This window comes from Denitratimonas tolerans (genome assembly GCF_037203605.1).
Taxonomy (GTDB): Bacteria; Pseudomonadota; Gammaproteobacteria; order Xanthomonadales; family Xanthomonadaceae; genus Denitratimonas; species Denitratimonas tolerans.
Window position 1 is genome coordinate 1 of record NZ_JBBDHC010000016.1, and the last position, 87,630, is coordinate 87,630.

The following is an 87,630-nucleotide window of genomic DNA, read 5'->3' on the forward strand; positions in this document are numbered from 1 at the left end:
GAACGCCCGCCGGCATGCAAGCCGGCGGGCCGGGCGTCCAGGGTCACCCCAGGGCACGGGAAGAATCCGCGCCCCGCTGCTTCGGTTACGACCTGCGCCGGATCGGAATGCGCGAAAGCGGCACCGACACCAGGTCGTGTCCGGCCTGGCGCACCGGCTGGCCGTGCTCGGGCGCGAAGGCGTGGGCGTAGACGACTTCCCAGGTGGAGGGCAGCAGGCCGTCCGCTGTGCGGAAGGCTTCATACGCCGCGCGCGCGGCCTCGATGCGCCCGCGCCCGGTCAGGCTGCGGCGCCGCTCCGCCATCGCGTTGCCGCCGCCGGCGCCGCGCAGGTCGGCCATCAGCGCCTCGAGCGTGGGATGGGTGAGGGTGAAGCGGTCGGCATCGAGCACCGGGTTGCGGAATCCCGCCGCCAGCAGCGCGTCGCCCAGATGCTGGATCGGCGCGAAGGCGTGGACGTGCGGCGCGGGATCTTCCGCAAACGCCTCGCGCAGCTCGTCCAGGGTTTCCGGACCGAGGCTGGAGCAGGCCACGAAGCCGCCCGGATTGAGCACCGCGCGCCACTGCGCGAACAGTGCCGGTAGATCGGTGATCCAGGGCAACGCCAGATTGGAGACGATCAGGTCGAAGCTGCCGCCGGCAAAGGGCAGCGCGGCGGCATCGGCGCACACCACGGCGTAGTCCGGCCGCCAGCGTCCGGCCGCGCGCCGCGCCTGATCGGCCATCGCCAGCGAGCCGTCCAGCGCCACCACCTGTGCCTTCGGCCAGCGCTTCTTCAGCGCCCGCGCCGCCGTCCCCGGCCCGCAGCCCACGTCCAGGATGCGCGCCGGCGGCGTCTTCACGTAGTCCAGCAGATCCAGCAGCCGCGCCTCCACCTCCTGCTGCAGCGCCGCGTGCCGCGCATAGCCGCGCGCGGCGCGGTCGAAGCCGCGGCGGATCGAGGGCGGGTCGAAGGGAGCGTGCGGCATGGTTCGGGAGCGAGGTGGCGTGCGGCGGCGGGCGGCCGGAGGGGATCGCATTGTAGTGAACCGGGACCGATTTGGTCTGGTTTTGCGCGCAATCAGACCATGGTGGCTGTGGCGGTGATCCCGGCGGGCAGCAACAGCAAAGGAGCATCGCGATGTCGACGGAGCGGCAGGCTCTCCGGCGCTCGCTGAACTTGCCAGCCGCGTGCATCCGCCACTTCCGGTGCTTCGACTGGAGCCCTCGGGTTGCCCGAGGCGCAACTTTGCCCAACCGCCGCTGGCTGTCGTCATGCGACATCCATGCCTTTGTGCTGCAGAATGACCGGCTTGCGAGTGGGGCAGGTTGCGAATTTGCGGGTATCGAAGCGGGTATCCACGAGGTCCGCGGTGCCTATGTGTATTTGGAATCAGGAAGATGGACGCGCCATGCTGCTGATGATCGACAACTACGACAGCTTCACCTTCAACCTCGTGCAGTACTTCCAGATGCTGGGGGCGCAGGTGCGGGTGGAGCGCAACGATGCGCTGACGGTGGACGAGATCCGCGCGCTGGCACCCAGCCACATCGTGATCTCGCCGGGGCCGTGCACGCCCAACGAGGCGGGGGTGTCGCTGGAGATGATCGAGCGCCTCGGGCCGATCACGCCGATCCTGGGCGTGTGCCTCGGGCACCAGAGCATCGGCCAGGCGTACGGCGGCACGGTGGTGCGCGCCGGCAGGATCATGCACGGCAAGACCTCGCGCATCCGCCATCGCGGCACCGGGGTGTTTGCGGGCCTGCCGGACGACTACGAGGCCACGCGCTACCACTCGCTGGTGGTGGACAAGGCCAGTCTGCCCGAGGCGCTGGAAGTCACCGCCTGGACGGAAAACCCGGACGGCTCGATGGAGGAGATCATGGGCATCCGCCACCGCGAGTATCCGGTGGAGGGCGTGCAGTTCCATCCCGAGTCGATCCTCACCGAGCACGGCCACGCGCTCTTGCGGAACTTCCTGGAGCGCTGACCGGGCGGCGGGCTCCGCGTCCGGCGGTCATCCGCCCCGGCGTGCGTGCTCCAGCCAGTGCAGCAGCGGCACCCAGTCCTGCTGGTGCTCGCGCACGTTCTGCGAGTGGTAATCGAACAGGCATTTGCCCAGCCCGACCATGAGCGCATAGGCCTGGGTATCGCGCAGCTGCGCGACCAGCTCACAGGGCCACTGCGAAAGCTGGGCGATGGCCTGCTGCGAGGCCTGGGTCCACGGTCGCAGGCGGTTGGCGACCAGCCCCACCGGCAGCGCGCCGCGCGCCACGCGCGGATGTTCGGCCAGCGCGTTGAGGAAGCGCACCGTGGCTTCCATGTCCATCACCGTGGGAAGCACCGGCACCAGCACCGCGTCGGCCACTTCCAGAAAGCCTTCGAGATCCTTGGGCATGGCACCGGCGGCGGCGTCGATCACGACGCGCTGGGTGCCGTCGGGCACGCGCCGCGCCCACTTGCGCCGGGTGCCGTCCACGCCGGCCACGCCGCCCGCCGCGCCGCGCCGCTCGCACCAGTGGCGGGAAGACGCCTGCGGATCGGCGTCCACCAGCGCGGTGGCCTTGCCCTGGGTGGCGAAGGCACCGGCGAGCGTGGTGGAGATGGTGGTCTTGCCGACGCCGCCCTTGGCGCTGGCCACGAGGATGCGGAACATGCGTCGCTCCGGTCGGGATACGCCGCCACTTTAGCGCGAGCCGCATCGCCCCGCCGGTAGACTGGCGCAATGAACAGTCCCTGCAATATCGCCGCCGCCCTGCCCGGCATGGCCGCGCGCCAGCCCGAGGCCATCGCCATCCGCTGTCCCACCGGCGTCGGGCCGGACGGACAGGTGCGCTACGGCATCGAACTTTCCTGGCGGGCGCTGGAGGAACGCAGCAGCGCCATCGCCGCGGCGCTGGCGCGCGCCGGCATCGTGCGCGGCACCCGCGCCGCGCTGATGGTGCGGCCCTCGCCGGAACTGTTCCTGCTGATGTTCGCCATGTTCAAGGCCGGCGTGGTGCCGGTGCTGATCGATCCGGGCATCAACCGCCGCGCGCTCAAGCAGTGCCTGGACGAGGCGGCGCCGACCGCCTTCATCGGCATCCCGCTGGCGCATGCGGCGCGCGTCGTGCTCGGCTGGGCGCGCAGGAGCTGCCGGATCAACCTCACCGTGGGGCGGCGCTGGTTCTGGGGCGGCCACACGCTCGACGGGCTCATGGCGCAAAGCGCCGGCGAAGACTTCACCCTGGCGGACACCGCGCCCGACGAGATCGCGGCGATCCTGTTCACTTCAGGCTCCACCGGCGTGCCCAAGGGCGTGGTGTATCGGCATCGGCACTTCGTCGCGCAGGTCGAAATGCTCGGGCAGATGCTCGGCATCGAGCCGGGCGGCGTGGATCTTCCGACCTTTCCGCCGTTCGCGCTGTTCGACCCTGCGCTCGGCATCACCAGCGTCATCCCCGCCATGGACCCGACCCGCCCGGCGCAGGCCGACCCGCGCAAGCTGATCGACGCGATCCGGCGCTTCGGCGTCACCCAGATGTTCGGTTCGCCGGCGCTGCTCGATACCCTCAGCCGCTACGGGGAAGCCCACGACGTGAGGCTTGCCACCCTGCGCCGGGTGATGTCCGCCGGCGCGCCGGTGCCGCCGGCGGTGGTGGCGCGCATGGCCGCGATGCTGCCTGAGGACGCCAACATCTGGACGCCCTACGGTGCCACCGAATGCCTGCCGGTGGCCCTGATCGAAGGGCGCGAGCTGCGCGCCACGCGCGCCGCCACCGAGGCCGGTGCCGGCACCTGCGTCGGTCGCCCGGTGGCACCCAACGACGTGCGCATCATCCGCATCGTGGACGAGCCCATCGCGCAGTGGCGCGACGAGCTGTTGGCGGCACCGGGCGACGTCGGGGAAATCGTCGTCGCCGGCCCCACCGCCACCGACGAATACTTCAACCGCCCCGAGGCCACGGCGCAGGCCAAGATCCGCGAAACCCTCGCCGACGGCAGCAGCCGCATCCTGCACCGCATGGGCGACCTCGGCTGGATCGACGAGGGCGGGCGGCTGTGGTTCTGCGGGCGCAAGAGCCAGCGCGTGGAGGCGGCCGACGGCCCGCTCTACACCGAGCAGGTGGAGCCGGTCTTCAATACCCATGCCGCGGTGCGCCGCAGCGCCCTGGTCGGCGTAGGCGAAAAAGGCGCACAAATGCCCGTGCTGTGCGTGGAGCTGGAGCCCGGCACGGCCGAGGCCGCGCGCGAGCGCATCGAGGCCGAACTCCTCAACCTCGGCCAACGCCACCCGCACACCGCGCGCGTGCAGCGCCTCCTGTTCCACCCCAGGTTCCCGGTGGACATCCGCCACAACGCCAAGATCGGGCGCGAGGCGCTGGCGCGCTGGGCGAGTGCGAGAATGCGCTGAGCCGCGCAGCTTGCTGCGGATTCGTTTCGTACGTGAAGCTGCGGCGGCGGATTCAACGTCCATTCGCAACGCCGCTGATGGAATCCTGCCCGGTTCCAGGCCGATCCGGAACGCGCCCGCTCCGTCCGCCGTGTCATGTTCTTCCATGAACCCGTGTTTCTACCTGATGAGCGCGCTGATGACGCGCCCAGTCCACTTTCAGGAGAGAAACATCATGAGACAGATTTGCTACCTGCCCCTGATCGCGCTGTTCGCGTTCGGTGCGGCGCTGGCTGCCGATGCGCCCGATTCGCAACACAAGCAGCAGATCGACGAGGAGCAGGCGATCGAAATGGTCGCCGCGGCGCTGGCGGCAGCGCCGGGGCTGGAGTTCGATACCGGGTTCAGCGTCACCGGCATGAGGTCCATCGAACCGCCCGTGAATACGGGCTGGTCCGACGTCGAGGACGGCATCCGGGTGTTTCCGTGGATGGGCTCGGCGACCATCGGGAATCCTCCGATCCCGATTCCCGTCCACCTCGGCTACTACGTCGCTGTCCGCCAGAAGAACGCGGCGAATACGCTGGAGAAGGTGATGGTGACGCGCCTCAAGGTCAACGGGGCGCTTGACCTGGACTTCGGCACCAACGGCTGGCTGCAGGCCGAGAATGCCAGCAGCTCCATCGCCGATGTGGCGATGGGTCAGTACGGCGAGCTCTACATCCTGCACGCGGGTGAGAAACGGGTGGGCTGCCATCGCCTGGAGGCGGGGACCACGTGCCACAGTCCGACCTCCGGCGGCAAGCTGTCGTATCCGCTGACCGCCCCGCGCACGGCCGCCACGCCCACGCGCCTGCTCTACGACAAGCGCTATGGCCTTTTTGTCGCCGCGAAAATCACCAATGCCGATCGCGGCACCGAGCTGGCGGTCACCCTGATGCAGCCCGCCGGCGCAACCGGGTCATCGGGCGGAACGCCGGTGACCACGTTCGGTACCAACGGCCACGTGATCGGACTGCCGTCGTGGGCCGCAGCCACGGGCGTGACGGCGGCCATCAACGCCATGGCGCTGACGCCCGCGAGCGCGACGGGCGGACAGCGGCTGTACGTCGGTGGCGAGGTGATGCGCGCAAATCCCGACAGCGACGGCTTCATCCTCGGCCTGAACCCGACCACGGGCGCCACGATCAGCGGCTGGAACTGGCGGGATGTCTATTACGAGAGCGACAACACCGGAAGCAAGGCCGACGCCGTGACGGCGCTGGCGGTGCTGCGCAACGGCTCCGGCTACGGCGGCAAGCTCGTCTATGCGGGCTGGTCGGCAACCGACAGCGCCGATGCCAAGCCCATGATCATGGGGCGGCTCGGCAACGACGGAACCTGGGACACGAGCTTCTGCGCCGGCAATGCCAATCACACGACGCGGGCCTGTCTGGTGGATCCGCCGCGGTCATTGTTGACGATCCCCGTCTACATGCCCGCCGCGATCCCGGTAGCGATCGTCGAGCGCTCCAATCGAGACCTGGCGGTGGCGCAGCGCTTCCAGCAGAACGGCCTCCCTCTGTTCGGGGAGCCCGACCGGCACGTCCATACCCTGGTGCAGCAGTTCGGCCAGGACGGCAACCGCCTGTACACGCAGCTGAAGGTCGACTATTCCGCCTCCGACCCGGACACCACTACCTGGTGGTCGCGGCCGTTCGACATGGTCGCGTCGGGAGCCTTCGGCGACCGATTGGCGCTGATCGGCACCCGGAAATGGAACGGCACCGACTTCGACCCCACGGTGACCGCCCTCAAGGGGGCCACCGAGGACCACGTCTGCCTGTTCTCCGACGGCATGGAAAGCGCGCGCCCGGCCTGCTGGTAATCGCTTTCTCTCTCGGTGCATCGTGCACCCCGCGCCCGGCCTGTTCCCGGGCGCGGCTCTTTTCCGGGTGTCAGATGTCGGTGGGCTCGGGCAGCTTGCGCGCGCGCACCCGGGCGCGCAGCGAGATGAACAGCACCCCGCCCAGCACCATCGCCGCGCCCAGGTACAGGCGCGGGCCGGGGCGGTCGCCCCAGAAAACGATGCCCAGCGCCACCGCGATCACCGGGGAAATCAGCAGGTAGGGCGTGAGCGTGGACACCGGATGGCGCTGCACCAGCCAGTAGAACAGGCTGTGGCCCAGCAGCGAGGCCGCCAGCGTGGCCCAGACCACGCCGAACCAGGCCGTTGGCGAGGCGTTGCGGATCGCGTCCCACTGCCCGCTTTCCACGCCCAGGCTCCACAGCAGCAGCGGGCCGACCGCGATCAGCGCGGTCCAGCCCTGCACGCCGATGGGATGCATGCCGGTGAGCCGGCGCATGACCACGGTGCCCACCGCCAGCGACAGTGCCGAGGCGAGCATCAGGAACAGCGCGAACGGGGCCTGCAGCACGATCGGATCAAAGCCCAGCACCAGCACGCCGGCAAAGCTCACGCCGACCCCGGTCCAGGTGCGCCACCCGATCTTTTCGCCGAGGAAGATCGCCGCGAGCACCACCGCCATCGGGATGTAGCTTTGCAGCACGATGGCGGGCGAGGCCAGGTTGCCGGCCTCGCGGATGGCCCAGAAGTTGAGCCCGAAGTGCAGCGCACCGTTGCACAGCGCCACCGTGATCAGCGCCAGCCAGCGCCCCTGCGGCGGGCGCGCCATCCACGGCAGCAGCAGCACCATCAGCGGCATGAGGCGCAGCGCGGAGAACAGCAGCGGCGGAATTTCCCGCAGCGCCATCGCCGAGGTCAGGAAGTTGATCGCCCAGACCAGACAGATGGTGAGTACGAGCAGGAGGTGGGTGCGGGGCATGGGGGGGTGTTTTTCCCGCTCTACCCCATCGGCGATGGGGGAGAGGCAGTCATCGGGTTATGCCGTCAGCCGCCGCAGCGCTTCGGCGTAGCGGGCCTGGGTGCCGGCAATCACCGCCTCGGGCAGGCGCGGGCCGGGCGCGGTCTTGTTCCAGTCCCGGGTTTCCAGCCAGTCGCGCACGAACTGCTTGTCGTAGCTGGGCGGGCTGCTGCCGACCCGGTATTCCTCGGCCGGCCAGAAACGCGAAGAATCTGGCGTGAGCATCTCGTCCATCACCCGCAGCGTGCCGTCTTCGTCCAGCCCGAATTCGAGCTTGGTGTCGGCGATGATGATGCCTCGCTGCGCGGCGAAATCGGCGGCAAAGCGGTAAATCGAAAGCGTCGCCTCGCGCACCCGCTCGGCCAGCTCGCTGCCGATGAGTTCCACCACGCGGTCGAAGGAGATGTTTTCGTCGTGTTCGCCGACCGCGGCCTTCGAGGAGGGCGTGAAGATCGGTTCGGGCAGGCGCTCGGCCTGGCGCAGGCCGGCCGGCAGCGCGATGCCGCACAGCGCGCCGGTGGCGCGGTAGTCCTTCCAGCCCGAGCCGATCAGGTAGCCGCGCACCACCGCTTCGACCGGCAGCGCCCGCAGCCGGCGCGCGATCACGCTGCGGTGGCGATACAGCGATGCATCCACGCCCTCGGGCAGGACGCTTTCCGGTGCCGCGTCGAGCAGGTGGTTGGGCATCAGGTGCGCGGTCTTGCCGAACCAGAAGTTCGACAGCCGCGTCAGCACCTCGCCCTTGCCCGGGATCGGGTCGGGCAGCACCACGTCGAAGGCCGAAAGCCGGTCGGTGGCGACCATCAGCAGGCGTTGGGCGTCGAGCGCGTAGACATCGCGCACCTTGCCCCGATGCAGGAGTTCGAGGCCGGGCAGGTCGGAAGTATGCAGCGTGGTGGTCACGGGGCGTCCATGCGATGGAAGGGAAACACTCTAGAGCGGTTCGCGCGCCAGCGCCGCCATCAGCTGCCGCAGCGCCCGGCCGCGGTGGCTGACCGCGGCCTTTTCCTCGCGGCTGAGCTCGGCCGCGCTCTGGCCGCTGGCCTCGTCGAAAAACACCGGGTCGTAGCCGAAGCCGTCCTCGCCCTGCGGGGCGTGCAGGATGCGCCCGCGCCAGCGGCCTTCGCAGACCAGCGGCGCGGGATCGTCCGGGTGGCGCAGCAGCACGAGGGTGCAGTGGAAGTGCGCGCCGCGGTGGGCGTCGGGAATTCCGGCCAACGCGTCGAGCAGTTTCAGGATGTTGGCCTGCGCGTCGCCGTCCGAGCCGGCGTAGCGCGCCGAATGCAGTCCCGGCGCGCCGCCGAGCGCGTCCACGCACAGGCCCGAATCATCGGCCAATGCCGGCAGCCCCGAGATGCGGCTGGCGTGGCGCGCCTTGATGAGCGCATTTTCCACGAAGGTGGCGCCGGTTTCCTCGACCTCGTCGATGCCGAACTGCGCCTGCGGCACGACCGTCATGCCGGCCGCGCCCAGCAGCGCGCGCAGCTCGGCGAGCTTGCCGGCGTTGTGGCTGGCCAGAACCAGGCGCGCGGCAGGTTCCATCAGTCGGACTCCCACCACAGCCAGAAGCCGTCGCTGATGCGCTTGAAGAATCCGCCTTCGGGGGCGTCGGCCAGCGCGATCAGGGGACGCTCGGCCAGCACCTTGCCATCGAGAGAAAGCCGCAGGGTGCCGACGCCCTGGCCCTTGGCGAACGGGGCCACGAGCTGGCGCGGCAGATCCATTTCGGCCTTCACTTCTTCGTAGCGTCCGCGCGGCACGGTGAGCAGCAGCGGTTCGGCCAGGCCCAGCGCCAGCGTCGCGGATTCGCCCTTCCACAGCGCCGGTTCGCTGACTGTCTGGCCGGCGTCGTAGAGGCGGTGGGTCTCGAAGAAGCGGAAGCCCCAGTTGAGCAGGGCATAGCTGTCCTCGGCGCGCTGCTTTTCGCCGCTGGAACCCATCACCACGCTGATCAGGCGCTGGTCGCCGCGCTTGGCCGAGGCCGCCAGGCAGTAGCCGGCGGCGGAGTGGTGGCCGGTCTTGATGCCGTCGATGGCGGCGTCCTTCCACAGCAGCGAGTTGCGGTTGTGCTGACGGATGCCGTTGAAGGTGAATTCCTTCTGCGAATACACCGCATATTCGCGCGGGAAGTCGCGGATCAACGCCTGCGAGAGGCGCGCGATGTCGTGCGCGGTGGTGTAGTGGTCCGGCGCGGACAGCCCGTGCGAATTGACGTAGTGGGTGTCGTTCAAGCCGAGCTTTTTGGCGTAGGCGTTCATCAGGTCGGCGAAGGCGGGCTCGCTGCCGGCCACGTATTCGGCCAGCGCGATCGAGGCGTCGTTGCCGGACTGGATGATCATGCCGTGCAGCAGGTCGCCCAGCTTCACCTTGCTGTTGACCGGCAGGAAGCTGGTGGACCCGTCCGTACCGCCGCCGCCGCCGCGCCAGGCGTTTTCGCTGATCGGCACCTCGTCGTCGAGCGAGATCTTGCCCGCTTCCAGCTCGGCCGAAACCACGTAGGAGGTCATCACCTTGGTGATGCTGGCCGGCTCGACCCGCGTGTCCATGTTGCTTTCGGCAAGCACCTGACCGGTGGCATCGTCGACCAGAATCCAGGCGCTGCCGTTGACCGACGGCGGAGCCGGCGTCACCAGCGGCTGCGCGGTGGGCGTGGGAAGGTTTGCGACCGGGCGCGGTGCCGCAGGTTCCTGCGCCGTGGCGCAGACGGAAACGACCAGCAGCGCGCCGGCCAGAAGGTTCTTGACGTTCATGTCGTGAGGCAGTCCATGCGAAGGGTGTCCGTGCGCCCGGCGCACGGAACGGGAAGGCGCATTATCGCGGCACCAGGCCGTCGCGTCATTGGGTGATCAGGGTCGGCACGCCCAGGCCCATCGCGTGCAGGGTGTCGGACACCGCAAGGCTGCGGTGGCGCGAGGGCAGTGGCCCGACCCGCACCCGATACACGGTACGTCCGGAGACCTGCGCCGGCTGCACCGACACCGGCACCACCTCGGCATGCGTGAGTCGCTCGACCAGACGCTGGGCGTTGGCGGCCTCGCCGAAGCTGGCGACCTGCAGCCAGAAGCGCCCGGCGTCCACTTCGGGTGCGGCCGCCGGCGTGGGAGCGGTGACGTGAACGGTCGGGCCGCGCGCGATCGGCACCACGCCGGCGCGCGCCGCGGCCCAGGCCGCTTCCGGCGGCATCGCCGCAGGCGGAGGCGGTGGCGTGACGCCGCGCTGCAGCGCGCGGATTTCCACCGGCGCGGTGCCGTTCACGTGAACGCCCAGCTTCACCGCCGCCGCATAGGAAAGGTCGATCAGGCGATCTTCGTGGAAGGGCCCGCGATCATTCACCCGCACCACCACGCTGCGCCCGTTCTCCAGATTGGTCACGCGCACGTGCGTGGGCAGCGGCAGGCTCTTGTGGGCCGCGCTGAACTGGTACATGTCGTAGGGCTCCAGGCTCGAAGTTGCGCGACCGTGGAACTTGTTGCCGTACCAGGAGGCGATGCCGCGCGCGACATAGCCCTGCGCGCTGGGCAGCACGTGGTAGTCCTTGCCCAGCACCGTGTAGGGCGAGCGGTTGCCGTAGCGCGCCGGTGCCTCGCCGGTGGGCTCGGGTTCGACCAGATGGCTGATGTCGGGCGGGATCGCCGGGCCGCCGTCGGACACGCCCGGGCGGTAGAGGCCGCCGGCGGTGTATTCGCCCGGTTTGTCGGGCCGCGCGCGCGTGACCGGCGGCGGCCGCGTGCCGTGGGCGCGCGCCGCGCGGTGGCCGGCCTCGGGTGTGGATGGTTTGACCGCCTTGCCGCCGCACGCGGCCAGGGCAATCGACAGCAGCGCCACCGGCAGGAGCCGGCGCGGCAGGAGGCTGTCCGGACTGCCAGACATCCTGCGCGCCTCACCGCGCCAGCGCGGGACTGTCGGTGCCGGCGATGGCCTGGGCGAGCTGCAGCACGGCCATCGAATACAGCGGCGAACGGTTGTAGCGCGAGATCACGTAGAAGTTGTTGAACGTGATCCAGTATTCCGGGCCGTTCGCCCCCTCCAGCCTGAGCAGGGTGGCCGGTGCCGCGTGGCCGATGGCTTCGGCCGGGCGGTAGCCGCGTGCGGCCAGTTCGGGCAGCGAGTATCTGGCTTCCAGCGAATCGGGCACGAACTCCTGCGCGTCGCTCGCGCGCACCGCGCGCACCGCGACCGGCTCACCGGCCTGCCATTTGTGCGCGGCGAAATAGTTGGCGACCGAGGCCAGCACGTCGGGCAGCGAGTTCCACAGGTCGCGCTGGCCGTCGCCGTCGCCGTCCACCGCATAGGCGCGGTAGCTCGACGGGATGAACTGGCCCCAGCCCATCGCTCCGGCGTAGCTGCCGACGATCGAATCCAGATCGAGCCGCTCCTCGCGCGCGAGGGCAAAGGCGTGCGCCAGCTCGCTGCGGAAAAAGTCGGCGCGCTTGGGGTAGAAAAAGCCCAGCGTGTAGAGCGCATCGAGCACCTTGTAGCGCCCGGTATTCGCGCCATAGCCGGTTTCCACGCCCAGGATCGCCACGAGGATCGGTGCCGCCACGCCGGTTTTCGCCTCGATCTCGCGCAGTGCGTCCTGGTGCGTGGCCAGAAAAGCCTGACCCTTGGCAATGCGGTCGGTGGTCAGGAAGATCGGGCGGTAGTCCTTCCACGGCTTGGCTTCGGCCGGCCGGGTGATCGCATCGATGATGCTCTGCTGGTAGCGCGCCCTGTCCAGCAGCGCTCCGGCGTCTTCGGGCGCGATCCCGTGCTGCGCCTGGACCTGGGCCAGGAAGGCGGCGCGCACTTCCGGCTCCAGTTCGCCCGCCGGTGCCGCTGTCGCGGTGGCGCAGGCGAGGATCAGGGCAGCGGAAATGGCGGCAATCGGGAATCGGAACATGGGGGTGCGCGCAAGGGGAATCGGGCGCAGTGTACACGCCGCGCTGGCGGCCCCTGACGCCCACCCCAACGACCCTTGACTTCCGGCACTGCGTTTCGGCGTCCGGCTCCGATACGCTGGTAAAATCACCGGCCCGCTTCCGTTCGCACCAAGGCAATCCGATGTCGCTCGATTTCGAACAGGCCCGTCACTTCATGGTTAACCACCAGGTTCGGCCCTGGGACGTCCTCGACCCGCGCGTGCTCGATGCGATGGGCGCGATTTTCCGCGAGGACTACGTTCCCTCGCGCTATCGCCGCGTGGCCTTCGCCGATCTGGCGCTGCCGCTGGAGCACGGTGAGTTCATGCTCAAGCCGGTGCTCGAAGGCCGCCTGCTGCAGGCGCTGGAACTGGCACCGACCGACGACGTGCTGGAAGTGGGCACCGGCAGCGGCTATCTCACCGCCTGCCTGGCCACGCTGGCGCGCGACGTGGTGAGCATCGACATTCACGCCGATTTCGTCGAGCGCGCCCGCGCCCGCTTCGGCGCGACGGGTTTGACCAACATCCGCGTTGAACAGGCCGATGCGCTGGCATTCGACCCGGGCCGCAGCTTCGACGCCGTGGCCGTTGGCGGTGCCGTCGCGACGCTGCCGCAGGCCTTCCTGCCCTGGCTCAAGCCCGGCGGACGCCTGTTCGTGGTGCAGGGCCACTCGCCGGTGCAGCAGGCCGTGCTTTATCGCCGCACCGCGCAGGGCCATGCCGTCGAGGAAGGCCTGTTCGAGACCGAGGTGCCCTACCTGGTCGGAGCCGAACCCTCGCCGCGCTTCGCGCTTTGATCGACACCCTTTCCAGGAGCTTTCGCATGTCCCTGCCAAGAATTTCCCTGATCGCCACCGCGCTGCTGCTCACCGCAGGCGGCAGCGCCGCCGCGGCCGACCTGATGCAGGCCTACACCCTGGCCCGCGACAGCGATCCGCAGCTGGCCATCGCCGACACCTCGCGCGAGGCCGGACAGCTGCGCGTCACACAGAGCCGCGCCAATCTGCTGCCCACCCTGTCCGGTTCTGCCGGCTACTCGCGCAGCGGCACGGATACCTCGGGCGAGCGCGTGCTGTCGGTGGACCCGCCGATCGTGTCCACCACCAACACCAGCTCGCATTCGAGCGGCCGCAACTACGGCCTGCAGCTCAACCAGTCGATCTACAACCACGCCAACTACACCCAGCTGCGCGCGGCCCGCAAGCGCGGTGAAGTGAGCGAAGTGCAGTACGACGCCGAAAACGACAACCTCATCGTGCGCGTCGCCGAAGCCTACTTCGGCAACCTCACCGCGATCGACGCGCTGGTGTTCGCGCGCGCCGAAGAGCGCGCGGTGAAGCGCCAGCTCGACCAGGCCGAGCAGCGCTTCGAAGTCGGCCTGACCGCGATCACCGACGTGCACGAAGCCCAGGCGCGCTACGACAGCGCGCGCGCCGGCGCGATCAGCGCCGAGGTGGCGCTGGAAGACTCGCGCGAGGCGCTGATCCAGATCATCGGCCAGCCGCTGGAAAACCTGCGCGGGCTGGGCGAGGACTTCAGCCCGGCGCGGCCTTCGCCCTCGGGCGTCGATGCCTGGGTGCAGCTGGCCATGGACCAGAACCCCACGCTGCGCGCGCAGGCGCTTTCCGCGCAGGCCGACGAGCTGGATGTTTCCACCGCGCGTGCCGGCCACCTGCCCTATCTGTCCGCTTCCGCCAGCCGCGGCCGCAGCTACGGCTGGGGCGAATCGGCCGGTGCGGCCGGCATCATCCCGAGCAACAGCCAGGGCGACGACTGGCGCGTCGGAGTGAACCTGGTGGTGCCGATCTTCTCCGGCTTCGCCACCCAGTCGCAGGTGAAGCTCGCGATCAACGCGCGCGACCAGAACGCGCTGCGCTACGACCAGAACCAGCGCGCCATCCTGCGCCAGACCCGCAACGCCTATCGCGCGCTGGAGGCGGGCATCAGCGAAGTGGAGGCCCGCAGGCAGGCCGTGGTGTCGGCGCGCAGCGCGCTGGAAGCGACCGAGGCCGGCTTCGAGGTCGGCACCCGCACCATCGTCGACGTGCTGCTCTCCCAGCAGGTGCTGTTCCAGGCCCAGAGCAGCTATTCCAGCGCCCGCCACAACTTCCTGGTCAACACCCTGCGGCTCAAGCAGGCGGCCGGTGTCATCGGCATCGAGGACGTGGCCGAGACCAACCGCTATCTGGTGCGCGACGCCGAGGCCGCGCTGGCCGACGGCGGCGATTCGGCCGAAGGCTGATCGCGGCACCGCCGCGCCACCGTTCCATCACGCGTTCCACTTCAACCCGGCCCGCCCGAGTCATCGGACTCGGGCGGGCCGCCGGTGCCCGGGCGAGGCGCTCAGGCCTGCGCCAGCGCCTGTTCCAGGTCGGCGATCAGATCGTCGATGTGCTCGATGCCCACGCACAGGCGCACCGTGTCTTCGCTGACGCCGGCCTTGATCATTTCCTCGGGCGAGAGCTGGCGGTGCGTGGTGGAGGCCGGGTGGGTGGCCAGCGAGCGGGTGTCGCCGATGTTCACCAGGCGCAGGAAGAGCTTGAGCGCATCGAGGAACTTCTCGCCGGCCGCGCGCCCGCCCGGCAGGCCGAAGGTGAAGAGGCCCGAGCCCTGGCCCTTGAGGTACTTCTGCGCCAGCGCGTGCTCGGGGTGATCGGGCAGGCCGGCGTAGTTCACCCACGACACCTTGGGATGGTTCTTGAGGTACTGCGCCACCTTCAGGGTGTTTTCGCAGATGCGCTCCATGCGCAGGGTGAAGGTTTCGATGCCCTGCAGGATCAGGAAGGCGTTGAACGGCGAGATCGCCGCGCCCGTGTTGCGCAGCGGCACCACGCGCGCGCGGCCGATGAAGGCCGCCGGCCCCAGTGCCTCGGTATAGACCACGCCGTGATAGCTCACGTCCGGCTCGTTGAGGCGCGGGAAGCGCGCCCTGTGCTCGGCCCAGGGGAACTTGCCAGAGTCCACGATCGCCCCGCCGATGCTGTTGCCGTGCCCGCCCAGGTACTTGGTGAGCGAGTGGATCACGATGTCCGCGCCGAACTCGATCGGACGCAGCAGGTGCGGGGTTGCGACGGTGTTGTCCACGATCAGCGGCACGCCGTGCGCGTGCGCGATCTTCGCCAGCGCCTCGATGTCGGTGACGTTGCCCAGCGGGTTGCCGATGGACTCGACGTAGATCGCCTTGGTGCGCGCGTCGATCAGCGGCGCGAAGGATTCCGGATCGCGGTAGTCGGCGAAACGCACCTCGATCCCGTACTGCGGCAGGGTGTGGGCGAACAGGTTGTAGGTGCCGCCGTACAGCGTTCCGGCCGAAACGATGTTGTCGCCGGCCTGGGCGATGGTGAGGATGGCGTAGGTGATTGCGGCCTGTCCGGAAGCCAGCGCCAGCGCCGCGATGCCGCCTTCCAATGCCGCGACGCGCTGCTCGAGCACGTCCTGGGTCGGGTTCATGATGCGGGTGTAGATGTTGCCCGGCACCTTGAGGTCGAACAGGTCGGCGCCGTGCTGCGCGCTGTCGAAGGCGTAGGCCACGGTCTGGTAGATCGGCACCGCCACCGAACGGGTGGTCGGGTCGGGCGAATAGCCGCCGTGCACGGCGATGGTTTCGGGCTTCCAGTTTTCGCGGCTCATGGCGGCGTCCGTCGGGGAGGGAGATCGCCATCATGCCGCGAGGTTATCAGCCGGGTCGATACGAAACGACATGTGATGATGCGAATTCAGCCATGAGCGGCGCGATACTGTCCGCCCACCCAGCGAGATCCGCGCCATGAACCTGACCTTCTATACCCACCCCATGTCCCGTGGCCGCATCGCGCGCTGGATGCTGGAGGAGACCGGCCTGCCCTACGAGGAAGTCCTGCTCGACTACGCCAGCACGATGAAGGCCCCCGAGTACCTGGCGATCAATCCGATGGGCAAGGTGCCGGCGCTGCGCCACGGCGACACCGTCGTCACCGAAAGCGTCGCCATCGGCCTGTACCTGGCCGACCTGGTGCCGGAAAAGCGCCTCGCTCCACCGCCCGGCAGCGCCGAACGCGGCCCGTACTACCGCTGGCTGCTGTTCCTTGCCGGCCCGCTGGAAGCCCTGCTGACCGCCAAACACGCCGGTGCTCTGGCCCCGCCCACCAGCGCCGGCTACGGTGCCGAAGGTGATGTGGTCCGCGTGCTGGAGCAGGCCGTGGCCGGGAAGACCCACCTCGCCGGCGACCGCTTCACCGCCGCCGACCTCTACATGACCGCCTACCTGAACTTCTACATGCAGTTCGGCATGCTCGACCGCCTGCCCGCCTTCGAAACCTTCTGCGCCCACCACGCCGAGCGCCCGGCAGCGCTGAAGGCGCTGGCGCGGGATGAGGCGCTGATGGCGGCGCAGCAGGCGGGGCGCTAGTCCTGCGCCTTCGTGGCTTCGTCCAATTGGTATCAGCCAGCACCGGGCGCGTTGCGCGGTGTCCGGGCGGGCCGGTGTCAGCAGGTTGGCTCACCGGCTGAAAGGCGTACCGACAGATCGTCAAACCATCTTCTTCATCCGATAAAGCAGGTCCAGCGCCTCGCGCGGGCTCATCGCGTCGGGATCGAGGCCGCGCAGGGTTTCTTCCACCGGGGAAGGCATCGGCGGGGCGAACAGGCCAAGCTGCGGCGATGCGGGCGCGGCGCTGGCGGCGGGGGCCGCTGCGTCGAGGCTGGCGGCCATGCCCGATTCGAGGCGTTCGAGCAGACCCTTGGCCTGCGCGATGACCGGGCGCGGCAGGCCGGCGAGGGCGGCCACCTGCAGGCCGAAGCTGCGGTTGGCCGGGCCTTCGCGCACCGCGTGCATGAACACCAGGCGCTCGTTGCCCTGCGAATCGCGGTGTTCGACCGCATCGAGGTGCACGTTGGCGATGCCCGCGCCCGGCTCGTTCGCCAGCGCGGTGAGCTCGAAATAGTGCGTGGCGAACAGGGTGAAGGCGCGGTTGGCCTGCGCCAGGTGGCGCGCGCAGGCTTCGGCCAGGGCGAGGCCGTCGTAGGTGGAGGTGCCGCGGCCGATCTCGTCCATCAGCACCAGGGAATGTTCGGTGGCGTGGTGCAGGATGTAGCTGGTCTCGCTCATCTCGACCATGAAGGTCGACTGGCCGCGCGTCAGGTCGTCGCCGGCACCGATGCGGGTGAGGATGCGGTCGATCGGCCCGATGCGCGCCGCGGCGGCGGGCACGAAGCTGCCGATGTGGGCGAGCAGCACGATCAGCGCGTTCTGGCGCATGTAGGTGCTCTTGCCGCCCATGTTGGGGCCGGTGATGACCAGCATGCGGCGCTCGGGTGAAAGCGCGAGATCGTTGGGCTCGAAGGGCTCCTCGCGCACCGCTTCCACCACCGGATGGCGGCCGCGCTCGATGTGGATGCCGGGCGAATCGGTGAGCACGGGACAGGACCAGTCGAGCGCCAGCGCGCGTTCGGAAAACGCGCACAGCGCATCGAGTTCCGACAGCGCGGCGGCGCAGCGCTTGAGCGGCTCCAGTGACTGGTTGAGCGCGTCGAGGAGTTCCTCGTAGAGCGCCTTCTCGCGCGCCAGCGCCCGTTCGCGCGCACCCAGCACCTTGTCCTCGAAGGTTTTCAGCTCCTCGGTGATGTAGCGCTCGGCGCCGGTCAGGGTCTGGCGGCGGGCGTAGTGCAGCGGTGCCCTGTCCGACTGCCCCTTGCTGATCTCGATGAAGTAGCCGTGCACGCGGTTGTAGCCGACCTTGAGCGTGGCGATGCCGGTGGCAGCGCGTTCGCGGGCCTCCAGGTCGAGCAGGAACTGGTCGGCGTTGGTGGCCAGGCGGCGCAGTTCGTCGAGTTCCGCATCGAAGCCATCGGCGATGACGCCGCCGTCGCGCAGCAGGACCGGAGGCTGTGCCATCACGGCGCGCGCGAGCAGCTCGGCGCTGTCGCCGTGTTCGCCCAGCTCCGCGGCGAGCGCGGAAAGGCGCGGGGAATCCAGCGGCGAAAGTTCAGCGCGAATGTCCGGCAGCGCCGCCAGCCCGTCGCGCAGGGTGGAAAGATCGCGCGGGCGGGCCGAACGCAGGGCGACGCGCGCGAGGATGCGTTCGAGATCGCCGAGCGCGCGGAAGCGTTCGCGCAGCGGTTCCAGGACGCCGGTATCCAGCAGGGTCGCCACCGCATGGTGGCGCTCGCGCAGGACGCGCTGGTCGCGCAGCGGGCGGTGCAGCCAGCGCCGCAGCAGGCGTCCGCCCATCGGGGTGATGCTGGTGTCGATCACGCCCAGCAGGGTGTGGCGCAGGTTGCCGTCCACGCGCGAATCCAGCTCCAGATGGCGGCGCGTGGCGGCGTTCATCGCGATGCCGTCCTCGGCCGACTCGAAGGCGATGGACGAAAGATGCGGCAGGCGCTGCTTCTGGGTTTCCTCGACGTAGGCCAGCAGCGCCCCGGCCGCGGCGGTGGCGCGCGGGCGCGCGTCCAGCCCGAAGCCTGCGAGATCGTGCACCCGGAAAAAGCGCGTCAGCGCGCGCCGTGCGGCCTCGGCGTCGAACAGCCAGGGCGCGCGGCGTCGAACGCCCGCCTGCGCGCCGAGCCACTCGGGCAGGCTGTCCTGGTCGGGAAGCAGCAGTTCGGCCGGTTCCAGTCGCGCCAGTTCCGCGGCGAGCGCGTCGTCGCTTTCCACTTCGTTGACGAAAAACCGCCCGCTCGAAAGATCCGCCCAGGCCAGCCCATACCCCTCGCGCGCCGGTGCCAGGGCCATCAGCAGGGTGTCGCGGCGCTCGTCCAGCAGGGCTTCGTCGGTGACGGTGCCGGGCGTGACGATGCGCACCACGCGGCGTTCCACCAGCCCCTTGGCCTGTGCCGGATCGCCGATCTGCTCGCAGATCGCGACCGATTCGCCCAGCGCCACCAGGCGCGCGAGATAGCCCTCGTGCGAATGCGCCGGCACCCCGGCCATCGGGATCGGCGCGCCGCCCGAGCTGCCGCGCTGGGTGAGGGTGATGTCGAGCAGCTTTGCCGCGCGCCGCGCGTCGTCGTAGAAGAGCTCGTAGAAGTCGCCCATGCGGAAGAACAGCAGCACCTCCGGATGCTCGGCCTTGGCCGAGAAGTACTGCTTCATCAGCGGCGTGTGTTCGGGAGCGGCGTCCTTCGGGGCGCGGGGGGAACTCATCGGGCATCAGCGACGGGGCGGGCACCGCATGGTACAGGAGCCGCCGCGGCGGCCCGCGCGGCTGCGTCGGCGGGCGCAAATGGCGCAGCGGCTTGATGGATCAGAAGCGTGACGGAATGCAAGGGCGGGCGCACGAAATTTGACATTGACTTGGCCCCGGAGCGGGGGCTATGGTCTCCCGGTCGATCCACAAGATGTTGTGGTTCGATCCGATGACCAGACCCAACAACTTGTGGCGCAAACGGAGCGCTGTGGTGTGCGGGAGCGGTGCCGGAGGGGCGTGCGGCAAGGGCGCGGGGTGACTGCCGGTGCACGGGCAGGCAGCGCCGCACGGCAGCCGGCGCGCGTTTCCGAAGCCGATCCTCGCCGGGTCGGCACCTCGGTCAGAACAATGAACAAACGGGAGATACAACGGGCATGAGCACCGCGAGGCTGGAGGCCGTGGTTACGGACACCACACAGGACATTGCGATGCAGCCGGCGTCGGCCGACATCTGGGACAAGAAGTATCGCCTCAAGACCAAGCAGGGCGTGGCGCTGGATGCCGACATCGACGGCACCTACCGGCGCGTGGCCAAGGCGCTGGCCGATGCCGAGCCGACCGCGGAACTGCAGAAGTACTGGATGGAGCGCTTCACCTGGGCGCTGCGCCGCGGCGCGATCCCGGCCGGGCGCATCACCTCCAACGCCGGCGCGCAGGAACACAAGCCGGCCACCAGCACGATCAACTGCACCGTCTCGGGCACCATCGAGGACTCGATGGACGGGATCCTGGAGAAGGTCCACGAGGCCGGCCTCACCCTGAAGGCGGGCTGCGGCATCGGCTACGAGTTTTCGACCCTGCGCCCCAAGGGGGCCTTCGTCGCGGGTGCCGGCTCCTACACCTCCGGCCCGATGTCCTTCATGGACATCTACGACAAGATGTGTTTCACGGTGTCTTCGGCCGGCGGGCGGCGCGGCGCGCAGATGGGCACCTTCGATGTCTCCCATCCGGACGTGAAGGACTTCATCCGCGCCAAGCGCGAGGACGGGCGGCTGCGCCAGTTCAACCTCTCGCTGCTGATCACCGACGGTTTCATGCAGGCGGTCGAACGCGACGGCGACTGGCCGCTGGTGTTCCCGCTCAACGCCCAGGAAAAGGGCGACGTGGACCTGTCCGACAGCGCCCAGGTGCTGTGGCGCGAGTGGCCGGTGCAGAAGAACTACATCGTGCGCGACGACGGGCGCGTGGCCTGCCGGGTGTACGGCCACATCAAGGCGCGGCACCTGTGGGACATGATCATGGTATCCACCTACGACTACGCCGAGCCGGGCTTCATCCTGATCGACCGCGTCAACGAGATGAACAACAACTGGTGGTGCGAGAACATCCGCGCGACCAACCCCTGCGGCGAACAGCCCCTGCCGCCCTATGGTGCCTGCCTGCTGGGCTCGGTCAACCTCACCAAGTTCGTGCGCCATCCCTTCACCGAGCGCGCCTCCTTCGACTGGGACGAATACCGGGAAGTGGTGCGCGTGTTCACCCGCATGCTCGACAACGTGGTCGAGGTCAACGGGCTGCCGCTGGAGCGCCAGCGCGAGGAAATCCTCCACAAGCGCCGCCACGGCATGGGCTTCCTCGGCCTCGGCAGCACGCTCACCCTGCTGCGCATGAAGTACGGCAGCCCCGAGAGCTGCGAGTTCACCGAGCGCGTTTCGCGCGAGATGGCGCTGGCCGGCTGGGAAACCGGCCTGGCGTTGGCGCGGGAAAAGGGTCCGGCACCGATCATGGACGTGCTCTTCACCGTCGACGCCGCGATGCTGCGCAAGCGCCCGGAAATGGTGCGCGACGGCTGGAAGGTCGGCCAGGAAATTCCCGGCCGCGTGCTGCACGCCAAGTACAGCCGCTACATGCAGCAGGTCGCCGAGGTGGCACCCGAGCTGGTCGAGGCGCTGGCCGAAACCGGCTGCCGCTTCACCCACCACAGTTCGATCGCGCCCACCGGTACCATCTCGCTGTCGCTGGCCAACAACGCCTCCAACGGCATCGAGCCCAGCTTCGCCCACCACTACAGCCGCAACGTGATCCGCGAAGGCAAGAAGACCAAGGAAAAGGTCGACGTGTGGTCCTACGAGCTCCTGGCCTACCGCGAGCTGGTCAATCCGAAGGCGATGCCTTACGCCGAGGACGCTGCCGCCAGGCTCCCCGACTACTTCATCGCCGCCGACGACATCAGCCCGAAGGAGCACGTGGACGTGCAGGCTGCGGCGCAGAAGTGGGTCGACTCCTCCATCTCCAAGACCGCCAATGTCCCCACCGACTACCCCTACGAGGAGTTCAAGGACATCTACCGCTACGCCTGGCAGCAGGGGCTGAAGGGCTGCACCACCTTCCGCTTCAACCCCGCCGCCTTCCAGGGCGTGCTGGTGAAGGAGTCCGATCTGGAAAGCACCGTCTATCGCTTCGAGCTGGAAGACGGCTCGGTGGTGGAAGTGAAAGGCAACGAAGAGATCGAGTACGACGGCGAATTGCACACCGCCGCCAACCTGTTCGATGCCCTGAAGGAAGGCTATTACGGCAAGTTCTGAATGCCCTGCGCCGGAGCACGGCGGCGCGCGCAGACGCGCCCCGTGCGTCCCGGTTCCAGCCGCGCCGACGCGCCCGCCGCGGCATCCGAATCCATGCAGCACCGTTTGACCGGAGTTTCGTTACATGACCGTCAGGATCACCCAGAAGATCAAGGGATACGCCGTCCTTCGTCCCGAAGACACGGCCAGGGAGCTTCCCGCCGCCACCAGCGCGCCGGCCGCCGAGCCGGAAGACAACGTGATCCAGATGCACGAGCGCATCAAGCGCCCGGAAGTCCTGATCGGCAGCACCTACAAGATCAAGCCGCCGCTGGTCGAACACGCCATGTACGTCACCATCAACGACATCGTGCTCAATCCCGGCACCGAGCACGAGCAGCGCCGTCCGTTCGAGATCTTCATCAACTCCAAGTCGATGGAGCACTTCCAGTGGATCGTGGCGCTTACCCGCATCATGTCCGCGGTGTTCCGCAAGGGTGGCGACGTCACCTTCCTGGTGGAGGAGATGAAGGCCGTGTTCGATCCGCGCGGCGGCTACTTCAAGGGCGGCGGCGTCTACATGCCCTCGCTGGTGGCCGACCTGGGCGGCATCATCGAGGACCACCTCAAGGCCATCGGCCTCATGCACGACCCGGATCTGAGCGACGAACAGCGCGCCCTGATCGCGGAAAAGCGCCGTGCCGTCGAGGACCGCTCAAAAAAAAAGCCTGACGCCGGCACCCTGACCGCGCCGGTGCCCGCCTCGGACGCCGCCCCCGGCGATTCGGAAGACATCGAGGTCACCGGCGAAGGCGCGAGCTTCCCGCCTTCCGCCACGATTTGCCACAAGTGCAGCGCCAAGGCGCTGGTCATCCTCGACGGCTGCGCCACCTGCCTGAACTGCGGATACAGCAAGTGCGGGTGAGCCGGGCGTGGCCCGCGCGCCCGTGATCCGCGCCCGATCCGGTACCGCCTGACTCCCGCCGCGGACGCGCGGCGCGCACCCGTATGCGCGCGCCGCCGAGGGCAGCTGGCGCACTTTCCGATGATGTCGCTCCGTGCGCGCCGCATGGGTCCATCTTGTGTTGACGCGGCCAGTTCACCCCAATATCTTGTGTCGGTCGGTGTCCTGGCCCGCGGTGCAGCGCGGGCAGGCTGAATAGGGAATCCGGTGCAAACCCGGAACTGCCCCGCAGCGGTAAGTGGAAGCGAAAGGCGTCAACGGCACTGGGTCGCAGCACCTGGGAAGCCAAGCCGAGTAGGAGGGCGAGAGCCCGCGTCCGCGAGTCCGAAGACCTGCCGACACGCCGGGAAAGGCCCGGTCTCAGGCGGTGAGACGCCGATGACCGATGCTGATACCACGCCCGGCGCAGGTGACCGCTTCCGCGGGGAGGCGTGTCGCAGGCGCGTGACGAAGGTCCGCGCGCCGGCGCACGCATTCGCCGAAGCACGATCCACACGCCCTGCGCGAGGGAGCAGGTTCTGGACCGTGTGCGGCCGTCTGGCCGCAGGAGAGATGCACATGCCAGCGATGGATCTGACCGAACTGCTTTCCCTGAACGAAGGCGAGCCGCCCGCTGCGCCGCCGGCCGAGCCGCCCGCGCCCGCGCAGCGCCCCGCGTTCTCGCGCACCATCCGCAAGCGCGATGGCAGCACCGAGCCCTACATCCCGCGCAAGCTCAACGGCTGGGGCGAGTGGGCGGCCTCGGCGTTCGGCGACAAGGTGGACTGGAGCCGCATCGTCATCAACGTGATGAGCGCGATGCCCGAAACGGTGTCCAGCGCCGAGCTGCAGGAAAAGCTGATCCAGAACTGCCTGGACATGGGCACCTGGTCGTACTACCGCATGGCCGGAAGGCTGTATGCGCCGCACCTGCACAAGAGCATCCACGGCGCGGGCATTCCCACCGTCGCGCAGCTGCACGCGCGCATGGTGGCCGACGGCGTGATGGTGCGGCTCGACTACGACGCGGACGACTACGCGGCGCTGGAGGGCATCATCGACCACGCGCGCGACTACGACACCCCGCACTTCGCGCTGCACTACATCCGCCGCAAGTACAGCCTGCAGAACCGCGCCACCGGGCAGGAGTACGAGACCCAGCAGTTCGTTTACCTGCGCATGGCGATGGCGCTCGCCGAGCAGGCGCCGAGGGACGCGCGCATCGACCTGGTGCGGCGCTTCTATCGCGCCTTCGCGGAGAAGAAGATCTCCGCGCCGACGCCCAACTACGTCAACCTCGGCACCCGCCTGCGCGGCTTCGCCTCGTGCTGCCTGTACGTTGCCGGCGACAGCGAGGCTTCGCTTGCGATCGGCGACCACATCGCCTACCGCATGACGGCCTCCTCGGCCGGCATCGGCAGCCACCTCGTCACCCGCAGCAAGGGCGATCCGGTGCGCGGCGGGCTGATCGAGCACATGGGCAAGCTGCCCTACTACGCGGCGCTGGGCAAGGCGGTGCACGCCAACATGCAGGCCGGGCGCGGCGGCGCCTGCACCACCTACTACTCGGGGTTCGACCCGGAGGCCGAGGTCATCGCGCACCTGCGCAATCCGCGCAGCACCGAGGACCGCAAGAACCGCGACCTGCACTACGCCCTGGTGACCAACCGCCTGTTCGCGGAAAAAGCCGCGAAGAACGAGCGCGCGTTTTCCTTCAACGTCTACACCGCGCCGCGCCTGACCGCGCTGTTCTTCAGCGACGACGCGGAAGGCTTCCGCCGCGAGTACGAGCGCCTGGAAGCCGATCCGGCGTTCCGCAAGGAGTGGTTCCAGCCGCGCGAGCTGCTGCTCACCTCGCTCAACGAGGCGCTGGAAACCGGCGTGGCCTACCTTGCGAACATCGACGAGATGAACCGCCACACGCCGTTCAAGGAGCCGATCCACTCCTCCAACCTGTGCCTGGAAATCTGCGAGCCGAACCGGCCCTACCGGGACATGCGCGACCTGTATTCGGATCGCGAGGTGGGCTGGATCGAGGTGGAGCTGCTGGGCGGCGAGCGCCGCCGGCTCGACTTCAGCGCCGCGCTGACCCGCAACGGCCGGAGCATCTTCGCCGGCGAGCTCAAAGAAGGCGAACAGGTCACCAGCGAGGCGGGCGAGACCTTCGTCGTCAGCCGCATCCTGGAAACCTACGCCGAGCCGGAGGTGGCGCTGTGCTCGCTGGGCGCGATCGCCTGCGACAACCTCCCCGAGGACGACGATGCCGCCTACGAGGAGGCGATGTACCTCACCCTCAGGATGATCGACTACTGCATCGAACACAGCCACTACGCGCTGCCGCACATCGGCGTCACCGCGAAGGCGCGCATGAACGCCGGCATCGGCCTGATGGGCGTGGCCACGACGATGGCGCGCAAGAAGCTGCGCTTCGACACCCCGGAGGGCCGCGAGGAGCTGCACCGCATCGCCGAGCGGCACATGTACTTCGCGATCCGCGCCTCGCTGCGCGTGGCGCGCGAGCGCGGGCTGCCGCGCTGGATCCACAAGACCCGCTGGGTGGACGGCTGGCTGCCGATCGACACCTACAACCGCAGCGTCGACGCGCTCGGCGACTTCCGCTACCGCTACGACTGGGAGGCGCTGCGGCGCGAGATCATCGCGACCGGCGGCATCGGCCACTCCTGCCTGGTCGCCTTCATGCCGGGGGAGTCCTCCTCCAAGGCGCTGGGCCAGCCCAACTCCATCTATCCGGTGCGCGACGCGACGCTGGGCAAGACCGACGGCAACGTCACCATCCGCTGGGCCGCACCGGACAGCGACGATGACGCCTGCATGTACCAGTCGGCCTGGGACATCGCGGAAGTGGACATGCTCAAGGCCTACGCGGTGTTCCAGAAGTTCACCGACCAGGCCATCTCCGCCGACCTGTGGCGGCGCATCCGCGGCGACGAGAAGGTGGGCAGCAAGGATCTGCTGGCGCAGTACTTCGCGATGTTCAAGTACGGCATCAAGACCCGCTACTACTACAACTCCAACGTCGCCTCGGGCGTTTCGGTGAGCGACGGCGGACGCATGAGCGAGGCGGGCGACGCCGGCGCCTGCGAAGGCTGCACGCTGTGACGCCGGCCGCCTCCCGTTCGAAGGAAACCTCCATGACGCCCGCCCTGCCCGGCAAGATCTTCAATACCGAGAAGACCGACTACGAGGCCCCGGAAATCATCCTGGGCACCGACCCGGGCCTGTTCGACACCATAAACAAGCATTTCCCGGCGCTGTGGAAGCTCTACAAGACCCTGAAAAGCCAGGACTGGGACGAGAACGAGTTCGACTACGCGCCCTGCAACGTGCAGTTCAAGACCTGCGACAGGGCCACCTACGACATGATGGTGAAGACGCTGGCCTGGCAGTGGGAGGCCGACAGCGTGGCGGCGCACTCCATCGCCGCCGTGCTGGCGCCGGTGTGCACCAGCTCGGAGGCCTGGGCCGGCTGGGTGGAGATCACCCGCAACGAGATCGTGCACGCGGCCACCTACTCGGAGATCGTGCGCAACAGCTTCGACAGCCCCGACGACATCCTCAGCGAGATCCTCGCGGTCAAGGAGGCCATGGCGCGGCTCAAGACCGTGGGCGAAGCCTTCGACGCGGCGCTGGCGGTGAGCCTGGACTACGCCCGCGGCGCGCGCCCGAACGACCAGGCCACCTACAACGCGATCTATCTCTTCATCGTGACCCTGCTGTGCATGGAGCGCATCCAGTTCATGGCCTCCTTCGCCGTCACCTTCGGCGTATGCGAATCCACCGGCCTGTTCCAGCCCATCGGCAAGGCGATCCAGAAGATCGCCCAGGACGAGTTCGAAGTGCACGTGCAGTACGGCAAGGAAGTGCTCAAGTCGCTCTACAAGACCCCGCGCGGCCGCCAGGCCTTCGCCGACTGCCGCGAGAAGATCGTCGCCATCGTCAACGAGGTGGTGGAAAGCGAAGTCGAATGGACCGACTACGCGTTTTCCGAAGGCCGCGAGCTGACCGGCGTCACCTGCCGGATGATGAAGGACTGGGTCTACTTCAGCGCCACCGACGTGATCCGCTTCTTCCACCTCGAAGACGCCGCGCGCTTCCCGATCGTCACGCGGAACCCGCTCGCCTACATGGAGAACTGGCTCGACATGAGCAAGATCCAGGCCTCCAACCAGGAGGAGGACACCGCCCAGTACAAGGTCGGCGTGATGAAGCGCGACGACGAGGACGAAGTGTTCGCCGTCGATTTCTGACGTCGCCCGCCGCCCGTTCCACTTTCCCGAAATTTTCGAGCCTCCGGCCGGCACCGCCGCGCGCGCCGGCCGTCCACCCAACGAGGTGCCATCCGTGAACGTTACCGTCTATTCCAAGCCCGACTGCCCGCAGTGCGAGTCCACCCGCCGCGACCTGGAGATCCTCGGCATCGAGTACGCCCTGGTGGACCTGATGCAGGACCGCGCCGCGCTCGCGCGCCTGGTCGGCCTGGGCTATCGCAGCGCTCCGGTGGTGGAGTCCGACCGCGGCAGCTGGAGCGGCTACGACCGCGAGCGGATCAAGGCGCTGCTGGCCTGAGCGCAGCCGGCGGCGCGCCGCAGCGCGGGACCGGAAAGGTGCGGGCCGCGTGATCCTGTGGCTCAGCGCCCCCGCAGCGCGCCGAACAGGTCGCTCTCCACCCGCCGCCAGGCCGGCGTGACCAGATGCTGGCCGACGGCCGGCAGGGCCGACCGCTCCACCTTCACCGGCGCCGCGCCTTCACCCGCGTCTTCATCCTCCTCCCAGGCGCCGAGCCAGCGGTAGGTGCGCCACAGCACGCGCGCGCTGTCGGCACCGACCTGGCGCACGCGGCCTTCGCCGGCGATGCGGGCCTCGCTGTCCGCATCCTGTTCCAGGTAGAGCCGGTCGCCCACCGCCAGGCCCTCGCCGCGACCTTGGTCGACCTCCAGATCGAGGTAGGCGTAGCCGTCGGCGTCCAGGGTCACCCCGTCCGCCGGCGCGGAGACGAAGGTGATCGCGGCGCGCACCGCGGCGCTGGTGTCCACGCCGCAGCGCAGCGGCGCGTCACGGCGGGTGGTGAAGGCGGTGCCCCGGGCGGGCAGCGCCATCTCGTCGTCCGGCGCGAAGCGGCTCAGGTGCATCGTGGCGACCGATTCGTCCGCGCCCACCTGGCTCAGCTCCGCGTACCAGCCCTCGTTCGGCGGCAGGCCGTACAGGGCCATGCCCTCGATCAGGCCGTCGTCCGATCCGCGGTCCAGCCGCAGTCGCACCTGCGCCGAGTGGTGGCTCCACTGCAGCGGCGCGTCCGCATCGAGGTGTGCAACAACGCGGGTTTCAATGGCTTCCGTGCGCAGCATGTCGCGCAGCGACTTCGGCACGGCGGGGTGCAGGGGATCGTCCAGCGTGTAGCCGGGAGAATACGAACTCATCGCTGCCAGCGTGGAATCTTCGCCGGACGCTCGCCAGAACGTGGGCGCGAACTCCAGCGCGCCGTCCCCACTCCAGCGCTGTGCCTGATCCAGAAGCCGCGCCTGATCGAGCAGGAGCGCGTTCCTTCGAAGCCACGTCATGCAGCTCGCGCATGACGCGACGGGCGATGTCCTCGTCGCTCGTTGCGACGGGCGTCGCGTCGGCCGTCGCCGCGTCGAGCGCCGGCAGGGGCGGTGTGGCGGTGCCGGCCAAACCGGATGCGACGATCAGAAACAGGGATTCGATCAATCTCGTGCGCATGGCGGCGGCTCCGTGAGTAGCGATGGATCAAGCATGGGCGCAGCCTTCGCGACGGTCGCCGGTGCATCCAGCCTGCGTTGGGACGCGCCTTGCTACCCTTGCCCGATTCTCGCCAAACGCCTGCGGTGCCTGCCGCAGCACCACGCGTTTCCTGATCCGCCTGGGCTTCATCCGGTTTTTTCCCCGCCGCCTGCAGGACGCAGGTGTGCGCAGGCCGATCGCGGCCGAAGCCCAGGCGGATCGGGCAATCGCATCCGCCGCCGCGCGCCGCCGCACATCCGATCACGACTGGTTTTTCCAATGCTTTCCACCGTCCGCTGCGCCATCCCCCTCCTGCTGAGCACCATTTTCCTGCTGATGGGGGTGGGCCTGCTGCACACCCTGGTGGCGCTGCGCGGCGAGGCGCTCGGGTTTTCCGTGGCGATGATCGGCACGCTCAGCGCGGCCTACTACGCCGGCTTCCTGATCGGCACCTACACGGTGCCGCGCATGGTGCACCGGATCGGCCAGATTCGCGCCTTCGCGTTCTGCACCACCCTGCTCGTGGTCAGCGTGCTGGTGCAGGCCATCGGGCCGATCTACGGGCTGTGGCTGGCGATGCGCGTGCTGCAGGGGCTCCTGCTGGTCGGGCTCTACGTCATCATCGAGAGCTGGCTGAACGCGGCGGCCGAACCCAGGCACCGCAGCACGCTGTTCTCCATCTACATGATGCTCAACCTCGGTGCCGGCGCGCTGGCGCAGCAGTTCCTGCGCCTGCCCGGCGAGGGCTTCGTGCTGTTCAGCGTGGTGGCGATCCTGTTTGCGACCGCGAGCCTGCCGGTGATCGACATGCGCCAGCAGCAGCCGCGGCTGCACGCGATGCCCAAGGTGCAGCTCGCCCGCTTTTTCAGGCTGGTGCCCACCGCCATCGTCAGCGCCTGCGTCGCGGGACTTCTGCTTGGCGCGCTCTGGGGCCTGCTGCCGGTTTACGCGGCCGCGCAGGGGATGGATGCCGGCGCGGTCGGCACCTACGTCAGCGCGGCGGTCATCGGCGGCATGGCGCTGCAGTTGCCGCTGGGGCGTCTCGCCGACCGCATCGATCGGCGTCTGGCCCTGGCCGCCATCAGCGCCGCTGCCGCCATGATCGCGCTGGCGCAGCTGCTGCTGCCGGTGGGCGGGTCAACCGCCGCGCTTGTGCTGATCTTCGCCTTCGGCGGCATGGGCTTTGCGCTCTACCCGATCGCGATGGCGCATCTGGTGGACTACCTGGATCGCGACGAGCTGATGTCCGCCTCCAGCACGGTACTGCTGGTCAACGGCGTGGGCTCGGCGCTCGGGCCGCTGATCGCGGGCAACCTGATGAATCGCGGCGAACCCCGGCTGCTGTTCGCCTGGTTCTTTGCATTGAGCGCGCTGCTGGCGGCGTATGCGCTGTACCGCTTCATGCGCCGCAGGCGCGACGTCTCGGCGCAGGATCACTTCGTGCCGCTGGTGAACATCACCGCCGAATCGCTGGATCGACGCGCGCCCGATCGCGAGCGCTAGGAGCCGGCAGGCCGGCGGAAGTCACGGGCACGTCGTAATAGATGCCTGGCGTGGGCTCGGGCTGCAGGCGGAAGTGCCACCATTCCTCGGGAAGATTGACGAAGCCCTCCGCCGCCATCGCCGCGCGCAGCGCGTGGCGATTGGCGCGCTGCGCCGCATCGACCTCGTCCGAATCGGTGTGCGCGCGGCTGCCGAAGAAGTCGAACGGCGTGCCCATGTCGAGCGGCGCGCAGGCCGCGTCATCCGCATCGCAGGCGAGCAGGGTCAGGTCGACGGTGGCACCGCGGCTGTGGCCCGATTGCGGTGCGATGTAAGTTCCGCGCAGCAGCGATTTCTCCAGCGTCGGGTAGTAGACGGCCCGGGTGCGCGGGTCGTCGGCCTCATCCAGCCAGCGCATGAAGTGCGCCACGGCCCGCACCGGGCGGTAGCAGTCGAAGAGGTGCAGGCGGCGGTTTTCGCGCCGCAGCGCCATCTCCACCCGCGCCAGCGCCGTGGCCGCCTCGTGCCTGAGCCAGCAGGCCGGTGCCTCGTAGCCGTCCACCGGCGCGCCGATGAAGTTGTCGCGGCCGGCATAGCGGATGTCCTGCGAGATGTCCGGTACCCGCATGCGCAGGTCGACCATGCCGGCCGCCTCCATGGTGCGCGCGCCCGACACGTGCGGTGCCTCCGCGGCACGCGCCGCCATCGTGCTCAGGGCCAGCACCAGCAGCGCGGCGCGAAGGAACGGGCGGCGAATGAGCGGTGCAGGCATGGCGGCTCCAGTGCAAGGGGGCGGCGAGACACGCCGGATTGTAGGCATTCCCGCGCCGCCGGGGAGGTTGAACCTTTCGCCTTTTTCCATGCTCCATGTCCGGCCTCGAGCCCAACACGCGACCCATGACCGGCTACCCGTTCGATCCCTATGCCTTCCAGCGCACCTGCCTGTGGCGCAATCGGATGGCGCGCTGGCGGCAGGCACCGGGCGAAACCGCGTTTCATGCGGCGATCTGGCTGGCACTGACTTTCATGCTGGGCGCAGCGGCGGTGTCGCTTGCCGCGCGGCGCGATCTGGCCGACGGCCTGCTCGCCCTGACGCGGCCCGCCCCCTGGGCCTGGCTGGTGGCGTGGGGCGGCCTCATCGCGATGCGGGTGCGCGAGCGCGAGCGCGAGCGGGAGCGCCGCGATGCCGCCGACTGGCTGGCCGTGCAGCCGGTGGCCGCGCGCGTGCGGGCGCGCGAACGCATGCGCGTGGTGTTCGCCGGTGTGTGGCCGCACGCGCTGGCAGGCGCGCTGTTGTTCGGCTTCCTGCGCCTGCCGCGGGAGGCGTGGGGCTGGCTGGCCCTGATGCTGGTGGCTGCGTCCGCCGCAGGCGCGGCCTGGGCGCGCTGGCGTCGGCCGTCCGCGGATCGCGCCGTCCACACCGGAGCCGCCAGCGCGACCGGATCGGCGCACCATTTCGCCGGCCGCGGATGCCTGTGGCGCTGGCAGGCGCGCGAGGCGCTGGCCGGCATCGGCCCGCGCGCGCTGCGCCATGGACTCTGGATGCTGCTGCTGATACCGGTCGGTGCGAGTGCGCTGGGAGCGGCGCTGGCCCTGGCGAGCGGCCTGCTGCTGGCGGCGTACCTGACGGCGTGGCGGCGTGGCCTCGCGGTGTTGCTCGAGGCCGAACGCTGGCTGGGTGCGCAGCCGGCGCGGGCGCGGTTCTGGCTGTCCGGACTGATCGTGCCGCTGGCGCTGGCTTTGCTCGGTGCCGGCGTTGCCGGATTTGCGCTGGCCGCGCTGGGTGCCGTGCGCACTGCGCCGTGGATCGGCGCCGCCCTGTTCGCGGTGGCGATCCTGCACGGACTGTGCGCGCTGGCATTGCGCCGCACGCCCGGGCGCATTGCGCTCGATCTCACCCTGCGCCTGACCGTGCTCGGCGCGACCTGGCAGGCGTTTGCGCCCCTGCTGGCACCGCTGTGGCTGGCGATGTGCCTGCGGCTTTTGCATCGGGGAACGCGCGCATGAGCACGCGTCTGCTGCTGCGCGATCTCCATCTTTCCCATGGCGCAGACGAGGTGCTGGGCGGCGTCGACCTTTGCCTTGCCGGCGGCGAGCTGGTGGGCCTGATCGGCCCCAACGGCTCGGGCAAGAGCAGCCTCATGCGCGCCTGCGCGGGGCTGCTGCCGTGCACCGGAAAGATCCGCATCGACGGCATCGACCCGCGTGAACATCCCGTCGCCGCGCGCGCCCGGCTGGGCCACGCGCCCGATCCGGCCACGTTGCCCGGCGCGCTGCGCGGTCGCCAGTGCCTCGAACTGGTCGCCGGCGTGCGCCAGCTCGGTGCCGACGCCATCGCAGAGGCCGTGGCTCTGGCCGGTGCACTCGGACTGTCGCCATGGCTGGAGCGCGAGGTGGCCGAGTATTCGCTCGGCACGCGCCAGAAGCTTGCGGTGGTGCTGGCGTTGCTCGGCACGCCGCTGCTGCTGCTGCTCGATGAAGTGCTGAACGGGCTGGATCCGCTCGCCGCATTCCAGCTCAAGGCGATCCTGCGCGAACGCGTCGATGCCGGTGCGACGGTGCTGCTCGCCACCCACGGCCTGGATGTGGCCGAGCGCATCCTCGACCGCGCCGTGCTGCTGCTCGACGGGCGCATCGCGGCCGACTGGAATCGCGCCGAGCTCGATCGCCTGCGCGCGTCGGAAGGCGGGCTGGAAGCGGCCGTGGTGGCGCGGCTGCGCGCGCGGTGACGCCTGAGGCGGCGCTCAACGCGCGGCGTCGTGCCGGCTGCCGCCGCGACAGGCCGGTGACGCCGGTGCCTCGCCCAGCGCCTCCCATTCGGCCGGGGTGTAGGTGTGCAGGGCGAGCGCGTGGAGGTCGCGCATCAGGTCGCCGAGCGCGGCGTACACCGCCTGATGGCGGCGGAGCAGCGGCAGGCCCTCGAAGCGCGCGCTGGCGATGATGGCTTTGTAGTGGGTCTGGGTGCCGCGCGCGTGCAGGTGGCTTTCATCATGCACTTCCAGGTGTGCGGGTTCCAGCGTGAGGGCGGATTGGTGGATGCGTTCGCGCAGGTCCATGCGCTGTCTCCTGCTCTGCAAGGGCCTTGATTATCCCAGCGTCTGCGCGAAGCGGCGCGGCGCGCCTTCGAAGCCGCCGTTGGACATGAAGACCACGGTGTCGCCCGGCTGCACCAGCGCGGCCAGGCGCGCCAGCAGCGTATCGACGTCGGCCGCGACGTGGCCTTCGCCGCGCAGCGCGTCGATCACCCGATGCGCGTCCCAGGCCAGCTCGGGGCGGGCGAGGAACAGCACCGCGTCGGCCGGTGCCAGCGAGGGCGCGAGCTGGTCGGCGTGCGCACCCAGGCGCATGGAGTTGCTGCGCGGTTCGAGCACCGCGACGAGGCGGCCATCGGGATGGCGCGCGCGCAGGCCGTCGAGCGTGGTGCGGATCGCGGTAGGATGGTGGGCAAAGTCGTCGTAGACGCGAAGATCCGGGGCCTCGGCAATGAGTTCGAGCCGCCGCTTCGCGCCGCGAAACTGTGCGAACAGCGGCAGCGCCGCCTTTGCGTCGAATCCGGCCGCCGCCGCGGCGGCGAGCGCCGCGAGTGCGTTCATCACGCTGTGGCGGCCCGCCATCCGCCAGCGAACCTGGCCCAGTGTCTGGCCGCGATGCAGCACGGTGAAGGCGGAGCCGTCAGGCGCGTCGAGGCGGGCCTGCCAGTCGGCCGGCGCATCGATGCCGAACGTCTCCACCGGCGTCCAGCAGCCCTGCGCCAGCACCCGCGCAAGGTTGGCGTCCTCGGCGTTGACGATGAGCCGGCCGCGGCCCGGCACGGTGCGCACGAAGTGGTGGAATTGACGCTCGATCGCGGCAAGATCAGGGAAGATGTCCGCATGATCGAACTCGAGATTGTTCAGGATGGCGATCTGCGGGCGGTAGTGGACGAACTTGGAGCGCTTGTCGAAGAATGCGGTGTCGTATTCGTCCGCTTCCACCACGAAGCACGGCCCGGAACCCAGCCGCGCGGAGGCGTCGAAGTCGGCGGGAACGCCGCCGATCAAAAACCCCGGCGCGCCGCGGAGGCGATCGATCAGGAAGGCCAGCAGGGTGGAAGTGGTGGTCTTGCCGTGGGTGCCGGCGACCGCCAGCACGGTGCGCCCCGGCAGCACGTTTTCGGCCAGCCACTGCGCGCCCGAGGTGTAGGCAAGGCCGCGATCGAGCACCGCTTCCACCGCCGGATTGCCGCGCGACAGGGCGTTGCCGATGACCACTTCGGCCATGTCCGGGCCGATGTTTTCGGCCGCGTAGCCGCTCTTGAGCGCGATGCCCAGGGCTTCGAGCTGGGTGCTCATCGGCGGGTAGACGTTCTGGTCCGAGCCTTCGACGGCAAGACCCTGCTCGCGCGCGAGCGCGGCGACCCCGCCCATGAAGGTGCCGCAGATGCCGAGGATGTGCAGTGTCATCGCTTCACCGTGCACCCGCGGCGCGGGCGCGAGAAGTGTTCAGGCGGCCGGCGCGTGCCCGATCGCGGCCAGCACGCGGGCGGTGATCTCGTCCATGCTGCCGACGCCGTCCACCCGCACCAGCGTGCCGGCGGCTTCGTAGAAGCCGATCACCGGCGCGGTCTGGTCGTTGTAGACGCGCAGGCGGTTGCGCACGGTTTCGGGGGTGTCGTCGCTGCGCCCCTCGGCGCGCGCGCGCCCGGCGATGCGCTCGATCAGAAGCTCGGTGTCCACGTCCAGCAGCACCGCCACGTCGACCGGCTGGCCGAGGCGGGCGAGCAGGGCGTCGAGGGCGTTGGCTTGGGCGGAATTTCGCGGGTAGCCATCGAGGATGAAGCCCGCGCCGCAGTCGCCGGCACCCAGGCGCTCTTCGAGCATGCCCAGCACGATGTCGTCGGACACCAGCTCGCCGCGTTCCATCACGGCCTTGGCCTGGAGGCCCAGCGCCGTGCCCGCGGCGACCGCGCCGCGCAGCAGGTCGCCGGTGGAGATGTGCGGCACGCCGAGCGCCTCCTTGAGGCGGCTGGCCTGGGTTCCCTTGCCGGAGCCGGGGGCACCGAGTAGTACAAGTCGCATGTGCTGAGCCTGGAAGACGATGAGGCACCGCACGGCCGGGGCGGCCTTTCCGCTAGACTGGATCGGTTCGCGGCTGCGGTGCAGCGCAGCAAACCTAACCGCTGCCGAACGCCGCTGTCAAACCAGACCAAAGCCGCATCGCGCAGCGCAATTTGGCGCCTCGCCGCGACCTTCCCATCCACCCACACCGTAGCCATCCATGAGCCAGGGCAGACTGCTTTACGCACAATCGGGCGGAGTGACCGCCGTCATCAACGCCACCGCCTCGGCGGTCATCACTGCGGCGCGCGCGGCGGGCGTCAAGGTGTATGCGGCGCGCAACGGCATCATCGGCGCGCTGCGCGAGGATCTGATCGATACCTCGAGGGAGCCCATCGCCGCGATCCGCGCGCTGGCACATACCCCGGGCGGTGCGTTCGGCTCCTGCCGCTTCAAGCTCAAGACGATCGAGGCCGACCGCGCGCGCTACGAGCGCCTGATCGAGGTGTTCGCCGCGCACGATATCCGCTGGTTCCTCTACAACGGCGGCAACGATTCGGCGGACACCGCGAACAAGGTGTCGCAGGTGGCGCGCGAGTTCGGCTATCCGCTCACCTGCATCGGCGTGCCCAAGACGGTCGACAACGACCTGGCCGTCACCGACTGCTGCCCGGGCTTCGGTTCGGCCGCCAAGTACACCGCGGTCTCGCTGCGCGAGGCGGCGCTGGATGTGGCCTCGATGGCCGAATCCTCTACCAAGGTCTTCGTGCTGGAGGTCATGGGCCGCCACGCCGGCTGGCTGGCCGCCGCCGCGGGCCTGGCCGGCCAGGGCGCGGACGAGGCACCGCACATCATCCTGTTTCCCGAAGTGCCCTTCGACGAAGCGAAGTTCCTCGCCAGGGTCGATGACACCGTCAGGCGCGTGGGCTGGTGCGTGGTGGCGGTGTCGGAAGGGCTGCGCGGTGCGGACGGGCGCTTCCTCGCCGATGCCGGAACGGTCGATTCCTTCGGCCACACCCAGCTGGGCGGCGTCGGCCCGGCGATCGCGCAGCTGGTCAAGGCGAAGCTGGGCTACAAGCAGCACTGGGCGGTGCCCGACTACCTGCAGCGTTCGGCGCGGCATATCGCCAGCAAGACCGATCTCGACCACGCGCTGGCGGTGGGCGAGGCCGCGGTGAAGCTCGCGCTGGCCGGGCAGAACGCGGTGATGCCCGCCATCGTGCGCACCTCGAACGCACCCTACCGCTGGAAGATCGAGCCGGCACCGCTGGCGAAAATCGCCAATCACGAGAAAAAGCTGCCAAAGAACTTCATCTGCAAGGACGGCTACGGCATCACCGAGGCTGCGCGCCGGTACCTGGAGCCGCTGATCCGCGGCGAGGCACCGCCGCCCTACGGCAAGGACGGCCTGCCGGCTTACGTCACGCTGAAGAACGCGGCGGTGGAGAAGAAGCTGCCGGCGTATGACATTGCGGACGGGTGATCTTCCGGGTGGTTTCTCCCGCAGCCGCGTCGCGGTGCGGTTGCCGCAAGGCAGGTGCATGAATGAAGGCGTCGCCACACGACTCGCCGGTTTCGGGCGGGAAAGCACGCCTTCCAGTTCGGCCATCAACGCAGCGCCGGTAAAGAGCGCGATGCGGCCATGACGGGCGGAATCCAGCAGCGCGCGCGGCGCTCCGTCCCAGAGCAGGGCGGACAGCACGATGTTGACGTCAGCGACGATCCGCATTCGCGGCACGCTGCTGCGCGCGGGCGGCGGCAATTTCGGCCTGGATGTCCTCGGGGGAAAGCGGCGGCTGCGCGGCGGCGAAGCCGTCCATCCTCCGGGTGCGCGTTTTTTCCTCACGGACGCGCAGAACGTCCACGACATCGGCGACTTCAGCCAGCCGCTGCGGCGGCAGCGACTTGAGCTTTTCCAGCAGGTTTTCGGCGGCTTCGCTCAAGGGTTGCCCAAGGTGATGACGCGGAATGCGGCAGCACGGGCACCCGTCCTGCCTCCCATTTTCCAGGCCGGCCTCATGGTGCGCGCCCCTCCGCCGCCCGCTATCGTGCCGGCGGGCACGACCATATCCCTGCTGCTGCTTGCAGGAATCATTACTCTGGTCGGGATTTGTCCGGCCAAATGATTGATCCGGAACGCGAATCAAGGCAAGAAGTGCCGTAGACTCGACCGCGCACCGCCATCGCAAGGAGAGACCCTGATGAAAACCGCCCATGTTCGCATCCGGAGGGCGCTGACGACGGTCCTCGTGCTGCTCATGCTGCCGTTCGCGTCCGCCTCGGCGTTCGTCGATCCGCCGACCTTCTCACCCGCCCAGCCCTATGCGGGACAGCCCGTCGATATGTCGGTAAGGGCAGGATATTGCCACGGCTTCGCATACCCACCTGCAGGTTACCCCTTTGTCGAGGTGCAAAGGAACGGTGACATAATCGATATAATCATTACGGGATCAGAAAGAACCGATCCATTGTTTTGCATGATTCAGCCACATACAATCACCGAAAATATAGGCGGATTCCCCGAGGGAAGCTATATTGTTAGAATACGAATCCGAAGCATGAGCAGCCCGAGCTATCCAGTTTTGCCGCCAATCTCTCAGGCAAATCTTCAAGTCCGGGGGACGCCACCATCCGTGACAGTATCAGCGACTAGCAATATCTTGCTGTTAATTCTAATCGGAATCATTATTGGAGTGACGGCTCTTCGAGAAAGAATATCAGCAAAGCTTCTCCTAAGCGTCTTCCTTGTCGCACCCATCACTATTTCACCGCCCGCTCATGCACAATTTATAGAAAATACACTGGTAATCTTCGAACTTGTTCGATCCGAGCAAGGCCCGAGTCCAGAGGGTGTCATCAACGGGTTTGATCCTTCAGGCGGGCTCCCTCCGCCACTCGGTGCGCTGTCCGTGGAGAACCCGCAATCCGTTCAGTATTTCATCCCGCATCCATTCCGGGCAAAGGGAGATTTCAAAGCCTATCTCGATGCCAACCGGGAACTGCCGAGAGCGCGCCTGGAGCAGATGATCGTCGTGCGATACCCGCCCGGTGCCGATACGGAAGCCGCCGTCTCCGCGCTGCTCGCCGACGATTTCGTCAGGCATGCGAAGGTACCGATCAAGGTGGAACTGAGCCTGCGCCCTGGCGCCCCCGGCAAGACGCCGCCCACCACTCAAGGAGTTGCAACCCAATACTGGATCGGTGCCATGAGCTTTCCCGCCGCATGGGCCCGCGCAGGCGGCTGGGCGCGAGTGGGGGTGCTGGATAACGGTCTCCATACCGACCACTCCGACCTTCGGGCGCAGGATGCAAACGGCTCCCTGACGGGCGGAAATTTCCTTTCCTCGGCCTCCCTTGACATTGGGCGTCATGGATTTCCAAATCCCATCGACTTCAATGTAGATGAAATGGAACCCGTTCCCGTTACGTCAGCTTCCCAGGTTTGCGATAGCGGCAACGGCTTCATGATTCCCGCATATGCAGGCCATGGTACGCATGTCCATGGCTTGACCTGATTAGCCCTGATCCTCAGCCGATGCTTCGGCGAAGAGTGGCTTTGGCTCGCCATTCCCGCATGCTTTTGGCGGAAACCCGGAGACTTGGCTTTTGTTGTGGGGGCATCTGGAAGCAAAGACACTGGATTCCTGCCTTCGCAGGAATGACGAGCTGAGAGTCAGGGCTAATCAGGTGGCTTGATTGCTGCAAATCACACGAACACCGATGGCGTGGCAGGAGCATGCAAGAATTGCGGCCTTGTCTCTGGAAGAATAATCCAAGACACTTGCCTTTCGTCAGGAATTGTTTTTCCATACATTAATCAAGTCGCCCCTTGGGTTGGTTTGACACTCCTTGCCGAGACGGGCACCCAGGTCGTGAACATGAGTTTTGGCGGACAAGGAAATGGCACCTTCGATTATCCGAAAAATGTCTGCGCTGACCCACTGTTCCAGAACGATCCGGAATGCCTCACCATTGCCTACGCCAGTTCTCAAGGCGTCCTGATGGTAGCCGCGTCGGGCAAATGACCGGGGGAGGCTCAACTTCCCCGCCAGCGATCCACGGGTGGCCAGCGTGGGCGGGCTGGATGAATCCCTGGACTTCTGGGATGAGGACAAAGACCCGCCCCCAAACCACAGCGATAATTGCCCGTTTTCGCCAACCTACTCCGACATGGAGTGCGGCTCCAACTACACCGTGAACGCTGCAACCGACGCCAGGCAGGAGCACGTCGCGCCGGCGCGGCGCGTGTTGTCCACGCTTTATCCCGGCATGCCGTGGAGTCCGACCATTCTCTGCGACGACGCGGCCCTCGGAACGAACGGCGACGGGCAGGGGCCGTGCACCGGCACGTCCATGTCCGCACCGCTGGTGTCGGGGCTGGCGGGTATCCTGCGTTCGATCAATCCGCTGGTGCTGCCGGGCGAAGGCGTGCTGGACCCGCCCTACCACGGCATCCGCTCGGTAATGATCCAGAGCAGCATGCTTCCCACGTTTCCGGACACATGGGATCCCAGGCTCGGATATGGAACGATCCGGGCCGATTCGGCGGTTGCCGCCATGCTGGGACACAGCGACGGCAAGGCGATGAAGAATCGCCTGACGCCGCTCTTCTCGTTCTACGGCGCGGCCGCGAAAGACTGGGCGCACACCACGGTGCCGCAGGCCGCGCTGGCCTTCATGATCAATCAGGCGGGAAGCTACCAGCCACAGGGGGCACTGACGCCGGGCTACCCGAGCTTCCCGTACCAGTACCCGACACCGCCGCCGCCGTCTCCGCGCGCCAGCGCCTACGTGCTGACCACCGAGTTCAAGGTCGACGCCTCGCATCCGGCGCTGGTGCCGCTTTACTGGCTGGACCGTTCCCGTCCCTGGCCTGCGGGGTGCACGCCCGGCGTACCGGGCTGCAACGGCGGCAACCGCGACTTCCTGTTGCTGACATCCGCCGCGCAGGTGCAGACCGCCAGCAACGCCGGGTACGACTATCGGGGCCTGCAAGGCTATGTCTACCAGTCCTGCACGCCGGAACCCGCCTGCATTCCGCGAGGCGCGGAGCGCCTGTGGCTCAAGTGCAAGACCGCCGATGACGATTGCGCGGTGTTTCTGGAGCGCGACCGGGGCAGCTTCGAGGCGCAGGGCTATACGTCGGCCTGGCCGACCGGATCGAGCATGGTGCTCGGCTACGCCTATCCGAACGTGGACAGCGACGGCGACGGGCTGATCGACGGGTTCGAATACCTGCTCGGCACCGATCCGAACCAGGTCGATTCCGACAGGGACGGCGTTCACGATGGCGTGGAGTATCCGCAGGCGGGAGTGCCGCTGTCCGACCCGTGTTCGGCGGGCCGCTGCCGGCTCGACCATCTGTTCGACGATGGGTTCGAATCGCCGCTGCCGGCCGAAAAACCGGCGTCATTCAAGCGAAAGCCGTAATGACGCAAGACGGGAGGTTGTTCGAGGTTCCCGCATGAGTCCGGGGCAGCGCGATTCCGGCGCGGTGCGCGCTTGGCGGGTGGTTTTCACCGGCTGGTCGCAAGAGCGGCGGATCGGGCGCTGGATCAGACCCGCTCCGCGCGCAGTTCGGCCAGCACCGCGGCGGCGTCGGGGCGCACGCCGTGCCAGCGCTGGAAGGCTTCGGCCGCCTGTTCGACCAGCATGCCCAGGCCGTCGGCGGCGCGCGCGATGCCGGCGGAAGCCGCCCAGGCCAGGAAGGGCTGCGCGGTCTCGCCGTAGGAGAGGTCGTAGGCCGCCGCATCGGGTGCCGGCAGCGTGGCGGGCAGCGCCAGCGCGCGGCCGGAGCGGGCGGCGGAGGTGGCGTTGAGGATCAGGTCGAAGCCGTCGGCGCCGGCCAATGCCTCGAAGCCGCAGGTTGCGATATCGCCGCACGATTGCAGGTCGTGCGCCAGCGCCTCGGCGCGCGCGGCGGTGCGGTTGGCGACGGTGAGCGAAGCGATGCCGGCATCGAACAGCGCCGGCACCACGCCGCGTGCCGCGCCGCCCGCACCCAGCAGCAGCACGCGCGCCCCGGCCAGGCGCACGCCGAGGCGGCGCAGGTCGGCCACCAGGCCGGCACCGTCGGTGTTATCGCCCAGCCAGCCGTCCTCGCGCCGGATCAGCGTGTTGACCGCTCCGCTCAGACGCGCCGCATCAGACAGCTCCCGGCACGCGCGCGCCGCCAGCTCCTTGAGCGGCAGGGTGACGTTGGCTCCCCCGAGGCCTTCGGCGTGAAAAGCCGCCAGCCGCGCCGGCAGCGCCTCGGGCGCGAGCTCGATCGCGCGATAGTCCAGCGCGATGCCGCAGGCCTCGCCAAAGCGGCGGTGGATGCGCGGCGAGAGGCTGTGCGCGACGGGCTGGCCGAGGACGGCGAAGCGCGGCATCGGGTCGGACGGCATGGGCAGGTTCCGCGGATGGGAGCGGCAAGGTAGCACCGGCGCGGGCCGGCGGACTTGAAAAGCGCCGGCGGCTGGCCCATCTAGGCAGGGCGTGGGATAATCCGCGTCCTTTTGTCGTTTCCCGCGAAACGGCCCTCTTCCCCAATCAATCTGGAGTCACCCATGGCCGATGAGACCGCCAACGGCGCCGCAGGCGCTGCCCCCGAAGCCGGCAACCAGCCGCAGTTCGCACTGCAGCGCATCTATATCAAGGACGCGAGCTTCGAGGCACCCAACGCGCCGCAGGTGTTCCAGGAACAGGGCCAGCCGGAGCTGCAGCTCAACCTCGGCCAGAAGGTCGCGGGCCTGGGCGAGGGCGTGTTCGAGGTGGTGCTGACCGTCTCGCTGACCTGCACCCTCAACGGCAAGAACGCCTACCTGGCCGAAGTGCAGCAGGCCGGCATCTTCACCATCGCGGGCTTCGATGCGCAGAACACCGACGCGCTGCTGGGCACCTATGCGCCCAACACGCTGTTCCCGTACGCCCGCCAGCAGATTGCCGACATGGTGCAGAACGGCGGCTTCCCGCCCTTCCTGATCCAGCCGATCAACTTCGACCAGATCTACGCCGAGTCGCTGCGCCGTCGCCAGCAGGGCGAAGGGCAGACGGACACCACGCCGGATGCCGGCCACGCCTGATCCCATGCCCGCTCGCCCGCTGCGGCTGGCGGTGCTGGGTGCCGGCTCCTGGGGCACGGCGCTTGCCGCGCAGGGCGCGCGCAGCGGCCTGGAAACCACGCTCTGGGGGCGCGATCCGGAAGCCATCGCCACGATGGCTTCCACCGGCCGCAACGTCCGCTACCTGGCGGACGTGCCGCTCCCGCCGGCGCTGCACTACACCGCTGACCTCGCGCACGCCGTGCGCGAGGCCGACCTGGTGCTCATCGTGGTGCCCAGCCACGCCTTCACCCGCACCGCGCGCGACGTCGCGCCGCTCAAGCGCGCCGGCGTCGGCGTGGCCTGGGCGACCAAGGGTTTCGAGCCGGGGTCCGGGCGCTTCCTGCACGAAGTGGCGCAGGAGGTCTTCGGCCCCGAAACGCCGCTGTGCGTGCTCACCGGACCATCGTTCGCGCGTGAAGTGGCGCAGGGTCTGCCTACCGCCGTCACCGCGCACGCCTTCGATCCGCAGTTCGCGCAGATCGTGGCGCGCGCGCTGCACGGGCCCACGTTCCGCGTCTACACCGGCACCGACATGATCGGTGCCGAACTGGGCGGCGCGATGAAGAACGTGCTGGCCGTGGCCACCGGCGTGGCCGACGGCATGCAACTGGGGCTCAACGCGCGCTCGGGCCTGATCACCCGCGGACTGAACGAAATGCTGCGTCTGGGCGAGGCCCTGGGGGCGCGCGCAGAGACCTTGATGGGCCTGTCCGGACTGGGCGATCTGGTGCTCACCTGCACCGGCGACCTGTCGCGCAACCGCCGCCTCGGGCTTGCGCTGGGGCAAGGCAAGACCGTTGCCGAGGCGGTGCGCGAGATCGGCCAGGTGGTCGAATCGGTGCAGACCGTGGACGAGGTGATGCGCCTGGCCAACCGCCACGGGCTCGATCTTCCGATCAGCGCCCAGGTGCAGCGCGTGCTGCACGGCGAGATCACGCCGGGTGAAGGCCTGGCCTGGCTGATGGCGCGCGAGCAGAAGCCCGAATATCCGGTCTGATCCTGCGCGAGACGGCGCATCATCCGTCGGCGGATGGCTCCGCCGCGCCGTCGAAGCCGCTCTGGCGCCACGCCTCGTACACCGCGATCGCCACCGTGTTGGAAAGGTTGAGGCTGCGGTTGCGCGGGCGCATCGGCAGGTACAGGTGCCGGGCGTCTGGGATCGTGTCCAGCACCTCGCCGGGCAGGCCGCGGGTTTCCGGGCCGAACATGAGCGCATCGCCCGGCGCATAGGCCACCCGGTCGAACCGCACGCGCGCCTTCGAGGAAAACGCGAACAGCCGTGCCGGCCGCACCGCGTCGAGGAACGCCTGCAGCGAGGAGTGCACGCGCAGATCCATGAACTCGCGGTAATCGAGCCCGGCGCGCCGCATCCTGGCGTGGTCGATCGCAAAGCCGAGCGGCTCGATCAGGTGCAGTGCGGCACCCGCGTTGGCGCATAGCCGGATGACGTTGCCGGTGTTGGGCGGGATTTCGGGCTGGTAGAGGACGACGTGGAACATCGGCGTATTGTCGCTCAGCCGCGCCGCCCCTTCAGCCAGCCAGCACCTGCGCCACCTCCGTGGCGTCCAGCGCGCGCCAGGTACCCGGTGCCAGACCGAGTGCATCCAGCCGAAGCTGTCCGATCGCAACGCGCTCCAGCGCGATCACGGCGTTGCCGGTGGCGGCGAACATGCGGCGCACCTGGTGGTAGCGGCCTTCGGTGACGGTGAGGCGCGCGCGGCGCGGGCCGCGCGCCTCCAGGCGCGCGGGCGCGAGCGGGGTGGTTTCCGAATCGAGCATCAGGCGGCCCGACGCGAACGCTTCGGCCTCGTCGCCGCGCAGGTCTTCGGCGAGCGTCGCCTCATAGGTCTTGGGCACCTGCGATTTGGGCGAAATGATCCGGTGCAGGAGCTGGCCGTCGTCGGTCAGGAGCAGCAGGCCCGTGGTGTCGCGGTCGAGGCGACCGACGCTGGACAGCGCCGGCGTGCGCCGCCGGAAGCGCGGCGGCAGCAGGTCGTACACCAGGCGCGAAGGATCGCGCGTGGAGCAGGTGTAGCCGGCCGGCTTGTCGAGCGCGATGACGATCCCGGGCGCGGGGTCCAGCGGCTCGCCATCGATGCGCACCGTCTCGTGCGGTACCCGGTCGTCGCCGTAGAGCGGCTCGCCATCCGCGTCGGTGACCCGACCGTCCGCGAACAGTGCCAGCACCTCGCGGCGGCTGCCGTAGCCCAGGTTGGCGATCTTGCGCAGCAGGCTCATCGGCGGGGTTCCTTCGCGTGGATCACTTTGAAACCGTCGCGCTCGGCGATGCGCCGCACGGTGCCGAATCGCGCCTCCAGCTCGGCTTCGTAGGGCAGGTGCCGATTGGCGACCAGCCAGAGCGCGCCGCCGGGTGCCAGGGCGGCGGCGGCGCTGGCAATGAAGGCGCGACCCAGCGCCGGATCGTCGGCGCGTCCGACGTGGAAGGGCGGGTTCATCACCACCGCATCGAACGGACCGGGCAGGCCGGCGGTGACGTCGTGCCAGTGCGCGCGGATGGCGACATCGGTGCGGCCCGCCAGCGCGTCTTCGAGGTTGCGCCGCGCCGGCTCCAGCGCGCGCGCGTCGGCTTCGAACAGGTCCAGCGTGGCGATGCCCGGGCAGCGGCGCAGCAGCGCCATCGACAGATAGCCCCAGCCGGCACCGGCGTCGGCCACGCGCCCGGCGAGGCCGACGGGCAGGTGTTCGGCCAGCAGTGCCGAGGCGGCGTCGACCCGATCCCAGGCGAACAGGCCGGGCCGCGTCCAGAAACAAAGTCCGCCGTGCACCACCTGCCGCACCTCGCCCAGCGCGCGCCACTGCGCCAGAAGTCCGGCGTTGATGCGGGTCGGGTCCTTGCGCGCCCAGGCGACGCGGCAGCGGTGTTTGGAGCCACCCTGCGCTTCGCCCAGAAGCGCGGCCAGGTCGCCCTGGAGCCCGCGCCCGCCCGCGCTGTTGCCGGCGGCCGCGGCGATCAGCCCGCCGGGTGCCAGCGCATCCACGGCCTGCGCCAGCTGGGCGCGTGTGGCCTCGCGCGAGCGCGGCGCGCGCAGCAGCGCGGTGGCGCAGCGCGCGACGGCGATCTCCGGCGTCGCGTCGAAGCCGGCCGCTGCCAGCGCCTCGAACGCGGGCCGCAGCGGCTGCACGCAGCGCCAGCCGGGCCGCGGCAGCGCGTGACCCGGGCGCGCGTTCAGGAACAGCACCTCGCCTTCAGGCAGGGCGAACGCGCCGGTTTCCAGCGCCCAGGCCAGCGCCGCCAGCGCGTCGTCGTCATCCGCGGTGCGCATCGCCATCCCACCCGAATCGCGTGCGGATCTCCGCCGCCACGCGCGCCGCCTCGCGCAGCGGCGTGATCGCGCCGGGATCGAAGTCGTCGCCCAGCGCCCGCACCCGTCCGCTTTGGCGCAGCGATTCCACGAAGCGCCCGACCTTGCCGCGCGGCGGCCGCGGCGCGAAGGTGAACACCGGCGCGCGCGTGGCGGCGGCTTCGCTGAGCATGTTGACCGAATCGGGCGTGACCACGATGGCGTCGGCCCAGGCCAGGAAGCCGGCGTAGGGGTTCTCGCCGTCGTCCGGGCCGTGCCACTGGTGCGCGGTGAGCGGCGCAAGGTCGCGCCGCGCGGCGTCGCGCAGCCACGCCGGCGTGCGCCGCGAGCTCGTCACCAGCAGGCTGCCGCCCGCCTGCGCGAGCTGCGTCCCGAGCGCCGCCGCAAGGGCGCGCCAGTACGCTTCATCCAGCGCCAGCGCGCGCGTCGGCCCGCCGATGAGGAGAACCAGACGCGGCGCGGGCAGGCGGGCGAACGCGGTGAAGCGGTCGCGCGCCTGCGCGAGCCAGGCATCGTCGATGGGGTTGAGGCCACCGCGCGTGGTGATGATGTTTTCGCCGCGCAGCCCGTCGTGCGCCGGTGCCACGACCAGGTCGAAGTGGCGCGCGTCGATGCGCGGATCGAGGATCTGCACGCTGCGGCAGGTGCCGCCGCTGGCCGCGCGCAGCAGGCGGGTGGCGAGCGCGGCCTGACGCCCGCAGCCGACGACGAGCTCGGGCCAGGGCGCGCGCAGTCGCGCAGCGAATGCGGGCCCGAATGCCCGCGCCGCGCCGGGCAGGCGACGGGGCGCGCTCCAGCGCCACGGCGCGCGGGATTCGAGCCGCAGCGCCTCGACCGCTGGCGCGAGCAGCGAGGCCAGCGCCAGCGCCTGGTTCTCGTTGCCTGCCGCGCCGTCGCTGAGCACCAGCGCGCGGCGCGTCGGCGACGCGGGTATCGCGCCCACGGTCAACCGGGCTCGCGCAGCGCGCCGCGCTCGGGGCAGGTAGACGCCAGCGCCTCGCGCAGGTACTGGATCAGCTGCTGGCTGCGGCGCACCGTTTCGCGCCGGCGCGGCAGCACCGCCTTCATGATCTTTTGCGGCAGTCCGTAGCCGGGCAGCACTTCCACCAGCCGGCCCGAGGCCAGATCCTCGCGCGCCAGAAAGTACGGCAACAGGGTGATGCCCTCGCCGTCCAGCGCCGCATCGCGCATCACCGCGCCGCTGTTGGTCGACAGGCGCGGATGCACCAGCACCCGGAACGTCTCTTCGCCACGCATGAAGCGCCATTCCAGGCCGCTGTCGTTGTAGAGATACTGGATCACCTCGTGCTGGCGCAGATCGGCCGGTTCGGCCGGCGTGCCGTGTTCGGCCAGATAGCCGGGCGCGGCGCAGCAGACCAGGTCGAAGCGCAGCAGCGGCTCCTCCTGGAACTGGCCGGAAACCGCGCCGCGGTCGGTGATGACCACGTCGTAACCTTCTTCCGCCGGATTCACCGGCTGGTCGTTGAGCACCAGCTCGAAGGTCAGTTCGGGATGCTGGCGCAGGAAGCTGGCCAGCGCCGGGCGCAGGGCCTGGATGCCGAAGGCGGTGGGCGAGCTGATCCGCATCAGCCCGCGCAGATTGAGCGCGCTGCCGGAAATGCTGCTCTCCAGCGAATCCAGCTCTTCCACCAGCCCGGCGACGTGCTGGCGGTACAGCGCCCCGGCCTCGGTCAGCCGCACCCGCCGCGTGGTGCGCACCAGGAGCGGCGTGCCGAGCGCGTCTTCCAGCGCCTTGATGCGCCGGGTCACCAGCGATTTGGGCACGCCGAGCTGGCGCGCGGTCTCGGAAAAGTTCTCGAGCTCGGCGACGCGCAGGAAGGTGCGGATGCTGTCGAGGTGGGACATGGCGGCGTGGGCGGAAGCTGCGACGCGGTCGGTGGTCCAATCTATCAGGTCGGGCGCGCAAGCCGCGCGTGAAGCCGGCGGGCAGCGGCCGCTGGCGCAGGATGGCGGTGCCACGGCAACCTCTGATCGCCCATCCCGACTATGAATTGCCGTGCTTTTGTATCTGCCGAGCATCGAACACCGCGTCGGGGGGCGAGTCCATCCAATGACGAACCGCCTCGGTAGTGCCGCACTGTTGCATGTGAGTGAACACCGGATTCCGATGAATCCGTCTTATCGGAGGCGATCCGCGCCCATAAGATGATGGCCATGAACATGCAACTCATTCCATCGCAGGAACGCGGCCGCACCCGACTGGCCTGGCTCGACAGCCGCCACAGCTTCTCCTTCGGCCACTATTACGAACCGCGCCGCATGGGCTTTGGCTCGCTGCGGGTGATCAACGAGGACGTGGTGGCACCCAAGGGCGGGTTTTCCACCCATCCGCACGCCAACATGGAGATCGTCTCGATCGTGCTTTCGGGCGCGCTGGCGCACCGCGACAGCATCGGCACCGTGCAGACCATCGAGGCCGGCGAGGTGCAGCGCATGAGCGCCGGGACCGGCATCGAGCACAGCGAATTCAATCCTTCGTCCAGCGACCCCGTGCACTTCCTGCAGATCTGGCTGCACCCGGCGCACAGGGATCGGCCGCCAAGCTACGCCCAGCGCGCTTTCGACGAGGCCGAGCGGCGCGGGCGCTGGCAGACCGTGGTGTCGCCGGACGGGCGCGAGGGCGGCCTGACCATCGACCAGGACGCCAGCCTCCACCTGTCCACGCTGCCGGCCGGCAGTACGCTGGCGCGACCGCTGGTCACCGGGCGACGCGCCTTCGTCCAGGTCGTGTCAGGCTCGCTGGACGCCAACGGCCAGGCGCTGGACGCCGGCGATGGCCTGGCGATCAGCGGTGGCGATGAACTCGTTCTGCGCGCCAGGGTCGACAGCGCCGTTCTGCTGTTCGACCTGGCCTGACCCCACATCACTTTTTTCGCAAGGAATCCCGATGCCGCATTCCCCGCTGGATGATGCCGCGCTCGACCAGCTTTTCCGCGCCGCGCGCACCTTCGCCTCCACCCACGACACCTGGCTGGACCGGCCGGTATCGACCGACCAGATCGAACAGATCTGGGCGCTGGCGCGGCTGGGGCCGACGCAGACCAATACGGTGCCGGCGCGGGTGGCCTGGGTCGTTTCCGCCGAGGCCAAGGCGCGGCTCATTCCGCTGATGGACGAGGGCAATCGCGACAAGACCCTGACCGCACCGGTCACGGCCATCATCGGTGCCGACCTCGACTTCCACGAAAAGCTGCCCTACCTCTACCCGCACGCCGACGCGCGCGCGTGGTTCGAAGGCGCGCCGGAGCAGGCCGCCCTCCTGACCGCCTGGCGCAACAGTTCGCTGCAGGGCGCCTACCTCATCCTGGCTGCGCGTGCGCTCGGCCTGGACTGCGGGCCAATGTCGGGTTTCGATGCCGACAAGGTCACCGCGGAGTTTTTCCCGGGCACGCGGATTCGTGCCAATTTCATGTGCAACATCGGCTATGGAAACCGCGCGTCGCTGCGCCCCCGCAACCCGCGCCTGCCGTTCGACGAAGCCTGCCGTATCCTCTGATCCACCGCCATTTTCAGGAGAGTTCCGATGAAAACCCGCCTTCTTGCCCTTGCCCTGGTCGCCGCCGCTGCCGCCGCACCCGCCTTTGCCGAGCCGGTCACCTACACCATCGACCCGACCCACACCCAGATCCAGTTCACCTGGAGCCACATGGGTTTTTCCAACATCACCGGGCGCTTCGATGCGTCCGAGGGCACCCTGGTCTATGACCCTGCCAATCCGGCGGCATCCTCGATCCATGTGACCACGCAGATCGCCAGCGTCACCTCCGGCGTCGCCAAGCTCGACGAGGAGTTCCGGGCCGCCGAGTACTTCGATGCCGCCCGGTTCCCCACGGCCAGCTTCAAGAGCACCGCGGTCGAAGCCGCCGGTGAAGGCAAACTCAAGGTCACCGGCGACCTGAGCATCCACGGCGTCACCCAGTCGGCCACGTTCGATGTCACGGTCAACAAGGTCGGCGAGCACCCGATGCGCAAGGTCCAGGCCGCCGGCTTCGACGCGACGGGCACGATCGATCGCACCGCCTTTGGCGTGGACAGGTACACCATGGTGACCGGGCCGGAAATCCACCTGCGCATCACCACCGAGGCCTACGTCGAGGCGCAGTGACGGCGGACGTTCCCGCAGCGCTGCCGCCCGGCCGTCCGGGCCGGGATCGCGGCGATCCGCGCTAGAATGCGTGGATCGCCGTCTTTTTCGGGAATCTCCCATGAGCACCGCCCTGACGCCCGCCAACGCGCAGAAGCGCTACGAAGTCACCCGCGCCGACCTGACGCTGTCGTGCCCGATGCCGGGGATGGAGCTGTGGTGCTCGCATCCACGCGTGTACCTGCCGGTGGACGCGACCGGCGAGGTGCGCTGCCCGTACTGCAGCGCGGTCTACGTGCTCAAGGATTGATCGCCAGCAAGGGGCCGGCGTGCCCGCTCCGCTGACGGTGATGCAGCTCCTGCCGGCGCTGGAGTCGGGCGGCGTGGAGCGCTCGACGATCGAGATCGCGCAGGCGCTGTCGCGCGCCGGGCACCGCGCGCTGGTGGTGTCGGCCGGCGGACGGCTGGTGCCGGAGCTGGAAGCGGCCGGCGGCACCCACTTCACCTTGGCCATCGGCCGCAAGTCGCCGTTCGTGCTGCGCCAGGTGTTCGCGCTGCGGCGGCTGATCGAGCGGCAGCGACCCGACGTCGTGCATGCGCGCTCGCGCCTGCCGGCGTGGATCGCGCAGTTCGCCCTGCGCGGCCTGCGCGGGCCGAGGCCCGCCGTCGTCACCACCGTGCACGGACTCAATTCCGTCAGCGCCTACAGCGCCATCCTGACGCGCGGCGAGCGCGTGGTCTGCGTTTCGGAAACCGTGCGTCGCCACGTGCTGACGCACTATCCCAAAGTCGATCCGCAGGCGCTGCGGGTGATCGAGCGCGGCATCGATCCGGCCGCCTTTCCTCGCGGGCACCGCGCCAGCGAGGCCTGGCGCGCGGCGTTCTTCGCGCAGCACCCGGCGCTGGCGGGGCGGCCGTGGTTCGTGCTGCCGGGGCGCGGCACCCGGCTCAAGGGCCACGCCGAAGCGCTCGCGCTCATCGCGCGGCTGCGCGCGCGCGGCGGCGAGGCGGCGCTCCTGCTGCAGGGCGTGGTCGAGCCCGGCCGCGAACGCTATGTGGACGAACTGCGCGCCGAGGCCGCGCGTCTTGGCGTGGGCGACCGCGTCGCCTTTGCGCCGCCGCGTCCCGACATCCGCGAGGTGATGGCCGAATCGCTGGCCGTGCTGCAGCTGTCCTCCCGCCCCGAGGCCTTCGGCCGCACCGTGACCGAGGCGCTGTCGCTGGGCGTGCCGGTGCTGGGCTGGGACCACGGCGGGGTGGGCGAGCTGCTGGGGCGCGGTTTCCCCGAAGGCGCGGTGGCGCGGGATGACCTGGATGCGCTGTGCGGACGCGCCCTGGCGTGGCTGGCACGGCGCCCGCAGCCGGCACCCTTCGAGGCGTTCTCGCTCGATGCCATGCAGGCCGCGACGCTGGCGGTCTACGCCGAGGTGCGCGATGGCCGCTGAGCGCGCGCACCTGTCGCTGGCACACGGGCTGCTGCTGGCCACGGTGGCGGTGCTGCCCTTCGGCGTGGCGGCCGAGCTGCCGGTGCTGGCCGGTGCCATTGCCGGACTGATTGCCCTCGCGCGCGGGCGCATCGACTGGGCGCTGCCGACGACGCGCCTGGCGCTTGTGCTGGGGCTGGCCTACTGGCTGCCCCAGCTTGCGTCGGCCCCGGACAGCCTGGCTCCGGAAAAGAGCTGGGTGGAAGTCGCGCTCGACCTGCGCTTCCTGCCCTTCCTCCTGTTCGTGGCGCAGCCGGTGCGCGAGGGGCAGGACGCCGGCCGCACGCTGCTGACCGGCATCGCGGCGCTCACCCTGACCTGGTGCGCCGACGCGCTGCTGCAGGCCACGACCGGGCTGAGCCTGGGCGGTGCCGCCACCAGCGACCGCCTCAGCGGGATTTTTGGTGCCGGCAATCTCAAGCTCGGCGGCGTGATCGCGGTGCTGGCACCGTTCGCGCTCATCGCGGCCTGGCACAGGTTCCGCGCCTGGGGGCTGCTGGTCTGCTTCCTCGCGCTGCTGGTGGTGGTGCTCTTGGCCGGCGCGCGGGCAGCGTGGATCGGGCTGGCGCTGGGCAGCGGATTGGCGCTCTGGCACCTGCTCGGCGGCCGCCGAGCGCTGCTCGGGCTGGTTGCCGCAATGGTCCTGGTCGCGCTGGTTTCGGCGCTGGGCTACGTGTCGTCCGAACGTTTCGCGCAGCGCCTCGATCGCACCGCAGCGGCGCTCGGCGCTGACCACGACGGCATCGAGCACGCGCTGTCGGGCCGCCTGGCCATCTGGGACGTGGCCTGGCGCATGGGCGAGGACCATCCGGTCAACGGCGTGGGCGTGCGCGCCTTCCGCCATGCCTATCCCGATTACGCGGCACCGGATGATGTATTCGTCGATGCGCAGACCGGGCAGGGGGCCTTCCACGCCCACCAGATCATGCTGGAATTGTGGAGCGAAACCGGCGCGATCGGGCTGGCCTGCTGGCTGCTTGCCGTGCTGTTCGGCTGGCGCGGCTGGCGACGCCAGCCCGCGAACGCACGAGCGCGCGCGATGCCCGCGGCCATCGCGCTGGTGGTGGCGCTGTTTCCGGTCAACACGCACTACGCGGTCTATTCCGCCTTCTGGGGCCTGCTCCTGATCTGGCTGGTCGGCATCTGGCTGGCGCTCCTGGCCGGTGCCGCGGATCCGTCAGCAGACGCGGCGCACCCCGGCCGCTGATGGCTCCGCCGCGCCGCGACAGCGCGCCGCTGCATTCGCGCGCCGCTGCGGCTATGGTGACCGGCCGTCCACGCCGTGAGGTCATCCCCATGCGATCCCTGTCCACGTTTTGCCTGCTCGCCGCCTCCGGCGTCGCCTTCGCCTCGCCGGCCGATGACTTCTGGCGCGAGCTTTCGAGCCTCTGCGGCAAGTCCTACACCGGCCAGGTGGTGCAGGAACCGGCCGGCGACGACGGTTTCGCCGGCAAGCGCCTGGTGATGCACGTGCGCGACTGCGGTGCCGATCGCATCCGCGTCCCGTTCGTCGTGGGCGAGGATCTCTCGCGCACCTGGGTGCTGACCCGCAGGGGCGACCGGATCGAGCTCAAGCACGACCACCGCCACGCCGACGGCACGCCGGAGGAGGTCACGATGTACGGTGGCACCACCGCCAACGCCGGGCGCGCCGATGCGCAGTATTTTCCGGCCGACGAGGAAACCCGCCGGGTCATCGAATACGCCTTCTCCAACGTCTGGTCGATGCGGCTGGTGCCGGGCAAGACCTTCAGCTACGGCGTGCAGCGCCTCGGCACCGAGCGGGTGTTCCAGGTGGATTTCGATCTGCAGAACGCCGTGGACGCGCCGCCCGCGCCCTGGGGCTGGAGCGACTGAACACCGGCGCGCCTCAGTCGTAGACCGGTGCCGCGCCCTCGGGACGGCGCTTGAAGCGCTTGTGCAGCCACAGGTACTGCGCCGGTGCCTCGCGCGCCATCGCCTCGATCGCGGCCATCACCCGCGCGGTGTCGGCGGCGGCGTCGGTGCCGGGAAAATCCTCGAACGGCGGCTTGACCTCCAACCGGTAGCTGCCGTCGGCCTCGCGCCGGTGGAAGAAGGCCAGCACGGCGGCACCGGACAGGCGCGCGAGCTGGTGGGTGGAGGTGAGGCTGCGCGCCGGCTCGCCGAAGAACGGCACGAACACGTTGTCGCCGCGCAGCGTGTCCTGGTCGGGCGCGAACCACAGCACGCCGCCCTGCTTGAGGTGGCGCAGCGCCGGCCGCAGCTCGTCGCGCCCGAACATGGCGCTGGCGTAGCGCAGCCGGCCGCGCTTGACCGCCCACTCCATCGCGGCGGTGTCGTGCGGACGATACATGCCGGCAACGGGAACCACGTCGCACAGCAGGCGTCCGCAGATTTCCAGGGTCATGAAGTGCCCGGAGATCAGGATCACGCCGCGCCCGCCGGCGTGCGCCTTTTGCAGGTGCTCGACGCCGATCAGGCGGGCATCGCGGCGCATCGGCGCGATCGAGCCCCACCAGGCGCGCGCGAACTCGAACAGGCCGATGCCCAGCGCGCGGAAGTTTTCGCGCGCCAGCGCCGCACGCCAGCCCGCGTCACGCTCGGGAAAGCACAGCGCGAGGTTGGTTTCGACCACGCGCCGGCGCGATCGCAGCGTTCGGTGCAGGAACCCCCCAATCGCGCTTCCCAGCGCACGCTGCACGCCCCAGGGAAGCTGTGCGGCCAGCCACAGCGCGCCGATGCCGATCCACACCGGCCAGTGGCGCGGGGCCAGCGGCGGAGAGGGCAGCGGGAGCACGGGCGGCAGGGGACGGTCTGGGGCGGGCATGCGCGGCGTGAGGACAGCACGCGCCCATGGTAGCGGCTATCCTTTCGCCGATGGCTTATCTCCCGCGAACCGCACGGTTTGGCAGCGCGCTGCGGCGGCTTTCCTACACCGTGGTGCTGTACCTGCTGACGCCGGTGATTTTCTATCGCCTGGTGTTCCGGGGGCTGCGCGCGCGCGGCTATTTTTCGCGCTGGTTCGAGCGCTTCGGCTTCTTCCCGGACCCGGCCATCATCTCCTCGATCTGGGTGCACGCGGTCTCGGTGGGCGAGGTCAACGCCGCCGCGCCGCTGATCGACGCCCTGCGCCAGCGCTATCCCGACGAGCTGATGGTGGTCACGACGGTCACGCCGACCGGCTCGGACCGGGTGCGCCAGCTCTGGGGCGAGGAGGTGTTCCACGTCTACCTGCCCTACGACCTCCCGGGCGCGGTGCGGCGCTTCCTCATCCGGGTACGCCCGCGCATCGCGGTGATCATGGAAACCGAGATCTGGCCGAACCTGTTTCGCCAGTGCGAGCGGCGCGGGGTGCCGGTGGTGATCGCCAACGGGCGGCTGTCGCGCAAGTCGCTGGACGGCTACGGGCCGGTGCGGCCGCTGGTGCGCGCCGCGATCCGCAGCGCCACCTTCATCGCCGCCCAGTCGCAGCGCGACGCGCAGCGCTTCCTGGAGCTTGGCGCGCGGCCCGACCGGGTGCGGGTGGTCGGCAACCTCAAATACGACATGCAGGTGCCCGAGTCGCTCGTTCCGCAGGCGGCGCAGTGGCGCGAGCAGTGGGGAAAGCAGCGCCCGGTCTGGATCGCGGCCAGCACCCACGAGGGCGAGGAGCTGCCGGTGATCGAGGCGCACTCGCACCTGCTGCGGCGCTTTCCCGACGCCCTGCTGCTGGTCGCGCCGCGCCATCCGGAGCGCTTCCGGCCGATGGTGCAACTGTGCCGCAGCTACGGTTTCCTCACCGCCTGCCGCAGTGAAGACGGTCTGGCGCGACCGGAAACCCAGTGCTTCGTCATCGACACCCTCGGCGAGCTGGTTTCCTTCTGCGCCGCGGCCGACGTGGCCTTCGTGGCCGGCAGCCTGGATCCCATCGGCGGCCACAACGTGCTGGAACCGGCGGCGCTGGGCGTGCCGGTGATGGTGGGGCCAAACACCTTCAACTTTGCCGATGTGACCGAACTGCTGGTCGATCGCGGGGCCTGCCTGCGCATCACCGACGCCGAAAGCCTCGCAGGCGCACTGCAGCGCCTCCTGGGGCAGCCCGAGCTGCGCCGCGAGATGGGCGAGATCGCGATGGCGGTGGTGGAGTCGGAGCGCGGCGCGGCAGTCCGCACCCTGGAAATCGTTCACCGTACCCTGGCCGGCAAGACGCCCGTGACGATGCATTGAGGCTGGGAATCGGGAATCGGGAAAAGCGTCTGGCGCGAGAATGGCTTGTGCCACACTGCCCGACCCGCGTCGGCTGGCGCGACTCCGGTGTCCGTTGCCCATGAAACTTCACAAGGCCCTGCTGTGCGCCGCGTTCTGGTGGTTCTTTCCCGGCGCACAGGCCGCCGAGGTGGACCACGCCGTCGAGGCGGCGCTTGCCGCGCGCGGCGCGGCGGATGTCCTGATCCTGCTTGACGACCAGGCCCGACCGGCGCTGACACCGCTGTCGCCGACGGCCGCGCCGCGCCTGCGCCGGCGCGCTCTGGTGGAGGCGCTGCGCGACCGCGCGGCGCTGCAGCAGGCCGCGCTGGGTGACTGGCTGGCGTCGCGCGGCGTCGCACACCGCCGGTTCTGGCTGGTGAACGCGATCCAGGCGTCGATCGGCCCCGTCGAGCTGGCGGCGCTCTCCACGCGCGAGGGCGTTGCCCGGATTGCGGCGAACCCCTCCATCGCGCTGCGCCTTGCGCCTGCAAGCGTGCCTGGTCTTCGTCCTGCCGCGACGACGGGCGTGGAATGGGGCGTGGCGAAGATCCGCGCGCCCGAGGCCTGGGCCGCCGGCGTCACCGGGCAGGGCGTGGTAATCGGCGGTCAGGACACCGGCTACCAGTGGGACCACCCTGCGCTCAAGGCGCAGTACCGCGGCTGGAACGGTAGCAGCGCCAGCCATGCCCGCAGCTGGCATGACGCCATCCACCCCGGAGCCCCGGCCAACAACTGCGGCTACGACGCCCCCGCCCCCTGCGATGACCACGGTCACGGCACCCACACCGCCGGCACCTTCGCCGGCGACGACGGCGGGGCCAACCGGATCGGCGTGGCACCCGGCGCGCGCTGGATCGGCTGCCGCAACATGGCCGCCGGCAACGGCACTCCGGCCACCTACATCGAGTGCATGCAGTGGTTCCTGGCACCGACCGATCCGGCCGGCAACGATCCCGATCCCGACTACGCCCCCGACATCATTTCCAACTCCTGGGGCTGCCCGGCCTCGGAGGGCTGCACCGTGGGCAACGAGCTGGCCGGCGCGGTCCAGACCCTGGTGGAGGCGGGAATCTTCTTCGTCGCGGCGGCCGGAAACGACGGGTCGACCTGCGGCTCGATCCTCGATGCGCCGGCGACCTACGACGCCAGCTTCGTGGTCGGTGCCACCACGGCGACCGATGCCATCACCGGTTTCTCCAGCCGCGGCCCGGTGGCCGGTGCCGCGGCCGCGCGTCCGGACGTGATCGCGCCCGGCTCCGGCGTGCGCTCCGCCGTCCTCGGCAACGCCTACAGCTCCATGAGCGGCACCAGCATGGCGACCCCGCACGTCGCCGGAGTCGCGGCGCTGATGATGGACGCCAACCCGGCGCTCAAGGGCCATCCGCAGGAAGTCGCCGCGCTGCTGCGCGCCACCGCCGTGCGCGACGGCATCACCGATCCGTACCGAACCAGCTGCGGCGGCCTGAGCCTGGGCACCTGGCCCAACCACCAGGCCGGCTGGGGCCGCATCGACGCCTGGGCCGCGGTGCAGGCCGCAACCCCCGACGTGTTCTCGGATGGGTTCGAGGGCTGAGGCCCGCCCCCGCGCGGGCTTCCTGACGGAAGTCAAGTCCGGGCATGAACGCGGCGTGACGCACTTGTTATGAAATCGTTGCAGGATCAGAATCGGCTGGCCAGACCTTCTGCGGCCCGGCACAAGGGTGCATCTTTCCAATCATCAAGGGGTTTCAAACCATGGCATCTCGCTCTATCACCAGGGGCCTGAGGCGCAGTGCGCTGACGGTCGCGCTGGGTCTGTGCTTCGTCGGCGGCGTTCAGGCCCAGACGAACGTCGCGGGCGCAGTGACCGGTCGCGCCAGCGCCGGTGACACCATCACCATCACCAATCCGGCCACCGGCTTCAGCCGCACCATCACGGTCGATTCCAGCGGTTCCTACCGCTTCTCCCAGCTCCCGACCGGCCAGTACCAGGTCAGCCGCAACGGGGCGGATGCGCGCAACGTCGTGGTCAACGTCGGCGGTGCGACCAACGTGGACTTCTCCGCGGCCGCGCGCCTCGACACGGTGGAAGTGGTCGGCGGCGGCGTGATCAACCCGATCGACGTGTCCTCGGTCGAATCCAGCACCATCATGACCGCCGCGCAGATCGCCCGGCTCCCGGTCGCGCGCGACACCACCGCCGTGGCGCTGCTGGCACCGGGTACGGTGAAAGGCGATGCGGCGTTCGGCAACCTGGCGTCCTTCGGCGGCGCGTCGGTGGCCGAGAACCAGTACTTCTTCAACGGTTTCAACATCACCAACACCTTCAACAACCTCGATTTCGCCGCGATCCCGTTCGAGGCGATCGCCGAGCAGCAGACCAAGACCGGCGGCTACGGCGCCGAGTTCGGCCGCTCCACCGGCGGCGTGGTGAACCAGGTGTCCAAGCGTGGTTCCAACGAGTTCCACGCCGGCGGCAACCTGTTCTGGTCGCCCGAAAGCCTGGTCGAAACCCGCCGCAGCTACTACCTCAACGACGGTACGCTCTCGGCCGACCGCAGCAACAACACGACCGGCACGGCGCTGACCGGCGCGGTCTGGGCCAGCGGCGCGCTGGTGCAGGATCGCCTCTTTGCCTACGGCCTGCTGCAGTACAGCGACCAGGGCGGCAGCGAGGCTTTTTCGTCTTCGCGCGGCTTCAGCACCTCGCAGACCAGCACCCAGCCCAAGTGGCTGGTGAAGCTCGACTGGAACATCAACGACAGCAACATCCTCGAGTTCACCGGCATCTCCGACCGCCGCAAGTACGAGACCGACTATTTCTCGACCAAGTACGACGACCCGGTCAGCCCGATCAACCCGCAGTTCGACCAGTTCAAGGGCACCGAATACAACCGTGCCGGCGGCGAAACCTACATCGCCAAGTACACCGGCTACCTCACCGATGCCATCACCCTGTCGGCGCTGGCCGGCACCAGCACCTCGGCGCGTGAAAACTACTCGGTCACCGCCGACGGCACTCGCAACTCCTATCAGGGCACGGTGGGCCAGCCCGCCAACGGCTGCCCGGTGATCACCGACGCGCGTCCTTCCGCGGTCAACCGGCAGGTGCCGTCGATCTCCGGCTGCGCGCTGGCCAACTTCCTCGGCCGTCCCGATGCGGAAGACACCCGCGACCAGTTCCGCGTCGATCTCGAATGGCTGTTCGGCGACCACATGCTGCGCGGCGGCGTGGACATCGACAACTTCGAGTCCGTCGCCGGCGAGTCCTATTCGGGCGGCGCGGTGTGGCGCTACGGCCGCTATGCGTCGACCGGCTACACCGGCGAGAACGAGGTGGTGCGCAAGCGCGTGTTCCAGTCCGGTTCGACCGTGGCGGTCGACCAGACCGCGTTCTACATCGAAGACAGCTGGAACATCACCCCCAACTTCATGGCCTACCTCGGCCTGCGCTGGGACACCTTCGACAACATGAACGGCGACGGCGAGACCTTCGCCAAGATCAAGAACCAGTTCGCCCCGCGCCTGGGCTTCTCCTGGGACGTGAAGGGTGACTCCAGCCTCAAGGTGTTCGGCAACGCCGGCCGCTACGCCCTGCCGCTGACTGCCACCGTGGCGGTGCGCGGTGCCTCCAAGTCGCTCTACAGCGAGGAGTTCTTCACCTACACCGGCGTCGATCCGGCCACCGGCGCGCCGATCGGCCTGGTGCGCATCGACAACCCGGCCAACGGTCGCCCGATCCGCTACCTCAACAACGAGTTCGGCGTCGGCAAGAATCCCGAGACCATTGCCGACCAGGGCCTCAAGCCGATGTACCAGGACGAGTACATCTTCGGCTTCCAGAAGCAGCTCGCCGACAACCTGTCGCTGGGCACCCGCGTGGTGCGCCGCGACCTGAAGGCCGCGATCGACGACCAGTGCGACTACCGCCCGATCATCGAGTGGGCGCTGGCCAACGGCTTCACCGACGACGGCGGCATCTTCATCGAGCCGGAAGACAAGACCCAGGACAGCGACATCGCGGTCTACAACCCGGGCTTCGCCTTCTGCCACCTCTACAACCCGGGCCGCGATTCCACCTTCAAGATGGACATCAACGGCGACGGTACCCTGGAAGAGGTGAAGCTCACCGCCGACCAGCTCGGGCCGGACGCCAAGCGCACCTACACGGCGGTCGAAGTGTTCTTCGAGACCAGCTGGGACCGCGCCTTCCTGCAGGGCTCGTACACCTGGTCCAAGAGCCGCGGCAACACCGAGGGCGGCGTGAAGTCCGACATCGGCCAGGACGACACCGGCACCACCCAGGACTTCGACTACCCCGAGCTGATGGAGGGTGCCGACGGCTACCTGCCCAACGACCGCCGCCACAGCTTCAAGCTGTTCGGTGCCTACGACGTGACCGACACGGTGACGGTGGGCGCGGCGCTGATCATGCAGTCGGGCCGGCCGATCAACTGCTTCGGCTTCCACCCGACCGACTCGGGCTACGGCAACAGCTACTTCTACTGCGAGGGCGAGCTCAAGCCGCGCGGCACCTCCGGCCGTACGCCGTGGACCCGCACCCTGGACCTGAACGTGCAGTGGCGTCCGGCCTTCGCCGAGGATCGCCTGACCCTCAAGATGGACGTGTTCAACGTCTTCGACAGCCAGCGCGAGACCTCGGTCAACGAGTTCGGCGAAGACTCCGCCGGCAACTGGCAGCCGAACGTGTGGCAGTCGGCCACCGGTTACCAGGCACCGCGCTCGGTGCGCTTCATGGTGCAGTACGACTTCTGATCCACCCGTGCCGCAATCCCTTCGACGGCCGCCTCGCGCGGCCGTCTTTTTTGTTGCCGCCGTCCGTGGCGGCAACCCGTCGGGCCATCGCTGCGCGATGTCGAAAACGTGCTCCAGGCAGTTTTTTGGGTGACCCGGCAAATCATCCGGGCTAGAGTCATCGTCCCGGACCCACAGGATTCCCGCGCGATGCAGGCAGACGCCGACGCACGCTGGCAGGAGGCCGAACGCTTCAGTGCCGCAGGCCAGGATGCGCGCGCCGACCCCATCTACCGCAGCCTGCTTGGCGTGCGCGAACACGCGCCCTGGGCGCACCTGCGGCTGGCGGTTGCGGCGCTGCGTGCGGGCGATGCGCAGGCGAGCGAGGCGCACGCGCTGGGCGCGTTCGGCGGGGCCTGGGCCGATCCGGAGCTGCTCGAACTGGTTGCAAAGCTGCTGCTGCGCACCGGCTGCGTGCGCGAGGCGCTGGCCTGCGCCGAGGCCCTGCTGCGGCTCGATGCGCCGACGAGCGCGCTGGCCGAAGTGGGCAAGATGCTGTCCGACCACATGCTTCCCGAGGCCGCTCTGCCGCTGCTGCAGCGGGCGATGGCGAAGGGCCTGTCGCGCGCTCCGATGGTGCAGTATCTGGTCGGCCTCAACCTCCTGTACGCCGGCCGCCACGCCGAGGCGCTGGAGGCGCTGGAAGCGAGCCTGCGCGGCAATCCGGATCTCGCGCCGGCGCACTGGGCGCTGGCCAAGCTGGCCGATGCGCCAACCCGCGCAGCGCGCATCGACCGCCTGCGCGCCGCGCTGGATCGCATACCGCCGGACGCACAGGATGCACCGCTCCTGGGCTACGCGCTCTTCCATGAGCTGGACCGCGCCGGCGATACCGCCGCCGCCTGGCCGCTGCTCGAACAGGCGATGCGCCGGCGGCGCGCCCAGGTCCGCTACGACGAGTCGGCGCAGGACGCGCTGTTCGACGCGGCCGCGCGCGCGCTGGAGCTGCCGGAGGCGAGCGCGAACGAGCCGCTGCACGATGGCGGCGCGCAGCCGCTCTTCGTGGTCGGAATGCCGCGCACCGGCACCACGGTGATCGAGCAGCACCTGTGCGCGCGCACCGATGCGGCCAGCGCGGGGGAGCTGCGCGACCTGGCGCTGCAGCTGCGCCGCGTCACCGGCCGCGCCGGCCCGCCGCACTTCGATGCGCAGCAGCTGGCCATCGACGCCGGGCAGGCGCGCGAACTGGGCGCGCGCTACCTGGAGCGCAGCCGCTGGCGCGCGCAGGGCCACGCGCTCTACCTCGACAAGTGGCCGGAGAACTACCTGGCCATCGGCCTGATCCTGGCGGCGCTGCCGGCGGCGCGCGTGGTCTGGGTGCGGCGCGATCCGATGGACGCGTGCTTCTCCAACCTCAAGGAGTGGTTCGCCGCCTCCTATTTCTACAGCTATGACATGGGCGAGGTGGCGCGCCACTGCGCCCGCTTCGAACGCCTGCACGCCCTGGCCCGGAGCCGCGCCGGTGCGCGGGTGGCCTGCATCGGCTACGAGGACTTCGCGCGCGCGCCCGAGGCGACCATCGAGCGCGCCATCGACGCGCTCGGGATTCCCCGCCGCGCCGCCGCGCCGTCCGCGCCGCAGGGGACCATCGCCACCGCCAGCGCCGCCCAGGCGCGCGAAGCCGTCAGCACGCGCCACATCGGTGCCTGGCGGCGCTATGCGCAGCCGCTTGCGCCGCTGCGCGCCGAGCTGGAGCGCCTGGGTCTTGCTGCCGGCGAGAGCCGCGCGTGAGCGCTGGCACGGACCCGACCCGCGCGCTGCTCGACCACGCCCTGCCGCTGGTCGAACGCGGCGATCTGGCGAGTCTGCGGCACGTGCTCGACGGCATCCCCGCGGTGCCGGAGCGCCTTGCGCGCCATCTGGTCGAGACCTCCTATGCCGAGGCCCTCGCCGGCCGCTATCGTGCCTCGCGCGCCGCCGCGCTGCTGGCCTTCGCCCTGAGCCCGAAGGATGCCGACACGCGCCGCCAGCTCGCGGCGCGGTTGCGCACCACCAACGACGTGCCGCAGCTGCTCGATCTCATCCGCGCTTCCGGCCCGCCCGCGCGCATTCCGATCCCGCTGCTGCTGGGCTACGCCGCCCAGCTCTCCTACCTCAACCTGCAGGAGCGGGCGCTGGCGTATCTGGACGAGGCGCGCCGCGGCGATCCCGACTATCCGCCCACCCTGCTGTCGCGCGGGCAGGTGCTGACCTACCTCGGGCGCGCCGAGGCGGCGCGCGCCGAGTTCGAACGCTGCATCGCGATCGCCCCGCGGATCGGCCAGGCGCACTGGTTCCTCTCGCACGTCCGCCGCGCCACGCCGGCGGACAACCGCGTCGCGCGCCTGCGTGAGGCGCTTGCGCAGGCGCGCCTGCCGGCGCAGGAGGAGGCGTCGTTTGCCTTTGCCCTGCACAAGGAGCTTGATGATCTGGGCGAAATCGACGGCGCGTGGCAGGCGCTGGTGCGGGCCTGCGCGGCCAAGCGCGGCACCCTGAAGTACGCGATCGGGGACACCCGACGGCGGGTGGACGCGCTGCTGGCGATGCCGCCGCTGGCCAGCGCCGCCGCCGCGGACGGTCCCGTGCCGATCTTCATCGTCGGGATGCACCGCTCCGGCACCACGCTGTTGGAGCAGCTACTCGACGCCAGCGCGCAGGTGCAGGGCATCGGCGAGATGTACGACTTCACCTGCGCCATGCGCCACGCCACCGACCATCCCTGCCGCGGCGTGATCGACGCGACCCTGATCGAACGCGCCGCCGGGGCCGACCTCGCCGCCGCCGGGCGGCGCTATCTGGCCGGCCTCGCCTGGCGGCTCGATGCGCGTCCCTTCTTCACCGACAAGCTGCCGACCAACTTCTTCAATCTCGGTTTCATCTGCGCGGCCCTGCCGCAGGCGAGGATCCTGCACCTGCGGCGCGATCCGATGGAGACCTGTTTCTCCAACCTGCGCGAGCTGTTTTCCGACGTCAACGCCCATTCCTACGACCAGGCGGAGCTGGCCGACTACTGCCTGCAGTACCAGCGCCTGATGGCGCACTGGCACGCGCGCCATCCGGGCCGGATCCTCGATGTCGACTATGCGCAGCTCACCGCCGATCCCGCTGGAACGATGCGCCGGGTCGCGGCGTTCTGCGGGATCGCGTACCAGGATGCCATGAGCGATCCACGCAGCAGCACGCGCGCGGTGGCGACCGCGAGCGCGCTGCAGGTGCGCAGCGGCGTAGTGCGGCGCGACACGCCCAAGTGGCTGCCGTATGCGGCGCATCTGCGGCCGCTGGCGGAGGCTCTGGCGCGCGGCGCGGGCGCGGCCTGACCGCCGCGCCCCGCGGCAGCCGGGGGAACGGTCGCGCGCTCAGAGCGTCAGGATCAGTTTGTCGTTGCGGGTGTGGCGCAGGCGGTATTCGCGGTCGCCGTGGCGGATGAGGATCTCGCGCTGCCCGCGCAGGAGATCGCGGCTGTCGATGACCGGGTGGTCGGACGGCGGTGCGCCGGTGGACGGTCGGCGCACCGCAACGGCGCGCGAGGCGATGACCTCGAAGGTCTGGTGCATGGAAGGGATTTCGACCGGGATGCGCCGGGATGGGCGTTGTTCAAATGCTAGTCATTCCCATTCGCATGTCAATCGTCGGCAAGCGCATCCAGCCGCGCGAGCGTGCCCGGATCCAGCCGTTGCGCGAGCGCCAGGGCCGCCAGGTTGGCGTCCAGCTGCGCGGTCGACGAGCAGCCCAGGATGACGCTGGAGACCTTGGGATTGCGCAGGCACCAGGCGATGGCCAGCGCGGCCGGCGTGGCGTCCAGCGCGTCCGCCAGGTCCGCAAGCCGCGCCACCGCCGCATCGCGCGCGGCCTCGGAGGCGCCCGGCAGGACGCCGTCGTGCCAGCCGTGGTCGCGGCGCGCCCGGCGCGAACCCTCGGGAATCCGGCCCTGCGCATACTTGCCGCTCAACAGGCCCGAGGCCAGCGGCGACCAGGTGGTCAGGCCGAGGCCGGGATCGTCGTACAGCGGCGCGTATTCGAACTCCACCCGCTTGCGGTGCAGCAGGTTGTACTGCGCCTGTTCGGCCGTGGGCGGGGTCAGCCCGTTCGTCCGCGCGCAGCGCAGCGCGGACCGGATCAGTTCGGCGGGCCATTCGGAGGTGCCCCAGTAGAGCACCTTGCCGGTGCGCACCAGCAGGTCCATCGCCGCGACCGTTTCCTCCACCGGCGTCTCCGGATCGGGCCGGTGGCAGAAGAAGAGGTCGAGGTAATCGGTACGAAGGCGTGCGAGCGCCGCGTCGCAGGCATCGCGCAGATGCTTGCGCGAAAGACCGCGCTGGGTCGGACGCGGATCGGGGGCCGCGCCGAAGAAGGCCTTGCTGCTCAGGCAGATCGCGTCGCGCGGCAGGCGCAGGTCGGCGATCACGTCGCCCAGCCATTCTTCGGCCAGGCCGCCGGCGTAGTTCTCGGCGCTGTCGAACAGGCTGATGCCGGCATCGTAGGCGTGCGCCACCAGGCGACGCGCGCCGCCGCGATCCAGCGCACCGCCGAAGGTGATCCAGGAACCCAGCGCGAGTGCGGAAACCTTCAGCCCGCTGTGCCCGAGACGGCGGTAATCCATGGCGAATCCTCCCTGGCAGTGATCGCTGCGGCGAACAGTGTACGGTGCCGGACCGTGCTTGCCAGCGCGCCGTCCGGCGACTGCGGCGCGCGCGCCCGGACGCCGGTTGCGCCGGTGCGCGCGCTTGCCCTAGGCTCCGTCCGTTGCGCCTCGCGCGCACCGGCACGATTGCCGCAACTTCGCACGGGGAAACATCGATGAGCCTGAAACTTCGCCTGGTGGTGATGATCTTCCTGCAGTTCTTCGTATGGGGAGCGTGGCTGATCACCATCGGGGCGTACTGGTTCCAGAGCCGGCAGTGGTCGGCAGGCGAGTTCGGCATCATCTTCTCGACCATGGGCATCGCCTCGCTGTTCATGCCCCCGCTGATGGGCATCGTGGCGGACAAGTGGATCCGCGCCGAGCGGCTCTACGGCATCCTGCACCTGCTCGGTGCCGTGATGCTCTTCACCCTGCCGCTGGTCGACACGCCCAAGGCGTTCTTCTGGGTGATGCTGGTCAACATGTGCTTCTACATGCCGACCATCGCGCTGGCGATCACGGTGGCCTACAACGCGCTCAAGCAGGACGGCCACAATATCGTGAAGGCTTACCCGCCGATCCGGGTCTGGGGCACGGTGGGCTTCATCGCGGCGATGTGGATGGTGAGCCTCTCGGGCTTCGAGGTGACCGCCGGGCAGTTCCAGATCGCCGGCGTCGCCGCGGTGCTGCTGGGGCTGTACGCCTTCACGCTGCCGCCCTGCCCGCCGCGCTACACCGCCCACACCTCGCTGATCGACTCGCTCGGGCTGCGCTCCTTCGCGCTGATGAAGGACTACAAGATGGCGGTGTTCTTCATCTTCGCCATGTTCCTGGGCGGCGCGCTGCAGCTCACCAACGCCTACGGCGACACCTTCCTGCACGATTTCGCCAAGCTGCCCGAGTTCAAGGATGCGCTCGCGATCCGCTACCCGGCGATCACCATGTCGATCTCGCAGATTTCCGAGACCCTGCTGATCCTGGCCATTCCCTTCTTCCTTACCCGCTACGGCATCAAGACCGTGATGCTGATGAGCATGGTGGCCTGGGTGCTGCGCTTCGGCCTGTTCGCCTACGCCGATCCGGGCCCGCTGCTGTGGATGATCCTCCTGTCCAACATCATCTACGGGCTGGCCTTCGACTTCTTCAACGTCTCCGGCTCGCTGTTCGTGGAAAGCGAGGCCGACCCGCAGATCCGCGCCAGCGCCCAGGGCCTGTTCATGCTGATGACCAACGGCATCGGCGCGGTGCTGGGCAACCTGATCGCCGGCTGGGCCATCGACACCTTCTTCACCATTCCGGGCTGCGACCCGGGCAGCCAGATCTGTTTCGAATGGCGCGGCATCTGGCTCAGCTTCGCCGGCTACGCGGCGGTGGTCACGGTACTGTTCGCGATCCTGTTCCGGCACAGGCACACGCCGGCTGACGCCGCCCGGATCGGCGCGGCGCATGCCTGAGAGCCGCGCCGTGGCCTGCGACGTCGCCGTGGTCGGCTCCTACAACCAGGACTTCGTCTGGCGCACCGACCACTTTCCGGTGCCGGGTGAAACCCGTCTCGGCAGGTTTTCCACCGGCCCCGGCGGCAAGGGCTTCAACCAGGCGGTGGCCGCGGCGCGTCAGGGTGCGAAGGTGATCTTCATTGGCGCGCTGGGGCGCGACGCGATCGGGCAGGGCGCGGCGGCGCTGGCCCACGCCGAAGGCATCGACGCGCGCTGGCAGTGGTGCGAGGACCAGCCCAGCGGCAACGCCGCCATCGTGCTCGATGCCGCCGGCCAGAACCTGATCGTGGTCGGATCCGGGGCCAACCTCGCGCTGTCGCCCGCGCACGTCGAGGCGCAGCGTGCCGCCATCGACGCAGCGCGCGTGGTGCTGACCCAGCACGAGGTCGCGCCCGACGCCACGGGCCGCGCGCTCGCGCTCGCGCGCGAGGCCGGGCGCATCACCGTCCACAATCCCGCGCCGCCGCTGGCCGACGAGGACGGTAGCCTGCTGCCGCTGGTGGATGTGCTCACCCCCAACGAAACCGAGTTCACGCACCTGCTGGCGCGCTGCGCCGGCGTGGCGATGGACGCCGGTGCACTGGGTGTCATGGCCGACGACGCCCTGCACGCGCTGGCGCGGCGGCTGGGCGTGCCCACCGTGGTGATCACCCTCGGCGCGGCAGGTGCCTTCGTCTCGCACGCCGACCCGGCGCGCTGGGGCGATGCCCGCGCCGCCTACCGCGTACCGGCCGCGCGCGTGCAGCCGCGCGACACCACCGGCGCGGGCGATGCCTTCAGCGGCAGCCTCGCCGCCGCGCTGGCGCAGCGCGGCGAGGCACCCTTCGCCACCGCCATCACCCATGCCACCCGGGTGGCGGGGCTGGCGACCGAATCGCCCGGCGCGGCAGATGCCATGCCCACGCGCGAGGCGCTGCGCGAGCGCTTTGGCTGAGCGCTGCGCGCCGAACCGGCGTCGATGGGATAATCCGCCCATGCAGATCGGCCCGTATTCCTTTCACACGCCGCTGGTGCTGGCTCCGATGGCCGGCGTCACCGACAAGCCCTTTCGCCTGCTGTGCAAGCGGTTGGGAGCGGACCTGGCGGTGTCGGAAATGACCACCTCCGATCCGCGCCTGTGGGCCACGCGCAAAAGCCGCTGGCGCATGGATCACGACGGCGAACCCGCGCCAGTCAGCGTGCAGATCGCCGGCGCGGACCCGGTGGCGCTGGCCGAGGCGGCGCGTTTCAACGTCGATCACGGCGCGCAGATCATCGACATCAACATGGGCTGCCCGGCCAAGAAGGTGTGCAACGTCTGGGCCGGCTCGGCGCTGATGCAGGACGAGGCGCTGGTGGCGCGCATCCTCGATGCCGTGGTGGGCGCGGTCGAGGTGCCGGTGACGCTCAAGATCCGCACCGGCTGGAATCCGGAAAACCGCAACGGCGCGGCGATCGCGCGCATCGCGCAGGAGGCCGGCATCGCCGCGCTGGCGGTGCACGGGCGCACCCGCGCCGAGCAGTACCAGGGCCGGGCCGAGTACGACACCATCGCGCGGATCAAGGCGGCGGTTTCGATCCCGGTGCTGGCCAACGGCGACATCGACTCGCCGCAAAAGGCCGCTGCGGTGCTGAAGCACACCGGTGCCGATGGCCTCCTGATCGGCCGCGCGGCGCAGGGCCGGCCCTGGATATTCCGCGAGATCGCCCATTACCTGCGCCGCGGCGAACTCCTTGCGCCACCGTCGCCGACGGAGGTGCGCGCGATCCTGCTCGGGCACCTCGACGCGCTGCATGCGTTCTATGGCGAAGAGCACGGCGTGCGCATCGCGCGCAAGCACCTGGGCTGGTACGCCAAGGACCAGCCCGACGCCGCCGACTTTCGCCGCGCGGTCAATCAGGCGAACTGCGCGAAGGCGCAGCGCCGCCTCACCGCCGACTGGTTCGGCGCGCTGGCCGAAGGTCTCGATCCGGCGCGGGCGCTGGCGGCGTGAGCATGCGGCGCGTCAGCCGCGATACTTCCGATGCGCGGCCAGCGACATTACGATGCCGAAGCTGGCCAGGAGCGTCACCGCCGAGGTGCCGCCGTAGCTGATCAGCGGCATCGGCACGCCCACCACCGGCAGCAGCCCGGAGATCATGCCGCCGTTGGCGAGCACGTACACGAACAGGGTCAGCGCGAGCGAGCCGCCGAGCATGCGCCCGAAGCCGTCGCGCGCCTCGGCCGCGATCCACAGGCTGCGGCCGATGATGATGAGGTAGAGCGCCAGCACCAGGCACACCCCGATGAACCCGAAATCCTCGGCCAGCACGGCGAAGATGAAGTCGGTGGTGTGCTCGGGCAGGAACTCCAGCCGCGACTGGGTGCCCTCGCCCCAGCCCTTGCCCCAGAGCCCGCCCGAGCCCACCGCGATCTTGGACTGGATGATGTTCCAGCCATCGCCGAGCGGATCGGCCTCCGGGTTCATGAAGGTCAGGAGGCGGCGCTTCTGGTAGTCGTGCAGAAAGTTCCAGCCCAGCGGCGCGGCGAGGATGCCCAGCGCGGCGATCAGGCCGATGCGCCACCACGCCATGCCGGCGAAGAACACCACGAAGACGCCGCTGGCAGCGACCAGCATGGCCGTGCCCAGGTCCGGCTGCAGCGCGATCAGGGCGGTTGGCGCGCCGATGATCAAGGCGCAGACCGCAAGCGCGCCCCAGCGCGGCGGCAGCACCCGTTCGCCGAGGAACGCGGCGGTCATCAGCGGCACGGACAGTTTCATCAGCTCGGCCGGCTGGATGTAGAAGGCACCCAGGTACAGCCAGTGCCGGCCGCTGCGGCCGGTGCCGAAGACCGGCACCAGCAGCAGGAGCAGCAGGGTGACCGCGTAGATCCACGGGGCCCAGAGGCGAAGGCGGGCCGGCGGAACGCGCGCCAGGGCGAGCAGGGCCAGCAGGCCGGCTCCGTCGCGGACCGCCTGCGAGCGCACCACGGTCATGTTGCCGGAGGATGCGCTGTGCAGCACGGCCAGGCCGATCAGCACCAGCGCCAGGAGCGCGCCGAACAGCCAGGGATCCACGCGCGGCAGGCCGACCAGATGCCGCCAGCGGTGCGGAATCAAGCTCACGCCGGGTTCCTGCGCAGCCAGGCATCGACGATGCGCAGCGCCACCGGCGTGGCCACGGCGGAACCCGAGCCGCCGTGCTCGACAACCACCATCACCGCGACCCGCGGTGCCTCGACCGGAGCGAACGCGATGAACAGCGCGTTGTGGCGCTGGGCAACGGGCAGCTGGTTGACGTCGAGCGCCTGCTCGCCGCGTCGGCTCACCCGCTGCGCGGTGCCGGTCTTGCCGGCGACGGTGTAGTCCAGCTCGAACTGGGCCAGGGTGGCGCGCGCGGTTCCGGTGGGGCCGTGCAGCACCTGCACCATGGCCTGCGTGACCGCCTGCAGGTTGGCGGGATTCTTCACCATCGAAGGTCCGGGCGCGGGCCAGCCTTCGGGCACGGGCGGCGCATCGAAACGCGCCTGGGTGGCACGCAGCAGGTGCGGCGGATACCTGATCCCGCCGTTGGCGAGCATCTGGGTCGCCTGCGCCAGCTGCAGCGGCGTCACCACCCAGAAGCCCTGGCCGATGCCGGCGATGACGGTTTCACCGGGATACCAGGGCAGGCTGCGGTTGGCGCGTTTCCACTGCGGAGAGGGAAGTACGCCCGAGGCTTCGCCCAGCAGGTCGATGCCGGTCGCCTCGCCGAATCCGAACTGGCCCAGATACGCCCCCAGCCGCTCGATCCCCATGTCCACCGCGAGCTGGAAGAAATAGGTGTTGACCGACTGCGCCATCGCTTCGTTGAGGTTGACCGCACCGTGACCGCCGCGCCGCCAGTCGCGGTACTCGCGCTCCTGGCCGGGCAGGCGGAAGGCACCAGTGGACAGGGTGGTGTCGCGCGGCGTGCGCAGGCCGTATTCGAGCCCGGCCAGCGCGACGAAGGGCTTGAGCGTGGAGCCGGGTTCGTAGCCGCCTTGCAGCACGCGGTTGAACAGCGGCCGCGAGGGCGAATCGAGCAGGGCCGCATAGGCCGCCTGCCCGATGCCGCTGACGAAGGGATTGGGGTCATAGCTCGGCAGGCTGGCCAGGGCCAGCACTTCGCCATTGCGCGGATCGAGCACGACCGCGGCACCGGGCTGGCCCTCGAAAGCGTCGACCACGGCCTGCTGCAGCTCCGCGTCGATGCTCAAATACAAATCCTGGCCGGCGTGCGCCGGTTCGCGCCCGACCACGCGCAGGGCGCGGCCCTCGGCGTTGATTTCGACCTGTTCGATGCCGACCTGGCCATGCAGCCGCGATTCGTAATAGCGCTCGATGCCGGTCTTGCCGATGTGGGTGGCACCGCTGTAGCGCGCCGGGTCGACGCGCGCGAGGTCGGCGGTGTCGATGCGTCCGACGTAGCCGACCACATGGGCGAACAGCTCGCCGTGGGGATAGTGGCGGTTGAGGTAGGGCACCACCTCGACGCCGGGGAAGCGGTGGCGGTTGACCGCAAAGCGCGCCACCTCGATATCCGAGAGCCGCAGCTTCACCGTCACCGGCTGGAAGCTGCGGCGCGCGCGCGCGGCGGCGATGAAGGCGCGCGCGTCATCCTCATCCAGGTCGATCACCTCGCGCAGGCGCGCGACCATCTCGTCCAGATCGCCGGCGTCCTCGCGCACCACGTCGAGGCGGTAGGCCGGCACGTTGTCGGCCAGGATGCGGCCGGCGCGGTCGTAGATCAGGCCGCGCGCCGGCACGATCGGCCGGGCCTTGATGCGGTTGGCCTCCGAGCGGGTGTGGAACTCCTCGTAGCTGAATACCTGCAGCCAGGCGAAGCGCCCCGCCAGCACCGCCAGCAGCGCGAACACGGCCAGGAACGCGACCAGGGCACGGCGGCGCTGGACGGCGGCCTCGGCCAGCGGATTGCGCATCGGCCGCCCGGGCGTGCGCATCAGGAGCCCTCGCGCGCGCGCAGGCGCAGCCGCACGTCATCGAGCAGCAGGAAGATCCACGGCCACAGCACCGCCCCGACCGCAGGCGCGATCCAGAACGAGGCCGGCGGCCAGCCTTCGCCCGCGAGCGCGCGGATCATCAGCACCACGACGCGGTCGTTGAGCAGCAGGGCCAGTACCGCTGCCGCCTGCTGCAGCAGGGTGAAGTAGCGAAGCTGGGCGCGGAAGCGCAGCAGGATGAAGGCGATCACGCACAGGCGCAGCGCCTGTTCGCCGATCAGGCTGCCGAACATCAGGTCGGCCGCCAGCCCGAGCACGAAGGCGGTGCCCAGCCCGACGCGCTGCGGCGCTTCGAGCACCCAGTAGCACAGCACCAGCGCCAGCCAGTTGGGGCGGAACGCGGCGAGGTACTCGGGCAGCGGCCACAGCGCCAGGGCGAAGGCCACCAGGAACGAGGCCCACAGCACGCCGGTGCCGCCGCGCTGCCGGCTCACGGGCGGTTCTCCCCGGAAGCGGCCGGTTCGCGCATCCGCCCGGCGGGTGCCGGCGGGCCGACCGGATCGGCGCTGCTTTCCGGCGCGCTCCAGACCAGCAGCACTTCGCCACCGCGATCCAGGCGCGCGGCCGGGCGCGCCTCGGCCACCGCGAACAGGCGGGTGTCATCGGGATGCAGCTGCTCGATCGTGCCGACCTTGAAACCGGCCGGGAAGCGCCCGCCCATGCCCGAGGTTTCCAGCACGTCGCCCACCCGCAGATCCGCGCTCAGGGGGATGCTTGGCACTTCAAGCCGGTCGGTGCGGCCGGTGCCGTAGGCGATGGCGCGAAGCCCGGTGCGAACCACCTGCACCGGCACCGCGTGGCTCGGATCGGAGACCAGGATCACGGTGGCGTTCATCGGCGTCACGCTCAGCACCTGCCCGACCAGGCCTTCGCCGTCGATCACGGCCAGCCCTTCGGCCACGCCGCGGCGGCTGCCGGCATCGATCACCAGGCGGTGCCGGAACGGATCGAGGTCGATGTCGATCAGCCCGGCGAGCTGCACGTTGAGCTGCAGCCCGCGCGTGCCGCCGAGGAGTTCGCGCAGGCGCTGGTTCTCCACCTGCACGCCCGCCAGGCGATCCATGCGGGCGTTGGCCAGGAGCAGCTGTTCGCGCAGCACGTCGTTTTCGGCCAGCAGCGTGCGCTGGGTGGTGAAGTGATCGGACAGCGTGTGCGCGAGCTGCGCGGGCGCTCCGGCGAGGCGATAGAGCGGGCCGGTGAGGAGGCCGGCGGACGTGCGCACCGTGTCCAGATAGCCGCCGCGATGGTCGGCGACCATCAACACCACCGCCAGCGCCAGATAGGCCAGCAGCTTGAGCGTTCCCGCGCCGCCCTCGACGAACAGGTTGCCGCTGCTGCTGCCGGACTGGGCCACGTCGAACCGCTCCTTACGCTGCGCGGCAGGGCGCGCGCCCGGTCAAATGGGTGCGACGAAATCGTTGCCGTGCATGTCGATCAGCTCCAGCGCGCGCCCGCCGCCGCGCGCCACGCAGGTCAGCGGATCGTCGGCCACCTGCACATAAAGCCCGGTTTCGTCGGACAGGAGCTTGTCCAGATCGCGCAGCATGGCGCTTCCGCCGGTCAGCACGATGCCGCGCTCGTAGACGTCGGCGCTCAGCTCGGGCGGGGTCTGCTCCAGCGCCGCGCGCACCGCGCTGACGATGCCCGAGAGCGGCTCGTGCAGGGCTTCGAGCACTTCGTTGGAGTTGATCGTGAAGTTGCGCGGCACGCCTTCGGCCAGGTTGCGCCCGGAGACCTGGATCTCCTTCACGTCCTCCTGCGGGAAGGCGCAGCCGACCTCGAGCTTGATCCGCTCGGCCGTGGTCTCGCCGATCAGGGTGCCGTGGTTGCGCCGCACGTAGCTGATGATGGCCTCGTCGAAGCGGTCGCCGCCGATGCGCACCGACTGCGAATAGACGATGCCGTTGAGCGAGATCACCGCCACTTCCGAGGTGCCGCCGCCGATGTCGAGCACCATCGCGCCGCGCGCCTCGTGGATCGGGATGCCGGCACCGATCGCGGCCGACATCGGCTCCTCGATCAGGAACACCTCGCGCGCGCCGGCCTCCTCGGCCGATTCCTTGATCGCGCGGCGCTCGACCTGGGTCGAACCGCAGGGCACGCAGATCAGCACGCGCGGGCTGGGGCGCAGGAAGCGCGACTTGTGCACCCGGCGGATGAAGTGCTTGAGCATTTCCTCGGTGTGCGCGAAGTCGGCGATGACGCCGTCCTTCAGCGGCCGCACCGTGGTGATGTTGCCGGGGGTGCGGCCGAGCATGCGCTTGGCCTCCAGGCCCACCGCCGCAACCTGCTTGGGCGAACCGGGGGTGCGGTCCTGGCGGATGGCGACCACCGAGGGCTCGTTCAGCACGATGCCCTGGCCGCGCACGTAGATCAGGGTGTTGGCGGTCCCCAGGTCGATCGAAAGGTCGTTGGAAAACAGACCACGCAGCATCTTGAACATCAAAGTCGGCCCGGCAGTCGGAAGCAGGAAAAGCACGCTAGCCTAGCAACCCGGCAAAACCGCGGCAACACGCGGTTTTCAAGGTGTTAGCCGCCTGTTAACGGCGGCTTCGGCGGGCGATGCCGCGTGCGGGTGGTTCAGCCCGACGCCGGCTGCGCGTAGAATCGACGGCTTTGCCGGCGCGGACCGGCCCTGCACCGAGGATTTTCGATGTCGGCTCTGATCTGCGGCTCGCTCGCCTACGACACCATCATGGTCTTTCCGGACCAGTTCAAGAACCACATCCTGCCCGACAAGGTGCACGTCCTGAACGTCTCCTTCCTCGTGCCCCGGATGCGCCGCGAGTTCGGCGGCTGCGCCGGAAACATCGCCTACAACCTGAAGCTCCTGGGCGGCGACCCGATCCCGATGGCCACCGTGGGGCAGGATTTCGCACCCTATCGCGAGCACTTCGAGGCCTGCGGCATCACCCTGGACAAGGTCAAGGAAATCGACGGCCTGTTCACCGCGCAGGCGTTCATCACCACGGATCTCGACGACAACCAGATCACCGCCTTCCACCCCGGCGCGATGATGCGCAGCTACGAGAACCACGTGAAGGATGTGCCCGACGTGCGCTTCGGCATCGTCGGGCCGGACGGCTACGAGGCGATGCTGCAGAACTCGCGCGAGTTCGCCGAATGCGGCATCCCCTTCATCTTCGATCCCGGCCAGGCGATGCCGCTGTTCAACGGTGCCGAGCTGACGCAGATGATCGAGGAGGCTACCTACGTCACCGTCAACGACTATGAATCGAGCCTCCTGGAAGAGCGCACCGGGCTGTCGGCGCGGGCCATCGCCGAGCGCGTCGAAGCCTACATCGTCACCCGCGGCAGCAAGGGCTCGGAGGTCCACACCCGCAAGGGCGAGCTGACCATTCCGGCCGCCAGCGCGATCCGCGTGGTCGATCCCACCGGCTGCGGCGACGCCTATCGCGCCGGCCTCATCTATGGCCTCATGAACGGCATGGACATGCCCACCGCCGGGCGCATCGCCTCGCTGATGGGCGCAATCAAGATCGAGCACCTCGGCCCGCAGAACCAGCGCTTCGATTTCGACGGCTTCACCGAGCAGTTCCGCCAGCAGTTCGGCTATGCGCTGGGCTGAGTTGCCTAGCGGCGCGAGATGAAGGGGCTGCCCGCGACGTAAAACCGCAGCGGCTTGAGCGCCCATTCGCCGGCGTAGTCGACGCCGATGCGCGGGCGCACCACGATGTCGGCCGCGTCCACCGCCGGTGCCGCCGCGATGAAGAGGTCCGCGCTGCACAGGTCGTGGCCGTAGTGGCGGCGGTCGATGCCCATGGCCTTGCACAGCCGGCCCGGCCCGTTGCTGGCGAAGGGCAGTTCGCCGACGGGTTCGAGCGCGCGCAGCAGCACCGCGGTGCCCGAACCTTCCGCCCCGGTCACCACGTTCATGCAGTGGTGCATGCCGTAGATGAGATAGACGTAGGCGTGGCCCGGCGGGCCGAACATGGCCTCGGTGCGCGCGGTGCGCCCTTTCGATGTGTGCGCGGCCAGGTCCGTCGGGCCCAGGTACGCCTCCACTTCCACGATGCGGCCCACGCGCGTCGTCCCGTCCCCCCGATGCACCAGCCATTGGCCCAGCAGGGCGCGGGCCACCGCTACCGTGTCGCGGTCGTAGAACGCACGCGGCAGCGGCGTGAGGCGGGCGGGCGCAGGCACGGCGATCAGACGCCGCGTGCTTCCAGCGCCGCGACCGCCGGCAGGGTCTTGCCCTCGCAGAATTCCAGGAACGCGCCGCCGCCGGTGGAAATGTAGGAAATGCCGTCGGTCACGCCGTACTTGTCCACCGCCGCCAGCGTGTCGCCGCCGCCGGCGATGGAGAACGCGGAAGATTCCGCGATGGCCTGCGCCAGCGCCTGGGTGCCGCCGCCGAAGGCGTCGAACTCGAACACGCCGACCGGGCCGTTCCACAGCACCGTGCCGGCATCCGTCACGATCTGCGCATAGCGCGCCGCGGTGGCGGGGCCGATGTCGAGGATCATTTCATCGCCGCGCACCTCGTCCAGCCCGCGCACGATGGGCGTGGCATCGGCCGAAAACGCCGTCGCCACCACCGCGTCCAGCGGCAGCACCAGGCGCTCGCCGGCCTCGGCAAGAATGGCGCGCGCGCTGTCCAGGAGGTCGGCCTCCATCAGCGAGGTGCCCACGCCGTGGCCCTGCGCCGCCAGGAAGGTGTTGGCGATGCCGCCGCCCACGATCAGCCGGTCCACCTTTTCCAGCAGGCTGGAAAGCAGGGTGAGCTTGGTCGAGACCTTGGAGCCGGCGACGATGGCCAGCAGCGGGCGCGCCGGATTCAGCAGCGCGCGCGTCAGCGCATCGAGCTCGGCCATCAGCAGCGGGCCGCCACAGGCGATCTTGGCCTCGCGGATCACGCCGTGGGTCGAGGCCTGGGCGCGGTGCGCGGTACCGAAGGCGTCCATCACGAACACGTCGCACAGCGCGGCGTACTTCTTCGCCAGTGCGGGATCGTCCTTGCCTTCGCCCACGTTCATCCGGCAGTTTTCCAGCAGCACGATTTCGCCGGGAGCCACGTCCACGCCGTCCACCCAGTCGCGCATCAGCGGTACCGGGCGGCCGAGGAGTTCCGACAGGCGTCGGGCCACGGGCGCGAGCGAATCGGCCTCGGAGAACACGCCCTCCTTCGGGCGGCCCAAGTGCGAGGTCACCATCACCGCCGCGCCCTTTTCCAGCGCCAGGCGCAGGGTCGGAAGCGCCGCGCGCAGGCGCTGCTCGGAGGTGACCTTGCCCGCGGCGACGGGTACGTTCAGGTCTTCACGGATCAGCACCCGCTGGCCGGAAAGATCGAGGTCGGTCATGCGCAGGATCGCCATGGGGCAGGCTCCGTGAAGGAAACCCGCATTGTCGCCGATCCCGCGCCGAAGCGTCAGGCCGGGCCACCTGAATGAAGCCGCCATCTTTGATCCGCATCAAGTGCGCGCCCCGCCGCCGCTGGCAGACTGCGCCCCATGGCCACTCCTCTTTTCTTCAGCGACGAACTGCTGCAGCGCTACGACCGCCCCGGTCCGCGCTACACCTCCTATCCCGCCGCCCCGCGTTTCCACGAGGGCTTCGGCGACCGCGAGCTGCGCGAGCACATCGCGTTGAGCAACGAGGATCCGGTGCCGCACCGGCTCTCGCTCTACGTCCACATTCCGTTTTGCGAAAGCCCGTGCTTCTACTGCGGCTGCAACCGCATCATCACCCGCGACCACCGCAAGGGTGCCGCGTACCTCGCCGCGCTGGATCAGGAGATCGAGCGCGTCGGGCCGCTGTTCGACCGCGATCGCGAAGTCATTCAGCTGCACCTGGGCGGCGGCACGCCCAACTTCATGACCCCGGCCCAGCTCGGCGCGCTGCTCGACAGCCTCGGCCGGCACTTCAGCTTCAGCGCGACCGCCGACCGCGACTACTCGATCGAACTCGACCCGCGCCACGTCACCCCGGACGAGATCGGCGAGCTGGCGCGGCTGGGCTTCAACCGCGCCAGCCTCGGCGTGCAGGACTTCGATCCGGTGGTGCAGGAGGCGGTCAACCGCATCCAGGGCGTGGAAATGACCCTGGACCTGATCCGCGCCTGCCGCACCCACGGCCTGCGTTCGGTCAACGTGGATCTCATCTACGGCCTGCCCAAGCAGACCGTCGAAGGCTTCGGCCGCACCCTGGATACCGTGCTCGAAGCCCGGCCGGACCGCCTGGCGATCTACGGCTACGCCCACCTGCCCGAAGTCTTCCGCGCCCAGACCCAGCTCAAGGCCGAGGATCTCCCCAGCGCCGCCACGCGCCTGGCGCTGCTGCGCCTGGCGATCGAGAAGCTCACCGCCGCCGGCTACGAGCACATCGGCATGGACCACTTCGCCCTGCCCGAGGACGAGCTGGCCAAGGCGCGGCGCAGCGGCAGCCTGCACCGCAACTTCATGGGCTACACCACCCACGCTGAAACCGATCTGATCGGTCTGGGCGTGAGCGCGATCAGCCATATCGGTGCCAGCTTCAGCCAGAACCCGCGCGACCTGGGCACCTGGGAAGCGCGCCTGGCGCACCAGCCCGACGCGCTGCCGGTGTGGCGCGGGCTGTCGCTGGATGCCGACGACCGCCTGCGTGCGGACGTGATCGGCCAGATCATGTGCCTGGGCGAAATCGATATCCGCGAGGTGGAAGCAGGCCACGGTATCGACTTCCGCGAGTATTTCCGGGCGGCGCTGGCGCGCCTCGAGCCGATGGTGGCCGACGGCCTGGTCGAGATCACCCGCGAGCGCGTCCGCGCCACCCCGCGCGGCCAGCTCCTGCTGCGCCACGTCGCCATGGCCTTCGACGCCTACCTGCACGAACGCGCCGAAGCGATGGCGCCGGCGCGGTTTTCCAAGGCGATTTGAGTTACGGAGCGCACGGGTACGGCGCGGGTCAACAAGGCTTCGAGAAAGCCTGTGTTCCGCATTCGGCAGATCTTTCTCGCGCTTTGTCAAAGGGCCCGGGGCGGTGGGAAACGTCCTGCTGACGCTCGTAATGCTCTGATTTCGCTGCTGGACAATGACCTGAGCAACGGTCTGTATGGCTTCTCAAGCCATGTCTCTGGCGGGCACGGCGCGCCTCTCTTCATTGTCCCAACCGGGCAGTTGACAAGCGAGGCGTTTTGATGTACTGGTCAAAAGTGGCGGGCTGATCAACCATTGGATCACTGATTGTGAGATCGGGCTTCAACGGCTTGCCATGACAGCGCGGTCTCCAGGGAGCGAAGACGCAAACATCTTGCAGCGGCACGAGGCGGCTTCCAGGCGGCCTCTTTCAGTGATTCGGGCAATCTACCGGGGGCGAATTGTCTTGTGCCATTCGCTACGCTTTACAGCAAAAGGAGGTGTTTCGATGAAAACCATCATTTCTCTCTTGGCACTGCTGATGGCCGCCCTCATTCCTGCAGGCCAGGCTGGCGCTCAATATTGCGAATACACCAATGCGCCAGATATTGATGGAGAGTATAAGTGCGGCAAATGCGCATACAATCCCGTTGGCTACCCAAAATATGAGCCGTTTCTTTTTATAAATTGTTTCTACGGCTGCCTGAGGTGCCAGGTTATCGCCCCCCGTCCGGGAGAGGATTCATCGTATTGCGATGAGGGTAGGCGGGATAGTTTTGCCATTGAAGATCCAGCGAACTCCGTATTGCTTCGTCTCACCGATGCGTTGGAAGGTGCCGACTGGGACGCACTCGTGAATAAATCACCGGCACATGCCATGTTTTTTGTTGGTGCCAAGGCGAAAGGTGATGCTGGAGAGCGCGTCGATGTGCGCGATTGGCACATAGCGATTCCGTTCATTCCGACGGAAGCCGTCGTCCGGATGTTCCAGGACGGCAGCGCCTCTCCCGCAAGTGTCGAGCGGGCGTCGGGAGCATTGAATCCCAATCAGAGCGTCAAGGTGGAAGCGCGCGGCAGGTCGCTCGACGGTGCAACGATCGAGCTGAATCTTGCTACCGTGATGGAGGTTGCTTCCGGCCTGGATGAAAAAATCCAGCGCGTGCTTGAGTCGGAAACATATTATTTGACGAGAAATGAGTCGCTGGATTATTTGAACAATTCTGCTGTCGGAAGCTATTCCATTGACTTCAGCATTGCCAAAAGCGCGGCTCACCCCGAAAAATAAGCCGCGCACTTCCGGTGCCCTGCGCCCCTGAAAACCGCGCCACGCTTGTAGCGTTCGCACGATTTTCCAAGTGGCCCGCGTCGCGGCGCGAGTACGATGACGCCCGCCGCTGCGAACAGCATGCGCAGCCGCGGGTGAACGCAGCAGTCGGCAGTCAATCCAGGAACAGATCCGGCAGCAGCGGCCGGCCCGGATCCACCGCGTAGCCGGAGAAGTCCGTCACTCCGGCCTCGCCCAGCACCTCTTCGTCGATCAGGAAGCGCCCGGTGAAGCCACTCGCCGGGCGCACCAGCACGGCGTGGGCGGCGTCGGCGACGATTTCGGGGGTGCGGCAGCCGCGCGTGTCCACGCCGGGAATCATGTTGAGCGCGTCGGTGGCGATGATGGTGCGCGGCCACAGCGCGTTGATCGCGATGCCGCGCCCGGCCAGCTCCGCGGCCAGGCCCAGGGTGACGAAGCTCATCCCCATCTTGGCGAGCGTGTAGCCGGTGTGCGGGGCCCACCATTTGGGATCGAGCGAGGGCGGCGGCGCGAGCGTGAGCACGTGCGGGTTGGCGGCCTTCAGCAGGTGCGGCAGGCACTTCTGCGTGACCAGGAAGGTGCCGCGCGCGTTGACCTGCTGCATCAGGTCGAAGCGCTTCATCGGGGTTTCGGCGATGCCCTTGAGCCAGATCGCGCTGGCGTTGTTGACGAGGATGTCGATGCCGCCGAAGCGCTCCGCCGCGGCGGCGACCGCGGCCTCCACGCCGGCTTCATCGCGGATGTCGCACTGGATCGCCAGCGCCTGGCCGCCGGCTGCTTCCACCTCGGCCGCGGCGGTGTGGATGGTGCCCGGCAGCCTGGGATTGGGCACGGCCGACTTGGCCGCGATGACGATGTTGGCACCGTCGCGCGCGGCGCGCCGCGCGATCGCCAGGCCGATGCCGCGCGAGGCACCGGTGATGAAGAGGGTCTTGCCGTCGAGGGAGTTCATGGGGATGCCGTGAATGAAGCAGGAACACGCCGGCACTCTAGCCCAGAAGCCCGTACGCGGGTGCCTTCTATACTTCGCCGATGAATTCGCAGACGCTCGACGCGCTGATCGCCTGGGTCGGCCACCATCCCACCGCAGCAGGCGTTGCGATCTTCCTGATTGCGTTCTTCGACGCCGTGGTGATCCTGGGGTTCGTCGTTCCGGCCATTCCGCTGCTGTTCGCCATCGGCGCGTTCATCGGCTTGGGTACCCTGGATGGCCCGTACGCAATCGCCTGTGCCAGCGCCGGCGCGTTCGCCGGCGACGGACTGAGCTACCTGTTCGGCCGCCACTACGGCGATCGCCTGCGGCGGATGTGGCCGTTTTCGCGCTATCCGGGCTGGCTGCCGCAGGGCGAGGCGATGTTTCGTCGCCACGGGCTCAAGAGCATCCTGATCGCACGCTACGTGGGTGCGGTGCGGCCGCTGGTGCCGGCCATCGCCGGGATGCTGGAAATGCCGGCGCGACGCTATGTCCCGGCCAGCGCGGTGGCCTCGCTCAGCTGGGGTGCGGCGTTCCTGCTCGCCGGCTGGGCCTTTGGTGCCTCGATCGACCTGCTTGCCGCCGTCGCGGGGCGGCTGGCGATCGTGGTGGGCGCGCTGCTGGCGCTGCTGGCGCTGATTTATTTCACCGTTTACCAGACTTACAAGGTGCTGGCACCGCGCACCTCGCTGATCCTGTCGCGGCTGCTGCGCTGGTCGGTGCGGCATCCGGTGCTGGGGCGTTTTGCCAGCGCCCTGATCGATCCGCGCCGGCGCGAATCGTCTTCGCTGCTGGCGATGGCGATCCTTCTCATCGCCGGAAGCTGGGCCTTCTTCTCGGTGCTGCTGCTGGCCGCCGGCCACGACGACCCCACGGCGCTGGATCTGACGGTTCACCACCTGATGTTCGGCCTGCGCACCCCGCTGGCCGATGTGCCGATGGCGGTGCTGGCCAGCCTGGGCGACTGGCAGGTGCTCGTGCCCGGCGTCACCGTAGTGGCGCTGTGGCTGGGCTGGCGCCGGCGCTGGGTGGCGCTGGGGCACTGGATCGCCGCGTTCGTGTTTGCCCTGGCGGCGGTCTGGGTGCTGGATCGCCTGATCCAGGTGCCGCGCCCGCCGGCGGCCATGGCGGTGGCCGGCTTCGATTTCCCCTCGGCGCAGGTCACCATGGCGACCGTCGTGTTCGGCTTTTTCGCCGTGCTGATCGCGCGCGAGCTGCCCGGTCGCCGCCGGGCGTGGCCCTACGGCATCGCGGCCATCGCGGTGGCCACGATCGCCTTCGCGCGCCTGTACCTGGGCGCGCACTGGCTGACCGACGTGCTGGGCGGCATTTTCCTGGGCGTGGCCTGGATCGCGGTGCTGGGGCTGGCCTACCGCCGCCGCGCGCTGCGCTCGTTCTGGATGCGTCCGCTGGCGCTCGGGTTCTATCTGTGCGTGATCGGCGTCGGACTCTGGCACGGCCACCGCAGCGCGTCCGACATCCTGGGCCAGTTCGCACCCCCCGAGCTGCGCACCGGAATACGCGCCGATGCCTGGCGCGACGGCGCCTGGGCGGAGCTGCCGGCGCGGCGCAACGATTTCCTGAGCAAGCGCGCCTGGCCGATGAACCTGCAGTACGCCGGCCCGATCGGTCCGCTGCGCGATCGTCTGCAGGCCGCCGGCTGGGAACCCGGCCCGCCGGCGAACATCGAAACCCTGCTTGCCATCCTCGACAAGACCGCGACCCCGGACAGCCTGCCGGTGCTGCCGGCCTCCCACAGCGGGCATGGCGATGCCTTGCTGATGACCCGCCCCGGCCCGGAGCCTGACACCCGCTTCGTGCTGCACCTGTGGTTCGCGCCGCTGTCGCTGGCACCGGACGAAACGCCCGTCTGGCAGGGCGCGGTCGCACTGCTGCGCGTTGGTACCGAGCTTTCGATCTTCCGCCTCTGGCGCGTGCAGGGTGACGATGGCGCGGCGCTGGAGGCCGTGTCCGGCGATCTGCCGGATCTGCCGCAGCATCGCGTCGCGCGCGGCGAGGACGGCACCCGGGTGCTGCTGCTGGGGCCGGATCAGGCGCGCTGAGCGCGCGGAGCCAGGGCCGTTGCGGTCCTAGGGATCGTCCAGCACGCGCAGGCGGCGTTCGCCATCGCTCAGCCGCACCGCGACCTCCTGTCCGCGCGACAGCGAGGCGGCCGATCGCACGCTGCGCCCGTCGGCATCCAGCACGATCGCATAGCCGCGCTGCAGCGTCGCCAGCGGATTGACCGCGTTGAGCGCGCGCGCGAGCGCGGCCAGGCGCGTGGCCTCGCGCGCAAGGCGCAGGGTGATGCCGCGATGGTGCGTGTCGATGAGCCGCGCGCTGGCTGCCGCCAGCGCCTCCACGCGCGGCCGGGGGTGGACCGCGGAGAGACGCCGCACGAGCGGGCCGAACCGCGCCCGGCGCGCGGCCTGCGCCTGGCCGATGCCCAGCCCGAGACGGTGCCACAGCATGGCGAGGCGTTCCGCGCCGCGCTGCAGCCGGGCCAGCGGCTGCTGCGCACCCAGGCGGTGCTGCAGTGGATCCAGACGCAGCCAGCCGCGCTCGATCCCGCGCCGCACGGCGATGTCGATCTGCTCACGCAGGCGGTGCAGCCGCCGCCGCAGGTCGCGACCGTCGGGGCTGAGCAATTCCGCGGCGGCAGAAGGGGTGGCGGCGCGCAGGTCGGCGACGAAGTCGCTGATGGAGACATCGATTTCGTGCCCGATCGCACTGACCACGACGGTGCGCGCCGCCGCGATGGCGCGCGCCAGCGCTTCGTCGTTGAAGGCGGCCAGATCTTCCAGCGAACCGCCGCCGCGGGTGAGCAGGAGCACGTCGTAGCGCGCGCTGGCGTCCGCGCGCGACAGCATCCGCACGATCTCGGCCGCAGCCTGTGGACCCTGCACCGGCACCGGAAGCAGGTCCACTTCCAGCAGGCCGAAGCGCCGCCGCAGCACGGTCAGCACATCGTGTACCGCCGCGCCGCCGGGCGAGCTGAGCACGCCGATGCGGGCGATGCGCGCCGGCAGCGGCCGCTTGCGCGTCGCGTCGAACAGGCCTTCCGCGGCCAGCTGTGCCTTCAGTGCCTCGAACGCGCGCCGCAGCGCACCTTCGCCCGCTTCCTCCAGGTGGTCGACGATGAGCTGGTACTCGCCGCGCGGTTCGTACAGCGTGACCCGCCCGTGCGCGAGCACTTGCAGCCCGTCGACCGGGCGGAAGCCGAGCCGCTGGCTCTTGGGCTTGAACAGCGCGCAGCGCACCTGGGCGCGCGCGTCCTTGAGGGCGAAGTAGAGGTGGCCCGACGCCGGGCGGGAGACGCCACCCAGCTCGCCTTCGATCCAGACCTGGCCGAGCGCGTCCTCCAGCAGGCCGCGCGCCAGCGCATTGAGCTGCGCGGGTGCAAGGACCTGGCGCGGCGGGGCGGGAAGAGGCGGTGTCACTGTGGCGTACGGTGCGGCGTGGGCATGGCATGATTTTCACACGGAATCGAGAAAGTGTCCGCAAATACACTGATTCACAATGCCTTGTGCCGAGTCGCGACGCGCCCGGACTTGCGATCCGGCGCGCGTCGCGGGAAGCTGCGTCCTGTCCGTCGGCCTCGCCTGGAGCGCGCATGATCAATCCCTACCGCAGCCTGAGCGCGAACCTGCCGGAGCGCCTGCCCGCCGGTCGCGACGCGCTGCCGGCCGATGCCAAGCGGCTGCATGCCTGGGTCGATGCCCTGCCGCGTGCCAACCAGCAGGCCTATCTGCTCCAGCTGTCCGGCGCGCTGGACGCCTTCCACGCGCGCCAGCTCGAGGGCTTCACCCGGCTGGAGGTGATGGAGGTGCTGCGTACGCCGCTACTGGAGGCGATCACCCTGCTGACCAGCCGCCTGCAGGGCAGCAGCTTTCCGCTGGCCGGGAGCAAGGCCGAGACGGCCGCGCAGCTGATCCACCTGCATCGCCAGCTTGCGCTCGGCTATCGCATGGCGCTGGTGGAAGCCTGCGCCCCGGCCGGCAAGGTGCCGTTCCTGCGCGGCAGCACGGTGGCCGTGGCCCTGGTGCGTGCGGTCTACCACCACGTCCGCTGGCTGGCCACGAGCTACTTCCTGTATCGCTCGCCGGAACCGGACGTGTGGGCGCAGCTTTACGCGCTGGCTGCGTTCGCCAGCGCACGCGGCCTGGACGACAAGGCCGTCGAGGACGCCTCCGAGCGTCGCTCGCTGACGGTGGCACTGCTGCAGAACCAGGCGGTGCTGATGGCGCTGGCCAATCCCTACCGCTTCAGCCAGCGCGAGCTGGTGGAGCTGTGGTCGCTGTGCCGCGACGTGGCGGCGACGGTGGAGATGACCCCGCAGCGCTTTGCCGCGGCCGGCGTGCTGGCGATGATCGACACCGACCTGCCGCCGACCTTCGTTTCGCGCGCGCCCGATCCGGATGAAGGGGACATGCTGTGGATCGACCTGCGCAAGCTCGAGGCGCTGGTGCGCGGCACCCTCTCGCGCAGCGGCGAGGGCGGCGAGGCCGTGCTGCGGCTGTCGCGCGACTACCGCCTGACGGTACCGACCAGCCTGCTCGAACGCGCGCTGGAAGGCTGGAGCCAGGATGTGACCCGCGCCAGCCCGCGCCTGGAAGGAGGCTACGCGCTCGACACGATCGTGGGCCTGAGCGGCCTGCACTACCAGCTCGCCGGGGGCCAGGATTTCGACTCCTTCATGCGCGAAGTGCGCGGCGTCTCGGCGGTTTCCCTGAATCGGGCGTCCTGGGCCCAGGCCAGTGCCGATGCCGTGCACGCGACGCTGGCGAGCGCACGCATCCAGGACCAGAGCCTGGGCGGCTACCGGCTGCGCTGGGAGGCCGCGCAGGGCGTGCGTGCCCGCATCGGCGAACTGGTCGGGCTGGGCCTTCCGGCCGAGGGCGGTCCCTACGACTGGATGGTCGGCCTGGTGCGCTGGCTGCGCTACGACGAAGGCGGCATGGAGGCCGGCGTCGACCTGGTTTCCCGGCGCGCCCACGCGGTCGGCCTGCGCTCCCTGGACGAAGCCGGGGGCTCCGAGGCCCCGATCCGGGCGATCGGGCTGGCACCGCTGTCGGGCGAGGCGAGCGGCCCCGAGCTGTTCCTGCTGCCTGCGGTCAACGATGTCGACGCGCCCCGGCTGGAAGTGACGCGCAGCAGCGATCGCTGGGATGGGCCGGGCGCGAAAGGCTCCAACGTCTATGCCTGCGGCGCGCTGCGCACGCTGCGTCGCACCGGCGACTATCTGTTGGCGGAGGCCGACCGCGCCTGAGTCGTGCGTGCGACGGCGCGCTTGCGCGATAATGCGAGGCTGCGTGGCACCGTACCGGTGCCCCGTTCCTGCAGGTGAGGCATGAGCCGCGTATCCACTCCGATCCGTCATCGCACCCTCGCCGCCCGCGTGGGTGGTGTCGCGCTGGGCGGGGATGCACCCATCGTGGTGCAGTCGATGACCAACACCGACACCGCCGACGTCAACGCCACCACGCGCCAGGTGGCCGAACTCTGGCGCGCCGGCTCCGAGCTGGTCCGCATCACCGTCAACAACGCCGAGGCCGCCGCCGCCGTGCCGCGCATCCGCGACCGGTTGGCGATGATGGGCGTATCGGTGCCGCTGATCGGCGATTTCCACTACAACGGCCACCAGCTCCTCACGGATGAACCCGCCGCCGCCGAGGCGCTGGCGAAATACCGCATCAACCCGGGCAACGTCGGCTTCGGGCGCAAGCGCGACACCCAGTTCGCCACCCTGATCGAACTGGCCCTGCGCCACGGCAAGCCGGTGCGCATCGGTGCCAACTGGGGCTCGCTCGACCAGGACCTGGCGGCGCGCCTGATGGACGAAAACGCCGGGCGCGCCGAACCCTGGGACGCCGCCGCAGTGCTGCGCGAAGCGCTGATCCGCTCGGCGCTGGATTCGGCCGCGCGTGCGGTCGAGCTGGGCATGGCGCGAGAGGACATCATCCTGTCCTGCAAAGTTTCCGGCGTGCAGGATCTCATCGCCGTCTACCGCGACCTGGCGTCGCGCAGCGACTACCCGCTGCACCTTGGCCTGACCGAGGCCGGCATGGGCAGCAAGGGCATCGTGGCCTCGTCCGCGGCGCTCGCGGTGCTGCTGCAGGAAGGCATCGGCGACACCATCCGCATTTCGCTCACGCCCGAGCCGGAGCAGTCGCGCACCGCCGAGGTGATCGTGGCCCAGGAGCTGCTGCAGACCATGGGACTGCGCGCCTTCACCCCGATGGTGACCGCCTGCCCGGGCTGCGGGCGCACCACCTCCACCTTCTTCCAGCACCTGGCCAAGGTGGTGCAGGACCATGTGCGCGAAAAGATGCCGGTATGGAAACTGGCCCATCCCGGCGTGGAGAACCTGACCCTGGCGGTGATGGGCTGCATCGTCAACGGCCCCGGCGAATCGCGCCACGCCAACATCGGCATCTCGCTGCCCGGCACCGGCGAAGCGCCCGCCGCGCCGGTCTTCATCGACGGCAAGAAGGCCATGACCCTGCGCGGGGAAAACATCGCCGAGGAGTTCGTCGGCATCATCGACGGCTACGTGCGCGAGCACTACCGGATCGCGGGCGACTGATTCCGCGCAGTCTGCCTTGCGATAAAAAACAAAGGGCCGCATTTGCGGCCCTTTGCCTGTACTTGCGGGAAATGGCCGGAATCAGCCCTTCATCAGCTTCGCCAGGGTGCTGCCCAGGTCGCCGGGCGACTTGACCGTGGTGACGCCGGCTTTTTCCAGCGCCGCGAACTTGCCTTCGGCCGTGCCCGAGCCGCCCGAGGCGATCGCGCCGGCGTGGCCCATGCGCTTGCCCTTGGGGGCCGAGGCACCGGCGATGAAGCCGACCACCGGCTTGGTGACGTATTCGGCGATGAACTCGGCCGCTTCTTCCTCGGCGCTGCCGCCGATTTCGCCGACCATGATGATGCCCTCGGTCTGCGGATCGTCCTGGAACAGGCGCAGGGCGTCGATGAAGTTCATGCCCTGGATCGGATCGCCGCCGATGCCGATCACGGTGGACTGGCCGAGGCCGGCGCTGGTGGTCTGCTTGACCGCTTCATAGGTCAGCGTGCCCGAACGCGACACGATGCCGACCTTGCCCACGCTGTGGATGTGGCCGGGCATGATGCCGATCTTGCATTCGCCCGGGGTGATGACGCCGGGGCAGTTGGGGCCGATCAGCACCACGTCGTCGTAGCCGGCGAGCACGTGCTTGACCCGCAGCATGTCCAGCACCGGGATGCCCTCGGTGATGCAGACGATGACCTGGATGCCGGCGTCGGCCGCTTCCAGGATGGCGTCGGCGGCGAACGGGGGCGGCACGTAGATGACCGAGGCGTTGGCACCGGTTTCCTCGACCGCTTCGAGCACCGTGTTGAACAC

Annotated in this window: 76 protein-coding genes, 1 pseudogene and 1 riboswitch; of the genes and pseudogenes, 43 read left to right on the top strand and 34 right to left on the bottom strand. The window is 69.4% G+C overall.

From position 1 onward, the window contains the following. Positions 1–85: 85 nt before the first annotated feature. Complete coding sequence (bioC, locus tag WB794_RS10765; RefSeq protein ID WP_337335855.1) at positions 86–967, bottom strand: malonyl-ACP O-methyltransferase BioC; 882 nt, start codon at positions 965–967, stop codon at positions 86–88. A 423-nt stretch (positions 968–1,390) separates the two neighbouring features. Here bioC and WB794_RS10770 point away from each other — a divergent pair, with 423 nt between their 5' ends. After that, positions 1,391–1,969: an anthranilate synthase component II gene (locus WB794_RS10770; protein ID WP_337335856.1), complete on the top strand. Its 579-nt coding sequence runs from the start codon at positions 1,391–1,393 to the stop codon at positions 1,967–1,969. A 27-nt stretch (positions 1,970–1,996) separates the two neighbouring features. On the opposite strand, the gene WB794_RS10775 is transcribed toward WB794_RS10770, so the two are convergent. Continuing rightward, positions 1,997–2,635 (bottom strand): ParA family protein, encoded by a 639-nt coding sequence (locus WB794_RS10775; protein WP_337335857.1) that lies wholly within the window; start codon positions 2,633–2,635, stop codon positions 1,997–1,999. A 69-nt stretch (positions 2,636–2,704) separates the two neighbouring features. Here WB794_RS10775 and oleC point away from each other — a divergent pair, with 69 nt between their 5' ends. Together oleC and WB794_RS10785 are read left to right on the top strand one after the other, a co-directional pair. Further along, entirely contained in the window at positions 2,705–4,372 is a 1,668-nt protein-coding gene (gene oleC, locus WB794_RS10780) for an olefin beta-lactone synthetase (protein ID WP_337335858.1), read from the top strand. 166 nt (positions 4,373–4,538) lie between these two features. After that, complete coding sequence (locus tag WB794_RS10785; protein WP_337335859.1) at positions 4,539–6,218, top strand: hypothetical protein; 1,680 nt, start codon at positions 4,539–4,541, stop codon at positions 6,216–6,218. A gap of 70 nt (positions 6,219–6,288) precedes the next feature. Here WB794_RS10785 and WB794_RS10790 read toward each other — a convergent pair whose 3' ends face one another. From WB794_RS10790 to mltB, 6 genes are all read right to left on the bottom strand, one after another. Beyond that, on the bottom strand, positions 6,289–7,176 hold the full coding sequence (locus WB794_RS10790; RefSeq protein WP_337335860.1) for a DMT family transporter: 888 nt from the start codon (positions 7,174–7,176) through the stop codon (positions 6,289–6,291). A 57-nt stretch (positions 7,177–7,233) separates the two neighbouring features. Then, complete coding sequence (locus tag WB794_RS10795) at positions 7,234–8,118, bottom strand: phosphoribosylaminoimidazolesuccinocarboxamide synthase (protein ID WP_337335861.1); 885 nt, start codon at positions 8,116–8,118, stop codon at positions 7,234–7,236. Positions 8,119–8,148: 30 nt separating this feature from the next. After that, positions 8,149–8,757, bottom strand: coding sequence for an RdgB/HAM1 family non-canonical purine NTP pyrophosphatase (gene rdgB, locus WB794_RS10800; protein ID WP_337335862.1), 609 nt, complete (start codon positions 8,755–8,757; stop codon positions 8,149–8,151). Then, positions 8,757–9,965 carry a D-alanyl-D-alanine carboxypeptidase family protein gene (locus WB794_RS10805; RefSeq protein WP_337335863.1) on the bottom strand — a complete coding sequence of 403 codons (1,209 nt, stop codon included), beginning with the start codon at positions 9,963–9,965 and terminating at the stop codon, positions 8,757–8,759. The genes rdgB and WB794_RS10805 overlap by 1 nt, the downstream gene beginning before the upstream one ends. Positions 9,966–10,050: 85 nt before the next feature. Next, positions 10,051–11,085, bottom strand: coding sequence for a septal ring lytic transglycosylase RlpA family protein (locus WB794_RS10810; RefSeq protein WP_337335864.1), 1,035 nt, complete (start codon positions 11,083–11,085; stop codon positions 10,051–10,053). Between the two features lie 10 nt (positions 11,086–11,095). Then, positions 11,096–12,094 carry a lytic murein transglycosylase B gene (gene mltB / locus WB794_RS10815; protein WP_337335865.1) on the bottom strand — a complete coding sequence of 333 codons (999 nt, stop codon included), beginning with the start codon at positions 12,092–12,094 and terminating at the stop codon, positions 11,096–11,098. 161 nt (positions 12,095–12,255) lie between these two features. On the opposite strand from mltB, the gene WB794_RS10820 reads away from it, so the two are divergent. Both WB794_RS10820 and WB794_RS10825 read left to right on the top strand, forming a co-directional pair. Beyond that, entirely contained in the window at positions 12,256–12,912 is a 657-nt protein-coding gene (locus WB794_RS10820; protein WP_337335866.1) for a protein-L-isoaspartate O-methyltransferase family protein, read from the top strand. 26 nt (positions 12,913–12,938) lie between these two features. After that, positions 12,939–14,357 carry a TolC family outer membrane protein gene (locus tag WB794_RS10825; protein ID WP_337335867.1) on the top strand — a complete coding sequence of 473 codons (1,419 nt, stop codon included), beginning with the start codon at positions 12,939–12,941 and terminating at the stop codon, positions 14,355–14,357. A gap of 101 nt (positions 14,358–14,458) precedes the next feature. On the opposite strand, the gene WB794_RS10830 is transcribed toward WB794_RS10825, so the two are convergent. Further along, on the bottom strand, positions 14,459–15,745 hold the full coding sequence (locus WB794_RS10830; protein WP_337335868.1) for an O-acetylhomoserine aminocarboxypropyltransferase/cysteine synthase family protein: 1,287 nt from the start codon (positions 15,743–15,745) through the stop codon (positions 14,459–14,461). Positions 15,746–15,881: 136 nt separating this feature from the next. Here WB794_RS10830 and WB794_RS10835 point away from each other — a divergent pair, with 136 nt between their 5' ends. Beyond that, on the top strand, positions 15,882–16,502 hold the full coding sequence (locus WB794_RS10835; RefSeq protein WP_337335869.1) for a glutathione S-transferase family protein: 621 nt from the start codon (positions 15,882–15,884) through the stop codon (positions 16,500–16,502). 120 nt (positions 16,503–16,622) lie between these two features. Here WB794_RS10835 and mutS read toward each other — a convergent pair whose 3' ends face one another. Beyond that, a complete protein-coding gene (gene mutS / locus WB794_RS10840; protein WP_337335870.1) occupies positions 16,623–19,238 on the bottom strand; it encodes a DNA mismatch repair protein MutS in 2,616 nt (871 codons plus the stop codon). A 417-nt stretch (positions 19,239–19,655) separates the two neighbouring features. On the opposite strand from mutS, the gene WB794_RS10845 reads away from it, so the two are divergent. The 5 genes from WB794_RS10845 to WB794_RS10865 all read left to right on the top strand — a co-directional run bounded on the left by WB794_RS10845 (position 19,656) and on the right by WB794_RS10865 (position 27,315). Continuing rightward, complete coding sequence (locus WB794_RS10845) at positions 19,656–21,806, top strand: adenosylcobalamin-dependent ribonucleoside-diphosphate reductase (protein WP_337335871.1); 2,151 nt, start codon at positions 19,656–19,658, stop codon at positions 21,804–21,806. 124 nt (positions 21,807–21,930) lie between these two features. Continuing rightward, a complete protein-coding gene (locus WB794_RS10850; protein WP_337335872.1) occupies positions 21,931–22,710 on the top strand; it encodes a TSCPD domain-containing protein in 780 nt (259 codons plus the stop codon). Between the two features lie 180 nt (positions 22,711–22,890). Continuing rightward, positions 22,891–23,103: riboswitch (cobalamin riboswitch) on the top strand. A 204-nt stretch (positions 23,104–23,307) separates the two neighbouring features. Continuing rightward, positions 23,308–25,848 (top strand): ribonucleoside-diphosphate reductase subunit alpha, encoded by a 2,541-nt coding sequence (locus WB794_RS10855; protein ID WP_337335873.1) that lies wholly within the window; start codon positions 23,308–23,310, stop codon positions 25,846–25,848. Positions 25,849–25,880: 32 nt separating this feature from the next. After that, positions 25,881–26,996: a ribonucleotide-diphosphate reductase subunit beta gene (locus WB794_RS10860; RefSeq protein WP_337335874.1), complete on the top strand. Its 1,116-nt coding sequence runs from the start codon at positions 25,881–25,883 to the stop codon at positions 26,994–26,996. A 94-nt stretch (positions 26,997–27,090) separates the two neighbouring features. After that, entirely contained in the window at positions 27,091–27,315 is a 225-nt protein-coding gene (locus WB794_RS10865; protein WP_337335875.1) for a glutaredoxin family protein, read from the top strand. 62 nt (positions 27,316–27,377) lie between these two features. On the opposite strand, the gene WB794_RS10870 is transcribed toward WB794_RS10865, so the two are convergent. Continuing rightward, complete coding sequence (locus tag WB794_RS10870) at positions 27,378–28,307, bottom strand: hypothetical protein (RefSeq protein WP_337335876.1); 930 nt, start codon at positions 28,305–28,307, stop codon at positions 27,378–27,380. Positions 28,308–28,333: 26 nt separating this feature from the next. On the opposite strand from WB794_RS10870, the gene WB794_RS10875 reads away from it, so the two are divergent. Together WB794_RS10875 and WB794_RS10880 are read left to right on the top strand one after the other, a co-directional pair. Continuing rightward, complete coding sequence (locus tag WB794_RS10875; RefSeq protein WP_337335877.1) at positions 28,334–28,483, top strand: hypothetical protein; 150 nt, start codon at positions 28,334–28,336, stop codon at positions 28,481–28,483. A gap of 284 nt (positions 28,484–28,767) precedes the next feature. Then, entirely contained in the window at positions 28,768–29,991 is a 1,224-nt protein-coding gene (locus WB794_RS10880; protein WP_337335878.1) for an MFS transporter, read from the top strand. Here the strand turns inward: WB794_RS10880 and WB794_RS10885 are convergent. Beyond that, positions 29,945–30,742: a M15 family metallopeptidase gene (locus WB794_RS10885; protein ID WP_337335879.1), complete on the bottom strand. Its 798-nt coding sequence runs from the start codon at positions 30,740–30,742 to the stop codon at positions 29,945–29,947. The genes WB794_RS10880 and WB794_RS10885 overlap by 47 nt on opposite strands. A 95-nt stretch (positions 30,743–30,837) precedes the next feature. Here WB794_RS10885 and WB794_RS10890 point away from each other — a divergent pair, with 95 nt between their 5' ends. Together WB794_RS10890 and WB794_RS10895 are read left to right on the top strand one after the other, a co-directional pair. Then, positions 30,838–31,977, top strand: a complete 1,140-nt coding sequence (locus tag WB794_RS10890) for a hypothetical protein (RefSeq protein ID WP_337335880.1) — start codon at positions 30,838–30,840, stop codon at positions 31,975–31,977. Beyond that, the gene (locus tag WB794_RS10895; protein ID WP_337335881.1) at positions 31,974–32,699 is read left to right on the top strand and encodes an ATP-binding cassette domain-containing protein; all 726 of its coding nucleotides are present in this window, start codon (positions 31,974–31,976) and stop codon (positions 32,697–32,699) included. The genes WB794_RS10890 and WB794_RS10895 overlap by 4 nt, the downstream gene beginning before the upstream one ends. Positions 32,700–32,714: 15 nt before the next feature. On the opposite strand, the gene WB794_RS10900 is transcribed toward WB794_RS10895, so the two are convergent. The 3 genes from WB794_RS10900 to WB794_RS10910 are packed head-to-tail and all read right to left on the bottom strand — an operon-like array spanning position 32,715 to position 35,027. Continuing rightward, a complete protein-coding gene (locus tag WB794_RS10900; RefSeq protein WP_337335882.1) occupies positions 32,715–33,026 on the bottom strand; it encodes a BolA family protein in 312 nt (103 codons plus the stop codon). Between the two features lie 30 nt (positions 33,027–33,056). Beyond that, complete coding sequence (mpl, locus tag WB794_RS10905; protein ID WP_337335883.1) at positions 33,057–34,412, bottom strand: UDP-N-acetylmuramate:L-alanyl-gamma-D-glutamyl-meso-diaminopimelate ligase; 1,356 nt, start codon at positions 34,410–34,412, stop codon at positions 33,057–33,059. 39 nt (positions 34,413–34,451) lie between these two features. After that, positions 34,452–35,027 carry an adenylate kinase gene (locus WB794_RS10910; RefSeq protein ID WP_337335884.1) on the bottom strand — a complete coding sequence of 192 codons (576 nt, stop codon included), beginning with the start codon at positions 35,025–35,027 and terminating at the stop codon, positions 34,452–34,454. 199 nt (positions 35,028–35,226) lie between these two features. Between WB794_RS10910 and WB794_RS10915 the strand changes: the two genes are divergently transcribed. The 5 genes and pseudogenes from WB794_RS10915 to WB794_RS10935 all read left to right on the top strand — a co-directional run. After that, positions 35,227–36,489 (top strand): 6-phosphofructokinase, encoded by a 1,263-nt coding sequence (locus tag WB794_RS10915; RefSeq protein ID WP_337335885.1) that lies wholly within the window; start codon positions 35,227–35,229, stop codon positions 36,487–36,489. A 220-nt stretch (positions 36,490–36,709) separates the two neighbouring features. Then, a complete protein-coding gene (locus tag WB794_RS10920) occupies positions 36,710–37,132 on the top strand; it encodes a hypothetical protein (protein WP_337335886.1) in 423 nt (140 codons plus the stop codon). A 75-nt stretch (positions 37,133–37,207) separates the two neighbouring features. Continuing rightward, entirely contained in the window at positions 37,208–38,521 is a 1,314-nt protein-coding gene (locus tag WB794_RS10925; protein ID WP_337335887.1) for a hypothetical protein, read from the top strand. A 177-nt stretch (positions 38,522–38,698) separates the two neighbouring features. Next, entirely contained in the window at positions 38,699–39,031 is a 333-nt protein-coding gene (locus WB794_RS10930) for a hypothetical protein (protein ID WP_337335888.1), read from the top strand. Positions 39,032–39,047: 16 nt separating this feature from the next. Beyond that, positions 39,048–40,436, top strand: a pseudogene (locus tag WB794_RS10935) (thrombospondin type 3 repeat-containing protein); the annotation flags it as partial. A 125-nt stretch (positions 40,437–40,561) separates the two neighbouring features. Here the strand turns inward: WB794_RS10935 and aroE are convergent. Then, a complete protein-coding gene (aroE, locus tag WB794_RS10940; protein ID WP_337335890.1) occupies positions 40,562–41,395 on the bottom strand; it encodes a shikimate dehydrogenase in 834 nt (277 codons plus the stop codon). Positions 41,396–41,557: 162 nt separating this feature from the next. Here aroE and secB point away from each other — a divergent pair, with 162 nt between their 5' ends. Continuing rightward, positions 41,558–42,073 (top strand): protein-export chaperone SecB, encoded by a 516-nt coding sequence (gene secB / locus WB794_RS10945; RefSeq protein WP_337335891.1) that lies wholly within the window; start codon positions 41,558–41,560, stop codon positions 42,071–42,073. A 4-nt stretch (positions 42,074–42,077) separates the two neighbouring features. Further along, complete coding sequence (locus WB794_RS10950; RefSeq protein WP_337335892.1) at positions 42,078–43,091, top strand: NAD(P)H-dependent glycerol-3-phosphate dehydrogenase; 1,014 nt, start codon at positions 42,078–42,080, stop codon at positions 43,089–43,091. Between the two features lie 19 nt (positions 43,092–43,110). Here the strand turns inward: WB794_RS10950 and WB794_RS10955 are convergent, their stop codons facing one another. Genes WB794_RS10955 through WB794_RS10975 form a run of 5 tightly spaced genes read right to left on the bottom strand, consistent with a single transcriptional unit; the run spans position 43,111 to position 47,283 of the window. Beyond that, positions 43,111–43,593, bottom strand: coding sequence for a tRNA (cytidine(34)-2'-O)-methyltransferase (locus WB794_RS10955; protein WP_337335893.1), 483 nt, complete (start codon positions 43,591–43,593; stop codon positions 43,111–43,113). A 31-nt stretch (positions 43,594–43,624) separates the two neighbouring features. Then, complete coding sequence (locus tag WB794_RS10960; protein WP_337335894.1) at positions 43,625–44,332, bottom strand: pseudouridine synthase; 708 nt, start codon at positions 44,330–44,332, stop codon at positions 43,625–43,627. Continuing rightward, positions 44,329–45,378: a class I SAM-dependent methyltransferase gene (locus WB794_RS10965; protein ID WP_415926685.1), complete on the bottom strand. Its 1,050-nt coding sequence runs from the start codon at positions 45,376–45,378 to the stop codon at positions 44,329–44,331. The genes WB794_RS10960 and WB794_RS10965 overlap by 4 nt, the downstream gene beginning before the upstream one ends. Next, a complete protein-coding gene (locus WB794_RS10970) occupies positions 45,362–46,360 on the bottom strand; it encodes a mitochondrial fission ELM1 family protein (RefSeq protein WP_337335896.1) in 999 nt (332 codons plus the stop codon). The genes WB794_RS10965 and WB794_RS10970 overlap by 17 nt, the downstream gene beginning before the upstream one ends. A 2-nt stretch (positions 46,361–46,362) precedes the next feature. Beyond that, positions 46,363–47,283: a LysR family transcriptional regulator gene (locus tag WB794_RS10975; protein ID WP_337335897.1), complete on the bottom strand. Its 921-nt coding sequence runs from the start codon at positions 47,281–47,283 to the stop codon at positions 46,363–46,365. 315 nt (positions 47,284–47,598) lie between these two features. On the opposite strand from WB794_RS10975, the gene WB794_RS10980 reads away from it, so the two are divergent. The 7 genes from WB794_RS10980 (at position 47,599) to WB794_RS11010 (ending at position 52,863) form a co-directional block, all read left to right on the top strand. After that, entirely contained in the window at positions 47,599–48,294 is a 696-nt protein-coding gene (locus tag WB794_RS10980) for a pirin family protein (RefSeq protein ID WP_337335929.1), read from the top strand. A 31-nt stretch (positions 48,295–48,325) separates the two neighbouring features. After that, complete coding sequence (locus WB794_RS10985) at positions 48,326–48,934, top strand: malonic semialdehyde reductase (protein WP_337335898.1); 609 nt, start codon at positions 48,326–48,328, stop codon at positions 48,932–48,934. A gap of 27 nt (positions 48,935–48,961) precedes the next feature. Beyond that, positions 48,962–49,543, top strand: coding sequence for a YceI family protein (locus tag WB794_RS10990; RefSeq protein WP_337335899.1), 582 nt, complete (start codon positions 48,962–48,964; stop codon positions 49,541–49,543). 100 nt (positions 49,544–49,643) lie between these two features. Further along, positions 49,644–49,832: a zinc-finger domain-containing protein gene (locus WB794_RS10995; protein ID WP_337335900.1), complete on the top strand. Its 189-nt coding sequence runs from the start codon at positions 49,644–49,646 to the stop codon at positions 49,830–49,832. 40 nt (positions 49,833–49,872) lie between these two features. After that, entirely contained in the window at positions 49,873–50,967 is a 1,095-nt protein-coding gene (locus WB794_RS11000; protein WP_337335930.1) for a glycosyltransferase, read from the top strand. Further along, on the top strand, positions 50,957–52,213 hold the full coding sequence (locus tag WB794_RS11005; RefSeq protein ID WP_337335901.1) for an O-antigen ligase family protein: 1,257 nt from the start codon (positions 50,957–50,959) through the stop codon (positions 52,211–52,213). The genes WB794_RS11000 and WB794_RS11005 overlap by 11 nt, the downstream gene beginning before the upstream one ends. Before the next feature lie 89 nt (positions 52,214–52,302). Then, positions 52,303–52,863 carry a hypothetical protein gene (locus tag WB794_RS11010; RefSeq protein WP_337335902.1) on the top strand — a complete coding sequence of 187 codons (561 nt, stop codon included), beginning with the start codon at positions 52,303–52,305 and terminating at the stop codon, positions 52,861–52,863. A 13-nt stretch (positions 52,864–52,876) separates the two neighbouring features. Here the strand turns inward: WB794_RS11010 and lpxL are convergent, their stop codons facing one another. Further along, positions 52,877–53,815 carry an LpxL/LpxP family Kdo(2)-lipid IV(A) lauroyl/palmitoleoyl acyltransferase gene (gene lpxL, locus WB794_RS11015; RefSeq protein ID WP_337335903.1) on the bottom strand — a complete coding sequence of 313 codons (939 nt, stop codon included), beginning with the start codon at positions 53,813–53,815 and terminating at the stop codon, positions 52,877–52,879. Positions 53,816–53,841: 26 nt separating this feature from the next. Between lpxL and waaA the strand changes: the two genes are divergently transcribed. The 5 genes from waaA to WB794_RS11040 all read left to right on the top strand — a co-directional run bounded on the left by waaA (position 53,842) and on the right by WB794_RS11040 (position 63,305). Continuing rightward, positions 53,842–55,194 carry a lipid IV(A) 3-deoxy-D-manno-octulosonic acid transferase gene (gene waaA / locus WB794_RS11020; protein WP_337335904.1) on the top strand — a complete coding sequence of 451 codons (1,353 nt, stop codon included), beginning with the start codon at positions 53,842–53,844 and terminating at the stop codon, positions 55,192–55,194. Between the two features lie 100 nt (positions 55,195–55,294). After that, positions 55,295–56,788: a S8 family serine peptidase gene (locus WB794_RS11025; protein WP_337335905.1), complete on the top strand. Its 1,494-nt coding sequence runs from the start codon at positions 55,295–55,297 to the stop codon at positions 56,786–56,788. Positions 56,789–56,949: 161 nt separating this feature from the next. Beyond that, positions 56,950–59,970 (top strand): TonB-dependent receptor, encoded by a 3,021-nt coding sequence (locus tag WB794_RS11030; RefSeq protein ID WP_337335906.1) that lies wholly within the window; start codon positions 56,950–56,952, stop codon positions 59,968–59,970. A gap of 189 nt (positions 59,971–60,159) precedes the next feature. Beyond that, positions 60,160–61,740 carry a tetratricopeptide repeat-containing sulfotransferase family protein gene (locus tag WB794_RS11035; RefSeq protein WP_337335907.1) on the top strand — a complete coding sequence of 527 codons (1,581 nt, stop codon included), beginning with the start codon at positions 60,160–60,162 and terminating at the stop codon, positions 61,738–61,740. Continuing rightward, positions 61,737–63,305: a tetratricopeptide repeat-containing sulfotransferase family protein gene (locus tag WB794_RS11040; protein WP_337335908.1), complete on the top strand. Its 1,569-nt coding sequence runs from the start codon at positions 61,737–61,739 to the stop codon at positions 63,303–63,305. The genes WB794_RS11035 and WB794_RS11040 overlap by 4 nt, the downstream gene beginning before the upstream one ends. 39 nt (positions 63,306–63,344) lie before the next feature. Here WB794_RS11040 and hemP read toward each other — a convergent pair whose 3' ends face one another. Beyond that, a complete protein-coding gene (hemP, locus tag WB794_RS13575) occupies positions 63,345–63,542 on the bottom strand; it encodes a hemin uptake protein HemP (protein WP_479686625.1) in 198 nt (65 codons plus the stop codon). 68 nt (positions 63,543–63,610) lie between these two features. Continuing rightward, positions 63,611–64,588 (bottom strand): aldo/keto reductase, encoded by a 978-nt coding sequence (locus tag WB794_RS11050; RefSeq protein WP_337335909.1) that lies wholly within the window; start codon positions 64,586–64,588, stop codon positions 63,611–63,613. A gap of 197 nt (positions 64,589–64,785) precedes the next feature. Between WB794_RS11050 and WB794_RS11055 the strand changes: the two genes are divergently transcribed. Genes WB794_RS11055 through dusB form a run of 3 tightly spaced genes read left to right on the top strand, consistent with a single transcriptional unit; the run spans position 64,786 to position 68,078 of the window. After that, positions 64,786–66,063, top strand: a complete 1,278-nt coding sequence (locus tag WB794_RS11055) for a nucleoside permease (RefSeq protein ID WP_337335910.1) — start codon at positions 64,786–64,788, stop codon at positions 66,061–66,063. Then, the gene (locus WB794_RS11060) at positions 66,056–67,039 is read left to right on the top strand and encodes a ribokinase (RefSeq protein ID WP_337335911.1); all 984 of its coding nucleotides are present in this window, start codon (positions 66,056–66,058) and stop codon (positions 67,037–67,039) included. Before WB794_RS11055 ends, WB794_RS11060 begins: the two co-directional genes overlap by 8 nt. A gap of 40 nt (positions 67,040–67,079) precedes the next feature. Next, the gene (gene dusB / locus WB794_RS11065; RefSeq protein ID WP_337335912.1) at positions 67,080–68,078 is read left to right on the top strand and encodes a tRNA dihydrouridine synthase DusB; all 999 of its coding nucleotides are present in this window, start codon (positions 67,080–67,082) and stop codon (positions 68,076–68,078) included. Positions 68,079–68,090: 12 nt separating this feature from the next. Here dusB and rodA read toward each other — a convergent pair whose 3' ends face one another. Genes rodA through WB794_RS11090 form a run of 5 tightly spaced genes read right to left on the bottom strand, consistent with a single transcriptional unit; the run spans position 68,091 to position 73,550 of the window. Beyond that, positions 68,091–69,191, bottom strand: coding sequence for a rod shape-determining protein RodA (rodA, locus tag WB794_RS11070; RefSeq protein WP_337335913.1), 1,101 nt, complete (start codon positions 69,189–69,191; stop codon positions 68,091–68,093). After that, positions 69,188–71,047 (bottom strand): penicillin-binding protein 2, encoded by a 1,860-nt coding sequence (gene mrdA, locus WB794_RS11075; RefSeq protein ID WP_337335914.1) that lies wholly within the window; start codon positions 71,045–71,047, stop codon positions 69,188–69,190. Before mrdA ends, rodA begins: the two co-directional genes overlap by 4 nt. Continuing rightward, complete coding sequence (gene mreD / locus WB794_RS11080) at positions 71,047–71,541, bottom strand: rod shape-determining protein MreD (RefSeq protein ID WP_337335915.1); 495 nt, start codon at positions 71,539–71,541, stop codon at positions 71,047–71,049. The genes mrdA and mreD overlap by 1 nt, the downstream gene beginning before the upstream one ends. Then, positions 71,538–72,461, bottom strand: a complete 924-nt coding sequence (gene mreC, locus WB794_RS11085; protein ID WP_337335916.1) for a rod shape-determining protein MreC — start codon at positions 72,459–72,461, stop codon at positions 71,538–71,540. The genes mreD and mreC overlap by 4 nt, the downstream gene beginning before the upstream one ends. Before the next feature lie 42 nt (positions 72,462–72,503). Next, positions 72,504–73,550, bottom strand: a complete 1,047-nt coding sequence (locus WB794_RS11090) for a rod shape-determining protein (protein WP_337335917.1) — start codon at positions 73,548–73,550, stop codon at positions 72,504–72,506. A gap of 210 nt (positions 73,551–73,760) precedes the next feature. On the opposite strand from WB794_RS11090, the gene WB794_RS11095 reads away from it, so the two are divergent. After that, positions 73,761–74,696, top strand: coding sequence for a carbohydrate kinase family protein (locus WB794_RS11095; protein WP_337335918.1), 936 nt, complete (start codon positions 73,761–73,763; stop codon positions 74,694–74,696). 5 nt (positions 74,697–74,701) lie between these two features. On the opposite strand, the gene WB794_RS11100 is transcribed toward WB794_RS11095, so the two are convergent. Together WB794_RS11100 and WB794_RS11105 are read right to left on the bottom strand one after the other, a co-directional pair. Beyond that, positions 74,702–75,271 carry a DNA-3-methyladenine glycosylase gene (locus tag WB794_RS11100; RefSeq protein ID WP_337335919.1) on the bottom strand — a complete coding sequence of 190 codons (570 nt, stop codon included), beginning with the start codon at positions 75,269–75,271 and terminating at the stop codon, positions 74,702–74,704. Between the two features lie 5 nt (positions 75,272–75,276). After that, positions 75,277–76,443 (bottom strand): phosphoglycerate kinase, encoded by a 1,167-nt coding sequence (locus WB794_RS11105; protein ID WP_337335920.1) that lies wholly within the window; start codon positions 76,441–76,443, stop codon positions 75,277–75,279. 135 nt (positions 76,444–76,578) lie between these two features. Here WB794_RS11105 and hemN point away from each other — a divergent pair, with 135 nt between their 5' ends. Both hemN and WB794_RS11115 read left to right on the top strand, forming a co-directional pair. Next, positions 76,579–77,985 carry an oxygen-independent coproporphyrinogen III oxidase gene (hemN, locus tag WB794_RS11110; protein ID WP_337335921.1) on the top strand — a complete coding sequence of 469 codons (1,407 nt, stop codon included), beginning with the start codon at positions 76,579–76,581 and terminating at the stop codon, positions 77,983–77,985. Positions 77,986–78,472: 487 nt separating this feature from the next. Then, positions 78,473–79,249, top strand: coding sequence for a hypothetical protein (locus WB794_RS11115; RefSeq protein WP_337335922.1), 777 nt, complete (start codon positions 78,473–78,475; stop codon positions 79,247–79,249). A gap of 154 nt (positions 79,250–79,403) precedes the next feature. Here the strand turns inward: WB794_RS11115 and WB794_RS11120 are convergent, their stop codons facing one another. Then, on the bottom strand, positions 79,404–80,222 hold the full coding sequence (locus WB794_RS11120; RefSeq protein ID WP_337335923.1) for an SDR family oxidoreductase: 819 nt from the start codon (positions 80,220–80,222) through the stop codon (positions 79,404–79,406). A gap of 80 nt (positions 80,223–80,302) precedes the next feature. Between WB794_RS11120 and WB794_RS11125 the strand changes: the two genes are divergently transcribed. Beyond that, positions 80,303–82,306: a bifunctional DedA family/phosphatase PAP2 family protein gene (locus tag WB794_RS11125; RefSeq protein ID WP_337335924.1), complete on the top strand. Its 2,004-nt coding sequence runs from the start codon at positions 80,303–80,305 to the stop codon at positions 82,304–82,306. 27 nt (positions 82,307–82,333) lie between these two features. Here the strand turns inward: WB794_RS11125 and xseA are convergent, their stop codons facing one another. Next, a complete protein-coding gene (xseA, locus tag WB794_RS11130; protein WP_337335925.1) occupies positions 82,334–83,683 on the bottom strand; it encodes an exodeoxyribonuclease VII large subunit in 1,350 nt (449 codons plus the stop codon). Between the two features lie 173 nt (positions 83,684–83,856). Here xseA and WB794_RS11135 point away from each other — a divergent pair, with 173 nt between their 5' ends. Both WB794_RS11135 and ispG read left to right on the top strand, forming a co-directional pair. Continuing rightward, on the top strand, positions 83,857–85,512 hold the full coding sequence (locus tag WB794_RS11135) for a hypothetical protein (protein WP_337335926.1): 1,656 nt from the start codon (positions 83,857–83,859) through the stop codon (positions 85,510–85,512). 81 nt (positions 85,513–85,593) lie between these two features. After that, on the top strand, positions 85,594–86,829 hold the full coding sequence (gene ispG, locus WB794_RS11140) for a flavodoxin-dependent (E)-4-hydroxy-3-methylbut-2-enyl-diphosphate synthase (RefSeq protein ID WP_337335927.1): 1,236 nt from the start codon (positions 85,594–85,596) through the stop codon (positions 86,827–86,829). Positions 86,830–86,910: 81 nt separating this feature from the next. On the opposite strand, the gene sucD is transcribed toward ispG, so the two are convergent. After that, positions 86,911–87,630: succinate--CoA ligase subunit alpha (gene sucD / locus WB794_RS11145; RefSeq protein ID WP_337335928.1), on the bottom strand; the 720-nt coding region annotated here is incomplete at its 5' end.

Bases quoted from the DNA above. Each gene is read 5' to 3' on its own strand.
- WB794_RS10835 (WP_337335869.1), top strand. From the start codon at position 15,882: ATGAACCTGACCTTCTATACCCACCCCATGTCCCGTGGCCGCATCGCG.
- WB794_RS10845 (WP_337335871.1), top strand. From the start codon at position 19,656: ATGAGCACCGCGAGGCTGGAGGCCGTGGTTACGGACACCACACAGGAC.
- secB (WP_337335891.1), top strand. From the start codon at position 41,558: ATGGCCGATGAGACCGCCAACGGCGCCGCAGGCGCTGCCCCCGAAGCC.
- WB794_RS10790 (WP_337335860.1), bottom strand. From the start codon at position 7,176: ATGCCCCGCACCCACCTCCTGCTCGTACTCACCATCTGTCTGGTCTGG.
- WB794_RS10890 (WP_337335880.1), top strand. From the start codon at position 30,838: ATGTCCGGCCTCGAGCCCAACACGCGACCCATGACCGGCTACCCGTTC.
- WB794_RS10855 (WP_337335873.1), top strand. From the start codon at position 23,308: ATGCCAGCGATGGATCTGACCGAACTGCTTTCCCTGAACGAAGGCGAG.
- WB794_RS10785 (WP_337335859.1), top strand. From the start codon at position 4,539: ATGAGCGCGCTGATGACGCGCCCAGTCCACTTTCAGGAGAGAAACATC.
- WB794_RS11120 (WP_337335923.1), bottom strand. From the start codon at position 80,222: ATGAACTCCCTCGACGGCAAGACCCTCTTCATCACCGGTGCCTCGCGC.
- WB794_RS10895 (WP_337335881.1), top strand. From the start codon at position 31,974: ATGAGCACGCGTCTGCTGCTGCGCGATCTCCATCTTTCCCATGGCGCA.
- mltB (WP_337335865.1), bottom strand. From the start codon at position 12,094: ATGTTCCGATTCCCGATTGCCGCCATTTCCGCTGCCCTGATCCTCGCC.
- dusB (WP_337335912.1), top strand. From the start codon at position 67,080: ATGCAGATCGGCCCGTATTCCTTTCACACGCCGCTGGTGCTGGCTCCG.
- WB794_RS10920 (WP_337335886.1), top strand. From the start codon at position 36,710: ATGTTGACGTCAGCGACGATCCGCATTCGCGGCACGCTGCTGCGCGCG.
- WB794_RS10950 (WP_337335892.1), top strand. From the start codon at position 42,078: ATGCCCGCTCGCCCGCTGCGGCTGGCGGTGCTGGGTGCCGGCTCCTGG.
- WB794_RS11030 (WP_337335906.1), top strand. From the start codon at position 56,950: ATGGCATCTCGCTCTATCACCAGGGGCCTGAGGCGCAGTGCGCTGACG.
- WB794_RS10910 (WP_337335884.1), bottom strand. From the start codon at position 35,027: ATGCGACTTGTACTACTCGGTGCCCCCGGCTCCGGCAAGGGAACCCAG.
- WB794_RS10870 (WP_337335876.1), bottom strand. From the start codon at position 28,307: ATGACGTGGCTTCGAAGGAACGCGCTCCTGCTCGATCAGGCGCGGCTT.
- mpl (WP_337335883.1), bottom strand. From the start codon at position 34,412: ATGACACTGCACATCCTCGGCATCTGCGGCACCTTCATGGGCGGGGTC.
- WB794_RS10880 (WP_337335878.1), top strand. From the start codon at position 28,768: ATGCTTTCCACCGTCCGCTGCGCCATCCCCCTCCTGCTGAGCACCATT.
- WB794_RS11010 (WP_337335902.1), top strand. From the start codon at position 52,303: ATGCGATCCCTGTCCACGTTTTGCCTGCTCGCCGCCTCCGGCGTCGCC.
- WB794_RS10875 (WP_337335877.1), top strand. From the start codon at position 28,334: ATGTCCTCGTCGCTCGTTGCGACGGGCGTCGCGTCGGCCGTCGCCGCG.
- WB794_RS11125 (WP_337335924.1), top strand. From the start codon at position 80,303: ATGAATTCGCAGACGCTCGACGCGCTGATCGCCTGGGTCGGCCACCAT.
- WB794_RS10990 (WP_337335899.1), top strand. From the start codon at position 48,962: ATGAAAACCCGCCTTCTTGCCCTTGCCCTGGTCGCCGCCGCTGCCGCC.
- WB794_RS10955 (WP_337335893.1), bottom strand. From the start codon at position 43,593: ATGTTCCACGTCGTCCTCTACCAGCCCGAAATCCCGCCCAACACCGGC.
- WB794_RS10820 (WP_337335866.1), top strand. From the start codon at position 12,256: ATGTCGCTCGATTTCGAACAGGCCCGTCACTTCATGGTTAACCACCAG.
- aroE (WP_337335890.1), bottom strand. From the start codon at position 41,395: ATGCCGTCCGACCCGATGCCGCGCTTCGCCGTCCTCGGCCAGCCCGTC.
- WB794_RS11135 (WP_337335926.1), top strand. From the start codon at position 83,857: ATGATCAATCCCTACCGCAGCCTGAGCGCGAACCTGCCGGAGCGCCTG.
- WB794_RS10775 (WP_337335857.1), bottom strand. From the start codon at position 2,635: ATGTTCCGCATCCTCGTGGCCAGCGCCAAGGGCGGCGTCGGCAAGACC.
- WB794_RS11055 (WP_337335910.1), top strand. From the start codon at position 64,786: ATGAGCCTGAAACTTCGCCTGGTGGTGATGATCTTCCTGCAGTTCTTC.
- waaA (WP_337335904.1), top strand. From the start codon at position 53,842: ATGGTAGCGGCTATCCTTTCGCCGATGGCTTATCTCCCGCGAACCGCA.
- WB794_RS10925 (WP_337335887.1), top strand. From the start codon at position 37,208: ATGAAAACCGCCCATGTTCGCATCCGGAGGGCGCTGACGACGGTCCTC.
- WB794_RS11005 (WP_337335901.1), top strand. From the start codon at position 50,957: ATGGCCGCTGAGCGCGCGCACCTGTCGCTGGCACACGGGCTGCTGCTG.
- mrdA (WP_337335914.1), bottom strand. From the start codon at position 71,047: ATGCGCACGCCCGGGCGGCCGATGCGCAATCCGCTGGCCGAGGCCGCC.
- WB794_RS11090 (WP_337335917.1), bottom strand. From the start codon at position 73,550: ATGTTCAAGATGCTGCGTGGTCTGTTTTCCAACGACCTTTCGATCGAC.
- hemP (WP_479686625.1), bottom strand. From the start codon at position 63,542: ATGCACCAGACCTTCGAGGTCATCGCCTCGCGCGCCGTTGCGGTGCGC.
- WB794_RS10850 (WP_337335872.1), top strand. From the start codon at position 21,931: ATGACCGTCAGGATCACCCAGAAGATCAAGGGATACGCCGTCCTTCGT.
- WB794_RS11115 (WP_337335922.1), top strand. From the start codon at position 78,473: ATGAAAACCATCATTTCTCTCTTGGCACTGCTGATGGCCGCCCTCATT.
- WB794_RS11050 (WP_337335909.1), bottom strand. From the start codon at position 64,588: ATGGATTACCGCCGTCTCGGGCACAGCGGGCTGAAGGTTTCCGCACTC.
- WB794_RS10915 (WP_337335885.1), top strand. From the start codon at position 35,227: ATGAGCCAGGGCAGACTGCTTTACGCACAATCGGGCGGAGTGACCGCC.
- WB794_RS10975 (WP_337335897.1), bottom strand. From the start codon at position 47,283: ATGTCCCACCTCGACAGCATCCGCACCTTCCTGCGCGTCGCCGAGCTC.
- WB794_RS11025 (WP_337335905.1), top strand. From the start codon at position 55,295: ATGAAACTTCACAAGGCCCTGCTGTGCGCCGCGTTCTGGTGGTTCTTT.
- WB794_RS10810 (WP_337335864.1), bottom strand. From the start codon at position 11,085: ATGTCTGGCAGTCCGGACAGCCTCCTGCCGCGCCGGCTCCTGCCGGTG.
- WB794_RS11105 (WP_337335920.1), bottom strand. From the start codon at position 76,443: ATGGCGATCCTGCGCATGACCGACCTCGATCTTTCCGGCCAGCGGGTG.
- WB794_RS11060 (WP_337335911.1), top strand. From the start codon at position 66,056: ATGCCTGAGAGCCGCGCCGTGGCCTGCGACGTCGCCGTGGTCGGCTCC.
- lpxL (WP_337335903.1), bottom strand. From the start codon at position 53,815: ATGCCCGCCCCAGACCGTCCCCTGCCGCCCGTGCTCCCGCTGCCCTCT.
- WB794_RS10825 (WP_337335867.1), top strand. From the start codon at position 12,939: ATGTCCCTGCCAAGAATTTCCCTGATCGCCACCGCGCTGCTGCTCACC.
- mutS (WP_337335870.1), bottom strand. From the start codon at position 19,238: ATGAGTTCCCCCCGCGCCCCGAAGGACGCCGCTCCCGAACACACGCCG.
- WB794_RS10960 (WP_337335894.1), bottom strand. From the start codon at position 44,332: ATGAGCCTGCTGCGCAAGATCGCCAACCTGGGCTACGGCAGCCGCCGC.
- WB794_RS10900 (WP_337335882.1), bottom strand. From the start codon at position 33,026: ATGGACCTGCGCGAACGCATCCACCAATCCGCCCTCACGCTGGAACCC.
- WB794_RS10980 (WP_337335929.1), top strand. From the start codon at position 47,599: ATGCAACTCATTCCATCGCAGGAACGCGGCCGCACCCGACTGGCCTGG.
- WB794_RS10830 (WP_337335868.1), bottom strand. From the start codon at position 15,745: ATGAGCCGCGAAAACTGGAAGCCCGAAACCATCGCCGTGCACGGCGGC.
- bioC (WP_337335855.1), bottom strand. From the start codon at position 967: ATGCCGCACGCTCCCTTCGACCCGCCCTCGATCCGCCGCGGCTTCGAC.
- WB794_RS10995 (WP_337335900.1), top strand. From the start codon at position 49,644: ATGAGCACCGCCCTGACGCCCGCCAACGCGCAGAAGCGCTACGAAGTC.
- oleC (WP_337335858.1), top strand. From the start codon at position 2,705: ATGAACAGTCCCTGCAATATCGCCGCCGCCCTGCCCGGCATGGCCGCG.
- WB794_RS11000 (WP_337335930.1), top strand. From the start codon at position 49,873: ATGCAGCTCCTGCCGGCGCTGGAGTCGGGCGGCGTGGAGCGCTCGACG.
- WB794_RS10770 (WP_337335856.1), top strand. From the start codon at position 1,391: ATGCTGCTGATGATCGACAACTACGACAGCTTCACCTTCAACCTCGTG.
- WB794_RS10985 (WP_337335898.1), top strand. From the start codon at position 48,326: ATGCCGCATTCCCCGCTGGATGATGCCGCGCTCGACCAGCTTTTCCGC.
- WB794_RS10885 (WP_337335879.1), bottom strand. From the start codon at position 30,742: ATGCCTGCACCGCTCATTCGCCGCCCGTTCCTTCGCGCCGCGCTGCTG.
- ispG (WP_337335927.1), top strand. From the start codon at position 85,594: ATGAGCCGCGTATCCACTCCGATCCGTCATCGCACCCTCGCCGCCCGC.
- WB794_RS10805 (WP_337335863.1), bottom strand. From the start codon at position 9,965: ATGAACGTCAAGAACCTTCTGGCCGGCGCGCTGCTGGTCGTTTCCGTC.
- WB794_RS11095 (WP_337335918.1), top strand. From the start codon at position 73,761: ATGTCGGCTCTGATCTGCGGCTCGCTCGCCTACGACACCATCATGGTC.
- WB794_RS11035 (WP_337335907.1), top strand. From the start codon at position 60,160: ATGCAGGCAGACGCCGACGCACGCTGGCAGGAGGCCGAACGCTTCAGT.
- WB794_RS10965 (WP_415926685.1), bottom strand. From the start codon at position 45,378: ATGCGCACCGCGGATGACGACGACGCGCTGGCGGCGCTGGCCTGGGCG.
- rdgB (WP_337335862.1), bottom strand. From the start codon at position 8,757: ATGGAACCTGCCGCGCGCCTGGTTCTGGCCAGCCACAACGCCGGCAAG.
- hemN (WP_337335921.1), top strand. From the start codon at position 76,579: ATGGCCACTCCTCTTTTCTTCAGCGACGAACTGCTGCAGCGCTACGAC.
- WB794_RS10860 (WP_337335874.1), top strand. From the start codon at position 25,881: ATGACGCCCGCCCTGCCCGGCAAGATCTTCAATACCGAGAAGACCGAC.